111 protein-coding genes, 1 pseudogene and 1 riboswitch (2 of these 113 running past the window's edge) are annotated in these 110593 nt (G+C 66.6%); of the genes and pseudogenes, 48 read left to right on the forward strand and 64 right to left on the reverse strand.

All coding sequences use genetic code 11. From position 1 onward, the window contains the following. Both ACSQ3P_RS23125 and ACSQ3P_RS23130 read left to right on the forward strand, forming a co-directional pair. Positions 1–4 carry the 3' end of an EAL domain-containing protein gene (locus tag ACSQ3P_RS23125; RefSeq protein WP_436167833.1) on the forward strand. The gene continues 1448 nt to the left of window position 1, outside the view, so only the last 4 of its 1452 coding nucleotides appear in the window; the start codon falls outside the window, past its left edge; its stop codon occupies positions 2–4. A 202-nt stretch (positions 5–206) separates the two neighbouring features. Beyond that, a complete protein-coding gene (locus ACSQ3P_RS23130) occupies positions 207–1076 on the forward strand; it encodes a TIGR01459 family HAD-type hydrolase (RefSeq protein WP_436167834.1) in 870 nt (289 codons plus the stop codon). A gap of 147 nt (positions 1077–1223) precedes the next feature. Here the strand turns inward: ACSQ3P_RS23130 and ACSQ3P_RS23135 are convergent, their stop codons facing one another. Beyond that, positions 1224–1607: a response regulator gene (locus ACSQ3P_RS23135; protein ID WP_069690084.1), complete on the reverse strand. Its 384-nt coding sequence runs from the start codon at positions 1605–1607 to the stop codon at positions 1224–1226. 285 nt (positions 1608–1892) lie between these two features. Between ACSQ3P_RS23135 and ACSQ3P_RS23140 the strand changes: the two genes are divergently transcribed. The 9 genes from ACSQ3P_RS23140 to mutL all read left to right on the forward strand — a co-directional run bounded on the left by ACSQ3P_RS23140 (position 1893) and on the right by mutL (position 13957). After that, on the forward strand, positions 1893–2333 hold the full coding sequence (locus tag ACSQ3P_RS23140; protein WP_436167835.1) for a MaoC family dehydratase: 441 nt from the start codon (positions 1893–1895) through the stop codon (positions 2331–2333). 135 nt (positions 2334–2468) lie between these two features. Further along, on the forward strand, positions 2469–3482 hold the full coding sequence (locus ACSQ3P_RS23145; protein ID WP_436167836.1) for a bifunctional riboflavin kinase/FAD synthetase: 1014 nt from the start codon (positions 2469–2471) through the stop codon (positions 3480–3482). A 206-nt stretch (positions 3483–3688) separates the two neighbouring features. After that, complete coding sequence (gene ileS / locus ACSQ3P_RS23150; protein ID WP_436167837.1) at positions 3689–6646, forward strand: isoleucine--tRNA ligase; 2958 nt, start codon at positions 3689–3691, stop codon at positions 6644–6646. Next, complete coding sequence (lspA, locus tag ACSQ3P_RS23155) at positions 6646–7125, forward strand: signal peptidase II (protein ID WP_436167838.1); 480 nt, start codon at positions 6646–6648, stop codon at positions 7123–7125. Before ileS ends, lspA begins: the two co-directional genes overlap by 1 nt. 74 nt (positions 7126–7199) lie before the next feature. After that, a complete protein-coding gene (locus tag ACSQ3P_RS23160; RefSeq protein WP_436167839.1) occupies positions 7200–7865 on the forward strand; it encodes a hypothetical protein in 666 nt (221 codons plus the stop codon). Between the two features lie 79 nt (positions 7866–7944). After that, positions 7945–9237, forward strand: a complete 1293-nt coding sequence (locus tag ACSQ3P_RS23165; protein ID WP_436167840.1) for a M16 family metallopeptidase — start codon at positions 7945–7947, stop codon at positions 9235–9237. 56 nt (positions 9238–9293) lie between these two features. Continuing rightward, positions 9294–10589, forward strand: coding sequence for a M16 family metallopeptidase (locus ACSQ3P_RS23170; protein WP_436167841.1), 1296 nt, complete (start codon positions 9294–9296; stop codon positions 10587–10589). A gap of 45 nt (positions 10590–10634) precedes the next feature. Next, positions 10635–11957 carry a glucose-6-phosphate isomerase gene (locus ACSQ3P_RS23175; RefSeq protein WP_436167842.1) on the forward strand — a complete coding sequence of 441 codons (1323 nt, stop codon included), beginning with the start codon at positions 10635–10637 and terminating at the stop codon, positions 11955–11957. A gap of 185 nt (positions 11958–12142) precedes the next feature. Beyond that, positions 12143–13957 (forward strand): DNA mismatch repair endonuclease MutL, encoded by a 1815-nt coding sequence (gene mutL / locus ACSQ3P_RS23180; protein ID WP_436167843.1) that lies wholly within the window; start codon positions 12143–12145, stop codon positions 13955–13957. Positions 13958–14018: 61 nt separating this feature from the next. Here mutL and ACSQ3P_RS23185 read toward each other — a convergent pair whose 3' ends face one another. The 3 genes from ACSQ3P_RS23185 to ACSQ3P_RS23195 form a co-directional block, all read right to left on the reverse strand. Then, a complete protein-coding gene (locus tag ACSQ3P_RS23185) occupies positions 14019–14660 on the reverse strand; it encodes a glutathione S-transferase family protein (RefSeq protein WP_436167844.1) in 642 nt (213 codons plus the stop codon). 129 nt (positions 14661–14789) lie between these two features. Next, complete coding sequence (rsmD, locus tag ACSQ3P_RS23190) at positions 14790–15350, reverse strand: 16S rRNA (guanine(966)-N(2))-methyltransferase RsmD (RefSeq protein ID WP_436167845.1); 561 nt, start codon at positions 15348–15350, stop codon at positions 14790–14792. A gap of 11 nt (positions 15351–15361) precedes the next feature. Next, a complete protein-coding gene (locus tag ACSQ3P_RS23195) occupies positions 15362–17125 on the reverse strand; it encodes a pseudouridine synthase (protein WP_436168041.1) in 1764 nt (587 codons plus the stop codon). 761 nt (positions 17126–17886) lie between these two features. Between ACSQ3P_RS23195 and ACSQ3P_RS23200 the strand changes: the two genes are divergently transcribed. After that, on the forward strand, positions 17887–18348 hold the full coding sequence (locus ACSQ3P_RS23200; RefSeq protein ID WP_436167846.1) for a nucleoside deaminase: 462 nt from the start codon (positions 17887–17889) through the stop codon (positions 18346–18348). A gap of 142 nt (positions 18349–18490) precedes the next feature. Next, the gene (locus ACSQ3P_RS23205; protein ID WP_436167847.1) at positions 18491–18811 is read left to right on the forward strand and encodes a hypothetical protein; all 321 of its coding nucleotides are present in this window, start codon (positions 18491–18493) and stop codon (positions 18809–18811) included. 150 nt (positions 18812–18961) lie between these two features. Here ACSQ3P_RS23205 and ACSQ3P_RS23210 read toward each other — a convergent pair whose 3' ends face one another. After that, positions 18962–19129, reverse strand: coding sequence for a hypothetical protein (locus tag ACSQ3P_RS23210; RefSeq protein ID WP_436167848.1), 168 nt, complete (start codon positions 19127–19129; stop codon positions 18962–18964). 589 nt (positions 19130–19718) lie between these two features. Between ACSQ3P_RS23210 and ACSQ3P_RS23215 the strand changes: the two genes are divergently transcribed. The 3 genes from ACSQ3P_RS23215 to ACSQ3P_RS23225 all read left to right on the forward strand — a co-directional run bounded on the left by ACSQ3P_RS23215 (position 19719) and on the right by ACSQ3P_RS23225 (position 23851). Beyond that, a complete protein-coding gene (locus ACSQ3P_RS23215; protein WP_436167849.1) occupies positions 19719–22358 on the forward strand; it encodes a methyl-accepting chemotaxis protein in 2640 nt (879 codons plus the stop codon). Further along, a complete protein-coding gene (locus tag ACSQ3P_RS23220; protein ID WP_436167850.1) occupies positions 22333–22755 on the forward strand; it encodes a hypothetical protein in 423 nt (140 codons plus the stop codon). The genes ACSQ3P_RS23215 and ACSQ3P_RS23220 overlap by 26 nt, the downstream gene beginning before the upstream one ends. A gap of 262 nt (positions 22756–23017) precedes the next feature. After that, the gene (locus ACSQ3P_RS23225) at positions 23018–23851 is read left to right on the forward strand and encodes a GNAT family N-acetyltransferase (RefSeq protein ID WP_436167851.1); all 834 of its coding nucleotides are present in this window, start codon (positions 23018–23020) and stop codon (positions 23849–23851) included. A 173-nt stretch (positions 23852–24024) separates the two neighbouring features. Here the strand turns inward: ACSQ3P_RS23225 and ACSQ3P_RS23230 are convergent, their stop codons facing one another. Further along, positions 24025–24768, reverse strand: a complete 744-nt coding sequence (locus tag ACSQ3P_RS23230; RefSeq protein WP_436167852.1) for a sulfite exporter TauE/SafE family protein — start codon at positions 24766–24768, stop codon at positions 24025–24027. A 107-nt stretch (positions 24769–24875) separates the two neighbouring features. On the opposite strand from ACSQ3P_RS23230, the gene ACSQ3P_RS23235 reads away from it, so the two are divergent. Further along, positions 24876–25619 carry an ArsR/SmtB family transcription factor gene (locus ACSQ3P_RS23235; protein ID WP_436167853.1) on the forward strand — a complete coding sequence of 248 codons (744 nt, stop codon included), beginning with the start codon at positions 24876–24878 and terminating at the stop codon, positions 25617–25619. On the opposite strand, the gene ACSQ3P_RS23240 is transcribed toward ACSQ3P_RS23235, so the two are convergent. The 4 genes from ACSQ3P_RS23240 to purD form a co-directional block, all read right to left on the reverse strand. Then, positions 25579–26388, reverse strand: a complete 810-nt coding sequence (locus ACSQ3P_RS23240; protein ID WP_436168042.1) for a patatin-like phospholipase family protein — start codon at positions 26386–26388, stop codon at positions 25579–25581. The genes ACSQ3P_RS23235 and ACSQ3P_RS23240 overlap by 41 nt on opposite strands. Before the next feature lie 84 nt (positions 26389–26472). Next, complete coding sequence (locus ACSQ3P_RS23245; protein WP_436167854.1) at positions 26473–27198, reverse strand: haloacid dehalogenase type II; 726 nt, start codon at positions 27196–27198, stop codon at positions 26473–26475. 146 nt (positions 27199–27344) lie between these two features. Then, a complete protein-coding gene (locus ACSQ3P_RS23250) occupies positions 27345–28259 on the reverse strand; it encodes an alpha/beta fold hydrolase (RefSeq protein WP_436167855.1) in 915 nt (304 codons plus the stop codon). 127 nt (positions 28260–28386) lie between these two features. Further along, positions 28387–29667 carry a phosphoribosylamine--glycine ligase gene (gene purD, locus ACSQ3P_RS23255; protein WP_436167856.1) on the reverse strand — a complete coding sequence of 427 codons (1281 nt, stop codon included), beginning with the start codon at positions 29665–29667 and terminating at the stop codon, positions 28387–28389. A 53-nt stretch (positions 29668–29720) separates the two neighbouring features. On the opposite strand from purD, the gene xseA reads away from it, so the two are divergent. Beyond that, positions 29721–31289: an exodeoxyribonuclease VII large subunit gene (gene xseA, locus ACSQ3P_RS23260; RefSeq protein WP_436167857.1), complete on the forward strand. Its 1569-nt coding sequence runs from the start codon at positions 29721–29723 to the stop codon at positions 31287–31289. Between the two features lie 48 nt (positions 31290–31337). Here the strand turns inward: xseA and ACSQ3P_RS23265 are convergent, their stop codons facing one another. Further along, entirely contained in the window at positions 31338–32171 is an 834-nt protein-coding gene (locus ACSQ3P_RS23265; protein WP_436167858.1) for a dienelactone hydrolase family protein, read from the reverse strand. Between the two features lie 90 nt (positions 32172–32261). On the opposite strand from ACSQ3P_RS23265, the gene ACSQ3P_RS23270 reads away from it, so the two are divergent. Continuing rightward, complete coding sequence (locus ACSQ3P_RS23270) at positions 32262–32483, forward strand: DUF2093 domain-containing protein (RefSeq protein WP_436167859.1); 222 nt, start codon at positions 32262–32264, stop codon at positions 32481–32483. Here the strand turns inward: ACSQ3P_RS23270 and lpxK are convergent. From lpxK to ACSQ3P_RS23295, 5 genes are all read right to left on the reverse strand, one after another. Further along, entirely contained in the window at positions 32454–33473 is a 1020-nt protein-coding gene (gene lpxK, locus ACSQ3P_RS23275) for a tetraacyldisaccharide 4'-kinase (protein ID WP_436167860.1), read from the reverse strand. The two genes, ACSQ3P_RS23270 and lpxK, sit on opposite strands and share 30 nt — an antisense overlap. Next, the gene (locus tag ACSQ3P_RS23280) at positions 33473–34774 is read right to left on the reverse strand and encodes a 3-deoxy-D-manno-octulosonic acid transferase (RefSeq protein ID WP_436167861.1); all 1302 of its coding nucleotides are present in this window, start codon (positions 34772–34774) and stop codon (positions 33473–33475) included. The genes lpxK and ACSQ3P_RS23280 overlap by 1 nt, the downstream gene beginning before the upstream one ends. Continuing rightward, a complete protein-coding gene (locus ACSQ3P_RS23285) occupies positions 34771–35520 on the reverse strand; it encodes a lysophospholipid acyltransferase family protein (protein WP_436167862.1) in 750 nt (249 codons plus the stop codon). The genes ACSQ3P_RS23280 and ACSQ3P_RS23285 overlap by 4 nt, the downstream gene beginning before the upstream one ends. Before the next feature lie 222 nt (positions 35521–35742). Further along, complete coding sequence (locus tag ACSQ3P_RS23290) at positions 35743–35979, reverse strand: DUF4170 domain-containing protein (protein WP_436167863.1); 237 nt, start codon at positions 35977–35979, stop codon at positions 35743–35745. Between the two features lie 381 nt (positions 35980–36360). Then, positions 36361–37173, reverse strand: a complete 813-nt coding sequence (locus ACSQ3P_RS23295) for a 3'(2'),5'-bisphosphate nucleotidase CysQ (RefSeq protein WP_436167864.1) — start codon at positions 37171–37173, stop codon at positions 36361–36363. A 265-nt stretch (positions 37174–37438) separates the two neighbouring features. Between ACSQ3P_RS23295 and ACSQ3P_RS23300 the strand changes: the two genes are divergently transcribed. Further along, entirely contained in the window at positions 37439–37960 is a 522-nt protein-coding gene (locus ACSQ3P_RS23300) for a DUF6101 family protein (RefSeq protein WP_148663374.1), read from the forward strand. A gap of 24 nt (positions 37961–37984) precedes the next feature. Here ACSQ3P_RS23300 and ACSQ3P_RS23305 read toward each other — a convergent pair whose 3' ends face one another. From ACSQ3P_RS23305 to ACSQ3P_RS23315, 3 genes are all read right to left on the reverse strand, one after another. Further along, entirely contained in the window at positions 37985–38425 is a 441-nt protein-coding gene (locus ACSQ3P_RS23305) for a GNAT family N-acetyltransferase (RefSeq protein ID WP_436167865.1), read from the reverse strand. Positions 38426–38488: 63 nt separating this feature from the next. Beyond that, entirely contained in the window at positions 38489–39448 is a 960-nt protein-coding gene (gene ubiA, locus ACSQ3P_RS23310; RefSeq protein ID WP_436167866.1) for a 4-hydroxybenzoate octaprenyltransferase, read from the reverse strand. A gap of 37 nt (positions 39449–39485) precedes the next feature. Beyond that, positions 39486–39971: a hypothetical protein gene (locus tag ACSQ3P_RS23315; RefSeq protein ID WP_436167867.1), complete on the reverse strand. Its 486-nt coding sequence runs from the start codon at positions 39969–39971 to the stop codon at positions 39486–39488. Positions 39972–40164: 193 nt separating this feature from the next. Between ACSQ3P_RS23315 and ACSQ3P_RS23320 the strand changes: the two genes are divergently transcribed. The 4 genes from ACSQ3P_RS23320 to ACSQ3P_RS23335 all read left to right on the forward strand — a co-directional run bounded on the left by ACSQ3P_RS23320 (position 40165) and on the right by ACSQ3P_RS23335 (position 44175). Further along, entirely contained in the window at positions 40165–40911 is a 747-nt protein-coding gene (locus ACSQ3P_RS23320; RefSeq protein WP_436167868.1) for a 16S rRNA (uracil(1498)-N(3))-methyltransferase, read from the forward strand. Positions 40912–41150: 239 nt separating this feature from the next. Next, positions 41151–42323 (forward strand): carboxylate-amine ligase, encoded by a 1173-nt coding sequence (locus ACSQ3P_RS23325; RefSeq protein WP_436167869.1) that lies wholly within the window; start codon positions 41151–41153, stop codon positions 42321–42323. A 205-nt stretch (positions 42324–42528) separates the two neighbouring features. Beyond that, complete coding sequence (locus tag ACSQ3P_RS23330; RefSeq protein WP_436167870.1) at positions 42529–43908, forward strand: glutamate--cysteine ligase; 1380 nt, start codon at positions 42529–42531, stop codon at positions 43906–43908. Between the two features lie 90 nt (positions 43909–43998). Next, positions 43999–44175, forward strand: a complete 177-nt coding sequence (locus ACSQ3P_RS23335; RefSeq protein WP_436167871.1) for a Flp family type IVb pilin — start codon at positions 43999–44001, stop codon at positions 44173–44175. A 33-nt stretch (positions 44176–44208) separates the two neighbouring features. Here the strand turns inward: ACSQ3P_RS23335 and ACSQ3P_RS23340 are convergent, their stop codons facing one another. Next, positions 44209–45090: a LysR substrate-binding domain-containing protein gene (locus ACSQ3P_RS23340; RefSeq protein ID WP_310152341.1), complete on the reverse strand. Its 882-nt coding sequence runs from the start codon at positions 45088–45090 to the stop codon at positions 44209–44211. A 168-nt stretch (positions 45091–45258) separates the two neighbouring features. Between ACSQ3P_RS23340 and ACSQ3P_RS23345 the strand changes: the two genes are divergently transcribed. Both ACSQ3P_RS23345 and ACSQ3P_RS23350 read left to right on the forward strand, forming a co-directional pair. Continuing rightward, positions 45259–45642 carry a DUF1127 domain-containing protein gene (locus ACSQ3P_RS23345; protein ID WP_436167872.1) on the forward strand — a complete coding sequence of 128 codons (384 nt, stop codon included), beginning with the start codon at positions 45259–45261 and terminating at the stop codon, positions 45640–45642. A gap of 339 nt (positions 45643–45981) precedes the next feature. Continuing rightward, a complete protein-coding gene (locus ACSQ3P_RS23350; RefSeq protein WP_436167873.1) occupies positions 45982–47877 on the forward strand; it encodes a methyl-accepting chemotaxis protein in 1896 nt (631 codons plus the stop codon). Positions 47878–47991: 114 nt separating this feature from the next. Here the strand turns inward: ACSQ3P_RS23350 and ACSQ3P_RS23355 are convergent, their stop codons facing one another. The 7 genes from ACSQ3P_RS23355 to ACSQ3P_RS23385 all read right to left on the reverse strand — a co-directional run bounded on the left by ACSQ3P_RS23355 (position 47992) and on the right by ACSQ3P_RS23385 (position 55338). Next, positions 47992–48507, reverse strand: coding sequence for a hypothetical protein (locus tag ACSQ3P_RS23355; protein WP_436167874.1), 516 nt, complete (start codon positions 48505–48507; stop codon positions 47992–47994). A gap of 398 nt (positions 48508–48905) precedes the next feature. Next, positions 48906–49835, reverse strand: a complete 930-nt coding sequence (locus ACSQ3P_RS23360; RefSeq protein ID WP_436167875.1) for a DUF937 domain-containing protein — start codon at positions 49833–49835, stop codon at positions 48906–48908. A 52-nt stretch (positions 49836–49887) separates the two neighbouring features. After that, positions 49888–51309, reverse strand: coding sequence for an MATE family efflux transporter (locus ACSQ3P_RS23365; RefSeq protein ID WP_436167876.1), 1422 nt, complete (start codon positions 51307–51309; stop codon positions 49888–49890). After that, entirely contained in the window at positions 51306–53168 is a 1863-nt protein-coding gene (locus ACSQ3P_RS23370) for a monovalent cation:proton antiporter-2 (CPA2) family protein (RefSeq protein ID WP_436167877.1), read from the reverse strand. Before ACSQ3P_RS23370 ends, ACSQ3P_RS23365 begins: the two co-directional genes overlap by 4 nt. 103 nt (positions 53169–53271) lie before the next feature. After that, positions 53272–53952, reverse strand: a complete 681-nt coding sequence (locus ACSQ3P_RS23375) for an HAD family hydrolase (protein ID WP_436167878.1) — start codon at positions 53950–53952, stop codon at positions 53272–53274. Between the two features lie 236 nt (positions 53953–54188). Further along, on the reverse strand, positions 54189–54857 hold the full coding sequence (locus ACSQ3P_RS23380) for a glutathione S-transferase family protein (RefSeq protein ID WP_436167879.1): 669 nt from the start codon (positions 54855–54857) through the stop codon (positions 54189–54191). Between the two features lie 46 nt (positions 54858–54903). Continuing rightward, a complete protein-coding gene (locus ACSQ3P_RS23385; RefSeq protein ID WP_436167880.1) occupies positions 54904–55338 on the reverse strand; it encodes a MarR family winged helix-turn-helix transcriptional regulator in 435 nt (144 codons plus the stop codon). Positions 55339–55526: 188 nt separating this feature from the next. Between ACSQ3P_RS23385 and ispH the strand changes: the two genes are divergently transcribed. From ispH to rnhA, 3 genes are all read left to right on the forward strand, one after another. Further along, positions 55527–56495 carry a 4-hydroxy-3-methylbut-2-enyl diphosphate reductase gene (gene ispH, locus ACSQ3P_RS23390; RefSeq protein ID WP_436167881.1) on the forward strand — a complete coding sequence of 323 codons (969 nt, stop codon included), beginning with the start codon at positions 55527–55529 and terminating at the stop codon, positions 56493–56495. A gap of 24 nt (positions 56496–56519) precedes the next feature. Then, positions 56520–57485 carry a homoserine kinase gene (locus tag ACSQ3P_RS23395; RefSeq protein WP_436167882.1) on the forward strand — a complete coding sequence of 322 codons (966 nt, stop codon included), beginning with the start codon at positions 56520–56522 and terminating at the stop codon, positions 57483–57485. A gap of 216 nt (positions 57486–57701) precedes the next feature. Then, entirely contained in the window at positions 57702–58148 is a 447-nt protein-coding gene (gene rnhA / locus ACSQ3P_RS23400) for a ribonuclease HI (protein WP_436167883.1), read from the forward strand. A gap of 24 nt (positions 58149–58172) precedes the next feature. Here rnhA and ACSQ3P_RS23405 read toward each other — a convergent pair whose 3' ends face one another. Beyond that, positions 58173–59381, reverse strand: a complete 1209-nt coding sequence (locus ACSQ3P_RS23405) for an ABC transporter substrate-binding protein (RefSeq protein ID WP_436167884.1) — start codon at positions 59379–59381, stop codon at positions 58173–58175. A gap of 59 nt (positions 59382–59440) precedes the next feature. Further along, positions 59441–60385, reverse strand: a complete 945-nt coding sequence (locus tag ACSQ3P_RS23410; protein ID WP_436167885.1) for an alpha/beta fold hydrolase — start codon at positions 60383–60385, stop codon at positions 59441–59443. A gap of 94 nt (positions 60386–60479) precedes the next feature. Between ACSQ3P_RS23410 and ACSQ3P_RS23415 the strand changes: the two genes are divergently transcribed. From ACSQ3P_RS23415 to ACSQ3P_RS23425, 3 genes are all read left to right on the forward strand, one after another. Continuing rightward, positions 60480–60989, forward strand: a complete 510-nt coding sequence (locus ACSQ3P_RS23415) for a MarR family winged helix-turn-helix transcriptional regulator (RefSeq protein WP_436167886.1) — start codon at positions 60480–60482, stop codon at positions 60987–60989. Between the two features lie 9 nt (positions 60990–60998). Next, positions 60999–61118, forward strand: coding sequence for an RNase H family protein (locus ACSQ3P_RS23420; protein ID WP_436167887.1), 120 nt, complete (start codon positions 60999–61001; stop codon positions 61116–61118). 91 nt (positions 61119–61209) lie between these two features. Then, positions 61210–61500: a DUF1330 domain-containing protein gene (locus ACSQ3P_RS23425; protein ID WP_436167888.1), complete on the forward strand. Its 291-nt coding sequence runs from the start codon at positions 61210–61212 to the stop codon at positions 61498–61500. Between the two features lie 138 nt (positions 61501–61638). Here ACSQ3P_RS23425 and ACSQ3P_RS23430 read toward each other — a convergent pair whose 3' ends face one another. Continuing rightward, complete coding sequence (locus tag ACSQ3P_RS23430; protein ID WP_436167889.1) at positions 61639–62661, reverse strand: LLM class flavin-dependent oxidoreductase; 1023 nt, start codon at positions 62659–62661, stop codon at positions 61639–61641. A gap of 203 nt (positions 62662–62864) precedes the next feature. Beyond that, complete coding sequence (locus tag ACSQ3P_RS23435) at positions 62865–63314, reverse strand: N-acetyltransferase family protein (RefSeq protein WP_436167890.1); 450 nt, start codon at positions 63312–63314, stop codon at positions 62865–62867. A 528-nt stretch (positions 63315–63842) separates the two neighbouring features. On the opposite strand from ACSQ3P_RS23435, the gene ACSQ3P_RS23440 reads away from it, so the two are divergent. After that, on the forward strand, positions 63843–64619 hold the full coding sequence (locus tag ACSQ3P_RS23440; protein WP_436167891.1) for a GAF domain-containing protein: 777 nt from the start codon (positions 63843–63845) through the stop codon (positions 64617–64619). A 198-nt stretch (positions 64620–64817) separates the two neighbouring features. On the opposite strand, the gene ACSQ3P_RS23445 is transcribed toward ACSQ3P_RS23440, so the two are convergent. Together ACSQ3P_RS23445 and ACSQ3P_RS23450 are read right to left on the reverse strand one after the other, a co-directional pair. Further along, entirely contained in the window at positions 64818–65303 is a 486-nt protein-coding gene (locus tag ACSQ3P_RS23445) for a peroxiredoxin (protein WP_436167892.1), read from the reverse strand. Between the two features lie 49 nt (positions 65304–65352). After that, entirely contained in the window at positions 65353–66204 is an 852-nt protein-coding gene (locus ACSQ3P_RS23450) for a protein-disulfide reductase DsbD domain-containing protein (protein ID WP_436167893.1), read from the reverse strand. A gap of 179 nt (positions 66205–66383) precedes the next feature. Here ACSQ3P_RS23450 and ACSQ3P_RS23455 point away from each other — a divergent pair, with 179 nt between their 5' ends. Next, positions 66384–66995: a YqgE/AlgH family protein gene (locus ACSQ3P_RS23455; protein WP_311910874.1), complete on the forward strand. Its 612-nt coding sequence runs from the start codon at positions 66384–66386 to the stop codon at positions 66993–66995. 129 nt (positions 66996–67124) lie between these two features. Here the strand turns inward: ACSQ3P_RS23455 and ACSQ3P_RS23460 are convergent, their stop codons facing one another. The 12 genes from ACSQ3P_RS23460 to coxB all read right to left on the reverse strand — a co-directional run bounded on the left by ACSQ3P_RS23460 (position 67125) and on the right by coxB (position 80300). Beyond that, positions 67125–70067, reverse strand: a complete 2943-nt coding sequence (locus tag ACSQ3P_RS23460) for an EAL domain-containing protein (RefSeq protein ID WP_436167894.1) — start codon at positions 70065–70067, stop codon at positions 67125–67127. 70 nt (positions 70068–70137) lie between these two features. Continuing rightward, a complete protein-coding gene (locus tag ACSQ3P_RS23465; protein ID WP_436167895.1) occupies positions 70138–70734 on the reverse strand; it encodes a GNAT family N-acetyltransferase in 597 nt (198 codons plus the stop codon). A 6-nt stretch (positions 70735–70740) separates the two neighbouring features. Next, the gene (locus tag ACSQ3P_RS23470; protein WP_436167896.1) at positions 70741–72084 is read right to left on the reverse strand and encodes a M16 family metallopeptidase; all 1344 of its coding nucleotides are present in this window, start codon (positions 72082–72084) and stop codon (positions 70741–70743) included. Then, positions 72081–73496 carry a threonine synthase gene (gene thrC, locus ACSQ3P_RS23475; RefSeq protein ID WP_436167897.1) on the reverse strand — a complete coding sequence of 472 codons (1416 nt, stop codon included), beginning with the start codon at positions 73494–73496 and terminating at the stop codon, positions 72081–72083. Before thrC ends, ACSQ3P_RS23470 begins: the two co-directional genes overlap by 4 nt. 94 nt (positions 73497–73590) lie before the next feature. Then, positions 73591–74373 carry an SURF1 family protein gene (locus ACSQ3P_RS23480; protein WP_436167898.1) on the reverse strand — a complete coding sequence of 261 codons (783 nt, stop codon included), beginning with the start codon at positions 74371–74373 and terminating at the stop codon, positions 73591–73593. Between the two features lie 5 nt (positions 74374–74378). Further along, on the reverse strand, positions 74379–74753 hold the full coding sequence (locus ACSQ3P_RS23485) for a DUF983 domain-containing protein (RefSeq protein ID WP_436167899.1): 375 nt from the start codon (positions 74751–74753) through the stop codon (positions 74379–74381). A 128-nt stretch (positions 74754–74881) separates the two neighbouring features. Then, a complete protein-coding gene (locus ACSQ3P_RS23490) occupies positions 74882–75748 on the reverse strand; it encodes a cytochrome c oxidase subunit 3 (RefSeq protein WP_436167900.1) in 867 nt (288 codons plus the stop codon). An 88-nt stretch (positions 75749–75836) separates the two neighbouring features. Next, entirely contained in the window at positions 75837–76436 is a 600-nt protein-coding gene (locus tag ACSQ3P_RS23495) for a cytochrome c oxidase assembly protein (protein ID WP_436167901.1), read from the reverse strand. Beyond that, complete coding sequence (locus ACSQ3P_RS23500; RefSeq protein ID WP_311910859.1) at positions 76436–76606, reverse strand: hypothetical protein; 171 nt, start codon at positions 76604–76606, stop codon at positions 76436–76438. Before ACSQ3P_RS23500 ends, ACSQ3P_RS23495 begins: the two co-directional genes overlap by 1 nt. Continuing rightward, positions 76603–77559 (reverse strand): heme o synthase, encoded by a 957-nt coding sequence (locus ACSQ3P_RS23505; RefSeq protein ID WP_436167902.1) that lies wholly within the window; start codon positions 77557–77559, stop codon positions 76603–76605. The genes ACSQ3P_RS23500 and ACSQ3P_RS23505 overlap by 4 nt, the downstream gene beginning before the upstream one ends. 164 nt (positions 77560–77723) lie before the next feature. Beyond that, complete coding sequence (gene ctaD / locus ACSQ3P_RS23510) at positions 77724–79358, reverse strand: cytochrome c oxidase subunit I (protein WP_069690144.1); 1635 nt, start codon at positions 79356–79358, stop codon at positions 77724–77726. A 96-nt stretch (positions 79359–79454) separates the two neighbouring features. Further along, the gene (gene coxB / locus ACSQ3P_RS23515; protein ID WP_436168043.1) at positions 79455–80300 is read right to left on the reverse strand and encodes a cytochrome c oxidase subunit II; all 846 of its coding nucleotides are present in this window, start codon (positions 80298–80300) and stop codon (positions 79455–79457) included. Between the two features lie 416 nt (positions 80301–80716). On the opposite strand from coxB, the gene ACSQ3P_RS23520 reads away from it, so the two are divergent. The 8 genes from ACSQ3P_RS23520 (at position 80717) to ACSQ3P_RS23555 (ending at position 89141) form a co-directional block, all read left to right on the forward strand. Further along, entirely contained in the window at positions 80717–81208 is a 492-nt protein-coding gene (locus ACSQ3P_RS23520) for an invasion associated locus B family protein (protein WP_436167903.1), read from the forward strand. Next, the gene (locus ACSQ3P_RS23525; protein ID WP_436167904.1) at positions 81205–81840 is read left to right on the forward strand and encodes a hypothetical protein; all 636 of its coding nucleotides are present in this window, start codon (positions 81205–81207) and stop codon (positions 81838–81840) included. The genes ACSQ3P_RS23520 and ACSQ3P_RS23525 overlap by 4 nt, the downstream gene beginning before the upstream one ends. A gap of 190 nt (positions 81841–82030) precedes the next feature. Beyond that, positions 82031–82130: riboswitch (glycine riboswitch) on the forward strand. 161 nt (positions 82131–82291) lie between these two features. Further along, entirely contained in the window at positions 82292–83455 is a 1164-nt protein-coding gene (gene gcvT, locus ACSQ3P_RS23530; RefSeq protein WP_436167905.1) for a glycine cleavage system aminomethyltransferase GcvT, read from the forward strand. Positions 83456–83484: 29 nt separating this feature from the next. Continuing rightward, positions 83485–83859, forward strand: coding sequence for a glycine cleavage system protein GcvH (gene gcvH, locus ACSQ3P_RS23535; RefSeq protein WP_069690149.1), 375 nt, complete (start codon positions 83485–83487; stop codon positions 83857–83859). A gap of 165 nt (positions 83860–84024) precedes the next feature. Further along, on the forward strand, positions 84025–85365 hold the full coding sequence (gcvPA, locus tag ACSQ3P_RS23540) for an aminomethyl-transferring glycine dehydrogenase subunit GcvPA (protein ID WP_436167906.1): 1341 nt from the start codon (positions 84025–84027) through the stop codon (positions 85363–85365). Between the two features lie 43 nt (positions 85366–85408). Then, a complete protein-coding gene (locus tag ACSQ3P_RS23545) occupies positions 85409–86065 on the forward strand; it encodes a hypothetical protein (RefSeq protein ID WP_436167907.1) in 657 nt (218 codons plus the stop codon). 15 nt (positions 86066–86080) lie between these two features. Further along, entirely contained in the window at positions 86081–87655 is a 1575-nt protein-coding gene (gene gcvPB / locus ACSQ3P_RS23550; RefSeq protein WP_436167908.1) for an aminomethyl-transferring glycine dehydrogenase subunit GcvPB, read from the forward strand. 199 nt (positions 87656–87854) lie between these two features. Next, positions 87855–89141 (forward strand): L,D-transpeptidase family protein, encoded by a 1287-nt coding sequence (locus ACSQ3P_RS23555; RefSeq protein WP_436167909.1) that lies wholly within the window; start codon positions 87855–87857, stop codon positions 89139–89141. Positions 89142–89247: 106 nt separating this feature from the next. Here ACSQ3P_RS23555 and ACSQ3P_RS23560 read toward each other — a convergent pair whose 3' ends face one another. The 10 genes from ACSQ3P_RS23560 to ACSQ3P_RS23605 all read right to left on the reverse strand — a co-directional run bounded on the left by ACSQ3P_RS23560 (position 89248) and on the right by ACSQ3P_RS23605 (position 98503). Then, the gene (locus ACSQ3P_RS23560; protein ID WP_436167910.1) at positions 89248–90075 is read right to left on the reverse strand and encodes a dienelactone hydrolase family protein; all 828 of its coding nucleotides are present in this window, start codon (positions 90073–90075) and stop codon (positions 89248–89250) included. 100 nt (positions 90076–90175) lie between these two features. Further along, entirely contained in the window at positions 90176–90652 is a 477-nt protein-coding gene (locus ACSQ3P_RS23565; protein ID WP_436167911.1) for a F0F1 ATP synthase subunit B family protein, read from the reverse strand. Positions 90653–90663: 11 nt separating this feature from the next. Next, complete coding sequence (locus tag ACSQ3P_RS23570) at positions 90664–91221, reverse strand: F0F1 ATP synthase subunit B family protein (protein WP_436167912.1); 558 nt, start codon at positions 91219–91221, stop codon at positions 90664–90666. A gap of 131 nt (positions 91222–91352) precedes the next feature. Beyond that, positions 91353–91580: a F0F1 ATP synthase subunit C gene (locus ACSQ3P_RS23575; RefSeq protein ID WP_056707584.1), complete on the reverse strand. Its 228-nt coding sequence runs from the start codon at positions 91578–91580 to the stop codon at positions 91353–91355. 63 nt (positions 91581–91643) lie between these two features. Next, positions 91644–92408 carry a F0F1 ATP synthase subunit A gene (locus tag ACSQ3P_RS23580; protein ID WP_069690157.1) on the reverse strand — a complete coding sequence of 255 codons (765 nt, stop codon included), beginning with the start codon at positions 92406–92408 and terminating at the stop codon, positions 91644–91646. Between the two features lie 44 nt (positions 92409–92452). After that, positions 92453–92803, reverse strand: a complete 351-nt coding sequence (locus ACSQ3P_RS23585) for an AtpZ/AtpI family protein (RefSeq protein ID WP_092169535.1) — start codon at positions 92801–92803, stop codon at positions 92453–92455. A gap of 222 nt (positions 92804–93025) precedes the next feature. Further along, the gene (locus ACSQ3P_RS23590) at positions 93026–96481 is read right to left on the reverse strand and encodes an AAA family ATPase (RefSeq protein WP_436167913.1); all 3456 of its coding nucleotides are present in this window, start codon (positions 96479–96481) and stop codon (positions 93026–93028) included. A 212-nt stretch (positions 96482–96693) separates the two neighbouring features. Then, entirely contained in the window at positions 96694–97314 is a 621-nt protein-coding gene (locus tag ACSQ3P_RS23595; protein WP_436167914.1) for a DsbA family protein, read from the reverse strand. A 91-nt stretch (positions 97315–97405) separates the two neighbouring features. Then, a complete protein-coding gene (locus ACSQ3P_RS23600) occupies positions 97406–97903 on the reverse strand; it encodes a DUF721 domain-containing protein (protein ID WP_436167915.1) in 498 nt (165 codons plus the stop codon). 42 nt (positions 97904–97945) lie between these two features. Then, the gene (locus ACSQ3P_RS23605) at positions 97946–98503 is read right to left on the reverse strand and encodes a GNAT family N-acetyltransferase (protein ID WP_436167916.1); all 558 of its coding nucleotides are present in this window, start codon (positions 98501–98503) and stop codon (positions 97946–97948) included. 107 nt (positions 98504–98610) lie between these two features. Here ACSQ3P_RS23605 and mutY point away from each other — a divergent pair, with 107 nt between their 5' ends. Then, the gene (gene mutY / locus ACSQ3P_RS23610; RefSeq protein WP_436168044.1) at positions 98611–99699 is read left to right on the forward strand and encodes an A/G-specific adenine glycosylase; all 1089 of its coding nucleotides are present in this window, start codon (positions 98611–98613) and stop codon (positions 99697–99699) included. Here mutY and ACSQ3P_RS23615 read toward each other — a convergent pair. From ACSQ3P_RS23615 to ACSQ3P_RS23625, 3 genes are all read right to left on the reverse strand, one after another. Then, on the reverse strand, positions 99674–100873 hold the full coding sequence (locus ACSQ3P_RS23615) for a site-specific DNA-methyltransferase (RefSeq protein ID WP_436167917.1): 1200 nt from the start codon (positions 100871–100873) through the stop codon (positions 99674–99676). The two genes, mutY and ACSQ3P_RS23615, sit on opposite strands and share 26 nt — an antisense overlap. Before the next feature lie 194 nt (positions 100874–101067). Beyond that, positions 101068–101679 (reverse strand): ribonuclease HII, encoded by a 612-nt coding sequence (rnhB, locus tag ACSQ3P_RS23620; RefSeq protein ID WP_436167918.1) that lies wholly within the window; start codon positions 101677–101679, stop codon positions 101068–101070. A gap of 193 nt (positions 101680–101872) precedes the next feature. Beyond that, on the reverse strand, positions 101873–102958 hold the full coding sequence (locus tag ACSQ3P_RS23625) for a PA0069 family radical SAM protein (RefSeq protein ID WP_436168045.1): 1086 nt from the start codon (positions 102956–102958) through the stop codon (positions 101873–101875). Positions 102959–103201: 243 nt separating this feature from the next. Here ACSQ3P_RS23625 and ACSQ3P_RS23630 point away from each other — a divergent pair, with 243 nt between their 5' ends. Next, a complete protein-coding gene (locus ACSQ3P_RS23630) occupies positions 103202–103690 on the forward strand; it encodes a glycosyltransferase family A protein (RefSeq protein WP_148663377.1) in 489 nt (162 codons plus the stop codon). A gap of 24 nt (positions 103691–103714) precedes the next feature. On the opposite strand, the pseudogene ACSQ3P_RS23635 reads toward ACSQ3P_RS23630, so the two are convergent. Continuing rightward, positions 103715–103845, reverse strand: a pseudogene (locus tag ACSQ3P_RS23635) (LysR family transcriptional regulator); the annotation flags it as partial. On the opposite strand from ACSQ3P_RS23635, the gene ACSQ3P_RS23640 reads away from it, so the two are divergent. Further along, positions 103837–103959 (forward strand): hypothetical protein, encoded by a 123-nt coding sequence (locus ACSQ3P_RS23640; RefSeq protein WP_436168049.1) that lies wholly within the window; start codon positions 103837–103839, stop codon positions 103957–103959. The pseudogene ACSQ3P_RS23635 and the gene ACSQ3P_RS23640 overlap by 9 nt on opposite strands. Before the next feature lie 109 nt (positions 103960–104068). On the opposite strand, the gene ACSQ3P_RS23645 is transcribed toward ACSQ3P_RS23640, so the two are convergent. Further along, complete coding sequence (locus ACSQ3P_RS23645; protein ID WP_436167919.1) at positions 104069–104671, reverse strand: TetR/AcrR family transcriptional regulator; 603 nt, start codon at positions 104669–104671, stop codon at positions 104069–104071. Between the two features lie 226 nt (positions 104672–104897). Between ACSQ3P_RS23645 and ACSQ3P_RS23650 the strand changes: the two genes are divergently transcribed. Further along, positions 104898–105740 (forward strand): DUF3313 domain-containing protein, encoded by an 843-nt coding sequence (locus ACSQ3P_RS23650; protein ID WP_436167920.1) that lies wholly within the window; start codon positions 104898–104900, stop codon positions 105738–105740. Between the two features lie 14 nt (positions 105741–105754). Here the strand turns inward: ACSQ3P_RS23650 and ypfJ are convergent, their stop codons facing one another. Next, positions 105755–106639 (reverse strand): KPN_02809 family neutral zinc metallopeptidase, encoded by an 885-nt coding sequence (ypfJ, locus tag ACSQ3P_RS23655; protein ID WP_436167921.1) that lies wholly within the window; start codon positions 106637–106639, stop codon positions 105755–105757. Positions 106640–106779: 140 nt separating this feature from the next. Between ypfJ and ACSQ3P_RS23660 the strand changes: the two genes are divergently transcribed. Together ACSQ3P_RS23660 and ACSQ3P_RS23665 are read left to right on the forward strand one after the other, a co-directional pair. Further along, positions 106780–107085, forward strand: coding sequence for a type II toxin-antitoxin system RelB/DinJ family antitoxin (locus ACSQ3P_RS23660; RefSeq protein WP_436167922.1), 306 nt, complete (start codon positions 106780–106782; stop codon positions 107083–107085). Between the two features lie 23 nt (positions 107086–107108). Further along, complete coding sequence (locus tag ACSQ3P_RS23665; protein ID WP_436168046.1) at positions 107109–107369, forward strand: type II toxin-antitoxin system RelE/ParE family toxin; 261 nt, start codon at positions 107109–107111, stop codon at positions 107367–107369. A 37-nt stretch (positions 107370–107406) separates the two neighbouring features. On the opposite strand, the gene cydB is transcribed toward ACSQ3P_RS23665, so the two are convergent. From cydB to ACSQ3P_RS23680, 3 genes are all read right to left on the reverse strand, one after another. Continuing rightward, on the reverse strand, positions 107407–108411 hold the full coding sequence (gene cydB, locus ACSQ3P_RS23670) for a cytochrome d ubiquinol oxidase subunit II (protein WP_436167923.1): 1005 nt from the start codon (positions 108409–108411) through the stop codon (positions 107407–107409). Between the two features lie 13 nt (positions 108412–108424). Then, positions 108425–109855 carry a cytochrome ubiquinol oxidase subunit I gene (locus ACSQ3P_RS23675; protein ID WP_436167924.1) on the reverse strand — a complete coding sequence of 477 codons (1431 nt, stop codon included), beginning with the start codon at positions 109853–109855 and terminating at the stop codon, positions 108425–108427. 152 nt (positions 109856–110007) lie between these two features. After that, positions 110008–110593: the 3' portion of a uracil-DNA glycosylase gene (locus tag ACSQ3P_RS23680; protein WP_436167925.1), read on the reverse strand. 224 nt of this gene lie beyond the right edge of the window; 586 of the gene's 810 nt are visible here — the last part of the coding sequence; the start codon falls outside the window, past its right edge — the gene reads right to left on this strand; the stop codon is at positions 110008–110010.

Below are 110593 nucleotides of genomic sequence, written 5' to 3' on the forward strand. Positions count from 1 at the left end.
CTGAGCGTCGGCATGGGCCCTGGTCCTGCGAGCTTCATCGGTGCGAGTTTCATCGGTGCAAGTCTCATCGGTGCAAGTCTCATCGGTGCATAAGAGCCCGACGCCGAGAAGCGGTTGTCATTTTCCGGCATCATGCTTTTCCTTCAGGCGGTAAAATCTTCTTTCAGGCGATAGAACCTGCCGCCGCCATCCGGAGTGACCACGACTTGTTGCCATCGAAGAGCGAAGCCACCACGGCCCTGACCGGCTTTTCCGAGATCGCCGACCGGTTCGATCTCTGCCTCTGCGATGTCTGGGGCGTGGTCCATAACGGCGTCGTGGCGCATCGCGGCGCCGTCGAGGCGCTGGTTGCTGCAAGGCAGCGCGGCGTCTTCGTCGTCCTCGTCACCAACGCGCCGCGCCCGCGCGCCGAGATCGAGCGCCAGCTCGCCGGGTTCAACGTGCCGAAGGACGCCTGGGACGCGATCGTGACCTCCGGCGATGTCTGCCGCGCCTTGATCCAAGAGCGCGCCGGCGAGCCTGTCTTCATGCTCGGCCCCGACCGCGACCTGCCGTTGGTCGCCGGGCTGGATGCTCCGCGCGTCGGGCCGGCGGAGGCGAATTACGTGCTCTGCACCGGCCTGTTCGACGACGAGACCGAGACGGCGCAGAGCTATGCCGGCATGCTGGCCGACTTCGCCCGGCGCGAACTCACCTTGATCTGCGCCAATCCCGATCTGGTGGTCGATCGGGGAGGGCGTATCGTGCCTTGCGCGGGCTCGATCGCGCTCGCCTATGAAGAGGTCGGCGGCAAGGTCATCTATGCCGGCAAGCCGCACCAGCCGATCTACGAGATGGCGGTCGCGATCATGGAGCGGGAGCGTGGCGTGCCGGCCGAGCGATCACGCATCTGCGGCATCGGCGATGCGATCCGCACTGACATCGCCGGAGCCAATGGCTTTGGCGCGACGAGCGTCATGGTGCTGGCCGGGATTCATGCGCAGGACCTGCTCGAGGCGTCCTGGGAGCACAGGCATAATTGGTTCGCCGAGCAGAGCCACCGGCCGGACTACGCATTGCCGCATCTGGTGTGGTGAGAGGGTGCCTCTATACAGCCCTCATCTTGAGGCGCGCCGCAGGCTTAGTCTCGAAGGATGATCCAGCCTGTACAGGAGCCTCCCGGAGCATCCTTCGAGACGCCACTCCGTGGCTCCTCAGGATGAGGGCTCGGGTTCGAAGCGCGCTCAGGCCGCGCAGACCGATTCGATCTTGGTCTTCAGCGTCTGAGCGTTGAACGGCTTGACGATGTAGTTGTTCACGCCGGCCTTCTTGGCGGCGATGACGTTTTCGGTCTTGGATTCAGCGGTCACGATAATGAAGGGCGTCTGCGACAGCGCGTCTTCCTCGCGCACGCGGCGCAGCAATTCGAAGCCGGTCATCGGCTCCATGTTCCAGTCCGAGATCACCAGCCCGTATTTCTTGTCGCGCATCTTGGCGATCGCCGCGGAGCCGTCGGATGCATCGTCGACATCCTCGAAGCCGAGCTGCTTCAGGAGATTGCGGATGATTCGGACCATGGTCTGATAATCATCGACCACCAGGATCGGCATGGAGGGGTCGAGAGCCATTATGGTGCTCCAAGCATCAAATTCGCAGGGCGGGGCGATACCCAGGCTGCGTGCCGTCTCTAGCGGGCGGCCATGGATCGACTGTCTTAGGCCTGCGGCGTTTCAAAGCGGTTAATCCAATGCCGAAGTGACCCAACGGTATTTCCCGTTTTGCCGGCTGCAATGGCCGGTGATCACCAAAGTTCAATGGTCGAAACCGGGCAGCTGTGACAGGCTTTCGCAAATGCGAGATAGAAACCGGGTCGCGCCGAGGCGCCAGACCGGAGCACCGGGACGACCAGGACGATGACCAGCTCTCTTTATCAGGTTCATGCCTTCGAGGATCTGTCGATCGGGCAGAACGAGAGCCTGATGCGCACCGTGATGGAGCGCGACATCTCGCTTTTTGCCGATCTCTCGGGCGACGCGAATCCGATCCATCTTTGCGACCGCTATGCCGCCAACACCAAGTTCGGCCAGCGCATCGCCCATGGCATGCTGACCGCGAGCCTCGTCTCGGCGCTGCTCGGCACGCGCCTGCCGGGGCCGGGCGCGGTCTATCTCTCGCAGACGCTGACCTTCCTTGCGCCGGTCAAGATCGGCGATGTCGTCACCGCCCGTGTCGAGGTGGTGGAGTTGGTGGCCGAGCGCAGGCGGGCGCGGCTGTTCTGCGAATGCCTGGTCGATGGCAAGGCCGTGCTGGAGGGCGAGGCATGGGTTGCGCTGCCGCCTGCGCGGAAGCTCTGAGGCAACTGCGAGATACAAGGCTTGTGTGAGCTAAAGGCTTGGGTGAGTTAAGGGCTTGGCCTTGACGCCTCTGCGGCCTTGAGGCCAAACACTGCTCCGGCCCGGGTTCCTCGGGCGCCCGGACGCTTGCGATCGATGACCTTTCCCGCCGATGCGCCGCCTGCCGACGCGCAGCTTTCCGACGTGCAGCCTGCTGACGTACATGCCGCCTTCGTTCTCGACATCGAGAAACCGGTTCCCGACGCGCTGCGCGGCGCGGTCCTGGCGCTCGGCAATTTCGATGGGGTCCATCGCGGCCATGTCGAGCTTGCCCGCGTCGCGGTCGCGATGGCGACCGAGCGTGGGACGAAAGCCGCCGCTCTGACCTTCGAGCCGCATCCGCGCAGCGTCTTCCGCCCCGATCAGCCGGTGTTCCGTTTGACGCCGCCGGCCCTGAAGCTGGAGCTGCTCGGCCAGGCCGGCCTGCCATTGACCTTCATCCTGCCTTTCGACCGCAGCATCGCGGCGATCAGCGCCGAGGCCTTCGTCGATGATCTGCTGCTCGGCAAGCTGGGGGCGGCCGGGCTTGTCTGCGGCTATGACTTCCATTTCGGCCAGGGCCGCGCCGGCTCGCCCGAGATGCTGCAGGCCCGCGCTGGAGTGCGGGGCGTGCCCGTCGCGGTCGTGCCGCCCTATGCCTGGGCTGGCGAGCCGGTCTCCTCGACATTGATCCGTATCGCGCTCGAGGCCGGCGATGTCGCCCGTGCGGCGGATTTCCTGGGCCGGCCCTGGTTCGTGCGCGGTGTCGTTGCCCATGGCGACAAGCGCGGCCGCGATCTCGGCTATCCGACCGCCAACATGCACCTCGCCCGCGATTGCAAGCTGCGCTACGGCATCTATGCGGTCAGGATGAAGATCGACGGCGTCTGGCATGACGGCGTCGCCAGCTTCGGCAGCCGCCCGACCTTCGACGACGGTGCGCCGCGATTGGAGACCTTCGTCTTCGATTTCTCCGGCGATCTCTATGGCAAGCAGGTCGATGTCGCGCTCGTCTCCTGGCTGCGCGGCGAGGCGAAGTTCGATACGCTCGAGGCGCTGATCGTGCAGATGGATGCCGATAGCGTGGGAGCGCGCGACATCTTGGCGAAAACGCCGCCCTTCCTTCCGTAGACCGCGTTTGCTAGAAGCCGCAGATGCTTGCTGATCGCGCCACGTTCATAGACCTCCGGCGAATTACGGGCCCGGCTGCCGCCCTGCGCTGACGCGCGGGCGCTTGCGCAAGCCGGGGTGACCATCGCTTCCCAGTTTCACGATGGACCAGCGCCGCGCCAGCCTCGAATGGCCCGCTTGTCCGCATTGCCCGAGCCGGACCCGAGATGACCGACAAAGCCGCCGACAAGACCGAAGCCGTCGACTATTCCCAGACGCTGTTCCTGCCCCAGACCGAGTTCCCTATGCGCGCGGGATTGCCGCAGCGCGAGCCGGAACTGCTCGCCCGCTGGGCCAGGATCGACCTCTACAAGAAGCTGCGCGCCACCGCGAAGGGGCGCGACCGCTTCGTGCTGCATGACGGCCCGCCCTACGCCAATGGCAACATCCATATCGGCCATGTGCTCAACAAGGTGCTGAAGGATCTCGTTGCGCGCTCGCAGCAGATGCTCGGCTTCGATTCGAACTATGTGCCCGGCTGGGACTGCCACGGCCTGCCGATCGAATGGAAGATCGAGGAGCAGTACCGCGCCAAGGGCCTCAACAAGGACGACGTGCCGGTCGTCGAATTCCGCAAGGAATGCCGCGCCTTCGCCGAGAAATGGGTCGATATCCAGCGCGAGGAGTTCAAGCGCCTGGGCGTCGAGGGCGATTGGGCCGACCCTTATCTCACCATGGCCTATCCCGCCGAGGCGCAGATCGCCCGCGAGATCATGAAGTTCGCCGAGACCGGCCAGCTCTATCGCGGCTCCAAGCCGGTGATGTGGTCCGTGGTCGAGAAGACCGCGCTGGCCGAGGCCGAGGTCGAGTATGAGGAGCATGTCAGCGACACGGTGTTCGTGGCGTTTGCGGTCGTCGCGCCTGCTGGCAGCCTTGCTGATGCCTCGATCCTGATCTGGACGACCACGCCCTGGACGATCCCCGGCAACCGCGCGATCTCCTTCCACAACAAGATCGCCTATGGGCTTTACCGCATCACCGCAGCGCCCGAAGGCAATTGGGCCAAGGTCGGCGCGAGCTATGTGCTCGCCAAGAACCTCGCCGAAGGCGTCTTCAAAGCGGCGAAAGTGGAGGCTTTCGAGCTGGTTTCGGATGTATCTGCCCATGAGCTCGCCGGCCTGACCTGCGCTCATCCGCTGCGCGGCCAGGGCTATGATTTCGACGTGCCGCTGCTCGACGGCGACCATGTCACCGACGATGCCGGCACAGGCTTCGTCCACACCGCGCCTGGCCATGGTCGCGAGGACTTCGACGTCTGGATGGCTAATGGCCGGATGCTGGCCGAGCGCGGCATCGAGACCCATATCCCCTACACCGTTGATGCCGATGGTCGCTTCACCAAGGATGCGCCAGGCTTCGAGGGCAAGCAGGTCATCACCGACAAGGGCGAGAAGGGCGACGCCAACGAGGCCGTGATCAAGGCCCTTGCCGCCAGCGGCCACCTCGTCGCGCGCGGTCGGTTGAAGCACCAGTATCCGCATAGCTGGCGCTCGAAGAAGCCGGTCATCTTCCGCAACACGCCGCAATGGTTCATCGCCATGGACAAGGCGATCGAGAGCCTGGGCAATCGCACTTTGCGCGAGGTTGCGCTCGGTGCGATCAAGGACACGCAATGGGTGCCCGCCGCTGGTGAGAACCGCATCAACGGCATGATCGCCAACCGCCCCGACTGGGTGGTCTCGCGCCAGCGCGCCTGGGGCGTTCCGATCACCGTCTTCGTCGAGAAGGAGACGGGTGCAATCCTGGTCGATGCCAAGGTCAATGCCGCGATCGCCAATGCCTTCGAGCTGGAAGGTGCCGACGCCTGGTTTACCGACCTGGATGGCGCACGCTTCCTGAAGCCCTTCGGCTACGACCCGGCTGCCTATGAGCGCGTCACCGACGTCCTCGACGTCTGGTTCGATTCAGGCTCGACCCACGCCTTCACGCTGGAGAAGCGCCCGGATCTGCGCGCTCGCCGGCGCGGCGATGGCGGCAATGACCGGGTGATGTATCTCGAAGGCTCCGACCAGCATCGCGGCTGGTTCCATTCGAGCCTCTTGGAAAGCTGCGGCACGCGCGGCCGGGCGCCCTTCGATGTCGTCCTGACCCACGGCTTCTGCCTCGACGAGAAGGGCGAGAAGATGTCGAAGTCGAAGGGCAACGTCACCGCCCCGCAGGACATCATCAAGGATTCGGGCGCCGACATCCTGCGCCTCTGGGTCGCGGCGGCCGATTATTCCGACGATCTGCGCATCGGCAAAGAGATCCTCAAGACCTTCGTCGAGACCTATCGCAAGCTACGCAACACCACGCGCTGGATGCTCGGCACGCTCGCCCATTTCAGCGAGGATATCCGGGTCAACGAGCCGCAGACCATGCCGGAGCTGGAGCGGTTGATGCTGCATCGGCTCGCCGAGCTCGGACCGCAGGTCGAGGAGGCCTATCGCACCTACGACTACAAGAAGGTGGTGAATCTGCTCTCGCAGTTCATGAACACCGAGCTTTCGGCCTTCTATTTCGACATCCGCAAGGACGCGCTCTATTGCGATCCGTTGTCGAGCCATGTCCGCAAGAGCGCACTGACGGTCGTCGACCATCTCTTCCGTTGCCTGGCCACCTGGCTCGCGCCGATCCTGGTCTTCACCACGGAAGAGGCCTGGCTGGAGCGCTATCCCGAGCAGAAGGCTATGGACGCCTCGGTGCATCTCGAACTCTTCGCGCAAGCGCCTGAAGGCTGGCTCGATCCCGAGCTCGCCGAGCGCTGGAGCAAGATCCGCCGTGTCCGCCGCGTCGTTACCGGCGCGCTGGAGCTGGAGCGGGCGGGCAAGCGCATCGGCTCCTCGCTGGAGGCCGCGCCCAAGGTCTATATCGATGATCCCGATCTGAGGGCCGCGCTCTCGGGCGTTGATCTCGCTGAGATCAGCATCACCTCGGGCATCGCGATCAGCGCGAACGAGGGGCCGCAGGACGCCTTCCGCCTGGCCGATGTGCCGGGCGTCGCGGTCGTCTCCGCGCGGGCGCCGGGCGTCAAATGCGCTCGCTCCTGGAAGTATTTCGATCCCGCTCTGGCCGATCCGGCCTATCCGGAGGTGACGCCGCGCGACGCCAAGGCCTTGCGCGAGCTTGGGCAGCGCGCGCGATGATGCCGGCGCGCCGCCTCGGCATCTTCATCGTCGCCCTGGTCTTTGGGCTCGATCAGGCTCTCAAGCTCTGGCTGCTCTTCGGGGTTCGGCTGGCCGAGAACGGCCCTTTCGAGGTCGCGCCTTTCATGGAGATCGTGCTCGCCTGGAATCGCGGCATCTCCTACGGCCTGTTCCAGCAGGATGGCGACCTCGGTCGCTGGTTCCTGGTCGTGATCTCCTTCGTCGCCGCGATCTGGCTCGGGCGCTGGATGTGGCGCGAGACGCGGCGATTGACCGTCGTCAGCCTGGCGCTGATCGTCGGCGGGGCGCTGGGCAACGGTCTCGACCGCGCGGTCTATGGCGCTGTCGTCGATTTCGTGCACCTGCATCACGGCAGCTTCAGCTGGTACATCTTCAACGTCGCCGATGCGGCGATCGTTGTCGGCGTGGCCGCTCTGCTATATGAGTCCTTCCGTTCCAGCCCGGATAAGCCGGCATGATGCGCGCTTCGCCATCGTTTTGCCGCGCGCCTGAGGTTGAAGTGGGGATGAAAAAATCCCGAGGGAGGTTTGAGATGGCTCATCGCATCCGCGTGACGCATTGGCTTCTGGCCGGTGGGCTGTTGCTTGCGACCTCGCCCGCCTTCGCGCAGGAAGGCATGCTCTTCAAGAATCTGATGGAGGGCGTCATCGGCGGCAAGGCCAATAGCGACATCGAATACCGGCAGCGGCCGCCGCTCGTGGTGCCTCCCGGTTCGACCCTGCCGCGACCGCAGGAGCCGGCGAGTTCGCGCAATGCCGCCTGGCCGAACGATCCCGATATTGCCCGGCGTCGCGCCGAGGATGCGCGCGCGCTGGTGCCCGCGACCGAACGCGAGAAATACAAGGACAATCAGCGCCCGCTGCTGAGCCAGGAAGAGCTGCAAAAGGGCCGTGTCGGCGGCCGCGACAGCCGGCCGTTCCAGCCGCAGCAGTCGAAGACCTATGAGGAAAACATCGCCCCGATCCGCACCGGCCGCGACATTGCCGCGGGCAAGAACGCCGAGGATCTGGCGAGCTTGACCTATGGCAGCGAGCCGGAGCGGAAATATCTCTACGAGCCGCCGGTCGGCTATCGTCGCCCGGCCGGGACGGCGCCGGTCGGACCTGGCCGGAATGGCCCGCGCGAGGATACGCAAGCCTTGGGGCAGAAGGAATTTGTTCAGGGTACGCCCATGCCGACCCTGCCGGCGCTGAACTGAGACGGGCGTCGCGTCTGGTTCTCTGGGGGATGGCGGCCTATATGGGGTTGATGCCCTGCCGCCAACCCACGGTCCCGCGATGACGATCCATATCCCGCCGACCCGCATGAGCGCGCCTGTCGAGTCGTTTCGGCTCGGCAATGGCCTTGAGGTCGTGGTGGTGCCCGACCATCGCGCCCCGGTCGTCACCCATATGGTCTGGTACCGTAATGGCTCGGCCGATGATCCGGCGGGCAAGTCCGGCATTGCGCATTTCCTCGAGCATCTGATGTTCAAGGGCACGGCGCGCTGGCCGGCCGGCGAATTCTCCAAGATCGTCGCCGGTTTCGGCGGGCAGGAGAACGCCTTCACCTCCTACGACTACACCGCCTATTTCCAGCGTGTGCCGAAGCAGCACTTGCGCGCCATGATGGATTACGAGGCCGATCGGATGACCGGGCTCGCCTTCGATGAGAGCGTTGTCGGGCCCGAGCGCGACGTCGTGCTCGAAGAGCGCCGCATGCGCGTCGATTCTGATCCGGCGGCCCAGCTCAGCGAGGAGTTCTCCGCGGCGCTGTTCGTGCATCACCCCTATGGCACGCCGATCATCGGTTGGGAGCACGAGATCGAGGAGCTGAACCGCGACGACGCCTTCACCTATTACCAGCGCTTCTACACGCCTGAAAATGCGATCCTGGTCGTCGCCGGCGATGTCGAGGCGAAGGAGGTGCGCGAGCTTGCCGAGGCGACCTATGGCCAGATCGCCGCGCGCGGCGAGGCGCCCTCCCGCAAGCGTCCAGCCGAGCCCGATCCGCGCGCGGCGCGCCGCGTCACGCTGAGCGATCCGCGCGTGCACCAGCCTTCGCTGCGCCGGGGCTGGCTGACGCCGACCTATCTCAGCGGCGATCGGACCGAGGTCTTCGCGCTGGAGCTCGCTGCAGAAATCCTTGGCGGTGGCACCACATCGCGACTTTATCGCAGCCTCTGCGTTGAGCAGGAGCTCGCCGCCGGCGCCAGCGCCTATTTCATGGGCTCGATGGTCGATCGCTCGGCTTTCCAGGTCTCGACCAGCCCGCGCCCGGGCGTGGAGATGGCCGTGCTTGAAGCTGGCCTCGATGCCGCACTCGCGACCTTCCTGGCGGAAGGGCCCAGTGAGGTCGAACTGACACGCGCCCGCACCCGGCTTGTTGCCGAGACGATCTTCGCGCGCGACAGCCAGTCTTCGCTCGCCCGCATCTTCGGGGCCTCGCTCGCCGTCGGTGAGACCGTCGAGGATGTGCTGACCTGGCCGGAGCGCATCGAGGCGGTTCCGCGCGAGGCGGTCGTCGAGGCGGCGCGCCGTTATCTCCGGCCCGACCGCTCGGTCACTGGCCTTTTGCTGCCGGTCGCCTGACCGTTTGCCCTCCTTTCAACCGGGCGGGGCATCACGTCCCGTTTTCAGGAAGCGACATGAACGCGCCCATTCCCGTTGCCCATTCCGCGACCGCTGGCCCCTCAGTCTCCGTGCAGAAAGTCCGCTCCACTGCCGGAGTCGAGGCCTGGCTGGTCGAAGAGCATAGCCTGCCCCTGATCGCGATCGACTTCGCCTTCGACGGTGGCGCGACCCGCGACCCCGCGAACGGTGCCGGCAGCGCCTATATGATCTCCGGCCTGCTCGACGAAGGCGCGGGCGATCTCGATGCCGAGGCCTTCCAGGGCAAGATGGCCGACCACGCCATCAGCCTCGGCTTCGATGCGCGCCGCGACGATTTCCATGGCCAGCTCCAGACCCTGTCGCGCCATCGCGATACCGCTTTTGAATTGCTGGCGCTGGCGCTCAACGCGCCGCGTTTCGACGTCGACGCGGTCACGCGGGTGAAGTCGCAGATCGTCGCCGGACTGCAGCGCCAGGCGCAGAACCCCGAGACGCTCTGCCGCAATGCGCTTTATGCGGCGGCCTATCCCGGCCACCCCTATGGCCGGCCCGAGAAGGGCGATATCGACAGCGTCTCGAAACTTGAGGCGGCAGGGCTGAAGACGCTCACCCGCGATCTGCTCAGCCGCGGCGGCCTCAAGATCGTCGTGGTCGGTGACATCACCGCCGACGAACTGGCGCAGCGCCTCGACCAGGTCTTCGGCGCCTTGCCCGAGGGCAAGCCGCGCGCTCTGCCGGGCGCGCCATTGCCGATCCAGGGGCTTGGCCAGACCCATGTCATCGATCTCGATGTACCCCAGACCGTGCTGCGCTTCGTCGGGCCGGGATTGATGCGCAACGATCCCGATTTCATCGCGGGCAGCGTGCTGAACCATATTCTCGGCGGCTCGGCCTTCACCTCCCGCCTCTTCCTCGAGGTGCGCGAGAAGCGCGGCCTCGCCTATGGCGTCTCCTCCAGCCTGCTGCCCCTGCGCGAGAGCGCCATGCTCGTCGGCGGCACCGCGACGCGCAACGACCGCGCGGCGGAATCGCTTGCCGTCATCCGCGAGGAGATGGCCAAGCTCGCCAATGAGGGGCCGAGCGAGCATGAGGTCGAAGAGGCCAAGCGCTACATCATCGGCTCCTATCCACTGCGCTTCGACACCTCGCCCAAGATCGCGGCCGAACTGCTCAGCCTCGCCGTCAACGGCTTCGAGCCGGAGTTCCTGAGCGAGCGCAACCGGCTCTTCGCCGAGGTCACGCTTGCCGATATCGGCCGCGTGGCCAAGCGTCTGTTCGGCGATCCGCGCTTGCTGGTGCAGGCTGTCGGCCGGCCAGTCGGCCTCGTCTGAACCCTCTCGTCCTTTCCCTTAGGCACAGCGACGGACTTCATCACCATGCTGCAGCAAAGCTTAGATCTCGCGCTCGAATCCGGTGTCGGCAAGGGCGGCATTCCCGATGCCGCTTTCGAGCAGGCATTGGCCGATCTTGCTCCCGCCCTAGTGCGGCTGCAGGGCCAGGCGCGGGATCATTCGCTGCCGCTGCTCGGCCTGCCCGCAGACACTGCCGATCTGCCGCCGGTCCATGCCGCGGCGAAGCGCCTCAAGGCGGGCGCGACCGATATCCTCGTGCTCGGCACCGGCGGCTCCAGTCTCGGCGGCCAGACGCTGGCGCAGCTCGCCGATTACGGCATCTCCGGCCTGTCGCGTTTCGCGCCTGAGCCGCGCGTCCACTTCATCGACAATCTCGACCCTGACACCTATTCGCAGCTGCTCGCCAAGCTGCCGTTCAAGACCACGAAATTCGTCGCCATCTCGAAGTCGGGCGGCACAGGCGAGACCTTGCTGCAGAGCATAGCGGTGATCAGCGCCCTGCGCGCCGCAGGCTTCAGCGATGCCGAGATCGGCGAACGTTTCCAGGGCCTGTCCGAGCCGGCGATCCCCGGCAAGCTGCATCCGCTGCGCGCGCTGCTGGAGCCCTTCGGCGTGCCGTTCCTCGAGCACCATACCGGGGTCGGCGGGCGTTATTCGGTGCTGACCAATTGCGGCCTGTTGCCGGCCGCCGCGCTCGGTCTCGACATCGAGGCCCTGCGTGCCGGCGCCGCCAAGGCCATGGCGCCGGTCCTGGCGGGCAAGAGCGTGCGCGAGACGCCGGCCGCGGTCGGAGCGGCGCTGCATCTCGCCGCGATGCGTTCCGGCAAGAACATCGCCGTTCTGATGCCCTATGCCGACAAATTCGCGCTGCTGACGCGCTGGTGGATGCAGCTCTGGGCCGAGAGCCTGGGCAAGGACGGGCAGGGCACGCAGCCTGTCGGCGCGCTCGGCCCGGTCGATCAGCATTCGCAGCAGCAGCTCTATCTCGCCGGCCCGAAGGACAAGTTCTTCACGGTGCTGACGGTCGGCGCCAAGGGCAAGGGTCCCAGGATCGATGCCGAACTGGCCGGCAAGATCGGCCAGGACGATTTCGCCGGCAAGACGATCGGCGACCTCGTGGCCGCGCAGGGCGTCGCGATGATCGACACCTTCGCCAGGAACGGCTGCTCGGTGCGCCGCTTCCATGTCGATGAGATCGACGAGACCATCCATGGCGAGGTGCTGATGCACTTCATGCTCGAGACGGTCCTGACCGGCTATGCCATGGGTGTGGACCCGTTCGACCAGCCGGCGGTCGAGGAAGCGAAACTCCTCGCCAAGCACTATCTTGCTGAGGGGCGCAGCTGAGTCGCCGTTACCTTGTCATTCCGGGGCTTCGCCCTCGGGTCCGACCTTCGGTCGGCCCAAGGATAGACAGGGCGAAGAACCCGGAACCTACGACCGGGTGAACCTGAAAGCGCATGATCGGCTCGCCCGGTCGTAGGTTCCGGGTTCGGCTCTGCGAGCCGCCCCGGAATGACTGATGGAGCGCCATGACCGTTCGCCGCCTCGATCCCGTTCTCGTCGACCGCATCGCCGCCGGTGAGGTGATCGAGCGGCCGGCGGCTGCCGTGAAGGAGCTGGTCGAGAACGCGATCGACGCCGGCGCGCGCGCGATTTCGGTCACGATAGCGGCCGGTGGGCGCGAATTGATCCGCGTTGTTGATGACGGCTCCGGCATGTCGCCTGAGGATCTGGCGCTGGCGGTCGAGCGCCACGCCACCTCGAAACTGCCCGATGGCGACCTTTTCGCGATCAAGTCGCTAGGTTTTCGCGGCGAGGCCTTGCCCTCGATCGGCTCGGTTGCGCGGCTCTCGATCGCGACCCGCCGGCATGATTCCGCCCATGGCCACGGGCTTGTCGTCGAGGCTGGCGAGAAGGGCGTGGTGCGGCCGGTCGCTGCGGCGGCAGGAACGCGCATCGAGGTGAGCGATCTTTTCGCCTTCACTCCGGCGCGGCTCAAATTCCTGAAGAGCGATCGCGCCGAGGCGCAGGCCGTCTCGGAGATGTTGCGTCGGCTCGCCATCACGCATCCGACGATCCGCTTCGCACTCGACGGCGATCACGTCACCGGGTTCGACTGGCCGGCGGAGGCGCACGGCGAGGATGGCATGCTGCGCCGGCTGGCGCGCGGGTTCGGGCGCGATTTCCCGGAAAATGCACTGCCTTTGGATGTGGCGCGCGAGGGCTTCCACGTCACGGGCTTTGCCGGCCTGCCGACCTTCCATCGCGGCACCTCGGCCGGGGTGCATCTGGCGGTGAACGGCCGGCCGGTGCGTGACAAGCTGCTGCTCTCGGCTGTGCGCGGCGCTTATGCCGATGTCGTGCCCTCCGATCGGCATCCGGTGCTGTTTCTCGATGTCGCCTGCGAGCCGCGCCTCGTCGACGTCAACGTCCACCCGGCCAAGAGCGAGGTCCGCTTCCGCGATCCCGCTCTGGTGCGCGGCCTTGTCGTCTCCGGGCTGAAGGCGGCTCTGGCCGAGGCCGGCCATCGCGCCACCACGACCGGCGGGGCGCGGACGCTGGAGGCCTTTCGCGCGGTGTTCGCGGGCAATGGGAGTGCTTCCGTCCCGCGCCCGCATTTTCCCGAAACGCCGGCATGGCCCAGGCCCGCCGCCGGCTTCGGCGAGGCGGCCCAGGCGGGCTTCGAGAGCTTCGCTGGACCCTCCGCCGATGCGCGCGCGCATGCTGCCGAGCCCGCTCCCGATGCGCTCGACCGGCCGCTCGGCGCGGCGCGGGCGCAGCTGCATGAGACCTATATCGTCGCCCAGACACGTGAGGGCGTTGTCATCGTCGATCAGCATGCCGCCCATGAGCGGCTGGTCTATGAGCGGTTGAAGGCCGAGCGCGCCAAGTCGGGTATCGCCCGGCAGGCGCTGCTGCTGCCGGAGGTCGTCGAACTCGATCCCGTCGATGCCGATCGCCTGAATGCGGCGACCGACGAACTCGCGACGCTGGGGCTCGGCATCGAGGCTTTTGGGCCCGGCGCGGTGTTGGTTCGTGAGGCGCCGAGCCAGCTCGCCGGCGGCAATCTCCAGAAGCTCGTGCGCGATGTCGCAGATGCGCTGGCCGAGCACGGCCAGATCTCCTCGATTCCGGGCTCGCTCGAACGCCGGCTCGACCATGTGCTGGCGACGATGGCCTGCCACAACTCGGTGCGCGCCGGCCGCCGCATGCGCCCCGAGGAGATGGACGCGCTGCTACGCGAGATGGAGGTCACGCCCAATTCAGGCCAGTGCAACCACGGCCGGCCGACCTATGTCGAGTTGAAGCTCACCGATATCGAGAAGCTGTTCGGGCGGCGGTGAGGATCAGGTCGCGATCTTATAAGAACGGAACAACGCTTCCGGCGTCATACGGGCCTCGGTCTCATAGCCATGGCTGCGGTATGTGCTCTTGCGCATGGGCGCGCTGAACGGCTGGCCGCTCGATCACGCGTCGCAAATACGCCCCCAAATGCGATCGGCTGGTGGCGGGCCGGGGCATACCGCGAGACCAGCGCGCGAGGGTGAACAAGTAGGCGTCGACAGCCGAGTATGTATCACCCAGGAACCACGGGCCGCCGTGGCGCGCCAGCTCGTCTTCCAGGCGATCGAACTGGCTATTCACGCGCTGCTCTGCGGCCTGCTTGATCTCCGCCTGCGCCTCGACGGAGACGGCGACCTTGTTGGGGTGCAGGTAGAGCGACAAGTTCGCGTGCGGCGCGGTCGCAAGCCACATAAGCCATTTGTAAAATTGCGGCCTGAGCACGCTACCCTGCGCAGGTATAAGCGTTGCTCCTCCCTTCAACTCAAGCAGGTGAAGGATGATGGCCGTGCTCTCGTAAAGAACCAGGCCATCGCTTTCCAGCACAGGCACGAGCCCATCAGGATGCAAGGCGCGATAGGATGGGTTGTTGCTCGGACCTTTGTGCAGATTGACGAATGAAAGTTCGTATTCTGCCCCGATTTCTTCAAGAACAATATGGGCGGCGAGGCTGATAAAGCCGGGGTAATAATGAAGTCGCAGCATCCAGACCTCGCAATCCGAGACGGCCTCAAGCTCGCTTTTCCTGAGGGCTGATCTGGAGGAGGTCAAATTGCGCCCACAGGATGAAGCGCTCCAGCTTCTGGCACAGGATCGACCTTGCGGGCCGATATCCTATCCCAGCCGCAGCAGAACCACCTGCGTCTCGCCATAGTCACGACGCTCGACCACGGCGAAGCCTTCCGGCACGGTAATCTCCACGCCCGCCGCCTCTTCCAGCACGATGAGCGCGTCCTGCGTCAGCCAGCCGCCTAGCTGGGCCGAGACCAGCGCCTTTTCGCCCAGGCCCTTGCGATAGGGCGGGTCGCAGAACACCAGCCCGAAGGGCGGCATCGGGCTCGCCGGGCCGAGCTTGGTGGCGTCGCGGCGGAAGACGCGGCTATGGCCGGCGAGGCCGAGATTCATCTGGTTCTCGCGGATCAAGCCGCGCGCCTCGGTACCGTCATCGACCAGCAATGCGAATTCAGCGCCGCGCGAGAGCGCCTCGAACGCCATCGCGCCCGTGCCGGCGAAGAGATCGAGCACGCGCGCGCCCTCGACCACGTCGTCATAGGCGTGGGCGAGCACGTTGAAGAGCGATTCCCGCAAGCGGTCGGAGGTCGGGCGGATCGTCCCGATCCCCGGTTTGGGGCCGGCGAGCGGCCTCCCGCCGAAGCGTCCGCCGACGATCCTCATCGCTTCAGCCCTCAATCACGCTTGCCGCGTCCACCGCCACCAGGGCGCGGACCCTTGCCGCCGCCTCCCGGGCGACCGCCGCCGGGCTTGCCACCGAAGGGGCGTCCGCCGGAGGGCTTGGCCCCAAAGGGCTTGCCGCCGCTGCGCTCGCCGCCCGCGCTGCGACCAGCCGGCCGCTCGCTCGAGCGCGCGGCATAGCTCTTGGGCGCACCGCCCGGCTTGTCACCGAAGTTGCGGCCGCGCGGACGCTCATCGCCGCTGCGCTCGGTGGATCGGCGCGCGGGACGCTCGCTGCCGTCTCGGGGCGCGCGTTCGGGACGCTCGCTGCGCGATGCCGCATCCTGGCGCGGCGCTGCATCCTGCCAGGGGCGCTCGGAGGCGCGGTCGCGGCCACCGGCCTCTTCGCGTGGGCGGCGGACCGGGCGTTCGCCGCCGCTCGCGCGCTCCTGTGTGCGTGGCGGGCGCCCCCCGGCCGAGCCGCGCTCGCTGCGCGGCAGGCGGTCTGGCCGGCGTTTGGGATTGACGCCCTCGCGGGCCGGGCGCTCCGCGCGCGAAGCTCTTTCCTCGCGGGGCGCGGCGCTGACGCGCTCGACCAGCACGCGGCGGCCATTGGGATCCTCGATCGCCTTGTCGCGGCGGCGGACCACCTCGCCGGTGGCCTCGCGCGTCTGGCGCTCGATCTTGGGATCGGCGCCACGGCGTGGCGGCGCCTTGCGCTCGCGCTGCGGCTCCGCCTCGGCATCGCGCCAGACGGTGCGTTTCCACGGCTTCTCGCTGCGGTCGTCCTTGGAGGGCGTGCGCACGGCGTCGCTCTGCCAGCGCTCCCGCTCGGGCTTGCCGTCGCGGTCGCCTGCCTCACGCCGGCGCGGCCGGTCGTCGCCGCTGGGCGCGCGCGGGGGCGCCGCCGGCATCTCGTCGCGGCGGGGCGCCTCCAGATCGACGCCGGCCCTCGCGATCAGATCTTCGCCGAGCTGGTCCCTGAGCACGCGCGAGCGGATCTCGTCGACCTCGCCCTCGGGCAGGTCGCCGAGCTGGAACGGGCCGAAGGAGACCCGGATCAAGCGATTCACGTCGAGGCCCAGATGCTCGAGCACCGTCTTGACCTCGCGGTTCTTGCCTTCGCGCAGATCGACCACGAGCCAGGTGTTCGAGCCCTGCTGGCGCTCGAAGCGAGCGACGATCGGGCCGTAGGCAATGCCCTCGATGGTGACGCCGTCGCGCAGCGTGTCGAGCTTGTCCTGCGTCACGGAGCCGAAGGCGCGCACGCGGTAGCGCCTGAGCCAACCCGTCTCGGGCAACTCCAGCATGCGCGCGAGACCGCCGTCATTGGTCAATAGCAGCAGGCCTTCGGTGTTGATGTCGAGCCGGCCGATCGAGAGCACGCGCGGAAGCTCTTCCGGCAGCGAGTCGAACACGGTCGGCCGCCCCTCCGGATCATGGTTCGTCGTCACCAGCCCACGCGGCTTGTGGTAGAGCCACATCCGCGTCCGCTCGCGCGCCGGCAAGGGCTCGCCATCGACCAGCACGACGTCATTGGGGCCGATATCGAGCGCCGGGCTTTCCAGCACCTTGCCGTTCACGCTGACGCGGCCTTCCGCGATCATCGCCTCGCTGTCGCGACGCGAGGCGACGCCGGCCCGCGCCATCACCTTGGCGATGCGCTCGGGTTCCTGCGCGGCAAGCGAAGCGAGGAGCTTGGGCTCGGCGGCGGCGTCTTCACGGCGGGGCCGTTCGAAACGCTTATCGTCACGCTGGCCGAAGCTCTTGCCGCCCAGATTCTTGCCGCCAAAACTCTTGCCACGCGGTGCGGCGCCGTCGCGGGGCGGACGGCTGGAGCTGCGCTCATCCTCGGTTCTGGCGCGGAACGGCCTCTCGCCGCCCTCACGGGGTGGCCGGCTCGCGCTGCGTTCGCCCTCGGGCCTGGCGCGGAAGGGCCGCTCGGCCCCGCCGCTGGCACCGCGGCTCGGGCGATCTTCGCTGCTGCGCTCACGATAGGGCGCTCGCTCGCCCTCGGGCCTGGCCCGGAACGGACGCTCGGCACCGGCGCGCGGCGGGCGCGGAGCACCATCGCGCTGGCCGGCGGGCTTGTCGAAACGACGCTGGGGGCGTTCGCCGCCCTCGGACGTGGCCCGGGCCGGGCGCTCGCCCCCCTCGGGGCGGCTGCGGAATGGCTTGCGCTCGCCACTGGCTGAGCCGGAGCGCGCAGGCCCGCGACCCGCGCCATCACGCCCGAAACCGCCGCCGCGAGAGCCGCCATCTTTGCCGCCACCTTGGCCGCCGCCTTGGCCGCCACCGCGGCCGCCGGCGCCGCCGCCCTTGCGCGGGCCACGGCTTTTCTGGTTGTTGTCGTCGCTCATGATCGCTCCGAAGCATGGTCCGCAGAAGTGGAATGCACTTTCGCGAAAGGCCGATGCTCAAATATTTGATGTCGCGCGCGTCCCCGACCGGCACAATCGAGCCGGACGGAACGCTGACTGATAGCCGGCGCTTGTAGCAGAGCGCCTTGCCGCTCGCGAGCGGTAAAGCAGGGTTTTTGATGGTGCAGGCGAAGGCAAATGGCGTGGACGGCATGGCGCTCGCCCTGATGGAGGCGCGAGCGGCCGCCTCGCGCGGCGAGGTTCCTGTCGGGGCGGTGGTCCTGCGCGAGGGTGTCGTGCTGGCGAGCGCGGGAAACCGCACGCTGGAGCTGAAGGACCCGACCGCCCATGCCGAGATGCTGGTGCTGCGTCTGGCTTGCGAGGAGATCGGCAGCGAGCGATTGATCGGTTGCGATCTCTACGTCACGCTCGAACCCTGCCCGATGTGCGCCGCCGCGATCTCCTTTTCCCGCATCCGCCGGCTCTATTTCGGTGCAGGCGACCCCAAGGGTGGTGCGATCGAGAACGGAGTCAGGCTCTATGCCAGCCCGACCTGCCACCACGCGCCGGAGGTCTATGGCGGCTTGAGCGAAAGCGAGGCTGCGGGGTTGCTGCGGGAGTTCTTCAGGAAGCGGAGATAGGGCGGCGACCATCGGCAGGATCATCTTGATGCGATCCTTATCTTTCCGCCTCGCAATCGAATGGAAGCACGATGCGAGAGCGGGGCAATCTCGGTATTCGGGCCGGCTGGCGTGGATATTGGAGCGCCGTGATGGGGGCGCCATGACGCCTCTGGCCGTTGAGGAGCTCAATCCGATGATCGCCCGTATCGACCCGATCGCCCGCGGTCTTGTTGGCAGGTTCGTTTTCAAGGTTTCTGTTTCCGCCGTGCTGGCGCTGTTCGGCAAATCGGGATTTTTCTTGGCCTTGTCCGGGTTGCTGGCGCTCTACGGAATGATCACGGCGGTGACGGCCGTGATGCAAGGGCAGCGCTTCACGCTGCATGCGCTCAATCAATGGGATGAAGTGCTCTGGTTGAGCATCGCCGCGATGGGCTGCTCGCTGTTGCAGCAGTCCCCGTTGCTGCAACAGGCGACGCCGTGACACATCCGGCTTTCGATCGCTTCGAATTTTACTCGGCGCGATCGAAATAGACACCTGCATCAAGCGGGTGCGGGCGGAGCTGCTCTGTCAAGGATGTCTTGATGGTGCTGCTGGGACGCCTGATTTTGGCGAGAAGCGCCTGCCGCGTGTTCAATGCGGCATGTTCAGCCAAGCACGGAAGCCGACGATACTGGCCAGAAGCGCCAGCAGAACAAATGTGTGCAGCAGGTCCCGACTTGCTCCGTCGTCGCGTCGAGATTGCGGCGTCGCCCGGCAAATGGGTTCGCCGCGGCGCAGCAGCGTTTCATAGGTGACCATCGCAACCTCCTGCGGGAGCCCGGATGATCGGTCGCCGATGCGTAAGATTGCTATTGGGGAGATCTGGTCGAGCATAAGTGACGCATAAGACGTCGTGTATCAGATGGGCAGGCTGGCGACTGGATTCTGGCGACCTTGCGAGACGTCATTTCAGATGTCAGGAGAGCAACATATTGCGTCCCGCCGAAGGTTCGGGCTGCGGCTTGGCGACCAGCTTAATTGTACGCCATTCAAGCTCGAAAGCCGCGTTCGATCAGCGGATCTGCAACAAGATCCCTCCAATTCCAGTAATCCCGCAGGAAACACCGGTTAAACATCCCGGCGGCAATCCACTGCCGGTCGAAAAAAACGCGCGATACGCCATGACGTCGAGAGGCTGAAGACGTTTGATCTAGATCAAACACCGTTCCAATAGGGTAGCGGAAGAACTGATCGTTAAGAGATTGAAGCGGGTAGATGGGGTAGGGCGCCCGCCCCGCAAGTAAGAATAACTGTAATGGTAGCTGCGATGCGACTGTCGCTTTTCAAGCCGATTTCGTGGAGCGTTGGCACAAAGATCGCTGTGATCATGGCATTGCTGATGATTCCTATGGGGCATATAACCTTTCTGTTCGTTCAGCAGGTCAGGAAGGACATCGCCTTTTCATCGCTTGAGCTGGATGGTGCAGGGGTCCTGAAGGATCTCTGGCTGGCCTTGTCGGGTGCGACGCAGCCTGATGCCGGCTCGGTCGGCTGGAATGCCGCATTGGCCGGAGTTGCTGCGGTGGAGGCGGCCTCGGAGCGGTTCAAGGCGCGCGAGGCGGTTATCGAATTCAAGCAGGCTCTGGCGGACCCGAAGGCGCGGCTAAAGGCCTGGGAGGCTGGTCAGGGCGCCATCCAGAAGATCGCCGACGGTTCCAACCTGACGCTCGATCCCGATGTCGATTCCTATTACGTGATGGATGTTGCGGCCGTGCGGCTGCCGGAGCTGGTGGTTGCCCGGGCGACCTTGACGGCCGCGCTGCTGCCCTATCTCGGCGGCGCGGCAGCCAAGCCGACGGCGGCACATCAGGATGCCCTGGTCCAGGCCGCGACACGCTTCAGCATCGCGCTCGCCGCGGTTCAGTCCTCGGTCAAGTCAAGCATCGACGGCAATGTCGATGGCACGCTCGGCCGGGCGTTGAAGGCAGCCATAGCCGAATTCGATGCGGCGACAGCGCGCGAGACAAAGCTCGTCGACAGCCTGCGCGCGGCTTTGGCCGGCGATCGGCCCAGCCCGCTTCTGAAGCCTGATGTCGACCAGGCCACAGCCGCCGTGGCGAAGTCTGCCGACGCTTTGTGGCTTGGAACGCATAAGGAGCTGACGCGTCTGATCGAAGCCCGCATCGATGGCTTCAAGAGCAAGATTTTGCGCGACCTGCTGATCGCTGCGGCCGGAGCCATCGCCGCGATGGCGGTGGCTCTGGCTTTCGTCCGCACGATCCGCAATCCGATCGCCGACATCATCGCGACGCTGCGTCGCTTCCAGCAGAACGACTATGCGGCTCCCGTGCCGCATGTCGGGCTCGCCAACGAGATCGGTGAGATCGCCCGCGCGGTCGATCGCGGCAAGGCGGAAGCCGAGCGCACCGCGCTGACCGTAGCGGCGATGAATCAGTCGCCAAGCATGCTGATGATCACCGATCCCGACGAGAACATCTCCTTCATCAGCGCCTCTTTGGCGACTCTGCTGAAGCGGCTCGAGCCGACCTTCTGCAAAGCCGATCCGGATTTCTCCGTCGACGCGATGCTCGGCCGGCATCTCGACTGCTACCGCGCCAACTCTAACCTGGCCCGCAAGCTGCTTGTCGACAATGACGAGGTCCGCAAGGTTCGCTACGACATCGCCGGCGAAGTCGTTCTGGTCGACATGGCCTATGTCCGTGGAGCCGATGGCGTGAAGATCGGCCACACGCTCATCTGGCGCAACGTTACGGCGGAGCTGCTCGGCGAGGCCGAGGTCGCGGCCGTCGTTACGGCAGCCCAGCAGGGGAATTTTTCGGCAAGGCTGCCGCTCTCGGGCAAGGAAGGCTTCGTGCGCGAGATCGCCATCGGCCTGAACAATGTTTCGGCACTTGTCGAACAGGCGACTGGCGAGTTCGCCGAGGTGATGGATGCCGTCGCAAACGGCGATCTGACACATGCGGTCAAGGGCGGCTACCAGGGCGTGCTGGGCTCGCTGAAGGACAGCATCAACGCCACCGTCGACCGCCTGTCCACGACGGTGCGCACGATCCAGACGACCTCTGCGGATGTCGGCTTGGCGGCGCGCGAGATCACCATGGGCGCCGACGATCTGTCGAAGCGCACCGAGGAGCAGGCCTCGTCGCTGGAGGAGACCGCAGCGACGACCGAGGAGCTCGCAGCCTCGGTGAAGGCCTCGGCCCAGGCCTCGAAGCAGGCGGCTGCGATCGCGACCGAAGCGATGCAGGCGGCGCAGTCGGGCGGCACGATCGCGACCGAAGCGGTCGCTGCAATGGCGCGCATCGAGAGCGCCTCGCAGAAGATCTCCGACATCATCCGGGTGATCGACGACATCGCCTTCCAGACCAATCTGCTGGCGCTGAACGCAGCGGTGGAAGCGGCGCGCGCCGGCGATGCCGGCAAGGGCTTTGCCGTGGTGGCCTCGGAGGTGCGCACGCTGGCGCAGCGCTCGGGTGCTGCCGCCAAGGACATCTCCGGCCTGATCTCGTCCTCCAACATGGAGGTCGGCGCGGGCGTCAAGCTGGTGCGCCAGGCCGGCGACGCCCTGACCCAGATCCTGGCCGCCTCGCAAAAGGTCGCGGCCACCATCGCCGAGATCTCGGCGGCCTCGGGCGAGCAGGCCAACGGCATCGACGAGATGAGCCAGGCCGTCGCCCATCTCGACGAGATGACGCAGGCCAATGCGGCGCTTGCCGAACAGAGCGCAGCCTCGGCCGGTTCGCTCTCGGGCCGCATCGTCCAGCTCAATGACCTCGTCGCCGCCTTCAGGACGGGGCCGGAGGGCGCAGCTGCCTCACCGGCCAGCTACGCCCCGGCGCCAGTCAGGGCGGCCCCGGCCGGTCATGGCTCGGAGCCGGCGCGCCTGCGCAAGCTCGCCGAGGCCGCCTTCGGCCAGGCCAGGGCGGAAGCTCCAGCCAGATCCGCTCCGGCCCCGACGCGCGCTTCCGCACCGGCCAAGCGCGCCGTCAACGGACGCGCCAATGATGCTGGATGGGAAGAGTTTTGAACCTCAAGCAGGCTGGGCGCCTGCCGACTGCGCGCCCTTTCTCGCCGGACTGAAACATGGGTGCTTCATGGACGACACGGAAAGACTGAGCATCTGTCAGCGCGCATTGAGTATGATCCTGACCGAGCACGACAAAGCGCTGGAAAGGCTGCGGCGCGAAACAAATCTCTACGAAAGCGCGCGCTTCAGCCAATCCGCTGATGCGGCGGCGATTGCCACACGGGCGCTTTTTCAAACAAGCGCACTCAGCGCCCAAAACGCGCTTGCGCGTATGCGCAATGCCGTGCTGGCCGTAACCACCGCGCAGGCGATCATCAAGGCTGACGAAGTCGAAGCCTGTGCGTTGGACAGTGGTTATCAGCGCAGATCCAGGCCTCCAGCCCGATCGTCGCTCTGAGCTCGATGCAGCGTCATGCGCGTCTCTGGTCATGCGCGTCTCTGAAAGCCGAGCCGGACTTGAAACGAGGTCACCGAAGGCCGACGGGCCGGATCTATGCAGCGCTTAACGTGCAACGTTAGAGCGGTTTCCGATCCAGGTGGATCGATCGACAGCTCCTGCTCTTCGTTTTAACGCGTTTTCTTCACGCGAACCGGTGTCCACTTCGCTCGAAAACGCTCTAGAATGGGTCTATGCAGATTCCCCAACCGCGGGCGGCCGCATGAGCGAGCGCCACATCCGCACGCTCGTATTGGCCGAGGTCGAGCAGCTCATCGACTGGGCCGCCACTGAGGGCTGGAATCCAGGCCTCGACGACGCCGTGGCGTTTCAAGTGACCGATCCCGAAGGCTTCATCGGCGCCTTCGTCGATGGCGAGATGGTCGCCGCCATCGCGGCCGTCGCCTATGGGGCGAGCTATGGCTTCATCGGGCTCTATATCAGCCGCGAGGACATGCGGGGCCAGGGTCATGGCAAAGCAGTCTGGGATGCCGGCATGGCGCGGCTCGCGGGGCGCACGATCGGGCTCGATGGGGTCGATGAGCAATTCGAGAATTACCGTCGGAAAGGCTTTGCGCCGGCCTACCGCACCATCCGTTTCGGTGGCGCTTTCGCAGGCCAGCCGGTCGATCGTCGCAATCTGAGCATCGTCACCGCCGAACTCTTGCCCCAAACCATGGCCTTCGATCGAAGGAGCTTTCCGGAGCCACGGGAGGCCTTTCTGGGGCGCTGGCTCATGCCACCGCATTCGGCCCGCGTCGTGACCTCGCAGGGTGCCGTCACGGGCTATGGCGTGATGCGCAAATGCCGCGCGGGCTGGAAGATCGGCGGGCTGTCGGCCCTGGATGACGCGACTGCCGTTGCGCTCGTTTCGCATCTGGCATCCTCCGTCGAAGGCGAGGTCTTCATCGACGTGCCCGCCGCGCGGCAGCAATTCATCGATCTGTTGACGGATGCAGGGCTTCGGCCCGGATTCCAGACGACGCGCATGTATCGGGGCAAGCCGATCCCGCTCGCTCCCGAATTGTTCGGCGTGACCACGCTGGAGCTCGGCTAGAGACTTCTCCGCACGGCCTCTCACGTCCACGGCCTCTCACGTCATTGCGAGGAGCGTGAGCGACGAAGCAATCCAGAAGGTCTCGCTCGACGGCCCCTGGATTGCTTCGCTGCGCTCACAATGACGGCTCTATCGCCCCGGCCGCCCCCCGAATTCGGGAGCTCAGGCCGCGCTCAGCCAAGTGCTCTGATCACCAGGTAGCAGCCCAGCGCCAGCAGCCCCGCGAAGAAACACATCTTGAAGGTCGCGGCGGAAATCCGGGCACGGATCGCCGTGCCGGCCGCTTGCCCGGCCAGGGCCGGCACCAGCGCCAGCAGCGAGTGCCAGGCGACACTCATATTCAGCGCGCCGGCTCCGACCAGCCCGAAGGACAAGGCCAGCGTCGAGACGATGAAGGAAATGCCGAGCGCCTGGATCAGCTCATCCTTGTCGAGGCCGAGCGCCTGCAGATAGGGCACGGCCGGCAGCACGAAGACGCCGGTGGCGGCGGTCGCGACACCGGTCGCGATACCGATGATGGGGCCGAGCCAACGTTCGACCTGGGCGGGTACGCGCAGCTTGGCTGCCTTCAGGCCGACCAGCGCATAGAGCACCAGCGCGCTGCCGAGCCAGAGCGTGGCCGAGCCGTCCTTCTGCTGCTGCAGCAGGCCTGCGCCGGCCCAGGTGCCGATGCAGATGCCCGCCAGCATCGGCCAGAGCCGAAGCAGGATGGCTTTCAGCCCGGGGCCGGTCGCGATCTGCCAGCCATTGGTGACGAGGTTGGGCACGACCAGCAGGGCCGCGGCCTGGGCGGGTGCCATCACCACGCCGAGAATGCCGACCGCGATGGTCGGCAGCCCGAGCCCGATGACCCCCTTGACGAAGCCGGCAAGCAGGAAGGTCGCGGCGATGAAGAGGATGAGGTGCAGATTTTCCATGGCCGGTTTTCTGGCATTGTTGCCGCGCCCTGTCGCCGCCCGACACTACGGTCGCGGCCGTAGCATTCCGGCTTGGTCTCGCCCGTGCCGAGGAGCAAGATGCCCGCATGAGCACGCATGGTCCTTATCTCGCCGAGATCGCCCATCTGATGGGTGACCCTGCCCGCGCCAACATGCTGCACGCGCTGATGGATGGGCGGGCGCTGACCGCCAAGGAACTTGCCTATCTCGCGGGCGTCGCACCGCAGACCGCGAGCGGCCATCTCGCCAAGCTGATGCAGGGCGGCTTGCTCGGTGTCGCCGCGCAAGGGCGCCATCGCTATTACCGGCTGGCGAGCGTCGAGGTCGCGACCGCGCTGGAAGGCCTGATGGTGCTGGCCGGCACGCAGCCCACCAACCGCCGCTTGCCTTCGCGCGTCGGCGAGGAGTTGAGCCGAGGCCGCACCTGCTACGATCATTTTGCCGGCCGGTTGGGCATAGGCATCCATGACGCGCTTGTCGCGGGCGGGCATCTGAGCGTCGCCGATGGCGGCTATGGCCTCAGCGCTTCGGGCGAGGCAGTGTTCGCCGCGCTCGGCGTCGATCCCGCGCTGCCGAAGGGGCGCCGCGCCGCTTTGCGTCCCTGCCTCGACTGGAGCGAGCGCAAGCCGCATCTCGCCGGAAGCCTTGCCGCCGCTCTGGCCTGTCGCTGCTTCGAGACGGGCTGGGTGCGCCGCAAGAAGGACAGCCGCGCCGTGATCCTGACCGGTGAGGGCAGGGCAGCCCTAGGCGCCGCGCTGCCGGGCTTCCGCTGCGACGAACCGGAGGCTGTCAGTCCCGCCGTTCGAGCGCCTGAGACAGTCTTCGCTTGACCTCGTCCTTGATCGGCTCGGACGCTTCCAGGATCGCTTGCGCCTTGAAGAAGTCGAGCCCGCCGATGCCGTCGACGCCGGCGCGGATCAGGATATCGGGCGGCTGACGCTCGACCATGCGCTGTACGATCGTCCGCGTCAGGATCTGGCTGACGCCGAGCATCGCTTCCAGCGGTTCCGGGATGCGCGTCTCGCTGACGGTTGCGGGCGCGCTGGTGTCGACCGCCATGACGATGCGGCCCCGCGCCAGCAGGCGGTCATAGGGCAGCGGATTGATCGCGCCGCCGTCGATCAGCACATGGCCGTCGATGACGACCGGCCGGATCAAGCCCGGGATCGCAAGCGAGGCCGCGACCGCCGGCGTCAGCGGCCCGTCGCGCAGCAGGACCTCGGCATGGAGGTGGTAGTCGGTGGCGAGAGCCGCGAAGGGGATCTGCAATTGATCGAAGCGGTCGGGCACGGCTTCCGGCCAGAACAGGTCGAGCATGCGCTCGCCGTCGATCAGCACGGGGTTGCCGAGGCCACGCATCAGATCGGTGAACTTGCCGATGCGGGCGTCGAGCAGCCGCGCGATCACGCGGGCGCGGTCGCGGAAGGTCAGCGCGACATGCTCGCGCAGCTCCTTGCCCGAGAGGCCTGCCGCATAGGCCGCCCCCACGATCGCGCCCATCGAACAGCCGACGATCAGAGAGGGTCTGACGCCGAGCTCGTCGAGCGCCTCCAGCACGGGGATATGGCTCAAGCCCCGCGCCCCGCCCGCGCCTAGCACCAAGAAGAGCTCCGGCTCGAGCTCTGGCTCGCCGGAAGCCGGCCGGGACGGTGCGGGTGAGGGCGGTTTTGACATGCCGGCGCCTCAGGCGCCCCCCGCCTCGGCCTTCACAGCCGCCGCGAGATCGCCGAGGCTGGTGAAGCGAAAATCGTAATGCGGCATCGCGCCCGGGTTCATCGTGGCGCCAAAACCCTCATCGGCATGGCGTCGATAGATCCAGCAGGAGGCGAGGCCGATCGCATTCGCCGGCTTGTGGTCGTGGAACATGCTCTCGGCCGTGTGGAGGATGTCCGTCTTGGCGATACCGCGATCGGCGAGCGAGGTCAGCATGTAGTCGAAATTGGCAGCGGCCGGCTTGTAGCTGCCGATATCCTCGGCTGTGTAGATCGCATCGAACGCCACGCCGAGCTTGGCATTGCTGAAGGCGAAGGATTCGTTGTCGACATTGGACAGGATGACGAGCTGATAGTGCTGCTTGAGCGCACGCAACGCCTCGACCGTGTCGGGGAAAGCCGGCCAGTCGCGGACCGAGCGGCCATACGCCAGGCACTCCTCCCAGCTCACCGTCACGTTCCATTCCTCCGCCAGCCGTTTGTAGATCACGGCGAGAAGCTCCCGGTAGAGCTTGCCCGGCGTCTGCAATTGCTGGCGCGATTCGTGCCGGGCATGGGCCTCGAGCACGTCATTGCGGCTCAGCGGCCGTGCGGCCTTGCTGACGAGCGGCTGCAGCGCCGCGACCATCCCGCTCTCCCAGTCGATCAGCGTGCCGTAGCAATCGAAGGTCAGGGCTTTGAAATCGGTCAGTTTCATCGAAAGCTCCTGATCGGAATGCGGCGGAGGTTAGGGCATCGGCCCGAAAAGTGGGAACCGGTTTTCGGGACAAGCCGATGCTGCAGGGCAGCCATGCCGAGCCGGGAACCCCAAGCAAGCGAGCCTGGGTATTCCTCGCAGGCCAGTCAGGTGGCGGGCTTGGACAAAAACGGAAGCAGGGCCGCGAGCGTGGCCGAAGGGTTCTCCTCGGGCAGGAAATGGCCGCTATCGACCGCCAGCCCCTCCGCCTGCGGTGCGAAGGTCGTGCGCCAGATCTCGAGCGGGCTTGCCCCCTTGGCCGGGATGCCGGCCTCGCCCCAGAGCGCCAGAACGGGGCAGAGGATCTTTTTGCCGGCCGCGAAATCGGCCTGGTCCTGGGCGAGATCGGTCGTCGCGCCGGCGCGGTAATCCTCGCAGGCCGCATGGATGCGCGCGGGATCGTTGAAGGATTCGCCATAGGAGGCCATGGCGAGCCTGTCGAAGAGCTTGAGGTCCTTGGCGCGGGTCCAGCTTGCGATCGTGTGGTCGAGCCAACCGAGCGGGTCGGCCTTGATCAGGTTCTCCGGAACCGGCTCGGGCTGGGCCAGGAAGGTCCAGTGATAGACCTGCATGGCGCGCGCCGCAGTCATGCCTTCCCACATCGAGAGGGTCGGCAGGATATCGAGTAGGGCCAGACGCTCGACCCGTCCGGGATGGTCGAGTGCCAGCCGGTATGCGACGCGCGCACCGCGATCATGCCCGACGACGGCGACGCGGACATGCCCCAGCGCCTGCATCACCGCGACGATATCCTCGCCCATGCCGCGCTTGCTGTAGGTCTGCTTGCCGCCATCGCCATGCGGCGCCACCGACCAGCCATAGCCGCGCAGATCCGGGCAGATGACGGTATGCGTCTTGGCGAGTTCCGACGCGAGCTTGTGCCATTCGGCATGGGTCTGCGGAAAGCCGTGGATCAGCACCACGGGCGGCCCCTCGCCGCCGACGCGGGCGAAGATCCTGCCGACCGGCCCGTCGATCCAATGCGCCTTGAAGCCAGGAAAGAGGGAATCGAGATTGCTCATGTTTCGATACTCCGATGAGCGGCGCCGGTGTCGCTACGGCCGCGAGCATGGCTCCTTTTACCAGCTTCGGGAACCGATCATGGCAGCAGCTGTCGTGCGCGATCGGACGCTGCGTCGTGTCGCGATCTCAGCCTTCGCGCTCGCGCTTCACCGCCTGCCAGCCGATGTCGCGGCGGCAGAAGCCGCCTGGCCAGTCGATGAGAGCGACCGCCGCATAGGCGCGTCCTTGCGCCTCGCTGACGGTCTTGCCGAGGCCGACGACATTAAGAACGCGCCCGCCATCGGCGACGAGGTCGGTGGCCGTCTGCTTCGTCCCGGCATGGAAGACGAGCACATCGTCCAGCGCCGCGGCTTTCTCGACGCCCTTGATCACGCTGCCCTTCTCGGGCCTGGCCGGATAACCCTTCGCCGCCAGCACGACGGTCAGCGCCGCTTCCTCCGACCAGCGCAGGTCGAACGCATCGAGCACGCCGTCGCAGGAGGCGAGCAGGGCCGGCACGATGTCGCTCTTCAGGCGCGGCATCAGCACCTCGCATTCAGGATCGCCGAAGCGGACATTGTATTCGATCAGCTTCGGCCCCTGCGCCGTGATCATCAGGCCGGCATAGAGAATGCCCTTGAACGGGATGCCACGCGCGATCATGCCGGTCAGCGTCGGCCGGATGATCTCGGCCATCACCTGCTCTTCCAGCGCCGGCGTCATCACCGGGGCGGGCGAATAGGCGCCCATGCCGCCGGTATTGGGGCCGGTATCGCCGTCGCCGACGCGCTTGTGGTCCTGGGCGGAAGCCATCGCGATAGCATGCGCACCATCGCAAAGCGCGAAGAAGCTCGCCTCCTCGCCGATCATCCACTCCTCGATCACGACCTCGGCGCCGGCCGCGCCCAAGCCGCCCGAGAACATCATGTCGATGGCCTCGTTCGCCTCGGTCAGCGTTTCCGCCATGACCACGCCCTTGCCGGCGGCGAGCCCATCGGCCTTGATCACGATCGGCGCGCCCTGGCTCGCGACATAGGCCTTGGCCTCGTTCGCGTCGGTGAAGCGGCCGAAGCCGGCGGTCGGGATGCCGAATTCGGCGCAGAGCTCCTTGGTGAAGGCCTTCGAGCCTTCGAGCTGGGCTGCGGCCTTGGACGGGCCGAAGGTCTTGATGCCGGCGGCGATGAGATCATCGGCGATGCCGTCGACCAGCGGACCTTCCGGGCCGATAACGGCGAGATCGATGCCATGCAGCTTGCAGAAGCTCGCGACGGCGGAATGGTCGGTAATGTCGAGCACGACATTCTCGCCGCATTGCGCGGTGCCGGGGTTGCCCGGGGCGATATAGAGCCGGTCGCAGAGCGGCGAACCCGATATCGCCCAGGCCAGCGCATGCTCGCGTCCGCCCGAACCGATCAAAAGGATGTTCATCGTGCCGTCTCCACTGCCTGCCCGCGCAATAGCTGCCGGGAAGGCATGGGGCAATGCTTCTGCTCGGCCATCCACGCCGCTATGGTCGCGCCATGGATATCGAATCGGCTGACGCAAAACCCTCCAACACGCCGGAATGGTCGGTCTCGGACCTGTCGGGCGCGCTCAAGCGCACATTGGAGGACGCCTTCGGCTTCGTGCGCGTGCGCGGCGAGATCTCGGGCTATCGCGGCCCGGTCGGCTCCGGCCATGTCTATTTCTCGCTGAAGGACCAGAACGCCAAGATCGACGCGGTGATCTGGAAGGGCGTCTTCGGCCGGCTGAAGACGCGGCCCCAGGAGGGGCTGGAGGTCATCGCCACCGGCAAGATCACCACTTTCGCCGGCAAGTCGAGCTACCAGATCATCATCGACTCGCTGGAGCCTGCCGGCGTCGGCGCGCTGATGGCGCTGCTGGAAGAGCGCCGCAAGAAGCTCGCGGCGGAAGGCCTGTTCGATGAGGCGCGCAAGCAGCTCATTCCCTATCTGCCTGGTGTCATCGGCGTCGTCACCTCGCCGACAGGCGCCGTCATCCGCGACATCCTGCACCGGCTGGAAGACCGGTTTCCGCGCCATGTCCTGGTCTGGCCGGTGCGCGTGCAGGGCGAGACCAGCGCCAACGAGGTGGCTGCGGCCATCGCCGGTTTCAATGCATTGCCCCAGGGCGGGCGCATTCCGCGTCCCGACGTCATCATCGTCGCGCGCGGCGGCGGCTCGCTCGAAGACCTGATGGGCTTCAACGAGGAGGCGGTGGTGCGCGCGGCGGCCGCCTCGCAGATCCCGCTCGTCTCGGCCGTCGGCCACGAGACCGACTGGACCTTGATCGACCATGCTGCCGATCTGCGCGCGCCGACGCCCACAGGCGCGGCCGAGAAAGTCGTGCCGGTCCGCGCCGAACTGATGAGCCTGGTCGCCGACCTGTCGCGCCGGCAAGCCGGCGCGATGCGCCGCCTGTCCGACCGCCGCCGCAGCGATCTGCGCGCGCTCGCCCGCGCCTTGCCCGCGCCGGAGGCGGTGCTGTCGGGGCCGCGCCAGCGGCTGGATCTCGCGGCGACGCGGCTCGCGCCGGCGCTGGCGCGCAATGCCCGGGCCCACGAAACGCGCCTGGCTGGTTTGGCGCAGCGGCTTAACCGACATTCGCCGTCTGCGCGCCTGGCTGGCTATGCGGCCAGGCTCGATGGCTTGTCGAACCGCTTGCGCGCCGGCCGCGATGCTTTGCTGCGCGCGGAGAGATTGCGGGTTTCGCGGGCGGCGGAGCGCGTCGGCGATCTCGCTCAGCGCTCTCGCCGCGCCTTTGCCCAGGGCGTCACGCGCCGCCGCGACGGGCTCGGCTCGCTCTGGGCGCTGATGCGTTCGCTGGGGCCGGAATCCGTCCTGGCGCGCGGCTATGCGCTGGTGCGCGATGAGGCCGGAGCGCTGGTGCGTGGTGTCGCGCAGGCGCATGCCGGCCAGGGCTTGAGCGTTCAGGTCAGCGACGGCCGCTTCGCTGTCACGGTCTCGGGAGGAGGGGGCGCACCGTCGTCCCGGCCCGTGCGCCCGCCACGCAAGGAGGCGCCGAAGGCGGGGCAGGGCGATCTGTTTTAGCTCGCGATCTGTTTTACTCGATTGCGTGTGGAGTAGAGCTTCAGAGGGTCAGAGCCCCTTCAGGAAAGCCTTCACGCGCTTGATCGCATCCTCGCGCGCGGCAGGGTTGGTGCCGACCATGGCCTTGCCCGTCCCCGTCGCCGAATAGGCGATGTCGGAGCGCTCCTTCACCTCCAGGCGCGGATGGTCGAAATCGTGCAGGGCGCCGGCATAGACCACGAGGTCGACCTTTTCGCCGCGAGCCTGCGCGGCTTTCGCCAGGAAGTCGCAAGGGGCGGGCGGTGTCCAGTCGTCGGCTTCGCCCACAAGGATCAGCGCGGGCAGCCTCGCGGCGAAGCTGGCCGATTCCGATTGCAGGCGGCAGCTCGGATAGAAGGCGATGGCACGGGCGAAGTCCGGCTTGCCGTCGGCCGGCCGCCGGTCTTTGCGGATCGCCGCCAAGACGGCCGATCCGCCACCCGACCAGCCCATCAATGCGATCATGTCTGCCCGGACATCCTCGCGCGCCTGCAGCCAGCGGCGCGCGGCAGCCGCGTCCGCGACGCGTTCCCGGCTCGGGCGCACGGTCACGTCCTTGACGCCGCATTGCGAGCCGAGCCGGCGCGAGCCGTAGCTGTCGGGCATCAGGACCATCAGCCCGGCTTGCGCGAGCTGCTCGCCCCAGTCGGAATGCCGCAGCGACAATGTGCCGTTGTCGCGCCATAAACCGTTGCAACCATGCAGCGCCACGACGGCTGGAAACGGTCCCGGCCCCGCCGGCCGGTAGAGCACGGCGTCGATCTGCCCATCGTCATTGGGAATGCGCACATGCTCGTAGCCGCCTGCCGAAGCGGCCGAGGACAGAAGCAGTGCAACTCCGGTCAGGGCTGCTAGGAGACGCATCAAGCTGGACATCATCGACGGGCACGCTATCACAGAGTGAGGATTATTTCGATAATCCGTTTTCCGATCAACGGTTTCGATGCATTCGAGATGAATATCAGCGAACGTCCCCCGATACCTGGACCAGAGGCCGCCATCGACTATGGCCATGGCGAGTTCCGCGTCGTGCGGCCCGGCGCCTTTGTGCGCTGCGCGGTCACGGGCGCGCCGATCCGTCTCGACGATCTGCGTTACTGGTCGGTCGAGTGGCAGGAAGCCTATGTCTCGCCCGAGGCCGTGCAATTAAGGCTGCGCCGCGCCGGCCGCGGCTGAGGCCAACACGCTCCTCACCAGGCCCGTAAGGCGTGCCGGATCCTCGAAGACGAGCGCGACCGGCACGACGACGAGCCGCTCCCGCTCGGTCTCGGGCCAGAGCGGGCCGAGCTTGGTCATGTCCTTCTCGGTCGTCGCGATCAAGCAGCCCAGCGTCCGCGCCTCGGCAATCAAGCTGGAGACATCGTCCGCGCTATAGGGATGGTGATCGCCGAAGGCGCGTTGCGACAGGATCTTGGCCTTGGCCGCGAGCAGGGTCGCGGCGAATTTCTCCGGCCGGCCGATGCCCGAGACGGCGATGACCGGATGTCCTTCCAATCGCAAGGCCATCTCCCGCGAAGGCTCTAGCCGGGCTCGCAACAGTTCCAGGCCGGCCGTTTGCGCCGCGAGCGCCACGGCGTCTCCGGCCGCCCCGTCGCCGATCATGAGGATAGCGTCGGTCGCCGCGAACTGGCCGGCGAGCGGCGCCCGCAGCGGCCCGGCGGGAACGCACAGGCCATTGCCGACCCCGCTCGCGCCATCGACCACGGCGATCCTCAGATCCTTGGCGAGCGAAGGGTTCTGCAGCCCGTCATCCATGACGATGACGCTGGCGCCGAGCCTTTTGGCGAGGTCCGCGCCGGCGGCTCGCTCGCGCGCCACGATCGTGCGTGCCTGAGCGGCCAGAAGCAGTGCCTCGTCGCCGACATCGCGGGGGCCGTGGCGAGGCTCGACCTCGATCGGCCCGGCAAGCGCGCCGCCATAGCCGCGCGTCAGCATGAAGGGCGTTTCGCCCAGGCTCCGCAGCAGCGCCGCCAATGCGATCGCGGTCGGGGTCTTGCCGGCGCCTCCAGCGACGAAATTGCCGACGCAGATGACGGGGATGCCGGCCTTCGCGCCGCGCCTGCGCATGCGCAGCCAAGTGATCGCGCCATACAGCCAGCCGAAAGGTTGGAGCAGACGCGCTCGCGTTCCGGGGCGTGGCCGCCACCAGAATTCCGGCGAGCGCATCAGGAGGCCGTCTCGCGCTGGCCGATCGCGACGCGCATCAGCAAGGGCTCGATCGTCTGCATCGTGCGGTTGAGCGCTCCGCCGAGTTGGTGACTGGTCTGGGCCGCCGCGCGCGCCGCTTGCCGGGCCGCGGCCGGGTCGCTCAGCCAGCGATGCACCGCGCCGGCCAGCGCCTGCGTGTCGGCGACCTCGCGAGCGCCGCCGCCGCGGTCGAAGGCCGCGAAGACGTCGGCGGCGTTATGGACATGCGGGCCGTGCAGCAGGGCGCAGCCGAGTTTGGCCGGCTCGATCGGATTATGGCCGCCGACAGGCGTGAGCGAACCGCCGATGAAGGCCACTTGCGAGAGCCGGTAGAACAGGCCGAGCTCGTTGACCGTGTCGGCGATGTAGAGTTCGACATCGCGTTCCGGCATGCCGCCTTGTGAGCGCTGCGCCGTCGCGATGCCATTGGCCTGCGCCAGCGCATCGATCTCGGCGCCCCGCTGGGGGTGGCGCGGCGCGATGATGGTGAGCAGCTTCGGCAGATGCGCCTTGAGGCCGAGATGCGCCGCGATCACCTGCTCGTCCTCGCCCGGATGGGTGCTGGCCGCGATCCAGACGGGCCGCCCGGTGGTCAAGCCGTCGAGGATCGCCAGCGTGTCGGCATCGGCGGGCGGGGCGGGCACGTCGAATTTCAGGTTGCCGGCGATGCTGACCCGGGGTGCGCCGAGCTGCGCCAAGCGCTCGCCGTCCCCCTGGGACTGGGCGAGGCAGGATTCAAAGCAGGAGAGCAGATAGCGCGAGGTCTGCGGCAGCTTGTACCAGCGCCTGAAGGAGCGCTCAGACATGCGCGCATTGACCAGCACCAGAGGGATCGCGCGCTTGCGCGCCTCGATCATCAGATTGGGCCAGATCTCGGACTCGCAGATCAGGCCGAGCTCCGGCCGCCAATAGTCGAGGAAGCGGCGCATATAGCGCGGCACATCGAGCGGCAGATATTGATGGATCACGCCGGCGGGCAGCCGCGCGGCGAGCAGTTTCGCCGAGGTCACCGTGCCCGAGGTCACCAGCACCGCGAGCCCGCGCCGCTTCAGCTTCTCGACCAATGGCAGCAGCGTCACCGTCTCGCCGACGCTGGCGCCATGCAGCCAGACCAGGGTCTTGTCCGGGCGCCGGACGCCGGGATAGCCGCGCCGCTCGGCAAAGCGCGTCGGGTCTTCCTTGCCGCGCCGCCGCCGCCAGAGCAGCAGCCCGGCCGCCGCCGGCTCGAGCAGCGCGCTGATCACGCGGTAGCTCTGCAGGATGGAACCCTTGCCGATCATGCTGCTTCGCCCGCGGTCGCTTGTACGGCCGGCTGCGCTTGCCTCAGCCCTTCGCCAGGGTCGCGCGCGCCGATCAGCGCATAGGCGCGGGCATGGACGGCATCGAGGCCGGCTTCCAGGGCGAGGCGCGCGGCCTCGCAGGTCGCCTCATCCGCCTCCCGCTCGACGCGGATTGCCTCGCCGACGACGATCGCGCCGCGCCCGAAGGGCAGGCCGATCGAGGCGCGGTCCCAGCTCTTGAAATCGATGCGCCGACTGGTGACCACGGCGATCGGGTGGATCGGGCGGCCCGATGCGCGCGCCAGGGCGATGATGCCGGGGCCGGCGATGCGGGCGCGCTTGGGAATGTCGGCGGTCAGCACCATGGTCTCGCCGGCGGCCAGCCGCCGCATCATGGCGAGAAAGGCGCTGGCGCCGCCCTTCTCCCGGATCTTCTTGCCCAGAGCGCCCGAACCCCGGATCGCGCCGATGCCCAGCTGGCGCAACGCGACAGCATTGAAGCCGCCATCGCCATGGCGCGAGACCAGGGAGCAGGCCGGCATCCAGTCCGGCCGGGAGAACGGAATCATGATGTGCTGGCCGTGCCACATCGCAATGATCAGCGGCAGTTCGGGGCGCACCTTCTCATAGATGTCGGCCGGCTCGACGACGAACCGGTTCGTGCGGCGCACGAGCTTGAGATAGCCGGCCAGGAGCCGGCCGAGCGTCTCTTGCGCCGCGCGTGTCTTGAGAAGGGAAAAGCCCATTGCTGATGATTGAACCGATAAGGGAAGATTGGGGCTGCGATCTGACCGCGGACGCTAGAGCAGGATGCGAAAAAGTGGGAACCGGTTTTTCGCGTTGATCCTGCTCTCAGTTTTAGATGAGAGACGGATTCAGACTTCAGCTGGGATCAGTTTGTGATTCCAGCTGAAATCATCCGGCTCCAGCGCGTCCGTCGCAGCCCGACGGTTCAGGACTTGACGGGGTCAGGACTTAACGGGTTCGGGATCGAGCAGACGGTGCAGGTGGACGATGAAATAGCGGGTCTGCGCCTGGTCCACGGTCGCCTGCGCCTTCGCCTTCCAGGCGGTATGGGCGCTGGCGTAGTTCGGAAACACGCCGACGATGTCGACCTTGGCGAGATCCTTGAAGGTGATGCCTTCGAGCGAGCTCAACTCGCCGCCGAAGACGAGATGGAGAAGCTGTTTCTGTTCCGGTTCCATATCGATCCCTCCAGCCATGTTCGTCCGATTGCGGCTCCAGATAAGCCATTCATGTCTAAGGCGCGAGTGCCGAACGCCCGGCGTTCTGCAATTCCCGGTCCGCAGAGGCTGTTACGATCCATGGGGCCGATTTGACGCTGGCGATTTTGCGCGAATGCCAGGAGTTCGAGGACGCAAACCTTCCGGTTTGCTACGAAGAACGACGCCGCAGTCGCGCAAAAGCGCCGCGCCCTGCGGGTGAGGTGAAAACGACGGAGCTGCAGCGTCGCATCGCTTGCCGATACCCATGGTATCGCCTGCGCAATGCTCCTCCCATCTCCGTCGTTTTGACCTCATCAAATCGGCCCCATGGTTCATAACAGCCTCTAGACTGCTTGAAAGTCAGATGCGCTGCGGCTGTCCGTCGCGCAGGCGCTGCAGGGCGAGCAGCAGCGGCTCCGCCAGGCTGCCGCTGCTGGCGACGAGCATGCCGTGAACCGGCGTCTCGCGGTTGTAGATTGCGGGCTGGCCCTCACTGCCTGTCATGCGGCCGCCGGCCTCGCTCAGGATCAGCTCGGCTGCGGCGAGATCCCAGTCGCGCGCATCGGGCGAGATCAGTCCCGCATCGATCGTGCCGTCGGCGATCCGCGCGAGTCTGAGCGCGAGCGAAGGAATCTTGTCGGCCGGCTCGAAGGCCTCCAGCCGCGCCAGCGCGTCGAGCATCGGCTTGGGGCCGGCGATGCGCGCCTCCTTCAGGCTCGCGACTTGCGAAGCCGAGATCGCCGCGCCGTTCAGGAAGGCCCCGGCGCCGCGTATGGTGGTATAGGTTGCCTGGCAGGCCGGCGCATGCACCACGCCCAGGATCGGGACGCCCTCGTCGAGCAGGGCGACACAGACGGCCCAATCCGGCGAACCGCCCATGAAGGCGCGCGTGCCGTCGATCGGATCGACGACCCAGACGAAGCGGCGTGACAGCCGCAGGGCATCGTCGACAGTTTCCTCGGAGAGCCACGCGGCGTCGGGCAGCAGGACCGAGAGTTGGATCCGCAGGAAGGTGTCGACGCCGATATCGGCTTCGGTGACCGGCGCGCCGCCGCTCTTCGACCAGGTTCGTGCCGCCGTCTTCTCGCCGGGGCGAAATAGCGCGAGCGCGATCTCGCCCGCTTCGATGCAGCTTTCGCGAACCGCCGGCAGGAGATCTGAGGCGATGGGCATCGGGGGCCTATTCATGATGCTTTCCGTATCGAATGCGGAGCTTGCGGACACAAGCCGAAAATACGCTCGCGCACCGAAAGATTCCGTCAATCATCATGCATGAAACAGGCCATTCAGGGGCATCCAGGCCGAAAAACACGCTCCTTTAACCCAACCGCTTAAGCGCTCGGAGAGAGCTTGGACGCAATCTCGACCTGCAAGCACGAGAGCCCCGGACTGCACAGAGGGCTCCGTAGCGGCAGGGACATAGAGAGGCGTTATACCGATGGCCAGCGTCACGCCGGCTGCCGGAGAGACCGGCTTTGCGTCAGGTCTCTCCGGCCGCCCGACACACACGACCACCGTTCCGAAAAACCCGATGCCGGCGCAGCCAGACGCGCCGCGGATCGAACGTATCGCCTCGGTCAGGATCTTGCGCGGTGGCGCCGGATGGCGCGGCATCGCGATGCGCATGACGAATACCGGGCGCGAGGATGAGCGCTTCGAACTGGCGCTGACGGCCGGCGACGGCCGCTCGATCACGGTCGCGGTGCTGGATCAGGACGATGTCGTCGCAATCTGGCGCGATTGCGGCCGTGCCAGCGGCCTGCCCTTGCTGATCGAGACCAGCGACGGGGTAATCTCGGAGCCCTATCCGCAGCTCGGCCGGCTCGCGCTCGGCCCGGTGCGGATCAGGCGGCGTCATTCCTTCCTCAACGGTCGCCGGCCGCGCTTCCTGGTGCGGCGCAAGACCGGCCGTCTCAGCGAGCGCCCGGTCGTCGTCGCCGGCGAGCGCCTGACGGATTGAAGGCCGGCCGGGCCTTCAACTCACCTACAGTGAAAGCAGCAGCAGGCTCTCGCCATTCGGCAGGGTCTCGCCCGTATCCCTGAATCCGAGCGAGCGATAGAACTCCAGGGGGCCCGCGCTCCCCTGGACGATACTCGTTCTCAGCAGGTGGAATCCCTGGTCGCGCAGCGCTTGAAAGAGCAGCATCAGCGCCGCCTTGCCGTAGCCGTGCTTCTGATGTCTGTGGTCGATCATGAAGCGCCACAGATAGCAGGCGCCGGATTCGGTCCCCGGGCGCCACATCAGGAAACCGACCGGAGTTTCGGCAGCGTAGATGGCTTTGAAGCTTGACGCCGGCTCGAAATGCGCCTGCGCGATCGAGACGGCATTGGGCGCGACGAAACCCCTTTGATCCTGCCGGACCTCCAGCGCGCAGATCGCGCGGACCGTCGCCGCGGTTATGTCGCGCAGGGCAACGTCAGACATGCCGCATCATCGTTGAAGGCATGATCGACGGCAATCCAGCTATCGCGGTAACGCTCGGAGTGTTCAGAGTCCGAACCGAACCAGCGCATCGAGCGCGAAGCCGGCCGCCAGCAGCAGTCCGGCGTGCCAGTTCGAGCGGAACAGGCGCAGCGCCAGCATCGGCTTAACACCGCTGATCTGCAAAACCTGCCAGCCAAGATGGGCTGCGAAGCCCGCGACGCCGAGCCAGGCGAAGACGCCGCCGCCGACCATCCAGGTCGCGACAGCGATCAGCAGCACGGCGAAGCCGAAGCAGGCTCCGATCGCCTCTCGGCCATATTGCCCGAAATAGCGCGCGCTCGACTTGATGCCGGCGATGATGTCGTCCTCGATGTCCTGCAGCGCGTAGATCGTGTCGTAGCCGATGGTCCAGAGGATTGCTGCGGCATAGACCAGATAGGCCGGCGGATCGAGCCGGCCGAAGACCGCGCTCCAGCCGAGAAGCGCACCCCAGGAGAAGGCGAGGCCCAGCACGAATTGCGGCATCTGGGTGATGCGCTTCATGAAAGGGTAGATCGCGACGACCGCCAGCGAAGCGATGCCGGTCAGAATCGTGAACCGGTTGAACTGCAGCAGCACCAGCAGGCCGACGAGCGAGAGCCCGACCATGAACAGCGTCGCCGCCTTCACCGAGACCTGGCCGGAGGGGAGCGGCCTGCCGCGTGTCCGCGCCACCTGCGCGTCGAGCTTGCGGTCGATAATGTCGTTGAAGGTCGAGCCGGCGGCGCGCATCATCACGGCGCCGATCAGGAACAGCAGGCAGTGCCAGGGATTGGGGAAGGCCTGCTTGCCGGCGATCGCCGCGAGGCCCGCCGACCACCAGCAGGGCAGAAGCAGAAGCTGCCAGCCGATCGGACGCTCGATCCGCGCGAGCTTGAGATAGGGCCTGAGGCGGCGCGGCGCACGCGTATCGACCCAATGGCCCGTCAGGGCATCGGGAAGCGGAACATCCGTCGTCGAAGCCACATCCGTCGTCGAAGCCATGGGCCGTGCCGGGTCGGGAGCGAGGGTCGGGAGGCGGTCAGAGCGCGCCCTGGGGAATCCGCAGCGATCCGCCGGTGATCGAATCGGCGCCGCCGAACGGGCTGCCGCCGCCCTGCTGTTGGGCCTGCTGCTGGGCACGCTTCTGCATCGCCGCCTGCTGCTTGACCGCGTTGCAGGCATTGTTGCGGATGCCGGCGGCCTTGTCGTTGTCGGCCTTCAGGCCATCGACGAAGCTGGCCGGAATCTGGCACCAGTCCTGGTTCGCACTGGCGAATTTCAGCGCCGCATTGCCGTTCCCGACCAGGCGGCCGAGCGTGCTGCAGGCTTGCGCCGGGGTCAGCTTCTGCTTGGATCTGGACGACGAGTTCAGCGAGGCCACGATCGACTGGCGCTCCGCCAGCAGCTTCTGGATCTGCTCGCAGCCGGTAGCCTGCGCCGCGGCCGGCGCGGCATCGAGCAACGATACCGCCGCCAGACCGAGCGTCGCGATCACTCCCGAAGCGATCTTGCTCGAAGTCATCATGCGCCGCATATGTCTTGCTCCGAATTGTTCATGCTGGGAGCGTTTCCGCTCCGGAATGTTCATAACAGCCTCACCGTGTTAGCGCCAAGCGCCTATGCGAGTCCACTTGCCGTTACGCCTGGATTGTGGCGGTTTTCGCGCTGGTTCGGCGGCGCGGCGGCGCGGCGGCAGGTGACAGGAGATGACCGCGCCGATGTCCACCCCCGATTTCGCTCGCTACCGGCTTTATGTCGCCGACGATCTCGCCATTGGCACGCGCCTGCCGCTGGCGCGCGAACAGGCGAATTACCTGCTCAACGTGCTGCGTCTGAAGAGTGACGACACCATCATCGTGTTCAACGGCCGCGACGGCGAATGGCTCGCGGCGCTGACGGCGGAAGGGCGCAAGCAGGCAAGCCTCGGCCTGCTCAGGCAGACGCGCCCGCAGCCTGACGCCCCCGATTTGCATTATCTGTTCGCCCCGCTGAAGCATGCGCGGCTCGACTATATCGCGCAGAAGGCCGTCGAGATGGGGGCGGGCCTGCTGCAGCCGGTTCTGACCCGGCGGACGCAGGTGTCGCGGCTCAATCTCGACCGGCTGCGCGCCAATGCGATCGAGGCGGCCGAGCAATGCGGCATCCTGTCATTGCCCGAGATTCGGGGCGAATGCGGGCTGGACGCTGCGCTCGAGGCGCTCGAGCCCGAAAGGCTCCTGATCTTTTGCGACGAGGCGATGGCCCAGGAGAGCCCGCTCACAGCGCTGGCTGCCGCTGCGCCTGGCCCGCTTGCTGTGCTGATCGGCCCTGAAGGCGGCTTCGACGAGGCCGAGCGCGCGCGCATCCTGGCGCGGCCGAAAACGCTCAGAATCTCGCTGGGACCGCGCATCTTGCGCGCCGATACGGCTGCCGTTGCGGCTCTCGCGCTGGTTCAGGCGGTTTTGGGCGACTGGCCGCGCGGCTAGCTCTTTGTTCGACGCGTTTTCTACACGCGAACCGGTGTCCGCTTCGCTCGAAGGCGCTCTGGCGCTGCAGGCGATCGGGAACGCCAGGGCGTGTCGGGCGTTTCCGCGATTGTGCGAGAGGAGCCGTATTCTCGACTCATTGGCAGCCAGGCTGTGGCGTGATTCCCGCCGAGGGGCGCGATGGCGCAAGCCCACCCCTCCGCACGGCCTGTAGCCCTTTGCCCGACGAGGATGACGCCATGAACGAAGCCAACCGCTTCGGCATCGAAGAAGAATATTTCCTGTCCGATGCCGTCAGCCGCGGTATCGCCCGCAAGGTTTCTCCGAAGTTCTTCGTCGCCATCCAGGACGCCTTTCCCGACGAGGTGCAGCGCGAAATGCTGCAATCGCAGATCGAGGTCGCGACGCCGATCTGCGAATCGATGGCGCAGGCGCGGCATTCGCTCTCGACCTTGCGGAAGGGGCTGGCGGGGCTTGCGCTCGAACATGAGATGCTGCTGCTGGCCTGCGGCACGCATCCCAGCGCTGTCTGGTCGCGCCAGCGCGCGACCGAGGCCACGCGTTACGACCAGATCATGCGCGACCTGCAGATGCTCGGCAGCCGCAACCAGCTCTGCGGGCTCCATATCCATGTCGAGATCGAAGACGAGGACGAGCGCATTCGGCTGATGGTGCGCATCCTGCCGTTCTTGCCGCTGCTGCTGGCGCTGTCGACCTCGTCGCCCTTCTGGCAGGGCCAGCGCACTGGCCTGATGGGCTACCGCCTCTCGGCCTATGCCGAATTGCCGCGAACCGGCCTGCCCGAGCTCTTCACCGATGCGGCCGACTACCGGAGCTATGTCGAGACCCTGGTTGCCGCCGGCGCGGTCAAGGATGCGAGCTATATCTGGTGGGCGATCCGGCCCTCCGACAAGCATCCGACGCTCGAACTGCGTATCGCCGACAGCTGCACCAGGCTCGACGACACGCTCGCCATCGCTGCGCTCTATCGCTGCCTGATCCGGCATCTGCAGCGTCGTCGCGGGCTGAATGCAGAGCTCACGCCGGCGGCGCGCGCCATTGCCGCGGAGAATATCTGGCGCGCGCAGCGCTACGGCATCCATGGCGGGCTGATCTGCGCCCAGAGCCGGACCATGCGCTCGGTGCCGAGCCTGATCGACGAGCTGCTCGGCGATCTGGCGGATGATGCCGCCGCGCTCGGCTGCAGGGCCGAGCTCGCGCATTGCCGCACGCTGGCGGCGAATGGCACCAGCGCCGATGTCCAGCTCGCGGTCTTCGAGGAGGCTCGGGCGAGGGCCGGCGGACAGGCCGCGGGGCTTGCCGCGGTGGTCGATTGGCTGGCCTCCGAGACCCGTCTCGATGGCGTCGCCCTCTCGCCGGGCTGGCAGCCGGCCATGCGCGGCGCGGCCTAGCCGTCGCGCATCCACATCTAGCGATCGCTCGCCGACGACGAACCGCCTTGCGTTGGCGCGGGGGGCACTCTTGCATCAATGCGCGACGAGGGTCGTTGTCGAGCGCTTGAGGCTCGCCTATGTCTGACGCTCCCGAGCCTGACCCGCCCGCGCCGAAATGCGCGGGCGGTCGCATGGCTGCATGCCTTATTCTGCCGGAGCGCCCATGGCTCGCGATGTGTCCGATTCGACCCCGATCGGTTCCAAGGACGAATTGACCTCCTGGATCGCTGCCGGCGAGAAGCCGGCCTCCGCGTTCAGGATGGGGACGGAGCACGAGAAGTTCCCGTTCTATGCGCATGACCTCTCCCCTGTGCCCTATGAAGGGCGCGACGGCAGGGGGGGCATCCGCCATCTGCTGGAAGGCATGCAGGAGAGGCTCGGCTGGGAGCCGATCGTCGATGACGGCAACATCATCGGCCTTGCCGGTCCCGAAGGCGGCGGCGCGATCTCGTTGGAGCCCGGCGGCCAGTTCGAGCTCTCAGGCGCGCCGGTCGAGACGCTGCACGATACCGCTGACGAGCTCGCCAACCATCTCGCCGACGTCAAGGCGGTCGCAGCGCCCCATGGCATCGGCTTCGTCGCGCTTGGCCACTCGCCGCTCTGGACGCGCGCCCAGACGCCGGTGATGCCCAAGGGCCGCTACAAGATCATGGCGAACTATATGCCCAAGGTCGGCACGCGCGGCCTCGACATGATGTTCCGCACCTGCACCGTGCAGGTGAACCTCGATTTCGCGACCGAGGCCGATATGGTCAGGAAGCTCAGGGTCTCGCTCGCCCTGCAGCCGCTGGCCACCGCGTTGTTCGCGGCCTCGCCCTTCACCGAAGGCAAGCTCAACGGCCTCCAGTCGGTGCGTTCGGAAGTCTGGCTCGATACCGACAAGGCGCGCTCCGGCATGCTTGCCTTCGCCTTCGACGAGGGCATGTCCTATGAGGGCTATGTCGACTGGGCGCTCGACGTTCCCATGTATTTCGTCAAGCGCGGCGCGGTCTATCACGACGTCGCCGGCGCTTCCTTCCGCGATCTGCTTGCCGGCAAGCTTGCGCAACTGCCGGGCGAGCGCGCCACGATCTCCGACTGGGCGAACCATCTCTCGACGCTGTTCCCCGAGGTCAGGCTCAAGCGCTTCCTTGAGATGCGCGGCGCCGATGCCGGACCGCCCGAGATGCTGAACGCCCTGCCGGCCTTCTGGGTCGGCCTGCTCTACGACCAGGTCGCGCTGGATGCGGCCTGGGATCTGGTCAAGGGGTGGAGCGCCGATGAGCGTCAGGCGCTGCGTGATGCGGTGCCGAAAGCCGGCCTCGAAGCGCGTATCGGCGGGCGCAGCTTGCGTGATCTGGCTCGGGAGGTGCTGGCGCTGGCGCGTGGCGGCCTTGCCCGGCGGGCGCGGCTGGATGGCGCGGGGCGGGATGAGACGGGTTTCCTTGCGCCGCTCGATGCGATCGTCGCGCAGGACCGGACTCTCGCGCAGAGCCTCGCCCTGCGTTTCCAGCGCGAATGGGCCGGCGAGATTTCGCCGCTGTTTACCGAGTTGAAACTATAACGGGTCGAATCGCCCCGGTTTCGGCGGTTTTTGGCGCGCCCCGTTAAGGAATTGGCCGGTTTCACCGGCTAAATTGGTGTGATGGAACGGATGCGCGCCAGCCTCGCTAGACTTGTCCGTGACGACGCGGGCGCGACGGCGATCGAATACGGCCTGCTCGCAGCGCTGATCTGCGTCGCCGCCATCGCCGGATTCACCAATTTTACCGACGCCTTCAACAGGATGATGCAACTGGTCTCGAACGTCCTGGCGGCTGCGCCGGTCTGAGCCGCTGCATGGAGGCCCGCCACTCCCGGCCGCTCATTCCGCCGCCGTCTTGAAGCTCTGCAGATTGTCGAGGCTCTGGATGATGTGCTCGGCCAGCGCATTGGACAGAACCGAGGGGTCAAAGCGCGTGCGCAGCAGACCGATCTTGCAGGATGGCAGCGCCGCATAGCCGTCCGTCGGCCCCAGGATGCGCATGCCGGGCCTGACCGCGCTTTCCGGCAGGACCGAGACGGCGAGCCCTGCAATCACCGCCGCGCCCACCGCCGTCGAATTCCAGCTCGCATAGAGCACGCGGAAGCGCCGGCCCTTGGTCTCCAGCGCTTCGACGGCGGCTTGCCGCCAGTTGCAGGTCGGGCGGCCGAGCGCCAGGGGCAGCGGATCCTCCTCATGCACGCCATGGCGCGCCGAGGTTACCCAGAGCAGCGGTTCGATGCGGATGATCTCGCCCTGGCCGCGACTCTCGACATGGGTGATGATGGCGAGGTCGATGTCGCCGGTGGCGATCCGCTCGGCCAGCATCGGCGTCGGCTCACAGACGACCGTGACCTCGGCGCGCGGGTTGGAGCGGGCGAAGCGGGCGAGAATCTCAGGCAAATAGCGGTCGGCATAGTCGTCGGGCACGCCGAGCCGGATGCGGCCCTTGAGGTCGGCATCGGTGAAGCTCGCGACGCATTCGAGGTTCAGCCGCACGATCCTGCGGGCATAGTCGAGCAGGCGCTCGCCATCCTCGGTCAGCTTGGCATGGCGGCCGTCGCGCCCGAAGAGCGGCCGGCCGACGCGCTCCTCGAGCCGCTTCATCTGCATGGAGACGGCCGATTGCGTCTTGAATACGATCTCGGCGGCGCGGGTGAAGGAGCCTGTATCGGCGATGGCGACGAAGGTCTTGAGCTGGTCGGCGTCGAGAACATGCGCCATGGCGGCCCCCAAACTGGATCATCAATATCCGTGCTGTGAAGCATCATAAGCATTCGTTTGGCTTATGACCAGCGGAAAGCTATCGTTTGGTCAGTTTCGAGGTCTTGCCAGCGGTGCGTCCGGGTGGGGCCTGGGAATACCCGTCGTTTGGACCCTTAGGAGGTCGTTATGCTGATCATGACCATTGCCACGAAGCCGTTCGCGTCCGTTTTGGGTGTCGTCACGCGCATCGGTGCGCGAGGGTTTGCCGGCGTAACGTCGCTCACGAAAGCGATCATCCATCGCCGCGAGGTTCTGCGCCTGACAGAGCTGGACGAGCGTGGTCTCAAGGATATCGGCCTCGTCCGCTCCGATGTCGAAGGCGCGCTCGCCACCTCCTGGCTCGACGATCCCTCGACCATTCTCGCCGCCCGCTCCGGTGCGCGTTCGGGCGTCGCCTCGGCGCGGCGTGCGGAAGGCGTTCGGCAGGCTCAGGTGAAGGCTCCCGCCATGAAGGCCGGGCCGGTCGCCAGGCAATCCGTCACCAAGCAAGCGGTTGCGTGCAGCGCCTGACCCCTTGGGGCTGCGCGTTCCTGTGGGCGGAGGCTTCGTGCTTCCGCCCTTTTTCATGTCCGTGCCGCTAGAGCAGGATGGGAAAAAGTGGGGGCCGGTTTTTCGCATTGATCCGGCTCTAGCGCCGCTGCACCCGGCCTCGCCCTTGGCGCGCTATTGGTGCCGTTGCGGCAGGGTGTGTTGCCGATATTCGCCCTGTTCCACGGATTTCTTGCTGATTTGAGCGCTTTTACGCACCAGCGAGGCCAAACCTAACTCAAAATTCACCAAACTCGGCAAAACCTCCTGCCCATGCCGCGCCGGGAGAGCGCGTATCATTGCGATGCGGGGATGTCGGACATGCGATTTTCGTTGCGCCTTCAGGATCTGGCCATTCGGACGAAAATCGCCATCCCGCTGATCATCATCGGCGCGATCAGCCTGGCCACCGCCGTTTATGGCGGTCGCGAATATGGCCGAATCCAGAAGACCTATTCCGATCTGATTTCTCAGCGCGCCACCGCGATCCTCGATGCAGCCCGCGCCACCCGCGCGATGAGCGACATCTCGCGCGATCTCTACAAGTCGATCGCCTATCCCGACTACATGAAGCAGAACACCACCGCGATCGAGGACGTGCGCAAATCCTATGATCGCGCGCTCGCCCGTTTGACCGACGCGAAGATCAGCTTCCCACAGAAGGCTGCAGATTTCGACGCGCTGGCGCGAAACTTCACGGCGCTGAAGGCGCAGCTCGACGATGTCGTCGCCATGGCGGCGCGCGACGAGGATCTCGCCGCCCTGTCGGTGATGTCGCAGCTCGACAAGATGATCAGCGAAATCGTGGCGCAGGCGGACGCGCTGAACGACAGCGTCAAGGCCGATACGGAAGCGACCTCCGGCCAGCTCGACGCCGAGGCCCAGACGCTCAACCAGCTGGTACTAGCATTGTCCGGACTCGGCATGCTGCTTGGCCTGATTGGAGCCATGGTGCTGGTGCGTCAGTCGATCACGCGGCCGCTTGACCTGCTGAAGCAGCGCATGGGCGATCTCGCCGGCGGCGACTGCCAGATCGCCATCGACGGCCAAACCCGCAAGGACGAGATCGGCGCGATGGCGCGCGCCGTCCAGATCTTCAAGGACAATGGCCTGGCGGTCCAGCGTCTCGAGGCCGAAACTGCGGAGGGGCGCGAAGCCTCGGATGCGCAGCGCCTGGCGATCGAGCAGGAGCGGGCCGGGCATGCGCGCGAGCAGGAGCGGCTGGCGACAGAGCAGCGGCAGGTCATGGATCTGCTGGCGAACGGGCTCGATCTGCTTTCTCAGGGCGATCTGACCTATCGCATCGACGCCGAGGTGGCAGCCGAATACGAGAAGCTGCGTGACGACTTCAACCTCGCCGTTGGCCATCTCTCAGAGACGGTCAGGACGATCCAGGCGACGTCCGGCGATGTCGGCAACGCGGCGCGCGAGATCAATATGGGTGCCGACGATCTGTCGAAGCGGACGGAAGAACAGGCCTCATCGCTTGAGGAGACGGCGGCCACCACGGAGGAACTCGCAGCCTCGGTGAAGGCCGCGGCCACGGCCTCCAGGCAGGCCGTTGCGCTCGCCGACGAGGCGATGGACGTGGCGCGCAAGGGCGGGGCGATCGTCGGCGAGGCGGTCGATGCGATGACCCGGATCGAGGCCGCCTCCCGCAAGATCTCCGACATCACCTCCGTCATCGACGAGATCGCCTTCCAGACCAACCTGCTGGCGCTCAACGCCGCGGTCGAAGCTGCCCGCGCCGGCGACGCCGGCAAGGGCTTTGCGGTCGTTGCCTCCGAGGTCCGCACCCTGGCGCAGCGCTCGGGCGCCGCGGCCAAGGACATCACCGCCCTGATCACCGAATCCGGGGCTGAGGTCGCGCAGGGCGTCGGCCTCGTCCGCTCCGCCGGCGAGGTGCTGGAGCGCATCGTCGAGGCCTCGCGCAAGGTCTCCGCCACCGTCTCCGACATCTCGGCCGCTTCCGCCGAACAAGCCAATGGCATCGACGAGATGAGCCAGACCGTGGCGCATATGGATGAGATGACGCAGCAGAATGCGGCGCTCGCCGAGGAGAGCGCGGCCTCGGCCACGGCCTTGTCGGACCAGATTCGGCGCCTCAACGAGCTGGTCGCCAGCTTCCGCACCAATGCCGATACTCAAGGATTGCGCGAACTCGCCGTGGTGATGGCGCGCGAGGACGCGAACTGGCAGTCGCGCCGCAGCGCCTGACGCATCTCAGCTGCCTGATCGCGGCGTGAAGCCGCCGCCTTCATGGCCGCCGGGCCAATCGGTCCCTTTGCCCGACAGGGGCAGGGTCAATTGGGCCCGGCGAGCCAGCCGCTTTCAGTCCGCGACGAATTCACAAGCCAGCAAGGTCTTGCCGGGCAGGGCGTTGCTCTCGCGGGCCACGATGGAGACCTTGCCCGGCCCGGCGAGACCTGCAGCAGGCTGCAGCTTCTTCGCAAGCGGCCGCGCATAGCCCTTGCTGGACGTGCCGAGCAGATCCGATGTCTCACGCTTCAGCTTGTATTTGGTGGCTAGTGCATCGGCCTGCAGGCCCTTGATCAGGACGCCGACCGCGCCGTTGGCGAAAAACACCTCGTCGCTTTCAAACCCGTCGCGGCCGATCTGCGGGATCTTGTAGATCGCGGCCCCCATGGACGATGTATCGGGCTTCGCAAGCTTTTCGGCGGCTTCATAGATCGCGGTCGACGACGTCAGGGAATAAGGCGGCTTGCACAGTGCCGCGTCATAGAATGTCGAATTGGCGGCAACCGCCATGGTGCTGCCGGCCTGCAGCGCAGCGATCGCTGCACAGGCCGTGAAAAGACCGCGATGGAGAGATTTAGGCGCAGGCATTGGTCAATTCCATTGGAGCGGGCCGGATGGCCCGTCGTTGATCTTCGGGACAAAACGAATTGCAGTGTCGGTCGACCTGAGAGCATCCATGCCCTGTTGGGGCATTCCGATCAGGCGCCAAGCGCCGCGACCTGAATCGCGCGCGCTATAACGGATCGTCGGGACCAGCCGTCAAAGCAAGGGCAATTCCTGGGATCCAACAGGTGGCGAGCGCGAGGGGGGCCTCGAGCAGGATGCGAAAAAGTGGAAACCGGCTTTTCGCATTGATCCGGCTCTAACCCTTAGATGAGAGACGGATTCAGATTTCAGATGGGATCACTCTGCGAGCCCATCTGAAATCATCCGGCTCTCGAGCGAGCGGGTGCGTGTTGCTTCGGCGCCCGCTTTCCTTTTCCGGGTCAGCGCCGGCTCGGACCACCGAACATGCCGTCGAAGATCGATTTCAGCGCGTCCTGATGGCTGTCCTGCACCTGGCGGCCATGCTCGAACATCTGGTTCAGCGCATCGAGCCCGATCGAGCCCGGTCCGGTCGACGAGGAGGGCGGCGGTGGGTCGTCGGGCTGCTCCTGCGGCTGGGCCTGAGCGCTGCGGCTCGTCGGGGCTGGCGCGGGCTGGGCGTCCGGCTGCTGCGCGCCGCCCAGCATGCCGGTCAGGATCTGGCCGAGCAGCCCACCGTCCAGCGGGTTGAGCGGGTTGCCGCCGGCCTGGCCGCCCGGCATCTGCCCGCCACCGAAGGGGCCGCCCTGGGTCTGACCCGTCGGAGCCTGGCTGTTGCCGAACAGCCCGCCGAGAATGGCCTCGAGCGGGTTGGCGGGGGCCTGCTGGGGCGGGGGCGACGCGGGCTGTTGGCCGGGCATCTGCCCGCGCATCATCTCGGTGAACTGGCCGAGGATGCCGCCGAGGCCCTGATTATTCGCCGATTTGAACAGCCCGCCCATCACCATGGAGGCGATCACCGGCAGCATCTGCTTGAGGATGGCCTGGCCGACGCCGCTCGTCGCCGCCGCCTGCGCCGCGACGGCGTTGCTGACATCCTTGGAGCCGAAGAGCTGGCTCAACACATCGTTGCCCATCGTCTGGGCGTGGCTGGGAATGGCACCGCCGCCGGTCTCGAACATTTGCCCGAAGGGCGTCGCGGTCATCATCTGCGCGAGGTTCCCGAAGGCCTGGGGATCCTGCGTCTGGCGCTGCAGCCCCATTGAGAAGGCGGGCAGCAAGGCCTCGATCGCCGACTGCGTCTGCTGCTGGCTGAGCCCGTATTGCCGGGCGATGTTCTGCATGGCCTGCCCGTTCTGGGCCTGCTGCATCATCTCGAACAGGTTCATCATGGCGCGCCTCCGGTTCAGGCATCGCGCCGGAAAGCGGGAGCGATGCGATGATCTATCTGCGGTCTGCCGCCGCCTGGAACGGAACGATAGCAGCGCCAGTTCGCGAGGCAAGGGAAGCGGCGCGTGACGCGCTCTCGCGCTCCAGCCGGGCGATGCCGCGATAGGCGAAGACGAGCGCGACGATGCCGAAGACGACGGCGCCGAAGACGCAGCCGACCAGGGCGCCCTTCGGCCCGGCAAAATGGGCTCCCGCGAAGGCGAGCGGTATCGTGCCGAGCGTGGCCCGGCCCCAGCTGAACAGCGTCGAGAGCAGCGGCATGCCGAGATTGTTGAAGGCGGCGTTGGCGACGAAAAGCAGGCCAACGAAAATCCACATCGGCCCCGCGATCAGGCAGAAGAACGCCACCAGCTCCGCCGTCAGCCCCGTCGCGCCGAAGACGGTGACGATTTGCCCGCGCAGCAGCACGAGCAGGAGCCAGGCGGCAACGACGCAGGCGACCGCGAAGAGGGCCGAGTCGGTCAGGCCGCGCCGCATCCGGTCGAAGCGGCCGGCGCCCCAGTTCTGGCCGAGGATCGGCCCGACCGCGCCCGACAGCGCAAACAGCGCGCCGAAGGCAACGGGCACGAGCCGGTCGATGATCGCCAGCGCCGCGATCGCGGCATCCCCGAAACGCGCCATCAGGCCGGCGAAGACGGCGTTGGCAATCGGCGTCGATAGATTGGTCAGGATCGCCGGCCCCGCGATCGCCATGGTCTTTCCCGTATCCTCCGCAAGCGCGGCGTAGCTGGGTCTGGCGACGATGTCGTGGACCTTGACCACGCCATGGAAGCCGACAGCCGCGATGATGATGCGCGCCAGAACGATGGCGCAGGCCGCACCATTGGGGCCGAGGCCGAGACCGAAGATGAAGAGCGGGTCGAGCACTGCTGTCGCCAGCCCGCCACCGAGCGTGACGAACATGGCGCGCCTCGCATCGCCGACGGCCCGCAGCACGCCGGAAAAGCCCATGCCGAGCGCCATCAGCATATTCGACGGCAGCACGATCCAGAGAAAGGAATAGGCCACCGCATAGGATTCGCCATGGGCGCCGAGCGCGCGCAGCAGCCAGGGCAGCCCGGGCAGGACAATGATGCTCAGCGCCAATGCCGCCAGCGTCATCAGCGCAAGCGTCGAACCGGCGAGGCGTCTTGCGCTGCCGCGGTCGCCCGCGCCGAGCGCCCGCGCCGTCAGGGCTGTGACCGCGATCATCATCCCGATATTGATCGAGATCATCAGGAACAGGACGATGGTGGCGTAGCCGACGCCTGCCGTCGCCTCCGGCCGGCCGAGCCAGGAGACGTAGAGCAGCGAGAGGAGGTCGACGACGAAGACCGCCATCAGCCCGGCCGAGCTGGTCGCGGTCATCACCGCGACATGGCGCATGATCGAGCCGCTGACGAAGACCGCCTGCGGCCCGACTGGGCGCGCGCTCACCGCTCGGGCTCGCCGACGCCGCCGACAGCGACCTCGGCCCCGCCATCCTCGATGACCTCCTGGGTCTCGGGGGTGAGCGCCTTGGATTTGCCCTTGGGCTGGACCAGCGGCTCGGGCGTGACGCGCGGCACCTTGTTGAGCGCGGCGGCGATGCCCTCGGTGAACTGGATCTCCATGCGCTGGGCGTCGCGGTCGCGGACATGGTCGATCACCAGGCTCGCCTCGTCATAGTTCAGCCCGAGCCCTTCCAGCGTGACGCGGCCGAAGCCGAGCGCGGATTCGAAGGTCTCGCGCATCTGGTAGTCGACATTGGCCTTCATCAGGTCGATGGCGTGGATGCGGTCATAGGCGCGCGCATGCAGGCGCACATTCGGGAACTCGGCCTTGGCCATCTCGACAATGCGCAGGGCCGCATCCTTGTTGTCGATGCAGACGCACAGGATGCGGGCCTTGCCCGTCCCCGCCGCGCGCAGCACGTCGAGCCGCGTGCCGTCGCCATAATAGATCTTGAAGCCGAATTTGGCGGCGGAACGGATGCGCTCGACATCGGAATCGATGATCGTGACGTCGACATGCTGCAGCAGCAGCGCCTGCGTCACGATCTGGCCGAAGCGCCCGAAACCGATGACGACGACGGAGGGCGCGTCCACCCCCTCGAAATCCTCGTCCATCGTCTCGGGCGTGACGCGCGAGAGCAGGATGCCGTCGATGAGCTTGGCGACGACCGGGCCGATCAGCATCGAGATCGCCGCCAGCGCCGTCGCGATCGCGCCCTGACGCTCGTCGAGCAGGCCGAGCGAGACGCCGAGCGGCAGCAGCACGAAGGCGAACTCGCCGGCGGGCGAGAGCAGGGCGCCCGCCCGCACGGCCTCCGTCATCGAGGAGCAGGAGGCGCGCAGGATCGAGGCTGCGACCGCGATCTTGAACAGCACCAGGAGCGGCGCGGCCAAAGCCAGCAGCAGCCAGTTGTCGAGCACGAGCTTCAAGTCGAGCGACATGCCGACCGCCATGAAGAACAGGCCGAGCAGCACGCCGCGGAACGGCTCGATATCGGCCTCGAGCTCGTGGCGAAAATGCGAATCGGCCAGCAGCACGCCGGCCAGGAACGCGCCCATCGCCATGGAGAGCCCGACATGCTCCATCAGCAGCGCAGCACCGAGCACGATGAAGAGGGCGGCTGCCGTCATCACCTCCTTGGCGCCGGTCTTGGCCAGGATGCGGAAGAACGGGTTCAGGACATAGCGCCCTGCCAGCACGATCACGGCGATGGCGAGGAAGGCGATGCCCAGACCCGCCAGGGCCTGGCCTGCGCCGCCGGGCTTGGCCTCGGTCGTCGTCGCCAGCAGCGGCAGGATCGCCAAAGCGGGCGCAATCGAGATGTCCTGGAACAGCAGGATCGAGAAGGTGCGCCGGCCATAGGGCTCGTTGCCGTCGCCGCGCTCCTCCAGCAATTGCAGCGCGATCGAGGTCGCCGACAGCGCCAGCGCCAGCCCGACCGCGACCGCCCCGCCGACGGACAGGCCGAACCACCAGGCCGCCGCGCCGATGACGCCGGCGCTCAGCGCCATCTGAGACAGGCCCGCGCCGAGAATGTCCTTGCGCATCGAATAGAGCCGCGACGGCTGCAGTTCGAGCCCGACCAGGAAGAGCAGCAGCACGACGCCGATCTCGGCTGTGCCGCGGATCGCGTCGGGATCCTTGATCACGGCCAGCACCGAGGGGCCGATGATGATGCCGGCCGCAAGATAGCCCAGCACTGCCGAAAGCCCGACCCGCCGGAACAGCGGCACGGCAATCACCGCGCCGGCGCAGAAGGTCAGGATCGGCGGCAGATAGCTGGTATGGGAAACATCGGCCATGAGGTGCTCTTCGCGGGCGGGAGGGGGCCTGCGCCCGCATGCGGAACCGGCCTGCCGACAATCTAAGGTCGCCCGCCTGTTTCTGCGAGGGGTTAGTGTCGGATCACGGCCTGGTTGCGTGCCGCCGCAGGAATGCGGTGGCGATCATATCGACCTCTCGCCACGAGGCCGCGATATGCGTCGCGCCGGCCGCGCGCAGCGCTTCGTCATGGCCCGTCCGGATATGCGAGGCCGCGCAAAGGCCGATGCTGTCCATTCCGGCAGCAGCGGCGGCCTTGATGCCTCCGGTGCTGTCCTCGATCACGAGGCAGGATTTGGGGTCTGCGCCGAGCTTGCCGGCGGCGAGCAGGAAAATGTCGGGATGCGGCTTGCCGCGCGCGACCATCTCGGCGCTGAAGACGTTCTGACCGAATTGGGATTCAAGTCCGAGCACGTCGAGGCAGAGCGTCAGGCGCTCGATCGAGCTCGACGAGGCGATACAGCGTGGAATCGCGTCGAATCGTGCGATGAAGGCGCTCGCGCCTTCGACCTCCCTGAGGTCCGAGCGAAATCTGGCGAGCGTCGCAGCCTTCAGCGCGTCGGAAAAATCGGGTGGCAGCTCGGCGCCAAGATCACCCTCGATCGCGATCAGGACATCGCTCCATCTACGGCCGCAATAGCGGGTGAGGGCGTCGTCCAGCGTGGTCGGGCGACCGAGCGCGCTGACCGCCTCGGCGAGAACCAGATTCGCGAGGGACTCGCTGTCCGCCACCACGCCGTCGAAATCGAAAATCAGGGCCGCCATGTTGCTCTCGGTTGGAAAGATCTGTCTGAACGCCGCGTGTCGTCGTCACGCGGCCGCATGGCTTAGATCAGGCTCTGTGACCTCCGTATGTCGGCCCCGCCGATGTTGCTCGGTCTTCTTTCCTGACATGCCACGGTCACGCCGGCGGCCCCAATCAACTGGCCGATGGCGATCCGGCGAGGGCCGTGCGTTCTCGATCATGTTTATCGCAATGCCGAGTCAGCGCCTGATGCCGGTCAGGCGGCGGCCGGCGCGTTCTGGCGGAATGGCGCCAGCTGAGCCTCCAGCGCGCGGGTGAAGGCCGGGCGATTGAGGCAGCGCGCGCGATAGGCTTCGAGCGTGGGGAAGCGCGCGAGGATGTCGTCGGGCACATCGCGCAGCACTGTCGCCATGATGAGGTCGCCGGCCGTGAAGCGCCCGTCGAGATAGTCCTTGCCTGCGAGCCAGTTGCTCAGGGCCTGCAGGCGCATGACCACCATCTCGACGATCTGCGGGCGGCGCTCGATCGTCCAGGCCTCGCCCTTGTGGAAGATGTCGGTGCTGGCGAGCCCGGCGACATGCGGCTCGATCGAGTTCAGGGCCGCCAGGACCCAGGTCGTCACACGGGCGCGGCCAGCCTCGTCCTCGGGCGCCAGCGCCGCCGATTTCCGCGACAAGTAGAGCACGATCGCGCCCGATTCGAACATCTCGACGCCGCCGTCGCGATAGGCCGGCACCTGGCCGAAGGGCTGCCAGGCGCGATAATCCTCGGAGGTCTGGTCGTCGCGGCCGATCAGCGTCGCCTCATAGGGGATGCCGGCTTCTTCCAGCGCCCAGCGCACGCGCAGGTCGCGGACATGGCCCTGCGCGAAGGGCGGAACCCAGCGGAAGGCGGAGACATGGGGCGTGGAGACATGGGTCGTCATGGCGTTCTCTCCTGGTTGTGCGAACTGGCGGTCATGCCCGGCCAAGTCATGCCGGCGAAGTCATGCCCGGCCAACTGGCCAGGAGGGTGAGACCGTGTCGCGTTTGTGCAGGGTCCGGAGCGTCGAGCGTCGCCTCCAGAGCCTCGTGCATGGCAAGCCAGACCGGCAGCGCGGCTGCGAGCCGCTCATGGCCGGCCGGCGTCAGGGCCGCGCGGCGAGCCCGGCGGTCCCTGGTATCGGCGCGGATCGTCGCAAGCCCGTCGCGCATCAGCGGCTTCAGGGCGGCGGTCAGGGTCGTGCGGTCGGCGCCGAGCACGCTGGCAATCTGGCTGATCGAGGCCGCGATCGGGCGGTTGAGCGCCATCAGCAGCGAGAATTGCTCATTGGTCAGGCCGTATGGGCGCAACGCCTCGTCGAAGTGCCGCGCCAGAACGCGTGCCGCGCGCTGCGCGTGCAGGCACAGGCAACGGTCGCGGACCATCAGGGTCGTCTCGAACGGGATTATGGCGGTAGGCATGCAATGAAAGTAAGTTGATATCAACATATATGTCAATAAGCCGCACCTGCTGCGATGGCTGCCCAGCTATGCGGCCGCCGATGCGCGGTTTCCTTGACATCGCCCCTTTCACCCCGAAAGAAGACGCTCATTCTCTGGAACGATATCCGCGCGTGAAACCGCCGCTCGACATCCTGCTCTGTGCTCCCCGCGGCTTCTGCGCCGGGGTTGTGCGCGCCATCGACGCGGTCGAGAAGGCGCTGATCCTGCATGGCGCGCCGGTCTATGTCCGCCATGAGATCGTGCACAACAAATACGTCGTCGAATCGCTGAAGCGGAAGGGCGCGGTCTTCGTCTCCGAATTGTCGCAGGTGCCCGATGCGACGCGGCCGGTGATCTTCTCCGCCCATGGTGTGGCGAAATCGGTTCCCGCCGAAGCCGGCGAGCGCAATCTCTTCGCCATCGACGCGACCTGTCCGCTGGTCACCAAGGTGCATCGCGAGGCGGAGGTGCATCACAAGCGCGGCCGCCACATCCTGCTCGTCGGCCATGCCGGTCATCCCGAGGTGATCGGCACCATGGGGCAATTGCCGCCAGGCGCGATCACCTTGATCGAGACGCTCGACGATGTCGCCGCGCTCGAGCCGCCGGTCGGCCAGCCACTCGCCTATGTCACGCAGACGACGCTCTCGGTGGATGACACCCGCGAGATCGTCGCCGCCCTGCAGACGCGCTTTCCCGATCTGATCGCGCCGCATAAGGAAGACATCTGCTACGCCACGACCAACCGCCAGGAGGCGGTCAAGCGCGTTGCGCCGCAGGTCGATGCGCTGATCGTCGTCGGCTCGCCCAATTCCTCGAATTCGCAGCGCCTGCGCGAGGTCGCCGAGCGTGCCGGCTGCCCGGCGGCGCGGCTCGTCCTGCGCACCGACGAGATCGACTGGTCGGTCTTCGGCGATATCCGCAGCCTCGGCATCACGGCCGGCGCGAGTGCGCCGGAGGTGCTGGTCGAGGAGATCATCGACGCTTTCGCGCAGCGTTACGAAGTGCGCGTCGAGACGGTCTCGACGGCCGATGAGAACGTGTTCTTCCCGCTGCCGCGCGAATTGCGCGGCGAAGCGGCGCCGACTGCGGCCGAGTGAGCGCGACTAGGAGAGAGCGAGCTTTTGGCCGTCTATACCGAAGTACCTGATGATGAACTGGCCGCCTTCGTGGCGCGCTACGGCATTGGCGATCTGCTGGCCGTCAAGGGCATCGCCGAGGGCGTCTCCAACTCGAATTTCCTGCTGCACACGACGCAGGCCTTCTTCATCCTGACGCTCTATGAGGAGCGGGTGGATGCAGGCGATCTGCCTTTCTTCATCGGCCTGATGGAGCATCTGGCCAGGCGCGGCCTGATCTGCCCGCTCCCTGTCAAGGACCGGGATGGGCAGGCAGTCGGCCAGCTTGCGGGCCGCCCAGCCGCGATCGTCACCTTCCTCGACGGCATTTCGGTGCGCCGCCCCAATGCGACGCATTGTGCCGAGGTCGGGCGCGGGCTCGCCTTGCTGCACCAGGCCGGCGCGGATTTCGGCATGGAGCGGGTGAATTCGCTGGCGGTGCCGGGCTGGCGGCCTCTCGCCGAGCAGGCTGGCGCCGCGGCCGACACGGTCTCACCGGGGCTCGGGCGGCGCGTGATGGCCGAGATCGAGGCGCATGAGCGCTCCTGGCCGCAGGATCTGCCGCGCGGCGTCATCCATGCCGATCTCTTCCCCAACAATGTCTTCTTCATCAAGGACAGGCTCTCGGGGCTGATCGATTTCTATTTCGCCTGCACCGACGCCTTCGCCTACGATCTCGCCATCTGCCTGAACTCCTGGTGCTTCGAGGCGGACGCCTCCTTCAACCTGACCAAGGGCCAGGCGCTGCTGGCCGGCTATGAGAGCGTCCGGCCGCTGACGCCGGCCGAGGTCGCGGCGCTGCCGCAGCTCTGCCGCGGCTCGGCGCTGCGCTTCCTGGTGACGCGGCTGGTCGACTGGCTGAACGTGCCGCCCGGCGCCCTGGTGAAGCCGCTCGATCCGCTCGAATATGATCGCAAGCTCGCCTTCCACCAGCGCGTGACGGATGCACGGGATTATGGATTGAGGCGATGAGCGACGTGGTCGAAGTTTGGACGGACGGGGCCTGCTCGGGCAATCCCGGTCCCGGCGCGCTTGGGGCTTGCCCCATTCGCGCAAAAGAAAATCGCCGGGGCCTGCCATGAGCGAAATCGTCGAAGTCTGGACGGACGGGGCCTGCTCGGGCGATCTCGGGCCCGGCGCGCTTGGGGCTTGCCCCATTCGCGCAAAAGAAAATCGCCGGGGCCTGCCATGAGCGAAATCGTCGAAGTCTGGACGGACGGGGCCTGCTCGGGCAATCCCGGTCCCGGCGGTTGGGGCGCGATCCTCTCCTTCAAGGGCACGCAAAAGGAGCTGTCGGGCGGCGAGGCCATGACCACCAACAACCGCATGGAGCTGATGGGCGCGATCTCTGCCCTGGAGACGCTGACGCGGCCCTGCACCGTGGCGCTGCACACCGACAGCCAGTATCTGCGCCAGGGCATCACCGCCTGGATCCATGGCTGGAAGAAGAACGGCTGGAAGACCGCCGACAGGAAGCCGGTCAAGAACGAGGAGCTCTGGAAGCGACTCGACGCTGCGCTCGGCCGCCACAAGATCGAGTGGAAATGGGTCAAGGGCCATGCCGGCAACGAGATGAACGAGCGCGCCGATGCGCTCGCGCGCACCGGCATGGCGCCGTTCAAGCCGGGGCGTTGAGGTGAGCCGGCGCGCCCTTGCCGCCTATGGCTTCGTCACGGCCGGGCATTTGCTCTCGGATAGCGGCCAGACCGTCTCCTCCGGAGCGATCGTCCGGACGATCTCGAAATAATCCCAGGGTCCCTTCGAATCCGCCGGCTTCTTGACGCGGGCAAGGTACATCTCGCGCAGGACACGGCCATCAGTGCGGATCGTCGCGCCCTTGGTGAAGGCGTCGTTGATCGGCATGGCTTTCATCGCGGCGGCGACCTTGTCCGGATCGTCGGTGCCCGCCTCCTTGATCGCCTTGAGGTAGTGCAGCACGGAGCCGTAGACCCCGGCATGGAGCATCGAGGGCATCATGCCCGTGCGCTCCATGAACTGCTTCGACCAGGCGCGCGAGGCCTCGTCCCGATCCCAATAGGAGGCGGTGGTCAGATAGGTGCCCTGGGTCGCCTTCAGTCCGAGGCTGTGGACGTCCTGCAGGAAGAAGATCAAGGCCGCCAGGCTCTGCCCCTGTTCCGTCAGCCCGAATTCGCCGGCCTGCTTGATCGCGTTGATGGTGTCGTTGCCGGCATTGGCGATGCCGATCACCTTCGCGCCCGAGCTCTGCGCCCGCAGCAGGAAGGATGAGAAGTCGGCGTTGTTCAGGGGATGACGCACGGAGCCTACGACCTTGCCGCCATTGGCCTCCACCACATCGGTCGCGTCCTTCTGGAGCTGGTGGCCGAAGGCGTAGTCGGAGGCCAGCATGAACCAGGAGTTGCCGCCGGCCTTCACCACTGCCGCGGCCGTGCCATGCGACACCGCATAGGTGTCGTAGGTCCAGTGGAAGCCGTAAGGCGAGCATTGCTCGTTGGTCAGCGCCGTCGTGCCGGCGCCGGAATACATCACGATCTTCTTCTTTTCGCGGGCGAGCGACTGGATGGCCAGCGCCACGGCCGAATTGGGCACGTCGGCGATCGCATCGACCTTGTCGATGTCGAACCACTGGCGCGCGATCGTCGTGCCGAGATCGGCCTTGTGCTGATGGTCGGCGGCGACGATCTGGATCGGCTTGCCGAGCACCGTGCCGCCGAACTCCTTCACGGCGAGTTCGGCCGCCACGACCGAACCCTTGCCGGTGATGTCGGCGGTGACGCCGGCCATGTCGGTGAGCACGCCGATCTTGACGACGTCGTCGCTGACCTGTGCCTGTGCGGTGCCCAGGCCGGTCAGCGCCAGCAGCGCCCCGACCAGAAAAGTCGTCCTCATGATGTTTCTCTCCCGGTCTTTACGGCCGCTTGCCGCGGCGTCTCGATTGAATGCGGTTTTCAGAGGCCGCGGCTGCGCAGCCAGCCGATCAGCCGGTCGGCGACGACGTCGCTGTTGTCCTCGATCATCGGCATATGGCCGTTGCCGGTGATGCCTTCATCCGGCAGCCAGACGAATTCGGCGCCGAGATAGCGGGCCGTCGCCTCGTCCATGGCGCGCGGATGGCGCGGGTCGTGCTCGCCGGTCACGATCAGGATCGGGGTGCGTGCAAGCGCGGCCGGGTCGGCGATCCGCAGGCCGCGCCCGCCGATATTGAAGCGCTCGTTGAAGAGTCGGGCGCTCTCGGGAACGATCGAGAGCCGATATTGCGCGAAGGCTTCGTGCGGGAAGCGCGGCGCATTGGCCCAGAAGCTGCGCATGAACGCATCATCGACCCTGACGGGGCGATCCTCCGGCAGCATCACCGGGCAGCCAAGGCTGACATCGTGGCTCAGCCGGGCGATGGCTACGGGATCATCGGGCAGAACCGGCAGGATATTGGCCGGCGCGCCTGGCGCGACGCCGATGATGGCGGCAACCGCATGCGGCGCGCGCTCCGCTATCCACCAGCCCATCGGCCCGCTGGCGGAGTGGACGAGCAGGATGGCCGGGCCGACCCTGTCGAGGAGCGCCAACAGTGCCTCGGCGATGTCGCGGGTCGGCAGCCGCGCGAGGTCCTCGCAGGCCGGCGAGCGCCCATGGCCGGGCCAATCGACGGCGAAGGCGTCATGGCCGGCCGCCGCGAAACGAGCGGCCCAACCCTCACGGCCGTCGGGCGTTGCGAGATAGCATTGCCCGGTATGGCATCCGCCATGGACCATGACGACCGGCAGGCGAGGGGCAGACGTCGTGGCCGGGACATGGTCGACATAGATCGGATGCGCCGGCGTGCCGCTGAAGAAGGCGCGGCTGTATGAGGCCGTCGATGCTACGGCGCGGAAGCCGGCGGGAGCCGTGACGTTCATGCGATCCTCCCCGGGAGATCGCTACGAGGCGATGTCCTCTCATTGCCGGGGATGGTAGGACTGCCGCGCCATGACAGCAACAAAAAAGTCTCATATGAGACCGATATCGGAATCTGATGACGCGGGCGACGGCGAGGATGGGCTGCGGGCCATCCTCAACGGCACGGATATCCCGACCGCCTACAAGATCGGCTACATCCTGAACTTCTACCGCGAGCCGTCATTCCGCCGGATCGAGGCGGAGTTCGGGCTGACGCGACCGGAGATCGTCATCCTGCTCGCCCTGCATTTCCGCGACGGGATCACGGCGGCCGAGTTCTGCGAGTTCTCCGGCCATCTCAAGGCGGGCGTCAGCCGGGCCGTCATCGCCTTGGAGAAGAAGGAGCTGATCCGCCGGCAGGCCGATAGCGCCGACAGCCGCCGCCAGCGCCTGTTCATCACCGATGCCGGCCGCGCGCTCTACCAGCGTTATGCGCCCGCTTTGCGCAGCCGCGAGGCGGCCATGCTCGCCTGTCTGTCCCCGTCGGAGCGCGAGCAGTTCGACCGTTTGCTCGACAAGCTCGCGGCGCATGTGCCGCATTGGGGCTCGCTTTCGGAGCTGTAGGGAGCAAGCGTGCTCGGCCGCCACAAGAGCGAGTGGAAATGGGTCAAGGGTTATGCCGGCAACGAGATGAACGAGCGCGCCGACGCGCTCGCCCGTGCCGGCATGGCGCCGTTCAAGCCGGGTCGGTAGGGCGCACGGGCATGGCGCCGCCCCTTCCCAGCTCGGACCAGGTTGTGAGAGGATCGTCGGCCTGAACGGTTCATGTCCACGGAGTCTCGCGATGCCCAAAGCCTATTGGCTCAGTTCCTATCGCTCGGTCAGCAATCCCGACGCGCTCGCGGCCTATGCCAAGCTGGCTGGCCCGGCCATCACCGCCGGCGGTGGCCGATTCCTGGCGCGCGGCTTGCCGGCACAGGTCTACGAGGCTGGGCTCCAGCAGCGCACTGTGCTCATCGAGTTCGACAGCGTTGCGCAGGCGCAGGCGACGCATGACAGCCCGGCCTATCAGGAAGCCCTGGCCGCGCTCGCCGGCGGAGCGGAGCGCGATCTCCGCATCGTCGAGGGCGTGTAGAGCACGCTGATTTTCCACGGAAACAGACCGTCATTCCCGACAAGCGGCGAAGCCGCGCCGCTCCGGAATCCATCGTAGAGCGCCGGAGCCCTCCGATGGATCCCGGGGTAAGCCCGGGATGACGGCGATGGCTGAGCCTCAGCGCCAGCCAAGAGCCGGCGCGACATGCTTCAGGATCATCTCGATGACATGGGCGTTATAGGCGACGCCGAGCTGGTTGGGCACCGTCAGCAGCAGGGTGTCCGCCTCGGTGATCGCCTCGTCCTGCGCCAGCTCCTGGATCAGCTTGTCCGGTTCGGCCGCATAACTGCGACCGAAGATCGCGCGGGTGTTGTCGTCGATGAAGCCGACCTGGTCATCGCCCTGGTTGCCGCCGCCGAAATAGGTGCGGTCGCGGTCGTCCACCAGCGCGAAGATGCTGCGGCTGACCGAGACGCGCGGCTCGCGCGCATGTCCGGCCTCCTTCCAGGCCTCGCGATAGGCGCGGATCTGCTTCGCCTGCTGGATGTGGAAGGGCTCGCCGCTCTCGTCGTTCTTGAGCGTCGAACTCTGCAGGTTCATGCCGAGCTTGGCGGCCCAGATTGCCGTGGCGTTGGAGCCGGCGCCCCACCAGATGCGCTCGCGCAGGCCCTCCGAATAGGGTTCGAGCCGCAGCAGCCCAGGCGGGTTGGGAAACATCGGCCGGGGGTTGGGCTTGGCGAAACCCTGACCGCGCAACAGATCGAGGAAGACCTCGGCATGGCGGCGGCCCATATCGGCGTCGCTCTGGCCCTCTGCCGGCTCATAGCCGAAATAGCGCCAGCCATCGATCACCTGCTCCGGCGAGCCGCGGCTGATGCCGAGTTGCAGGCGCCCGCCGGCGATAAGATCGGCCGAACCGGCATCCTCCGCCATATAGAGCGGGTTCTCGTAGCGCATATCGATGACGCCGGTGCCGATTTCGATGCGGCTGGTTCTGGCGCCGACGGCGGCAAGCAGCGGGAAGGGCGAGGCGAGCTGGCGCGCGAAATGGTGCACGCGAAAATAGGCGCCGTCCGCGCCCAGCTCTTCGGCCGCGACCGCGAGATCGATCGATTGCAGCAGCGTATCGCCCGCCGAGCGTGTCTGGGATTGCGGCGAGGGCGTCCAATGCCCGAACGAGAGGAAACCGATCTTCTTCATGGCTCGACGCCTGTCGCTGCCCGCGAACGCCGCTGCGTTCCGCGGAAAGAGGGATGTCCGAGCGGCTGGCGCGGGCGCCGTGCCGTCTGACGGATGTGCCCCTCATATAGTGGGCCGTAGCAGTGCTATGGTTGCATGCACGCACACGCCCCCATGCGCCGGCGCAGTCTTGGCCGGAACGGCGACAGGCCGTGCGGAGTTCGTCAGCTCAGTGCCTGCCGATAGACGATGAAGCCGGATTTGTCCGCGACCTTGTCGTAGAGCTCTTGCGCCTGCAGGTTCGTCTCATGGGTCTGCCAATAGACCCGGAAGGCGCCCTTCACCTGGGCCATCTCGCGCACGGCCTCGATCAGCTTGCGCCCGACGCCGCTGCCGCGCGCCTCGGCCACGGTGAAGAGGTCCTGCAGGTAGCAGATGTCCTTCGCGCTCCAGGTCGTGCGGTGCATCACCCAGTGGACGATGCCGAGCGCCCGGCCGTCGCGCTCGGCGATGAAGCCGCCCATCGGCTCAGCGCCGCCGGTGAGGCGGGCGAAGGTCAGCTCGTAGAGCTCCGGCGACAGGGCGCTCTTGTAGAAGGTCAGATAGCCTTGCCAGAGCGGCTCCCAGGCGGCGCGGTCGCTCGCGACGAGCGGACGGATGATGACGTCTGACATGGCTGTGCCCCCAAGATAGGCACCAAGGCTAGCGCGCTCCCCGGGAGCTGTCTCATGACAAGGCGAGATCGCATCGATCACCGCGGCATGGGCATTGAAGCCGCTCGTGCCACGATGGTGGAGAAGTCTCGCTTGCCTCCTCCCCTGGCGGGAGAAGGTGGCGCGCAGCGCCGGATGAGGGGGCGCCGTGCCCTGTCAGGTTGGCGTTGTGTTCGGCTAGGCGGAGAACTCACAGCGCCCCCTCATCCGTCTCGGCTTCGCCGGTCCACCTTCCCCCAGCCGTCTCGGGCTTGCCCGAGATGGGCAACCCAAAGTGTCAAAGTCGGCAACAGCCGACTTTGATTGGGGGGGAAGGGGAGCGCGTTCACCGAAAAGGCGCGGGGACCACAATCCCTCCGTCAGGCCATAGTCAGGAACGCCGCCAGGGTTGTCGTCAACCACCAGGTCGCCAATGACCTCGCCGAGGCGGTTACGCAATTGGCAATCCGTTTTTGCAAAATAGTAAGCATTGGGGGCCGAAATCGAACTGTGAAGCTCATCTTGCCACCAGCCGTTGCGAGTCCCGCGGCCTTGCGAGAGCAAGCGCGTCTCGACGCGCTTGCATCATATGACGTGCTGGACACTCCGCCGGAGGAGGCTTTCGACAGGCTGACACGCCTGGCGAGGCGCGTCTTCAATGTCCCGATGTCTACCGTCACCTTCATTGACGGCCACCGGCAATGGTTCAAGTCGCAACAGGGCATGACGGCGTGCGAGACCGATCGAGAGCCGGCATTCTGCAATATTGCGATCCAACTGCCGGACGCGTTGATCGTACCCGATGCGACAATCGACGAGCGGTTTTCGGACAATCCATTCGTGCGGGGCGAGCCCTATATCCGGTTTTATGCAGGCGTTCAGCTACGCTCACTGGGCGGTCATGCGATCGGGACGCTTTGCACGATAGACACCCGCCCGCGCAGCTTCAGCGTCGATGACAGCGCGACATTGGCGGAGCTGGGCGGCATCGCTACCGATCTGCTCGAGCTGCGTCGGCAGGTTTCTCTGGCGAAGCCGGGCGGTCGCCCGCGATCGGGCGACGCTCACCATGTCATGAAGGCGGGTCGCCTGGTTTTCAACAGAGGCAAAACCTCTCTCAGATGCACCGTTCGGTCGCTATCGCCGGCCGGTGCGGCGGTTGATGTCATGTCGACGGCGGGCGTCCCGGATCGGGTTGCTCTCCTGATCGATGCCGACGCGACCTCAAGGCTTTGCGACATTGCTGCGAAAGCCGAACAGCGTCTCGAATTGTTGTTCGAGAGTTGACGACAGGGGCCTACGCCTCACTCCTGCCCCTCTCACTGATCTCGGGCCTGCCCGAGATCAGCACTCAAAGTGTCGAAGTCGTGTAACCCCGATTTCGATGCAGAAGAGGGGCCCCCGCGCCCTTCGCCGGAATCCGGCGCATGAAAAAGCCCGCGGCGTTGGGCGTCGCGGGCTCGTATCTGCGCAGCCGGTTGCCGCTCAGAGCTGCGTCAGCAGGTTCTCGGCGCCGGAGATGTCGGCCTTGCCCGGGCCTTCCTCGATGTTGAGCGCGGTTACGACGCCGTCCTCGACGATCATCGAATAGCGCTGCGAGCGGGTGCCGAGACCGAAGCCCGAGCCGTCGAGCGAGAGGCCGATTTCCTTGGCGAAGTCGCCATTGCCGTCGGAGAGGAACTCGATCACGCCCGCGCCGCCGGTCGCCTTCGACCAGGCGTCCATGACGAAGACGTCGTTGACGCCTGTGACCATGATCGCATCGACGCCCTTGGCCTTGATGTCGGCGGCGTTGTTGAGATAGCCCGGCAGATGGTTCTTGTGGCAGGTCGGCGTGAAGGCGCCGGGAACGGCGAAGAGCACGACCTTCTTGCCCTTGAACAGATCGTCGGTCGTCTTGGCGGCGGGGCCGTCCGCGGTCATCACCCGGAACGTCGCCTGGGGAAGCTTGTCACCTACCTTGATGGTCATCGCGCCTGTTCTCCGTGAAGCCTGCGGCTTGCGCCGCGAGGTTCACGAATTAGGGCTTGGCGGCGGGGATGTCGAGTTCCAGCCGCGTCTCGACCGCATTCGGCGAGCCGCGCAATGTGACGATGAACGGTGTCGGCCCCGACGCGCCCTTGGGCCTGTCCTTGAGCCTGACCTTGGCGAGGATGGTTCCGTCGGCCTGCGGGAACAGCATGGCCTTGCCGAAGGACCACATGCCGGGCCCCTCGACGAAGACATCCTCGACCTTGCCGTCGGGCGGGGTGCGCAGCACGAATTTGAGACCTGGCACGGGCGAGGTTTCATCCAGCCGCGCCTCGGCGATCGACAGCATGTCCTTGTGCTCGCCGAGCTTGGCGCGCACCGGGACACGCGCCTCGAACTGCTCCAGCCGCGGCGACGTCACGGATGTGACGCCGGGCTCCAGCCAAAGCCGGGCCTCGCCCTTGGTGGGAATGCAGATCTTCTCGCAGACGGCATAGTCGAGCTTGAGCACCAGCATGACGGGCTTGGCCGGGTCGACCGGCTGCACCGAGACCGGGATGACGACCTCGCCGACATAGCCCAGCGAATAGCCTGCGCCGTCAGGGAAGCGTTCGGGCGCCGGCCAGCGCACGTCGAGGCCGCCGACATTGTCCGAGCCGCTCCAGTCGAACACCGGCGGCACGCCGAAATCGCCGGGGCTGCGCCAATAGGTCTTGTAGCCAGAGGCCAGCGCGATCTCGATGCCGACGCGCTGTTTGCCCGAAGCTGCGGTCGCGCCCGCGATCAGGCGCAGCGACGCATTGTCGCCCTTCGACCATGACGACATCACCGCCTCCTGCGCGAGGGCAGGGGCGCTCAGCGCCGAAGCGGCGATCGCGAGCAAGGTCAAAACGAGTTTCACGATGCTGACTTATGTGTTCCGGCGCGAAATAGCGAATTCAGTCCACTCATTTTCGGAAACGATTGCGTGAAGCGCATGGGTCCAGTGGATGAAGCATGATTGGGGCGCAATCGCGATGTCCGATTTTCGTGCGCGTCCCCTGGTTCCCAGCGCGGGGGAAAGTGATCTAGCATGGAGCCATGAAGATTGGTTCAAATCAGCGCGTCAGCGGCCGCAGCTATCTCGACGGGCAATGCTTGATCGCGATGCCCGGTATGACCGACGCGCGTTTCAGTCGCAGCGTCATCTATGTCTGCGCCCATTCCGAGGATGGGGCGATGGGGATCATCGTCAACAAGCCGGCCGCCGACACCAAGTTCCCCGATCTCCTGGTCCAGCTCGACGTCATCCCCTCCGAGGAACTGATCCGCCTGCCAAGCCAGGCCGAGCGCATGCAGGTGCTGCGCGGTGGGCCGGTCGAGACCAAACGCGGCTTCGTGCTCCACACCGCTGATTTCTTCCTGGAATCGGCGACGCTGCCGATCGATGACGGCATCTGCCTGACGGCGACGCTCGACATCCTGCGCGCCATCGCCATCGGCAGCGGGCCGGAGAATGCCATCCTTGCGCTGGGCTATGCCGGTTGGGCCGCAGGCCAGCTCGAGAGCGAGATCCAGTCGAATGGCTGGCTGCATTGCGCGGCTGACCCGGAGCTGCTCTTCGACGACGGCATCGAAACGAAATATCACCGCGCCCTGGGCAAGATAGGGATCGACCCGGCCTTCCTGTCGAGCCAAGCCGGGCACGCCTGAGCCTCTCCGTCATTCTCGGGCGAAGCCCTCGGGTGCGATCTTCGATCGGCCCAAGGATAAACTCCGCGCAGACCCGAGAATCTCTGGCAAGAGATGCTCGGGTCGAGCCCGAGCATGACGCACTTGCCTCTACGCCGCCTCAGACGAGCTCGCGGCCGCCGCCCCGACCAGGCGCCTCGCCTCGGCCGCGCTCATCGGCTGGCCGAAGATATAGCCTTGCGCATATTGGCAGCCGAGCTGGTAGAGCTCGATCGCGTCGGACTCGCTCTCCGCGCCCTCCGCGACCACGTCCATGTGCAGGTCTGCGGCGAGCTGGACGATCGAGCGCAGGATCACCGGCGGCTTGCCGTTGCCCATCTGGCGCACGAAACTCTGGTCGACCTTGATCGTGTCGAAGGGGAAGCGCTGCAGATAGGACAGCGAGGAGTAGCCCGTGCCGAAATCGTCCAGCGACAGCCCCGCGCCGAGATCGCGGATGCGGCTGAGCATCTGGGCCGCATATTCCGGGTTCTCCATCACCAGGCTCTCGGTGATTTCGAGCTTGAGGGTGCCGGGCAGCACGCGCCGGCGGCCGAGCACGGTCTTGACGTCGTGCAGCAGGTCGTGGCGCAGCAATTGCCGGCTGGAGACGTTGACGCTGGCGAAGATCGGCGGGTCGACTTCGAGCGCCGCCTGCCAGGCTTCCAGCTCGCGCGCCGTGCGGTCCATGACATAGACGCCGAGATCGACGATCAGCCCGGTTTCCTCGGCGATGGCGAGGAAGTCCTGCGGCATCAACCGCCCCTCGCGCGGGTGGTCCCAGCGCACCAGTGCCTCAAAACCGGCGATGGTGCGGTCTTCCAGCCGGACGATCGGCTGGTACATCACCTGGATCTCACCGCGCTCTATGGCGCGGCGCAGATCGCTTTCGAGCGCCAGCCGGTCGTTGCGGTCGGTCCGCATCGCCGGCACGAAGACCTCGATCTTGTTGCCGCCCTGGCGCTTGGCATGGGCCATGGCGAGCTCGGCGTTCTTCAGCGCATCGTCCTTGCGCGCCGCGGGCGCCGGGTCGAACAGAGCGAGCCCGATCGAGGGCGTCAGGAAGATCTCGCGCTCCGCAAAGGTCACCGGCGTCGAGACGGCGCGGCGCACCAGTTCGGCCAGCGCCAGGATGCGCTCGGGGTCGCGCTCCGAGACCAGGATCATCGCAAAGGTGTCGCCGCCGATGCGGGCGAGCGTGTCCTGCGCCCTGAGCAGCCGCCCGAGCCGGCGCGCCAGCGTCAGCAGGATCGAATCGCCGGCGGAGAAGCCGACGGATTCGTTGACCTGCTTGAACCGGTCGATATCGATCACGATCACGGTTGGGCGGATGTTCTCGTCGGCGCGGCAGAAGCCGAAGATCGCGCCCAGCCGGTCCTGAAACAGCTTGCGGTTGGGCAGGCCGGTGAGGTTGTCGTGGACCGCGTCGTGCAGCAGCCGCTCCTGCGCGGTGCGCTGCTCGGTGACATCAGACAGCGTGCCGATGACGCGGATGACCTCGCCGTCGGAGCCGATGACCGGCCGCGCCTTGAGGTTGAACCAGTGATAGGCGCCATTGGCCGAGCGCAGGCGGGAATCGAGGTTGAGCTTGCCGCGGCGCTGCTCCAGCACCGCGTCGAGCGTGACGCGATAACGATCGCGGTCGGCGACATGCATGTGTTCGAGCCAGCGCGCGGCCGAGCCTTCGAGCGAGCCGCGCGGCAGTCCAAGCAGCGACTCGATCTGCGGGGAGACGAAGATCTTGTCGGCGGTGACGTCCCAGTCGAAGACGAGGTCGCCGGCGCCCGAGAGCGCGAGCGCCCGCCGCTCCGTATCCGAGACCAGGCCTTGCGAGACCGCGCCGCCCGCAAAAGCATGCTGGATCACGGTGAAGCCGATCAGCAGCACGATCAGCACCAGGCCGCCCAACAAGGCAGGCGCGACCAAGTCGCGTTGGAACTGCCCGGTCACGGTGAAGCCGGCGGCGGTGACCCAGACCGCGAGCAGGAACCAGGTCGGGATCAGCATCACGGCGCGTTCATAGCCATGCGTCGCCAGATGCAGGATCAGGACGAAGCCGACCGCCGCGACCGCCGCGATCGAGATCCGCGCGATGCCTGACGCCATCGGTGCGTCGAACACGGCAAGCCCGAAGAGCCCGGCGAGGCCGAGGATCCAGACGATGGTGACGTGGCTGTAGCGCACATGCCAGCGCGCCAGATTGAGATAGGCGAAGAGGAAGACGAGCAGCGTCGCTGCCAGCACCACCTCCGCGCCGGCGCGATAGATCCGTTCGATCGCGGGAGTCAGCGGAAAGATGCGCTGGAAGAAGCCGAAGTCGAGCCCGGCATAGGCGAGCACGGCCCAGGCCAGCGCGGCAGCGGCCGGAAAGATCACCGCGCCCTTGACCACGAAGATGATGGTCAGGAACAGCGCCAGCAGGCCGGCGATGCCGATGATGATGCCCTTGTAGAGCGTCAGCCCGTTGGTCTTCTGGCGATAGGCCTCCTGCTCGTAGAGATAGAGCTGCGGCAGGTTCGGCGATTTCAGCTCGGCGACGAAGGTCACCGTCGTGCCGGGGTCGAGCGTGATCAGGAAGACGTCCGCATCCGGGCTTGCCTCGCGGTCGGGGGAGAGGCCCTGGCTCGCGGTCACGGCCTCGATGCGCCGGTCGCCGAGATCGGGCCAGATCACGCCCGAGCCGATCAGCCTGTGGAAGGGCGCGACCAAAAGCCGATCGATCTGCTCGTCGGAATCATTGGTCAGCGCGAAGACGATCCAGTCCGGCCTGGCACCGGATTCGCGCGCCCTGACCGCGATGCGGCGCACGATGCCGTCGGGGCCCGGCGCGGTCGAGATCTGGATGACGTCGCCGTCCGACTTGTTGCGCTCGACCACATTGGTCAGGTCGATCACCGGGGTATCGACGGGAACGCGCACGGCTTCGACGGCAAGCGCCGGGTTCGCCGTCTCGACGGCGAACCAGAGCGCGAGGCCGGCAAGCGCGAGGCCAATCCGGAGAAGTCGATCAGGAATGGACAAGCGCGGCTCGGAGCTGGGGCGGGAAGCGATCATTCGAATTCTAGTAACCAGTCGTATCGACGGCTCATGGCGAGGGCAAGGCGAGGAATTGGCCAGCCCACCGTCACTTTTCCATCGGCAGACGGTCGCTGGACAGGGCAGCATAGAGCAGATGATCGGCCCAGGAGCCGTTGATGCGTAGATAGGCCCGCGCCATGCCCTCGCTTTGAAAGCCGACCCGTTCCAGCAGGCGCTTCGACGGGGCGTTGTTGGGCAGGCAGGCGGCCTCGACGCGATGCAGTGCGAGATCCTGGAAGGCGAAGCGCAAGGCGCCGCGCACGGCCTCGGTCATGTAGCCCTTGCCGGCATGGCGCTCGCCCATCCAGTAGCCGAGCGTGCAGGCTTGGGCGACGCCGCGCCTGACGAGGCCGAGCGTCAGCCCGCCGAGCAGGGTTTCCGAGCGCGTGTCGAAGATGAAGAGCGAATAGGCCTCGTCGGTCGCGATCTCGCGGGCGGCACGCTTGACCCGCAGGCGGAAGGAAGTGCGCGTCAGATCGTCCTCGTTCCAGACCGGCTCCCATGGCGTCAGGAATTCGCGACTTTCCATGCGCAGCACGGCCCAGGCGGCGTAGTCGGTCGCGACCGGCGCGCGCAGCGCGAGGTTTTGCGTGCGGATCAGCGGGCGCGTCGGGGGATCCGTCGAGAAGCGGAAGAGCGCCATCGCGGTTCAGTCCGGCACGCGGGCTGCGTGGAGCAGGCGCTTGGCCGGCGGCAGGCCCTGCAGCGGTCCGACCGCCGCGATCGTCGGTTGGTGGCCGAGCAGCGAGCGCCCGGCGGCGCGGACGTCTGCCAGGGTCACCGCATCGAGCCGCGCGGCAAGCTCTTCGCGCGGGATGGCGCGGCCGAAGAGCAGGACCTGGCGCGCCATCTGCTCCAGCTTGCCGCCGGGGCTTTCGAGCGAGGCCAGAAGCCCGACCTTCATCTGCGCCCGGGCGCGCGCGACCTCGACCTCGCTGACATCCTCCGCCGCCTGGCGCAGGCAGGCGAGCGCGACATCGATCAATTCGCCGACATCCTCGGGCGCGGTGCCGGCGCTGATGCCGAACACGCCGCAATCCGAGAAGGGCCAGTGGAAGGCATCGACCGCATAGGCGAGGCCGCGCTGCTCGCGGACCTGCTGGAACAGCCGCGACGACAGCCCACCGCCGAGCACCGAGGAGAAGATCTGCAGCGGGTAATGCGCGCCATTGCTGAAGGGCTGGCCGGGAAAGCCGAGGACGAGATGGACCTGCTCTTCGTCGCTCTTGATTCGGGCCTCGCCGCCGCGATAGTGGCCCGCCTCGCGGGGGGCGGCGGTGGCGGGGCCCGGGAGCAGGGCGGAGAGATGCTTTTCCGCCAGAGCGACGAGTTCGCCATGGTCGACAGCGCCCGACGCCGCCAGCACCATATTGCCGGCATGATAGTGCCGCGCCAGATAGGCGCGGATCGCATCGGGCGTGAAGCCCTTGACCGTCTTGGCCGTGCCCAGGATCGGCCGGCCGAGCGGCTGGTCGGGAAAGGCCGCCTGCAGGAAGCGATCATAGACGAGGTCGTCGGGCGTATCCTGGACGGCGCTGATCTCCTGCAGGATCACGCCCTTCTCGCGCTTGAGCTCTTCGGCGGTCAGCGCCGGCGCGGTCAGGATGTCGGAGAGGATATCGACGGCGAGCGGCAGGTCGGAGCCGAGCACGCGGGCGGTGTAGCAGGTGTATTCGACTGATGTCGCGGCGTTGAGATCACCACCGACGCTCTCGATCTCCTCGGCGATCTCGAGCGCATTGCGCCGCGCCGTGCCCTTGAAGGCCATGTGCTCGAGCAGATGGGCGAGGCCGTGCTCATGGGGCAATTCGTCGCGCGAGCCCGCGCCGATCCAGATGCCGAGCGAGACGGTCACGGCATGGTCCATATGCTGCGAGACGATGCGCAAGCCCGAGGGCAACGTCGTCAGCCCGACATCGGGGTCATGCGCGCCATGGCCGTTGCCGGTCGGCGCCGCGATGTCGGCTGTCTCGGCCGGGCCGGTCGCGCTCATGCCGCCGCTCCCCTGACCGCGCGCGCATTCTGCCGGACGAAATCCTCGATGCGGGCGAGATCGTTCGGCAGCAAGGTGAAGCGCTCCTGGCGCTCCATCAGATCGGCAAGATGGGCCGGCAAAGCAGGCGAGACGCCGCTCGCCGCCTTCACCGCCACGGGGAATTTCGCGGGATGGGCCGTGCCGAGCACGATCATCGGCGTGGCCGGATCGGCCTGGAGGCCGCGACGCGCCGCGCCGACGCCTACCGCCGTATGCGGATCGAGCAGATAGCCCGCCTCGCGCCAGGTCCGGTCGATCTCGGCAGCGGTCTGCGCCTCGTCGACTGCGGTGGCGTCGAACTCGTTGCGGATCTTGGCCAGAGGGCCGGCTGCGATCTCGAAACGGCCGGATTGCTGCAGCGATTGCATCAATCGGCGCACGGCTGCGCCGTCGCGGTCATGCGCCTCGAACAGCAGGCGCTCGAAATTCGACGAGATCTGGATATCCATCGAGGGCGAGGTCGTCGCGGCGACGCCGCGCATCTCGTAGACGCCGCTCGCCAACGTCCGCGCCAGGATGTCGTTGCTGTTGGTACCGATCAGCAATCGCTCGATCGGCAGCCCCATGCGCTTGGCGACGAAGCCGGCGAGCACATCGCCGAAATTGCCGGTCGGCACGGCGAAGGAGACCTTGCGCGCCGGTCCGCCGAGCGCCACCGCCGAGGTGAAGTAGTACACGCTCTGCGCGGCGACCCGGGCCCAATTGATCGAGTTGACGCCCGACAGGCCGATCTCGTCGCGGAAGGCGTGGTGGTTGAACATCGCCTTCAGCAGATTTTGGCAATCGTCGAAGGTGCCGTCGACTGCGATGGCATGGACATTGGGCGCATCGACCGTGGTCATCTGCCGGCGCTGCACATCCGAAACCCGCCCCTGCGGGTAGAGGATGAAGACATCGACGCGGGCAAGGCCCTTGAAGGCGTCGATCGCCGCCCCGCCAGTGTCGCCCGAGGTCGCGCCGACGATGGTGGCGCGCTCACCGCGCAAGGCCAGGACATGGTCCATCAATCGCCCGAGCAACTGCATCGCCACGTCCTTGAAGGCGAGCGTCGGGCCGTGGAAGAGTTCGAGCACGAAGAGATTGTCGGCCAGCTGCGTCAGCGGGCAGACGGCCGGATGCCGGAAGCCGGCATAGGCCGCCGCGATCATCTCGCCCAGCGCCTTGGTCTCGATGTCGCCATCGGTCAGCGCACCGAGCACGCGTTCGGCGACCTGCGTATAGGATTTTCCGGCAAAGCCCGCGATCTCGCTCTGTGGCAGGACAGGCCAGGATTTCGGTACGTAAAGCCCGCCATCGCGGGCAAGCCCGGCGAGCAGGGCGTCGGAGAAGGAGAGCGCGGGCGCTTCCCCGCGAGTGGACTCGTGCAGCACGGTGTTGGGTCTCGGTGATCCTGGCTGATGCTATAGGCTGCTCTGCCGGTTTCGGCAAAACCGGATGCGCATCACGGCCAAACCTGGCTGTGCATCAGGGCACTGCGTCGCCGGCCTTGTGCGCCTGCAGGATCTTGCGCGCCTGCAAGACGAAGGCCGCGAACACCCCCAGCAGCGTCAGCGCCAGCCCGAACCAGGTCAGCGCATATTGCAGGTGGTTGTCGGGAATCCGGGCGATCAATTCCTTGGGGTCGACCCCGGCGGGCGGGGTCAGGCCGTCGCCCTGGCGCTCGGCCTCGAGATAGAAGGATGGACCGCCGCTCAAGCCGAGCGAGGCCGCGATGGCCACGGGATCGCGCGTATAGAACTCGCGCTGGGCCGGCAGGTCGTTGGGCGTGAAGGAGTTGCGCGCCTCGGCTGCACGCAGGAAGCCGGTGATGGTAGCCGGGCCCGTGGCGGGCTTGATCTCGCCGAGCCTGTTCTCGGGCACGAAGCCGCGATTGATCAGGATCGTGCCGCCATCCGCCAGCCGGAAGCCCTGGAAGACCCAGCGGCCGAAGCCGGAGAGCTGGCGCGTGCCCGGCCCGCCCGAGGCGATCGTGGTGCGCACGCTGGCGAAGGGGCCGTCGATGAAGCTTCCATTGGCCGCGACGCGCGTCAGGTCGAGCTTTGCAGGATCGAGCGCGGCCCATGTCGTGGCAGCAGGCATGGCGGCGGGGGCGCCGGCAGCCTGCGCCTCCAGCCGCGCGATAAAGTCGTGCTTCTCGGTCATGCGTTCGAGCTGCCAGGCTCCAAGCGCGCAAAGCACCAGCGTGCCGATGACCGTCAGGATCGCCGGAGCGAGAAAGCTGGGGCGGCGCCGGGCGGGGAGGGCCACGCCGCTCATTTCTCCAGCCTGCCCTGTTCCGCCTTGTTGACATATTGCAGGGCGACCGCGAGCCCCTTCATCGGGCGCAGCAGGGCCAGGCAGACGATCACGGCGAGCGGCAGCCAGATCACCATATGCAGCCAGATCGGCGGCTCATAGGCGATCTCGACATAGAGCGCCGCGCCCAGCACGGCGAAACCCGCGATGAGCATGATGAAGACGGCAGGCCCGTCGGCCGAATCGGCGAAGGCGAAGTCGAGCCCGCAGGCGGCGCAGCGCGGGCGCACCTTGAGGAAGCCGTCGAACAATTTGCCTTCGCCGCAGCGCGGGCAGCGGCCGGCGAGGCCCGTCGAATAGGGCGAGGGCAGAGTATGGTGTTCGTCGGCCATGGCGGCCTCCATCAAAGCATGATGCCGAAAGGCGGGAGCCGGGTTTTCGGAAAAGGGGATCACGCGGCTTCAAAGCACAAAGGCGGCCTTGCGGCCGCCTTTGCCATATCAGTGCTTGCGGCTGTTCGTCAGTGCGCTGCCGCGGCGACGCCCGAACCCGCGCCCCAGACATAGATCGAGGCGAACAGGAACAGCCAGACCACGTCGACGAAATGCCAGTACCAGGCGGCGAATTCGAAGCCGAGATGCTGGTCGGGTTTGAAATGGCCGAGATAGGCCCGGTAGAGGCAGACGGCGAGGAAGATCGTGCCGATGATCACATGCGCGCCGTGGAAGCCGGTCGCCATGAAGAAGGTCGCGCCATAGACGTTGCCGCTGAAGGCGAAGGCCGCGTGCGAATACTCATAGGCCTGGCAGAGCGTGAACAGGATGCCGAGGATCACGGTGAGCCAGAGGCCCTGCTTCAGCCCCTTGCGGTCGCCCTCGATCAAAGCGTGATGCGCCCAGGTCACGGTGGTGCCCGAGGTCAGCAGGATCAGCGTGTTGAGCAGCGGCAGATGCCAGGGGTCGAAGGTCTGGATGCCCTTGGGCGGCCAGACGCCGCCGGTGAACTCCTGGCGGGTGAAGTTGATCGCCTCGTAGCTGAACAGGCTGGCGTCGAAATAGGCCCAGAACCAGGCGACGAAGAACATCACCTCGGAAGCGATGAACATGATCATGCCGTAGCGATGGTGCATCTGCACCACCTTGGTGTGGTAGCCGTCCTTCTCCGCCTCGCGGATCACGTCCATCCACCAGGCGAGCATGGTGTAGAGCACGCCGAGCAGGCCGATGCCGAAGACCATCGGGCCGAGCTTCATGCCGCCCAGCAGCATGGCCTTCATCCACATCACGGCGCCGATCGCCATCACCGTCGCGCTGGTCGCGCCGACGAGCGGCCACGGGCTCGGGTCGACGAGATGGTAGTCGTGGTTCTTGGTATGGGCCCCGGCCATGTATCAGTCTCCGCGTCCGACTTTATCTGCGCAGCGCTTCGGCTTCGCTCGTATTAGGTTCGACTAGTTACAGGTTTGAATCGACTAGTTACAGGTTTGATTTGGCCGCGTCACCCTTGCCCTCGGCGACGGGCTGGCCCGCCTTCGACTGGAAATAGGTGTAGGACAAGGTCATCGAATTGACGCCGTCGAGGTCGCGATTTCCGGCGATCTCCGGGTCGATGTAGAAAACCACCGGCGCCTCCAGGCTCTCGCCCGGCTGCAGCGTGTGCTCGGTGAAGCAGAAGCACTGGATCTTGACGAAATAGGCGGCGCCCTTCTCGGGCGCGATGTTGAAGGTCGCGATCCCGGTCGAGGTGCGGCTGGAGCGGTTGGTGATCTTGTAGAACACCGTCTGCGTCTGGCCGACGCGCAAGCTGATCTCAGGGCTCTCGGGCGTGAAGGCCCAGCCCAGCCCGGGCGCGACATTGGCGTCGAAGCGCACGGCCATGGTGCGGTCGAGGATCACGCCCGCGCCGGCCGTGCCGACCATCGGCGTGCCGCCGAAGCCCGTCGCCTTGCAGAACATGTCGTAGAGCGGCACCGAGGCGAAGGCCAAGCCGGTCATGCCCATGGCGACGCCGGCGCAGATCAGCGCGGTGCGCCGCAGGTTCGCGGGCTGTCCGCGAGGCGCAGGGGCGGGCGCCATCACAGCGGCCTGTTCATGATCGCGGGGCCGGTCTTCACCAGCGTCACCACGAAGAAGAATACGACGAGGCCGGCGAGCACGAGCGCCAGCGCCACCGAGCGACGCTTGCGGCGCGCCAGATCCTCTGGCGTGAAAGCCGGCGCTATCGGGCGCTTGGGAGCCTCGCTCATCCGATCACCTTGGGCAGGGCCCACATCAGGCCGAGGCTGTTCTCGGCGAGCAACACGGCAAACAGCAGGAAGAGATAGAGGATCGAGAAGGCGAACAGCGCGTAACAGGCCTTGCTTGCGGCCTCGCCCTGCGTCGTGCGCAGCACGCGCACCGCAAGGCCGATCATGGCCAGGCCCGTGATCACGGAGACGACGAGATAGATCAGCCCGCCGAAGCCCATCAGCGCGGGCAGCACGGCGACGGGCGCCATCACCAGCGAATAGGCCATGATCTGGCGGCGCGTCGCGGCGGCGCCGGCGACATTGGGCAGCATCGGGATGCCGGCGCGGGCGTAGTCCTCGGACTTCACCAGAGCGAGCGCCCAGAAATGCGGCGGCGTCCACAGGAAGATGATCGCGAACAGCACCAGCGAGTGCATGCCGAAATCGCCGGTCACCACCGCCTCGCCGATCATCGGGGGGAAGGCGCCGGCCGCACCGCCGATGACGATGTTCTGCGGCGTCCAGCGCTTCAGCCACATCGAATAGATCACGGCGTAGAAGAAGATCGTGAAGGCGAGCATGCTGGCCGCCAGCAGGTTGGCGACGAGGCCGAGCACGAGCACGGAGCCGACCGACAGCGTCAGGCCGAAGGCCAGCGCCTCCGAGGGCAGGATGCGGCCGGCCGGAATCGGGCGCTTGGCGGTGCGCGTCATCAGCTTGTCGATGTCGGCGTCGTACCACATGTTGAGGCAGCCCGAGGCGCCGGCTCCGACGGCGATCGCCAGCAGGCCGGCGAGGCCGAGCACCGGATGCACGGAGCCCGGCGCCGTCGCCATGCCGGCGAGCGCGGTGACCACGACGAGCAGCATCACGCGCGGCTTCAACAGCTCGAAGAAGTCGCGCGCCTCTCCCGTGGAGGTCAGCGCGCCGCCTTCGGTGCGAGGATCGATCCTGTCGAACACAGCGGCCATCGGATTCAGGTCAATTCACTTGTTGCGGCGCCCCTGGAGAGCGCGATGGGCTTTCGGAAGCGAGCCTTGGCGAAAGAAGCTTTGGCCGCCCGTCTCCGGAACGCCTCGGCAGGCGCTCGGGAGAGGGGCGGCGGCGGGCCTGGGAAGGCCCGCCGCCTGTTGGATCAGTGGTCCGAGCCGGTGATGCGCGGCAGGGTCTCGAACTGGTGGAAGGGCGGCGGCGAGGGCAGCGTCCATTCCAGAGTGGTGGCGCCTTCGCCCCAGGGATTGTCCCCGGCGAGGACCTTCTTCGAGAAGGCGTTGTAGACGCCGTAGAAGAAGATCAGCAGGCCGGCGGCGAAGATGTAGGAGCCGATCGACGAGATGAGGTGCCAGTGCCAGAAGGCGTCGGGATAGTCGGCATAGTGACGCGGCATGCCGGCCAGGCCGAGGAAGTGCTGCGGGAAGAACAGCACGTTGGCGCCGATGAAGGCGACGTAGAAGTGCAGCCTGCCGATCCAGTCCGGGATGACATAGCCGCTCATCTTCGGGAACCAGTAGTAGAAGCCCGCGAAGATGCCGAACACGGCGCCCAGCGACAGCACGTAGTGGAAATGCGCCACGACGTAATAGGTCGCGTGCAGCGAGCGGTCGACGCCGGCATTGGCCAGCACGACGCCGGTGACGCCGCCGACGGTGAACAGGAAGATGAAGCCGTTCGCCCATAGCATCGGCGCGGTGAAGCGGATCGAGCCGCCCCACATCGTCGCGATCCAGGAGAAGATCTTCACGCCCGTCGGCACCGCGATCACCATCGTCGCGAAGACGAAATAGCGCTGCGTGTTGAGCGAGAGGCCGGCGGTGTACATGTGGTGCGCCCACACGATGAAGCCGACGACGCCGATCGCGACCATGGCGTAGGCCATGCCGAGATAGCCGAAGATCGGCTTCTTCGAGAAGGTCGAGATGATGTGGCTGACGATGCCGAAGGCCGGCAGGATCATGATGTAGACTTCGGGGTGGCCGAAGAACCAGAACAGGTGCTGGTAGAGGATCGGGTCGCCGCCGCCGGCCGGGTCATAGAAGGTCGTGCCGAAATTGCGGTCGGTCAGCAGCATGGTGATGGCGCCGGCGAGCACCGGCAGCGCCAGCAGCAGCAGGAAAGCGGTGACCAGCACCGACCAGGCGAAGAGCGGCATCTTGTGCAGCGTCATGCCCGGAGCGCGCATGTTCAGGATGGTGGTGATGAAGTTGATCGCGCCCAGGATCGAGGCCGCGCCGGCGAGGTGGAGCGCCAGGATGCCGAAATCGACGGAGGGGCCGGGATGGCCGGCCGAGGAGAAGGGCGGATAGATCGTCCAGCCGGTGCCGACGCCATGGGCGCCGGGAGCGCCTTCCACGAACATCGAGATGATCAGCAGCACGAAGCCGGCGACCGTCAGCCAGAACGAGATGTTGTTCATGCGCGGGAAGGCCATGTCCGGCGCGCCGATCATCAAGGGCACGAACCAGTTGCCGAAGCCGCCGATGACGGCGGGCATGACCATGAAGAAGATCATGATCAGGCCGTGGCCGGTGACGAAGACGTTGTAGCTCTGGCCGTTGGCGAAGATCTGGAGGCCCGGCTGCTGCAGCTCGATGCGCATCATGATCGACAGGAAGCCGCCGACGAGGCCCGCCATGATCGAGAAGCACAGATAGAGCGTGCCGATGTCCTTGTGGTTGGTGGACAACAGCCAGCGGCGCCACCCGGTCGGGTGGTGCTCGTGGCCGGCATCGTCATGTCCGTGGCCATGGGCGTCGTGAGCCGCAGTTGCCATGGGGTGGTCTCCTTATGCGAATCGGGTTCGCTACAGTCGGTCGATCAAGTTGCGCCGCAGCAATCGCCGGGCGGCAAACGGTTCGTAAAACGGTGCCTATTGGCCGGCGGCGGCGACCTTGTTGGTCGCGTCGTCGGCATTGGCGAACTTCTTCTTCGAATCGGCGAGCCAGGCGGCGTATTTCTCGGCGCTGACGACCCGGAAGGCGATCGGCATGTAGGAATGGTTCTGCCCGCAGATGAACGAGCACTGGCCGTAATAGATGCCCTCGCGGTCGGCCTTGAACCAGGTTTCGTTCAGGCGGCCGGGGATGGCGTCGATCTTGATGCCGAAGGACGGCACCGTGAACTTGTGGATCACGTCGGCGCCGGTGACCTGGATGCGCACGATCTTGCCGACCGGGACCACGGCCTCGTTGTCGACGGCGAGCAGGCGCGGGGCCTCGGCGGCGGCGATCTTGTTGCTGCTGATCGCCTCGGCGCGCTGCTTCTCGTCCAGCATCAGCGAGTCGAAGCCGAAGGCGCCGCCATCCTGCGGGTACTCATAGGACCAGTACCACTGCTTGCCGGTGACCTTCACGGTGAGGTCGGCCTGCGGAATCTCGAGCTGCAGCTTGAGCAGGCGGAAGGACGGGATCGCGATGACGACCAGGACCAGGACCGGAATCACCGTCCAGGCGACTTCGAGCAGCGCGTGATGCGTCGTCTTCGAGGGAACCGGGTTCGCCTTCTCGTTGAAGCGCCAGGCGACATAGACCAGGAGCCCCAGCACGAAGATCGAGATGATGAAGATGATGACGTTCAGCCAGTTGTGGAACCAGTGAATGTATTCCGAGACCTCGGTCGCCGGCCCCTGCAGGTTCATCTGCCAGTCGCTGGGCATCCCGGTGCCGGCCAGGGCGGCGTCGGGGAGAAGCGCCGTCGCGCCGGCCGCAAGGGCCATGGCGGCCACGGTTGCAAGGGTCCTGCTCAGAAATCGCATCGGTCCGACCTAGCTCCTCATCATGCCCGCTTCGGAACGCCCTGATCGAAAGGCGTCCGTGCGACAAGGTTACGACCCAGCGGCCCACCCTGCACTTCGGCATTGCGATAAATCAAAGATCACGCTTGCGCCAGTGGGGCAATGCGGGCCTTCCACGCATGCCGTGCGGCATAATCGCGCGAGGTCGTATGTCGCGGCGGGCCCGGCTTTGGGCTCTCGCCTTGACAGGACAGGGCCTGCATGGTCCCAACACGGGCATGATTTGGCGAGGGCGGCGCGCCCCGGGGCGCTGACCGGCTTTTCGCCTGAATTCGGCTGCTTTATTCGTCACGCCCGGCGGCGTGCGCCGGTTTGGAGGTTAGGCAGGGATGGGCAAGATGATCGGACGCGTCCTCGCGACCGCGCTGGCCGCCTGCAGCGTCAGCGGCGCTGCGCTGGCGCAGGGCGCGGTCAAGTCGACGCATGGCGACTGGCAGATGCGCTGCGAGGTGCCGCCCGGCGCCAAGGCCGAGCAATGCGCGCTCGTGCAGAATGTCGCGGCCGAGGACCGACCGAACCTGACGCTGCTCGTCATCGTGCTCAAGACGGCGGATCAGAAGAGCCGGCTGTTGCGCGTGGTCGCGCCGCTCGGCGTGCTCCTGCCCTCGGGGCTGGGCTTGAAGATCGACGACAAGGATATCGGTCGGGCCGGCTTCGTGCGCTGCCTGACCACCGGCTGCGTCGCCGAGGTGGTGATGGACGATGCGCTGCTCGGCCAGCTCAAGACCGGCAAAAGCGCCACATTCATCGTGTTCCAGACACCGGAGGAGGGCGTGGGCATCCCCGTCTCGCTTTCCGGATTCGGCCCCGGCGTGGAGACCTTGCCGTGATTGACGCGACATTCCGCCGGCCGCACTGGCTGATTCTTCCTGTTTTGTGTGTCGGCCTCGCCGGCTGCGGCTCGTCGGGCTCCTCCTCGGGAGAACCGAGTGCGTTCCAGAAATTCAGCAATGTCGTGATGTTCCAGTCTACGACCGTGCCGCCGGCGCCGCCGAAGACGCAGGGCGAGGTCCAGAAGGAGCGTCAGGACGAGGAGGAGTCGCTGGTCTGCCCGGAGGTGATCATTGCCGATGGCGGCGCCGCGATGCGCGCCCAGTCGGGCCCTGACAGCGGCAGCCTGCGCCATCAAATTTCGATTCTGAATGTTGCGCGCGAATGCACGGCGACGGGCAATGGCGGCTACAATCTCAAGGTTGGCGTCGAGGGCCGGGTGCTGCTCGGCCCGGCCGGTGCACCGGGCAGCTATTTCGCGACCCTGGTGACCACGGTCACGCGCGGCACGACCTCGGTGGCACGCCGCTCGGCCCGCGTTGGCGGCACGATCGCCAGCGGCCAGGGCGGCGTCGATTTCTCCTATGTCGAGCAGGGCATCGTGGTTCCGCCCGGCCGCGGCGATGTCGAGATCACCGTCGACCTCTCACCGGCCGGCGCCGCGACCGCCGCCCACAGGCGGCGTCGATAAAAGCGTTTTCGAGCGACCTGAGTACGGTTCGCGTGAAGAAGCGCGTCAAAACAAAAGGCTAGAGCAATTTTCGATCCAGCCGGACCGGATACCGCTCTAGCACTGCGCGGAAAATCGCGGCGCTTGCCGCGAAACAAGGCAGTCGCCCGATTGACTCAAGGGCTGCCTCCAGTATGTCTGCGTTCAGCCGCACATCCCCGCGGGAGAGACCGGGTTCGGACTTGTCCGGATTCGGCGCCGAAGGCGCAACCGCCCCGGAAACGCTCAGGCAAAAGGACCGCTGGGGAGTTGGCGCTCTGGAAAGTGGCGGAAGCGATTCCGCCCACCGACGGGTGTAACCTGTCCGGCTGACGACGCCGGAATGGGGAAATCTCTCAGGTTCCGAGACAGAGGGGGCGCGCTCCGGACAGTTCCGTCCGGGGCTTGCGCTTGACTCTGGAAGGGGCCCTCCATGGCTGCCGAAGCCGATACCGCGATTGCTCATGCATCGCCCGAGACCCCATCGCTCAAGACTGCGCTCCATTCCCGCCATGTCGCGCTCGGCGCCCGCATGGTGCCTTTCGCCGGCTACGACATGCCGGTGCAGTACCCGAGCGGCATCCTGACCGAGCATAACTGGACGCGCGAGAAGGCCGGGCTCTTCGACGTCTCGCATATGGGCCAGGCCTTCCTGGTCGGTCCCGATCACGAGACCACGGCGCGCGCGCTGGAAGCCCTGATTCCCGCCGACATCCTCAACCTCGCCCCAGGCAAGCAGCGTTATTCGCAGCTCCTGAACGACGAGGGTGGTATCCTCGACGATCTGATGGTGACGCGCTCGCTCGACCCCGATGAGGACGGCGCGCTCTATCTCGTCGTCAACGCCGCCTGCAAGACCGAGGACTACGCCCATATCGAGGCGCGGCTGCCGGCCAATGTGAAGCTGATCCGGGCCGAGCATCGCGGCCTGATCGCGATCCAGGGACCGGCCGCCGCCGAGGCGCTGGCCGTGCTCGCGCCCGAGGCCGCCGAGATGGGCTTCATGACCTCGCGCAGCATGAAGGTCGCCAGCATCAAGGCCAATCTCAGCCGCTCCGGCTATACCGGCGAGGATGGCTACGAGATCTCGGCTGCCGCGAACAAGATCGGCGAGATCTGGGACACGCTGCTGCTCGACGCCCGCGTCAAGCCGATCGGGCTCGGCGCACGTGATTCGCTGAGGCTGGAGGCGGGCCTGTGCCTCTACGGTCATGACATCGACACCACGACTTCGCCGGTCGAGGGCGCGCTGACCTGGTCGATCCAGAAGCGTCGGCGCGAGGAGGGCGGCTTTCCCGGCGCTGCCCGCATCCAGCGCGAATTCGCTGAGGGGCCCGTGCGCGTCCGCGTTGGCCTGCTGCCGGAAGGCCGCGCTCCGGCTCGCGAGGGTGCCGAGATCGCCACGCCCGAGGGCGAGATCGTCGGCAAGGTCACCTCTGGCGGCTTCGGCCCGACCCTGAACGCGCCCTGCGCCATGGGCTATGTCGCCAAGGCGCATTCCGCTCCCGGCACGCGGCTTGATCTGATCGTGCGCGGCAAGCCGCTGCCGGCGGTCGTCGCCGCGATGCCCTTCGTGCCCAACCGCTACAAGCGCTGATCCCCATTCCCTTTCCAGGAGACAAGACCATGGCCGAGACCCGCTACACCAAGGACCACGAATATATCCGCATCGAGGGTGACACCGGCACGGTCGGCATCAGCGACTACGCCCAGGCGCAGCTTGGCGACGTCGTCTTCGTTGAATTGCCTGCCATCGGCAAGGCCGTGACCAAGGGCGGCGAAGCGGCCGTGGTCGAGAGCGTCAAGGCGGCGTCCGAGGTCTATGCGCCAGTCTCCGGCGAGGTCGTCGCCGTCAACAGCGAGCTCGAGGCCTCGCCCGGCACGGTCAATGAGGATCCGGCCGGCAAGGGCTGGTTCGTCAAGCTCAAGCTCAGCGACGCTGCCGAGCTCGAGGGTTTGATGAGCGAGGCCGAGTACCAGGATTACGTCAAGACGCTTTGAACGGGGGCATCCCGCACGCGCTGCGGCACGAAAGTGCTGCTGCGCAGATGCGGGATCGCTCTCCGGATAAGGCGCCTTCTCGTCATACGATCCCGTGTCTGTGCAACAGCACTTTCGTGCCGCAGCGTGCACGGGATGACACCCAACTCACCACGGAAGCACCCCATGCGCTACCTCCCCCTCACCGACACCGACCGGCTCGACATGCTGGCCCGCATCGGCGTTCCCGATGTCGATGCGCTGTTCAGCGACGTACCGGCCGGCAAGCTCCTGACCGCGCCGCTCGATCTGCCCCGCGCCAAGGGCGAGCTCGAGGTCGAGCGCATCATGGGGCGCATCGCGGCCAAGAGCATCGCTGCCTCCTCCGTGGCCTTCTTCGTCGGGGCCGGGGCCTATAAGCATCATGTCCCGGCGACGGTGGACCATCTGATCCAGCGCTCGGAATTCCTGACCAGCTACACGCCCTATCAGCCCGAGATCGCGCAGGGCACGCTGCAATATCTCTTCGAGTTCCAGACCCAGGTCGCGGCGCTCACCGGCATGGAGGTCGCCAACGCCTCGATGTATGACGGTTCGACCGGCACCGGCGAAGCCGTGCTGATGGCCCACCGCGTCACCAAGCGCCGCAAGGCCGTGCTGTCGGGCGGCCTGCACCCGCACTACGCTGCGGTGGTGAAGACGCTCTCCGAGATGGCGAGCGACGAGGTCGTGGCGCTGAAGCCCGATGTCGCGGCCAATGAGGACATCCTCGCCCAGATCGACGACGAGACCTCCTGCGTCGTCGTGCAATCGCCCGACGTCTTCGGCAATCTGCGCGACCTCGCCCCGATCGCCGCGAAGGCGCAGGCCCATGGCGCCTTGCTGATCGCGGTCGTCACCGAAGTGGTTTCGCTCGGCGCGATTACCTCGCCTGGCGAGATGGGGGCCGACATCGTCGTCGGCGAAGGCCAGTCGATCGGCAACGCATTGAATTTCGGCGGCCCCTATGTCGGGCTCTTCGCCGCCAAGTCGAAATATGTCCGCCAGATGCCGGGCAGGCTCTGCGGCGAGACGGTGGACGCAGACGGCCAGCGCGGCTTCGTGCTGACGCTCTCGACCCGCGAGCAGCATATCCGCCGGGACAAGGCGACCTCGAACATCTGCACCAATTCCGGCCTCTGCGTGCTCGCCTTCACCATCCACATGACGCTGCTCGGCCAGGCCGGGCTGTCGCGGCTGGCTGAGGTCAACCACGCCAACGCGGTCAAGCTCGCCGACATGCTGGGCGGGGTGAAGGGCGTCACCGTGCTCAACGAGAGCTTCTTCAACGAGTTCACCGTGAAGCTCTCCAAGCCCGCCGCCGAGGTGGTCGAGGCGCTGGCCGAAAAGGGCGTGCTCGCCGGCGTGCCGGTCTCGCGGCTGTTGCCCGGCGCTGGGCTCGATGACCTGCTGATCGTGGCGAACACCGAAGTGAATACGGATGATGATCGTGACGCCTTCGTCGCGCGGCTGCGCGAGGTTCTCTGAGGTTTACGAAGTTCCCGGACGTTTAACGGAAGGAACGGCTCTCATGTCCCTGCACGCCATCATCGCCCGCCGCCAGCGTGCGCTCATCGCCTCGTGGGTGCGCAGCCCGCTCGTGCAGGTGCAGGTCGAAGCGCCCAGCGCCCTGCCGGGGCTGGTGTTCATCTCGGATGCCGGTGAGGCCGGCATGGCTGGCGGAGTCGGCCGGCGCGACGAACGCAATGTCGCTATGGTGACCAGGCCCGGCGATCCCGATACGCAGGCGAGTTGCTGGGTCGCGGCGCGTTATTCCGGCTATCGCTCTGCCTATCTGGCGTTCATTCGCGAAGCCTATGGCGTCAGGGCGACATCCGCTGAGCTGGCCGGTTTCGACATCGACCATCTGCTCAACCGCGCCAGAAGCCCGCAGGATTCGAGCTTCATCCGCATCGAGGCGATTCCGGCGGCCGCCAATCAGGATTGGGGCCGGCTGTTCGAGAAGGCCGCCTCGGATCCGCGCTTCTATGCCAACCAGGCGCGCGAGCGGCGCACCATGAGTTGGGTGATCTGCGCCAAGCTCGCCGGCCAGACGCCGCCGAACGGTCCCGGCGATCAGGCCGGGATCAATCGCCTCATACAGTATTTCGTTTCGATCGGGCTCGACGCGGCGGAAGCGCGCGACGGCCTCAACTCGATGCTCTCATTCGCCTACAAGTTTCGCTGATCGGACATAAACACCATGCTCAATCGTCAGGGACGTCCCACCCAGGCCGGCGAGGCTGCCAGCGAGCAGCACGCCACCTTCACCGGCAACAAGGCTCTGCAGCAGATCGAGCCGCTGATCTTCGAGATCGGCCATCACGAGACGACGGGCGTCGATATCGATGCGCCCGCGCCGTTCAAGTCGCGCCTGGGTAAGCATGCGCGCAAGGACGGCATCGGCCTGCCCGGTCTCTCCGAGCCCGAGGCGATGCGCCATTATGTCCGCCTCAGCCAGAAGAACTACGGCATCGACACCGGGCTCTTCCCGCTCGGCTCCTGCACGATGAAGCACAATGCCCGCCTGAACGAGAAGATGGCGCGGCTGCCGGGCTTCTCCGACGTGCACCCGCTCCAGCCGGTCTCGACCGTGCCCGGCGCGCTCGACGTCATGCTGCAGCTCTCGCATTACTTGATGACGCTGACCGGCATGCCGGCGGTGGCGCTGTCGCCGAAGGCCGGCGCGCATGGCGAGGCCTGCGGCATGATGGCGATCAAGGCCGCCATCGCCGCCAAGGGCGAGGGCGCGACCCGCAATGTCGTGCTCGTGCCGGAATCGGCGCATGGCACCAATCCGGCGACTGCGGCCCTGATCGGCTTCTCCGTGAAGTCGGTGCCGGCGCGTCCGGATGGCACTGTCGCGGTCGAGGACGTCAAGGCGCTGCTCGGGCCCGAGATCGCCGCGATCATGCTGACCAACCCCAACACCTGCGGCATCTTCGAGCCGCAGATCGTCGAGATCGCCGCCGCGATGCATGAGGCCGGCGCCTATTTCTACTGCGATGGCGCCAACTTCAACGCCATCGTCGGCAAGGCCAAGCCCGGCGATCTCGGCGTCGACGCCATGCACATCAACCTGCACAAGACCTTCTCGACGCCCCATGGCGGCGGCGGGCCGGGTGCGGGACCGGTCGTGCTGTCGGCGCGGCTCGCGCCTTTCGCGCCAGTGCCCTTCATCCATGTCGAGAACGGCGTGCCGCGCCTGATCGAGAACAAGGACGATGCGCCCGCCGGTAACCAGCCCTTCGGCCGCATGACCGCCTTCCACGGCCAGATGGGCATGTATGTCCGCGCGCTGGCTTACATGCTCAGCCACGGCTCTGACGGCATGAAGCAGGCCTCCGAGGACGCGGTGCTGAACGCCAACTACATCCGCGCCGGCCTGTCGGACCTGATGTCGCTGCCCTTCCCGGACCACCCCTCGATGCATGAGGCGCTGTTCGACGACGAATGGCTCAAGGGCACAGGCGTCTCGACGCTCGATTTCGCCAAGGCGATGATCGACGAGGGCTATCACCCGATGACGGTGTATTTCCCGCTCGTCGTGCATGGTGCGATGCTGATCGAACCGACCGAGTCGGAATCCAAGGCCTCGCTCGATCTCTTCATCGCGACGCTGCGTGACCTCGCCATGGCGGCGCAGGGCAACGACAAGGCGCGCTTCACGGCAGCGCCCCACCACGCCCCGATCCGCCGCCTCGACGAAACCCGCGCCGCGCGTCAGCCGGTGCTGAAATGGGTCAAGCCGCAGCCGATCGCCGAAGCGGCCGAGTAGCCCTCGCCATTGCGAGGAGTCTGGCGACGAAACAATCCAGGGGCCGCCGGCGAGCCCCTGGATTGTTTCGCTTTGTGCGCGATGGCGGCGTCGCCTGAAACGTTCCGATACGTAATTCTCTCCCCGGCCTTAAGGCTTCCTTGACCATATGCGAGGGAAGCTTCCGAGGTGCGCCTTCGGCGCATTGTGGGACACTTCGATGGCCGTGCGTTTCGTCAAGATTTCCGTCGCCGCTGCCTTCGCCCTTTTCCTGGGGGCGGCAGGCGCGCGCGCCGAGCAGCCGAGCTACGGCCCCAACACCTATGACCGCACGCTCGAGGCGCTGATCGCGCATGAGGACATCGCCAATCGCGGCGGCTGGCCCAAGGTGCCGGGCTCTGTTTCGAACCTGAAGCCCGACGCGCAAGGGCCCGACGTCACGGTCCTGAAGCAGCGATTGATGCTGAGCGGGGATCTGGCCCCCGAGGCTCTGCCGGGCGATGTCTATGACGTAGCCGTCGTCGCCGCCGTGAAGCGCTTCCAGCTTCGCCATGGCCTGTCGGATCTCGGCACGGTCGGCCGGCTGACGCTGAAGGCGATGAACGTGCCGGTCGAGGTGCGCCTGAACCAGCTGACCGCCACGCTGGAGCGCCTGAAGAGCAACGGCTTCACCTTCGCCGAGCGCTATGTCGTGGTCAACATTCCCGGCGCCAGCGTTGAGGCGGTCGAGAACGGCGTCGTCCAGCGCCGGCATCTCGCCGTGGTCGGGCGGCCAGACCGGCCCTCGCCGGTGCTGCAGGCCAACATCACCTCGGTGAACCTCAACCCCTACTGGACGGTGCCGACCTCGATCGTGAAGGCCGACATCATTCCCCATATGCGCAAGGAGCCCGACTTCGTCGCGAAATCGAACATGAAGCTGCTCGGCGCGGAAAACCGCGAGATCGATCCGGCCACCGTCAAATGGGCGAGCCTGACCTCGCCCTATTTCACGGTGCGGCAGGATTTCGGCCCCACCAATGCGCTTGGCCAGCTCAAGATCGACATGCCCAATAGCGAGGCGGTCTATATGCACGACACGCCGAAGAAGAGCCTGTTCCGCAACGATGTCCGCTTCAACTCGTCGGGCTGCGCCCGCATCGAGGGCGTGCGCGATCTCGCCGCCTGGCTGCTCGAGGGCACGGAGTGGACGCAGAGCGCGATCGAGGCCGAGATCGCCAAGAACGAGCGCAAGGACATCCGGCTGAAGAAGTCGGTTCCGGTCGCCTGGGTCTATCTCACCGGCTGGCAGAGCGGCGACGGTTTGACCCAGTTCCGCGAGGACATTTACGGCCTCGACACGCCACAAGGCATCGTCACCTCGACGATCCAGGCTCGTAAGCCCAAGCCCAAGGCGCCTCCCATGGTCCCTGTCCAGAAGCTTGAGGCCAAGCCCGCAGTGGCGGCACCTGTGAAGCCCGTGGCGGTGAAGCCGGCTCCCGCGAAGACGGCGACCGCCGTCAACTGAGGGGCTACAGCATCAGGCCGAACATCGTATTCGGACTGATGCTGTAGTGCTTCGACTATGCATCGGCTTGTCCCGAAAACCGGTTCCCACTTTTCGGGCCGATGCTCTATGGCGCGGCCAGGATCGCCATCACGGCGCTGATCGCCTGCTGGCGCGCCTCCGGATTCGTGCCGATCGTGACCCTACCGTCCGGGCGCTGCGAGAAGGCGGCGTTGCGTTCGCGCAGCGGCAGGTCAGGGTGGTCGAAATCATGATAGGCGCCGGCAAAGCCGGTGAAATGCGCGCCGCCGCGCTGCGCCAATTCCTGGCAGGGGGCGGCCGGCGTCCAGTCGTCGGCGAGCCCCTGCAGGATCGTGGTCGGCACCTTGGCGCTCCAGCCGCGCTTCAGGATCACGCGGCAGCCCGGATAGAAGGCGATGACCTTGCGAAACCCGCCAGCGCCGGCTGCAGCGGCATCGCCGGCGACGCGCAGCACCGTCGAGCCGCCATTCGACCAGCCGATCAGGCTGGGGCGCCCGGCCGCGGCGAAGGGCTGCTGCGCCAGCCAGTCGCTCGCGCCGAAGGCGTCCTTGGCGCGCCCAGTCGGGGTCAGAGCGCGGTCGCGATCATTGCAGAGCGAGGATAATCCGCGCGGGCGAAAACTGTCGGGCAGCAGCACGGCGTAACCGGCGGCATTGAGGCGCTGGCTCCAGTCGGTCTCGCGCGCATTCATCTTGCCGGAACGCGTCCAGAGGCCAGCGCAGCCATGCATGGCGACCACGGTTGGGAAGGGCCCTGCGCCCGCCGGCTTGGCGAGCCAGCCCGTTAGGAGAGTGCCGTCGCGCGAGGCGAAGCTGACCTGCTCCATCGCCAGGGCCGGGCTGCTGAGATCCAGGCTAGCGAGGCCAAGAAGGAGGGTGCTGGCGAGAACAGCGGTCCGAAGCAGCGGCGTCATGGAACGGGAGCCTCCTGAAGGCGCAAGGCGGGCGGACCAAAGAAAAACGCCGCGATCCCAAGGGATCGCGGCGTCGATTTGATGGTCGGCCGAGACGAACTCAGTTCAGCTTGGCCTTGACCTCTTGCAGGCCGGTCGAGAAGGCGGCTTCGCCGGCCTTCCCGGCCATCTGCCCGCGCAGGATGGCCTCGGCGGCGCGGGTGGCTGCCTCGGCGGCGGCGGCGCGAACCTCGGCCTCCGCCTGGATCTCGGCCTGAGCGATCTTGTCCTCCGCCGATTTGGTGCGGCGGGTGACGAACTCGTTCAGCTTGGTCTCGGCTTCGGAAGCGAGACGCTTGGCCTCGTCATTGGCCGCGGCGATGATGCTGGCGGCCTCCGCTTCGGCGGCCTTGCGCTTGGCTTCGTATTCGGCGAGCAGCTTTTCGGCTTCCTGCCGCAAGCGGCGGGCTTCGGCCAGTTCGCGGGCGACCATCTCGCCGCGCGAATCGAGCGCGGCCGTGATTTTCTTGTGCACGCCGAACTTGGCGAGCAAGCCCAGGAAGATGACGAAGGCGACGCCGACCCAGAAGGTATCCATCTGATCTCTCCTCAGCCCTGCGCCAGGGCCTGATCGACCGCGTCGGACGCCTCAGCCGTGCTGGGGGCCTGACCCGTCAATTTGGTCACGATCGCGACCGCGACTTCGCTGCCGAGGCCGCGGACATTGGACATCGCCTTCGATTTGGTGCTGGCGATGGCGGCTTCCGCCTTGTCGAGCTTGGCGGTGAGTTCGGCCTCGACCGAGCGGCGACGCTCGTCCGACGCCTTGGCGCCGGCGTCGCGGGAAGCCTGCGCGATCGATTGCGCGTTCTTGCGGGCTTCCGTCAGGGCCTTCTCATAGGCCTGGGAGGTTTCCTCGGCCTTCGCCTGCATCTCTGCAGCCTGGTCGAGATCGCGCGAGATCGTGTTCGCCCGCTCTTCCAGGATGGCGCCGACGCGCGGCAGGGCGACCCTCGACATCAGCCAGTAGAGGGCTCCAAACGAGATCGCCAGCCAGAAGAGCTGTCCGGCGAAGGTCTTGGCGTCGAAGGGCGGGAAGGAGGCCTTGGCGCCGTGCTCTGCCGCGGCCTGGGCCGCACCGGCCGCGAGCAGGGCAGCGGAAGCCACCAGTCCTCGTCCGAAGACAGTTGCAGAACGAAGCGGCATGGCAATGCCTTTCAGCCGGAAGAGCAGTGATGCCGGCACTCCGGCGCCGCGAGACGCGCCGGAGTTCGACAAGGCGACGTAAGATGCGTGCGTCAGAGCACGAACATCAGGACGAGCGCGACGACGAAGCAGAAGATGCCCAGACCTTCCGCAAGCGCCGCACCGATGAAGGCGCGACCGAACTGGCCGTCGGCGGCCGAAGGGTTGCGCAGCGCGCCCGAGAGGAAGTTGCCGAAAATGCTGCCGACGCCGATGGCGGCGAGGCCCATTCCGAGGCAGGCGAGGCCAGCGCCGAGATACTTGGCTGCAACAGGATCCATAGTCTTTCTCCGGTGTGAAAAGCTTGAGCGGGTGGGTGAACTCTCGCGATCTCGGCTCTGGGCTCAGTGGCCCGGATGCAGAGCATCGTTGAGATAGACGCAGGTCAGGATCGCGAAGACATAGGCCTGCAGGAAAGCGACGAGGAACTCGAGCGCGGTGAGCGCGATGGCGAGCAGCAGCGGCAGCGGCGCGATGACATAGCCGAGCACGCCGGCTCCTGTGGTCAGCGCGACGACGAAGCCGCCGAAGACCTTGAGCGCGATATGGCCGGCCAGCATGTTGCCGAACAGACGCAAGGAGAGCGAGATCGGCCGCGAGACGAAGGAGACCGCCTCGATCAGCACCATGAAGGGCAGGAGCCAGCCGGGAACGCCCGACGGCACGAACAGGCCGAAGAAATGGCTGCCATGCTTGACGATGCCGTAGACCAGCACGACGCCGATGACGAGGAAGGCGAAGGCGGCGGTGACGATGATATGGCTGGTGACGGTGAAGGAACTCGGGACCATGCCGAGCAGGTTCGCCGTCAACACGAACATGAAGAGCGAGAAGACGAAGGGGAAAAAGCGCATGCCGTCCTTGCCCATCACGCCTGTGACGGTCGAGGCGACGAATTCATAGGCGATCTCGGCGAGCGACTGCAGGCGGCCGGGCACGGTGGCGCGCTGGCTCGAGCCATAGATCATGACGAGCGAGACCACGCCCACGATCAGGACCATCAGCAGCGAGGAATTGGTGAACGACAGGTCGAGCCCGAAGGGGCGCAGGCCCACGATCGGATGGATCTCGAATTGGTGGATCGGATCGATTCCGCCGCCAGCCGCCATGTCTCAAGCCCCTCGTCGCGCAGCCAGTCTGGCTGCCTCTTCGGTTATTTCTTCGCCGCGTCGTCCTGAGACCCTGAGGTCGGACGCACGCCGAGCCGATAAGCGGAACGAAAACCGGCGATGGTGCCGAGCGCCAGGAAGGCGATCAGCAGGAACGGAGACGTTCCGAGCCACCGGTCTCCGAGGAACCCGAGAAGGGCGCCCGCGATGATGCCGCCTGCAAGATCGGTTGCTGCGCGAAACCCGGATGACATCGCGCCCGCAAGCGCCTTGTCCTTCCCAGCCGGACTTGCGCCCGGCTTTTCACTCTCCTCGGCCCGCCCGATGGCGGACTTCAAAGAGTCCAGTCTTGCGCGCAACTCCGTATCTGAGGCGCTTTTGTCAGGTTCCGACATGGCGATGATCCCTCCCTGATCGCGAAATGGCCACGATCCGGTGAAAAACCACTCTATCCCTGTCCAGACCCGCGCATCGAGCCGTCGTCAGCACGGCCTCCTTTATTGCCCGGTCCCCGCCCTGTCAAGGCAGGGCAAAGTGGCTTAAGGTATTGGAATATTTATAAATTCAGGCGAGATGCGACATTCTTGCCGCATTGCCGCGTCGATTGTGGCAATTTTTCAACCGGCCTCGCGGATGCGTTCGGCGGTCGCGAGGTCGACGGAGACCATCTGGCTGACGCCGCGCTCGGCCATGGTGACGCCGAAGAGCCGGTCCATCCGGGCCATGGTGATCGGGTTGTGGGTGATCAGGATGAAGCGCGTCTGCGTATGGCGTGCCATCTCGTCGAGCAGGTCGCAATAGCGCTCGACATTGGCGTCGTCGAGCGGCGCATCGACCTCGTCGAGCACGCAGATCGGCGAGGGGTTGGTCAGGAACACGGCGAAGATCAGCGCGGTCGCGGTCAGGGCCTGCTCGCCGCCGGAGAGCAGCGTCATCACTTGCGGCTTCTTGCCCGGCGGGCGGGCGAAGATTTCCAGCCCCGCCTCCAGCGGGTCCTCGGAATCGACCAGCTTCAGCTCGGCCGTGCCGCCGCCGAACAGCACGCTGAACAGGCGCTGGAACTGCTCGTTGACGATCTCGAAGGCGGCGAGCAGGCGCTCGCGCCCCTCGCGGTTCAAGGCGCCTATCGCCTGGCGCAGGCGCCGGATCGCCTCGCTCAGATCGTCGCGCTCGCCCGTCATGCCCTCGCGCTTGGCCTTGATCTCGGAGAGCTCGTCCTCGGCGCGCAGATTGACGGCGCCGAGCCGCTCGCGCTCGGCCTTAAGGCCGGCGAGACGGCTTTCGACCGCGCCTTGCACGGGCAGGTCCTCTCCGGGCTTCAGCCCTGTCAGCCCCTGCAGTTCGGCCAGCGTCGTCTCCAGCCCGTCCTCGATCTGGCGCGCCACGTCGGAGACGCGCTGGCGGGCGGCCTCGAGCCTGGCCTCGGCGGAAGCGCGCAATTCGCGCGCACCGGCCAGGCCTTCGAGCGCGGCCCGCGCCTGGCGATCGGCCTCGGCCAGGGCGGTTTCCGCCTTGGCGAGGCTGTCGGCCGCCTCGCGCCGGCCAGCCTCTGCGGTTTCGATCTCGGCGACGATTCGGCGACGCTCGACCAGGAAGGTGTCGGGCGCCTCCAGCAGCGCCTTCTGCTCGGCTGCGACCGTCTCGATGCGGCGCCTGGTTTCCTCGGCCGTCTGGCTGGAGGTGGCGGCGCGCTGCTGCCAGGCCGCGACGTCCTGCGCGATGGCGGCGCGCCGCTTGGTGCGCAGCTCCGCCTCGCGCGCCAGGGTCTGGACCCGCGCCCGCGCATCGGAAGCTGCGACGCGCCGTTCGCCCAGCTCGACGCGCGCTCTCAGCAAAACGGTTTCGAGATCGGTCAATGGCGAGAGCGCAGCGAACGCCTCCTCATGGCCGGCCGCCTGCGCCGTCGCTTCAGTGATGGTCTGGCCGAGACGTTCGATCGCCTCGCTCAGCGCCGAGCGCCTTGCGGCCGTCTCGCTGGCCTTGCGCTCGGCGGCGGCGAGCTGTTCGCGCGCCTGGTCGAGCCCGCGCCGCGCCATGCGCACGGCTTCGAGCGCCACGGTTTCGACCTGGGCGGCGGCTTTGGCTTCGTTCGTCGCCGCATCGAGGCCGTCCCGCGCGGTTTCCGCCGCTTCGCGCGCGGCCTGAGCTTCGCGTTCGAGATCGCCGAGCCGGTTCTTCTCGGCGAGACGGCGCGCGGCCGGGGAGGGCGCTTCGGCGGCGCTGGTGAAACCGTCCCAGCGCCAGATATCGCCTTCGCGCGAGACCAGCCGCTGGCCGGGCTTGAGCTGATCGCGCAGATGCGCGCCCTCAGTGCGCGCCACGATGCCGATCTGCGCGAGCCGGCGTTTCAGCGCGGCGGGGCCGCGCACCTGCTGGCCTAGCGCCTCGGCGCCGGCAGGCAAGGCCGGGTCGTCCCCGCCCGGGCCGGTGTCGCGCCAATGCGTCGGCGCGGAGGCCTCAGTGGCGGCATCGAGATCGTCCCCCAGCGCCGCGCCGAGTGCGGTCTCATAGCCCTTGGCGACGCTGATCGCCTCGATGATCGCCGGCCAGAGATCGCCGGTCGCTGGCGCGAGCAGCTTCTGCAAGGTCTTGATCTCGGTTTCCAGCCGCTGCGCCTTGCGGTCGGCCTCGGCCAGCGGCCCACGCAATTGCGTCTCGCGCTCGCGGGCGGCCCCAAGCGCGCCGCGCGCGGCATTGGCCCGGGCGTCGGCCTCGCCCATCGCGGCCTCGCTGGTCGTGACCGCCTCCCGCAGCGCCGCCAAAGGCGTCGAGGCGGTCGCGGCGTCGAGCGCGGCCTGGTCGCGCAGCAAACGGTCGCGCTCGCCCGACGCCCTGGTGACGCGCTCGCGCGCCTCGCGCAAGGCGCGTTCGAGTGCGCCGCGCCGCGCACCGAGATCGGAGAGGCGCGCCTGCGCGGCGGCATGCTCCGTCTCGGCCGCGGCAAGGGCGGCTTCCGTCTCGGAGAGGCTGGCCGTTGCCGCCTCGGCGCTGGCTGCGGCGCCTGCGCCCTCGCGCGCCAGCTCGTCATCCTCTTCCGCCAGCCGTGACAGGCTCCCGCTCGCATCGCGCGCGACGCTCTCCTGCCGGGCGAGATCGCCCTGAAGCTCGGTCAAGCGCCGGCCGAGCTCCTCGCCGCGCTGCCTGGCGCGGCGGTTGGCGGCCTCAATCTCGTCGAGGCCGCGCTTGAGCCGCACCAGCGTCGCGGCCGCCGCAGCCTCTCCTTCGCGGAGCGCCGGCAGGGCATGTGCGGCGACCGCCTGCATCCGCGCCGCTTCCGCCTGGATGCCGGTCTGCTCGGCGACGCCGCGCACGGCCGCCTCCAGCGCGCGCTCGCCCTGCGCTTCCTGCAAGCGCGCCTCGTGATGGGCGATCAGCGCCAGCACGGCTTCCGCCCGGCGGATATCGGCGGCCAGGCTGCGATAGCGCCCGGCCTGCCGCGCCTGGCGCTGCAGCGCCTCGATCTGCCCGTCGATCTCGCCGAGCACGTCCTCGAGACGCGTCAGATTCTCTTCCGCCCCACGCAGGCGCAGTTCGGCTTCGTGGCGGCGGCTGTGCAGGCCGGCGATGCCGGCGGCGTCCTCGAGGATGCGCCGGCGCGATTGCGGCTTGGCCGAGATGATTTCGCTGATCTGCCCCTGCCGCACGAGAGCAGGCGAGCGTGCGCCGGTCGCGGCGTCGGCGAACAGGAGTTGCACGTCCTTCGCGCGCACCTCCTTGCCGTTGACGCGATAGGTCGAGCCTTCCTCGCGCTCGATCCGGCGGGTGACTTCGAGGACATCGGTCTCGTTGAAGGCGGCGGGCGCCTTGCGGTCGGTATTGTCGAGGGTGAGTGCGACTTCGGCCATGTTGCGGCCGGGGCGCTCGTTCGAGCCGCCGAAGATGACATCGTCCATCCCCGAGCCGCGCATGTTCTTGAACGAGCTTTCGCCCATCACCCAGCGCAGGGCTTCGACGAGATTGGATTTGCCGCAGCCATTGGGGCCGACGATGCCGGTCAGCCCGGGCTCGATCAGGAACTCCGTCGGCTCGACGAAGGTCTTGAAGCCGGTGAGCTTGAGGCGCGTCAGCTGCATGGCGCTAATCCTTCTCCCCTCGGGGGAGAAGGTGGCCCGGCAAAGCCGGGTCGGATGAGGGACGGATAGGATCGCGCGAGGCTGCCCTCATCCGTCTGCTGCGCAGACACCCTCTCCCGATCAAAGGCGGCTGTTGCCGACTTTGACACTTTGCCTTTCCTATCTCGGGCAAGCCCGAGATAGGCGGGGAGAAGGAAGGTAGGCGCGCGTCCTCAGCCCGCGAGAAGCGGTTCGAGGATCTTGTCGAATTCGGCGATCGAGAGCGCACCTGAACGCTTCTGCCCGTTGATGAAGAAGGTCGGCGTCGCATCGACGCCAGCCTTGGCCCCACGATCCTTCACTTGCGTGACGGCGTCATAGATATCTTGCCTTTTCAAGCAGGCTTCGAACGATTCCTGTGTGAAACCGGCCTGTTTGACCATGCTCGACAGTGCATCGACCGGCTTGTCGGTGAAAGCCCAGGCCTTTTGCTGGCTGAACAGCATGTCGGTCATCGGGTAGTATTTGTCGTTGCCGTTGCAGCGGGCAAGCATGAAGCCCGCCGTCGCCAGCGGATCGAGCGGGAATTCGCGCAGCGTGAAGCGGATTTTGCCGGTGTCGATGTACTTCGCCTTCAGCGCCGGCCAGGTGTCCTGATGGAAGGCGGCGCAATGGCTGCAGGTCATCGAGGCGTATTCGATCACCGTCACCTTGGCGTCGGCATTGCCGAGCCAGACATCGCCGAGCGGGCCGGCCGTGGTCAGGTCGGTCTGCGCCTGGGCACTGCGCGCGCCCAGCATCGCGGCGGCTGCGAGGCCGGCGGTGCCGGTCAGAAGCTGTCGCCTGTTCGTCATAATGCAGTGTCCTTGAGAGCGAAATCGGTTGCCGGACCATAGAGGCCATCACGATTGTGGCAAGATCGGTTCGGTACGATCTGACCGGCGCTCACGAAGCTGTGTCGGGCCGGCCATGGCGGGCGCCCGCGCCGACGGAACGGCCGAGCCGCTCCAGCGCCGCCCGCAATTCCGGATCGGCGATGCCGGAGACCTGCTGCGCTACGCGTGCGACCGTTGCCGGGTCTGGCGGTGGCGGCGCCTGCCTGGTCACCGGCGCCTCGACCGGGCCCTGTTTCAGAACGAGCTTGCCGACGGCGCGCCAGCCGAGATGGGTGTTGACCCGCTCCAGCACGAGCGGCGCGAGCTGCTGCATCTCCAAAGCGAAAGCGCCCTCGACCCGCACCACCATCGTTGCGGGATCGGAGCTCTCGCCCGGCGCGGGCCGGCGGCGCGGCCAGTCGATCTTCAGCGGCCGCGACCGGGCCGCCAGCCGCTCGCCGACGATCTCGGGCCAGAGCGAGACGATGGCGCGGCCGGCAAAGCCCTGCGCGGCGAGCGCCGGCGCAAGGCAGTCATCGATCAGGTCGGCGAGGGGTTTGGCAGCCATGCGCCATTGTGGGCGTGCGGCGCGGCGGCAGCAAGGGACGTGCTACCTGCTCGCCCGTTGTGCACGCCATTCGGTCGCTGTGATCTCCCAGATTTCGGAGAGATGCGCGCCGGAGACGTAGTCGCGCATTTCGGTCCGGATGATCCGCATGCCGCTGCGCTCCGAGATCTTGCGGGAGGCGAGGTTCTCGGCGGCCTTCGGCACCTGCAGCGCCGCCTGTCCCAGCTCGTCGAACCAGAAATCGGTGACGGCGGCGCAGGCCTCGCTCATCAGCCCCTGATGACGCCATTCCGGCGCGAGCCAGAAGCCGCGATTATCGCCGGGCCGGGCCATCAGGCTGATCCCGCCGATCAAGGCCTCGGATGCGCTCTTGGGACGCAGGCTCCAATGCCATTCGTCGCCGCGCGCCATGCCGGGCAAGGCGATCTCGCGCAAAAAATTTTCGGCGCCGTCGGGCGGGTAGGGCCAAGGGATGCGCGCATTGAGGTAGCGCACGATCTCCCATTGCGGGAACAGCGCCTGGATCGCCGGCGCATCAGCGAGGGCGAGCGGCCGCAGCAGGAGGCGGCGGGTTTCGAGAATGGGGATAGTGTCGGGCATCCTCGACATCGGCCTGTTTTGCTGCGGGTTCCGGCCCGGGCGCATCTCGGGGCGCTTGCGGTCCGGGGCGGGCAGGCTAAACCGGGGTCATGACCCTCGCAACGCAGATGCCCCTCGCAACGCGGCAGCCCGCTGCCAAGGCGGCCGATCTCCTCGCCTGGTATGACCGCCATCGCCGCAGCCTGCCTTGGCGGGCGCTGCCGGGCGAAAGGCCCGACCCCTACCGCGTCTGGGCCTCCGAGATCATGCTGCAGCAGACCACGATCACGGCGGTGAAACCTTATTTCGAGCGCTTCATGGCGCGGTTTCCGACGGTCGAGGCGCTCGCCGCCGCGCCCTCGGAGGAGGTCATGCAGGCCTGGGCCGGGCTCGGTTATTACTCGCGCGCCCGCAATCTGCATGCCTGCGCCAAGGCCGTGACGGAGAGCCATGGCGGCCGCTTTCCCGATAGCGAAGCGGGCTTGCGCGCCCTGCCGGGCATCGGCGCCTATACAGCCGGCGCCGTGGCGGCGATCGCCTTCGACAGGCCCGCTGCGGCCGTAGACGGCAATGTCGAGCGCGTCATGACCCGGCTCTTTGCCATCGAGGAGGCGCTGCCCGGCGCCAAGCCCCTGATTCGCGAGCATGTTCTGGCGCTGCTGCCGATGGCGCGGCCGGGCGATTTCGCGCAAGCGCTGATGGATCTCGGAGCGACGATCTGCACGCCGCGCAATCCGGCTTGCGGCATCTGCCCCTGGCGCGAGCCTTGCCGGGCGCGAACTGATGGAAGCCAAGAGAGCTATCCGCGCAAGGCCGCGAAGAAGGCTGGCGTCACTCGCTATGGCGCTGCCTTCGTGCTGCTGCGCGAGGATGGCGCGCTTCTGGTTCGCACGCGCCCGAACAAGGGCCTGCTCGGCGGCATGGCCGAGGTGCCGACCAGCGACTGGCGCGCCGACTACGAACTGGATGGCGCCGCGCAGGACGCGCCATTCGCGACGCGCTGGCGCAAGCTGGGCACGCCCGTGCGCCATGTCTTCACGCATTTCCCGCTGGAATTGACGGTGCTGGTGGCGAAGGCGCCGCTGGCGGCGCAAGCCCCGCTGGGCATGCGCTTCACGCCGCATGGCAAGCTGCGCGAGGAGCCGTTCCCGAGCCTGATGCTGAAAGTGGTCGAGGCCGGGCTGGCGGCGCTCAAGCCGCCGCCATCTGCGCCCTGATCTCGCCGCGCAGAGTGTCGAGCAGCATCAGCCCGGCCGGCCGGTCGACATGCCAGAAGGTCCAGCCATTGCAGCTCGGCAGGCCCTGGGCCAGCGCTCCGACCTTGTGGATCGAGCCGACCGCCGGACCCAGCATCAGCGTGCCGTCGGCGCGGATCGTCGCCTTGTGGCGGCGCTTTTCGTCCGTGACGCTCTCGCCGGCCTTCACCAGCCCCGCCTCGACCAGGCTGAGGAAGGGCACGCGCGGCTCGCTGCGCTTGGAGGGCGCGGTCGAATAGGCTTCCGGCGGCAGCGGTTCGATGGCGGCGATGCGCTTGCGGGCGGCCGCGGCATAGGCGGGATCGCGCTCCAGCCCGATGAAGCGCCGGCCGAGCGCCTTGGCGACGGCGCCGGTCGTGCCCGTGCCGAAGAAGGGGTCGAGGATCACGTCGCCGGGATTGCTGGCCGAGAGCATGACGCGGGCGAGCAGGGCCTCGGGCTTCTGCGTCGGGTGGACTTTCACCCCCGCATCATCCTTCAGGCGCTCCTCGCCGGTGCATAGCGGCAGATACCAGTCCGAGCGCATCTGCAGGTCGTCATTGCCGCCCTTCAGCGCCTCGTAGTGGAAGGTGTATTTCGATGAGGCTCCGCGCGCCGCCCAGATCAGCGTCTCATGCGCATTGGTGAAGCGCCGGCCGCGGAAATTCGGCATCGGATTGGCCTTGCGCCAGACGATGTCGTTCAGCATCCAGAAGCCGAGATCCTGCAGGATCGAGCCGACGCGGAAAATGTTGTGATAGGAGCCGATCACCCAGAGCGCGCCGTCGGGCTTCAGCACGCGGCGGCAGGCCGCAAGCCAGGCGCGGGTGAAGGCGTCGTAGTCGGCGAAGGACGAGAATTTGTCCCAGTCGTCGTCGACGGCGTCGACGAGGCTGTCGTCGGGCCGGCGCAGATCGCCGCCGAGCTGGAGATTATAGGGCGGGTCGGCGAAGACGAGGTCGACACTGGCCGGGGGCAGGCGCTCGAGCGCGGCGACGCAGTCGCCGACGAGCACCTGATCGAGAGGGAGTTCCAGAGGAAGGCCGGCCGCCTCGAGCCGTGGAGCCTTGATCGGTGACTGCAGCGCGGGCCGTCCGGTACGCGGAACTTGAATCCGGACGGCGGCGCTGGTGGTCCCGGTACGCAAAATACCCATGACGCCCCAAGACCGTTACGCAACTTGAACAGTCGCGATATTGCGGAGTCAGGGTAAAAGCCGGGTTTCCGTGATGAAAAAAATGCGTCTCGTTTTGGGGCTGCAGCTTTTGCCTAGTCCTTTGATCCAGCTGCCGAATTCCTAACCGAGGGTTAATGGAGCGCGCGTTTTCGCAAGGCCTCGGCCGGTTCGCCTCAACGCTGCCAGACGCCCTTCACCGGCGCGAAGCTGTAGCGGTGCTCGGGGCAGGGGCCGTGCTCCTGGATCGCCGTGCGGTGGGCCGCCGTGCCGTAGCCGACATGCCCGGCGAAGCCATAGGCCGGGTAAAGCTGCGCCAGCCGCGCCATCATCGCGTCGCGCGTCACCTTGGCGATGATCGAGGCCGCTGCGATCGAGGCGACGAGCGCGTCGCCCTTGACGATCGCCTCGCAGTGGCAGGGCAGGGACGGCGGGTCGTTGCCGTCGACCAGCACCTTGAGCGGCGCCAGTGGCAGGGCGGTCACGGCGCGCTTCATCGCCAGCAGCGTCGCCTGCCGGATGTTGATGGCGTCGATCTCGGCCGCGGTCACGCTGGCGATGCCGATCGCCAGCGCCGTCTCGGCGATCTTGTCGAACAGCGCCTCGCGGCGCGCGGCGCTGAGCGCCTTCGAATCGGCCAGCCCGGCAGGAACCTTCCCGGGGTCGAGGATCACTGCCGCCGCGACCACCGGTCCAGCCAGCGGCCCGCGCCCGACCTCGTCGATCCCGGCCAGCGGCCAGAACCCGGTTGCGATGGCTTGCGTCTCACGGCTGAAATCGGCGCTCATGCCGCGCCTTATGCAATATGCGGTGCCGGCCGGCCATGCTCTCGGCATGGCTGTCCACGTCATCCCGGCCGGTGCACTCCCCGTCATGGTCGGGCCTGTTCCGACCATCCACGTCTTCCTTCGGCGAGGGGCGTGTTCAAGAACTGGATGCTCGCCACAAGGGTGAGCATGACGATGCGGCCTCGCCGGCTCTTCAAAACAAACTCAGCTGCGCCTTTTCCTTCTCGGGCTTCAGGAACAGGTCGTTGCGCAGCCTGAGCCTCGTCGCGTTGAAGCCGAGCCGCTCGGCCGCCATCTCGAAGCGCCGCCCGATCATCCAGGCGTAAGGCCCCGAGCCGACCTGGCGCTGGCCCCAGGCCGGGTCGTAATCCTTGCCGCCGCGTGTCGAGCGGATCAGCGAGACGACATGGCGCAGTTTGTCGGGGTGGTGCGTCAGCAGCCAGTCCTGCACCAGATCCTTCACCTCCAGCGGCAGCCGCAGCAATACATAGCCCGCCTCGCGCGCGCCGGCGGCCTTGGCGGCGTCGAGGATGCGCTCGATCTCATGCTCGTTGATTGCCGGAATGATCGGCGCGACCAGCACCGTGACCGGGATGCCGGCCTCCGACAAAGCCCTGATCGTCTCCAGGCGTTTGGCCGGTGAGGCGGCGCGCGGCTCCATCGTGCGGGCGATCTTGGGATCGAGCGTGGTCAGCGAGATCGCGACCTTGGCGAGGCCTTTCGCGGCCATCGGCGCCAAGATGTCGATGTCGCGCTGGACCAGCGCCGATTTCGTCACGATCCCGACCGGGTGGTTGAACTTCGCCAGCACCTCCAGGATCGAGCGCATGATCCGCAGCTTCTTCTCGATCGGCTGATAGGCGTCGGTATTGGTGCCGATCGCGATGGTGCGCGGCTGGTAGGAGGAGGCGCTGAGCTCCTTCTCCAGCAGGATCGCCGCATCGGGCTTGGCCGTCAGCTTGCTTTCGAAATCGAGGCCCGGCGACAGGCCGAGATAGGCGTGGCTCGGCCGCGCGAAGCAATAGACGCAGCCATGCTCGCAGCCACGATAGGGATTGATCGAGCGGTCGAACGAAATATCCGGGGAGTCATTCCTGGTAATGATCGTGCGCGGCTTCTCGATCGAGACCTCGGTCTTGAAGGCCGGCAATTCTCCGAGCGTGCCCCAGCCATCATCCTCAAGGACGCGTTGCTCGGCCTCGAAGCGCCCGCCTGGATTGATCGTGGCGCCGCGTCCGCGCCGGCGTTCCGGGTCGATCCGGTGCCCGGCATAGGCCATCGGGTCGAGCGGCGCGACGCGCGCGGAAACCGAGGCGGGCTCGCTGTCATGCCGCTTGAGCGGCTGGGCCGGAATCGGCCGCGAAGAGGGCCTGGCAGAGGGCATGGCTTGGCGCATGACGCTGAACCGTCCTGAAAACCGCCGGGAATCGGCGCGTTTCTATGTTTTCAATGTGAACATATAGAGAACAGATTGCAAGTGACAGGATTGCGACATGTTGCGCTGCGTCATATGGATTTGCGCATGCTCACTGCCGTGATCCGGGCCGACGGCCCCCCCAGCCTGCTCGCCGCGACCTTCGCGGTCCTCATTCCCGCTGTCGCCGATGGATTCCTTGGCCATGCGGTCGTGGTCGATGCCACTGGCGATCGCGAGGTCGAGCGATTGGCCGACGCCACGGGCGCGAGCTATCTGCGGACGGGCGCCGCGGAGGGCTGGCATCTCGGCGCAGCGCAGGCGCGCGGGGACTGGTTGCTCCTGCTCGATGCGGGCGATGCGCCGCAGTCGCATTGGGCCCAGGTCGTCGACCGGCATCTCATGCTCGCGCCCGACAGCCCGGCCTTGATCCCTTTGCGCGGCGTCGCCGGTTCGCTGCGCGAGCGCGCGGCGATCTCCTTCGGCGCGCGGCGTTTGCGCGCCGGCCTCGTCGTGCCCAAGGGCCTCGTCCTCGCGGGCAGGCTGGGTGGCGCCCCGCGCCGCCTGTCGGTGCGGCGGGAACGGGCGGGCGCCTGAGCGCAGGCGCCGAGGTCGGGCCGGCTACCGCGCCTTGGTGCTGCCGGCCGCGAAATCGATGAAGGCGCGCAGCGCCGGGGCCATCTGCTGCCGGCTCGGATAATAGATGGGAAGCCGGGAGGGGCCGGTGACCAATCGGCCAGGAGATGGATCAGCGCGGCCGGCTCGATGCGGCAAGCGCGATCGAACTCGGCTTCCCCCACAGCTTCCTGGCGCGGCCGATGACGCGGGCGCTCTTCAGCAGCGGCGGCGAGATCGTGGGCAGGTAGGGGCACGCGACACATCGCCTGCGGAGATCGGCAGGAGCGAGTGAGCTGATGAGTGCTTGTTGCGGGGCGGTCGACAGGTCAGCGTCGCCTCTGATCTGTTATTGATTCACTAAGTGCATTTAATTTCAAGATTCATTCGATCAAAGGCATCGGCCACGCAATCTGCGAGCTTCATGTCGTTTTCGTCTCGCAACCAGATGTGTGTGGCAAAGCGGATTGCGCCAGATGACAATATAGAGGCAAATAATAGCCGATCATGAGACTCTCCACCGGGCCACAAAGTCGACAGGCCTTTCATGATAGCCTTTTCAAGATTGATTTCATTCGCGCGATTCTTGCTCTGAAGCGCCGCATTGTTTCTCATGATTTTTGCAATCGCGAGCGTTCTCTCTGCATCGAAGCGTGTCAGGTTTGAAAGGATCGCCTTGCGTACGACCTCCATGGCGGGCTCGTCAGGGGAACCTCGGGCAATGGATTCGGCAATCATCTCATAATATTCGCGCAGGTGCGAAAACAGGATTTCGTCCTTGCTGTCGAAATAATTGAACAGATGCCTTCTGGAAATCCCCGCTGAAAGGGCAATATCGGCGAGCGTCGTGGCATCGTAACCGTTCTCGAGAAATAATCGAATACTGACATTGGTTATGTGTTCGTGCTTCTCGCGACGATTGCGCTCGCGAAGGCCTTCTGATTTGGGAGATGCTTGTCGCATATCTGCCTCAACTTGATATTTCCAACCATACAGGCGTGGCCGGCGCAGCGCAAAAATCGAGATGACTGAGGTCCCAAGCCTGAGCGCGCGAGCGGCGTCGACACAAAGGCGCCTCAATCAAACTGCACTCTGTGCACTAATAGTCCCAAGAGATCGCTCCAAGGGCTGTTCGGATCCATTGTCGCGGCCTGCGACGCAAGCCATCTCGGTTGGGAAAAGCGTGAACATGCAGAGAAATCCTCTGATTTCCTTCATTGGAATAGCCGGCGCGCTGCTTGGAGGCTGCGCAACCGGTTCGTTGGAACAGGCCGGGTCGCTTCAATCATATGACAGTTTGGAGCAGTCGGATGGTTTGTTGACGCGCTCGAAGCTGCGCGTCGACAAAACCAGCGTGACCAAGGCTCGCACAATCAAGATCGTCCCCACCGCTTTCTCGGCGTCCTCGACGCAGCCGAGTCTGACGCCCGCGCAACGGAGCCTGGTCGCGAATGCGATCGATCGTGCCATGTGCGGCGGTTTGAGCGAACGTTTCGTCGTGGTCACCCCGTCCGAGCCTGCCGATCTCACGGTTCGCGCCCTCGTCACGCAGGTCGCGCCGACGGATGTCGTTTCCGCGGGAGTTTCGCGCGGCGCATCGGTTGCGAAGTCGATTCTCCTGCCTGGAGTGCCTGTTCCGCTCCCGCGCATTCCTGTGGGAATGGGAAGCATTTCGCTCGAAGCCGAGGCTCGCGACGCCAGCGGCAAGCAGCAGGCTGCGATGGTGTGGGGGCGCGGCGCAAATGCCTTCCTGACCTCGGCCCGGATGAGCGAGGAGGGCGACGCTTACACGCTGGCGAGCGATTTCGGATCAGATTTCAGCAAGATGCTCGTCACCGGCGAGACACCGTTCGGCAAGGCGCCGACATTTCCCTCCTTCGAACAGATCGGTGCGCAGCTTGGCGGTGACGCGAAATACGCCGCTTGCCGGGCATTTGGGCCGTCGCCGGGACTTGTCGGCCTGGTTGGCGGCAGCGTCGGTGTCCCGCCAAGCTGGACGGATAAAGGCGCCGCTGTTCCCGCTGAACGATAGGGTGAGAGCAGCTGCTAAAGCTGGTTCGTCCTGAACGTATCGCAGCTCTGCATTGAGCCTGAGCGCAGGCCGGTGGTGAACCAGCGCGTGCGCTGCGCCGATGAGCCATGGGTGAAGGAATCGGGCACGACGACGCCTTGCGAGGCCTTCTGCAGCTTGTCGTCGCCGATCGCGGACGCGGTCTTCATTGCCTCGTCGACGTCGCTCTGGTCGATCCGGCCCATCGCCTGGATGTTGTTGGCCCAGACGCCGGCGAAGCAGTCCGCCTGCAATTCGATGCGCACCGAGATCGCGTTGGCGTCGCGCTCCGAGGAGCGCTCGCGCAACTGGTTCGCCTTGGGCAGGATGCCGATGAGGTTCTGGATGTGGTGGCCGACCTCATGGCCGATGACATAGGCATAGGCGAAATCGCCGCCGCCGCCGAGCTTGCGCTGCATCTCCTGGAAGAAGGAGAGGTCGAGATAGACCTTCTTGTCCGGCGGGCAATAGAACGGCCCCATTGCCGCCTGGGCGGTGCCGCAGCCGGAGCGGTCGACGCCGGAATACAGCACGAGGCGCGGCGCCTGGTAGCGCGTATTCGCCTGCTGCGGCAGCACCTTGGTCCAGACGTCCTCGTTCTGCGCCAGCACGGCTGAGACGAAGCGGCCCATCTCGTCCGAGGGCGGGCCCGAGGACTTCCGCGTTTCCTGGGTCGGGGCGCTGCGCCCGCCAATGCCGCCGATCAGTTCCGCTCCGCCGATCAGCAGGCGCGGATCAATGCCGAGCGCCCAGCCGACCAGGCCGAGCACGACCATGGTGCCGATGCCGACGCCGCCGCGCCCGCCGGGCAGGCCGGCATAGGTGCCGCCGCCACGCCGGTCCTCGACATTCTCGGACTGGCGATAATCTTCCCATTGCATGGCAGGCACTCCGCTCTCTTGGCCGCCAATCTCTGCGAGCGGGGCCAGAAACTCAAGTCGTCTTGCGGCGGAGGGTTCCGCCTCGGCTTGGAGATGTCAATCAATTGCATTACAATGCCCGCCGGCATGGAGAAGCGATCATGGCAGCAAGCGATCTCGTTCAAGCCCGCATCGATCCGCGTGTGAAGGAACGGGCGGCGGCCGTTCTGCAGGAGGCGGGGCTGACCGTCTCGGACGCTGTGCGAATCCTGCTGACCAGAACCGCCAATGAGGGCGCGCTGCCCCTGGAACTGATCGACCCGACCGGGCACGAGGCGTGGTTCCGTGCGAAGGTGCTCGAGGCGCTCGCCGATACCAGCCCTGCGACGGATCATGCCGAGGTCAAGGCCCGCTTCGCCGAGAAGCGCCGGGCAGCCCTGGCGCGCACGCCGGATGCCAAGGTGTGAGGCTCGAATAGAGCACGCTCGCGATCGCCGATCGCGAGCGCATCTTCGACTTTGTCGCAACCGACAATCCGCGTGCCGCCGTCGCGCTCGACGAGCGCATCGAGCAGCATGTGGAGGTGCTGCTGGCCTTTCCGGAAAGTGGCCGTCCCGGCCGGGTCGAACGAACGCGCGAACTCATCATCGGCGGCACGCCCTATATCGCGGCCTACCGTATTGGGAGCGGAGTGATCCGAATCCTGCGCATCCTGCATATGTCGCAGCTCTGGCCGGACGGATTGCTCTGAGCAAGCACCATGGCGGCGCGGGACCATCGCCGGCCGGTCAATGATAGCCGCCGTCGAGCTTCACCTTGCCGCGGAACGTCCAGTAGACGAAGGCCGTGTAGAACAGGATCATCGGCAACAGGAAGCTCACCCCGATCAGCACGAAGACATGCGAGGCCGGCGCCGCCGCCACGTCCCAGATCGTCAGGCTGGGTGGCACGAGATAGGGATAGTTCGAGATCGCGAGGCCGAGGAAGCAGAGCACGAAGATCGCGATGGTGAAGGCAAACGGCGTGAATTCGTGCTGTCCGTGCAGCCGCTTCCAGACCATCCAGCCGCAATAGGCGGTGAGCAGCGGGAAGGGCCAGAGCAGGACGAAGTTGGCGGGCGTGAACCAGCGCTCGGCGATGCGCGGATGGGCTGAGGGCGTCCACAGCGAGACCAGGATTGCGAAGGCCATCAGGCCAAGCAGCAGCAGCTTCGCCTGGGTCCGGGCCCGCTCGGCGACCGCTCCTTCGGTCTTGTAGACCAGCCAGGTCGCGCCCAGCAGCGCGTAGCCGACGACGACACCCGCTCCGCACATCACGGAGAACGGCGTCAGCCAGTCGAAGGGCTTGCCCGCGAACTGCCCGTTCGCGACCGTGATGCCCTGGATCAAACCGCCCAAGATCAGCCCCTGCGCGAAGGCGGCGATGGTCGAGCCGAGCCAGAAGGCGAGGTCCCAGATGCGGTGCTTCGGCTTGGCGATCCAGCGGAACTCGAAGGCGACGCCGCGGAAGATCAGCGCCAGCAGCATCAGGATCACCGGGATGTAGAAGGCCGGCATGATGATGGCGTAGGCCATGGGGAAGGCTACCCACAGCCCGCCGCCGCCCAGAACCAGCCAGGTCTCGTTGCCGTCCCAGAAGGGCGCGACCGAGTTCATCATCTGGTCGCGCTCGGCCTCGTCCTTCGTCGCGGGGAAGAGGATCGCGATGCCGAGGTCGAAACCGTCGAGCACGACATAGAGCATCACGGCGGTGCCGATCAGCCCGGCCCAGATCACGGGGAGATACCATTCCATTGTCGGTCTCTCCTCAGCTCTGGGGTTGGATTCTGTCGTCGCCGGGACGGCCGTCGCCGAACAGGTCCGAGGCCGGTCCCTGCGCCGCCTTGAGTGTGCGCTTGGACGGCTGCTCGGGTGCGTCCTTGTCGCCGATCTCGTCGGGTCCCTTGTCGATCAAGCGGTTGATCAGCAGGATTCCGGCCGTGAACACGACGCAGTAGACGCAGACGAAGAGCGCCAGCGAGATCGCGACCTCCAGCGTCGTGATCGGCGAGACCGCATCCTTGGAGCGGATCACCCCCGTTGCCAGCCAGGGCTGGCGGCCGACTTCGGTGACGAACCAGCCCGACAGGATCGCGATGAAGCCGGCCGGCCAGCTATATTGCGCGAGCCAGAGCCAGCGCCGCTCCTCGAAGACCCGGCCCCGCCACCACAGAAAGGCGCCGAGCCAGCCGAAGCCGATCATCAGCACGCCGATGCCGACCATGGCGCGGAAGGCGAAGAAGGGAATCTTGACCGGCGGCCTGTCCTCGAGGGCGAAATCGTTGAGGCTGGGAAAGAGCGCGTCCATGCTGCCATGGGTCAGGAGGCTCGCCAGGCCGGGAATGGAGATCTCGAAGCGGTTGAGGCCGGCCTGCTCGTCGGGCCAGGCGAAGAGCACGAGCGGGGCGGGTTTCGACGAATCCCAATGCGCCTCGATCGCGGCGAGCTTGGCCGGCTGGTATTTGGCGGTCTGCTTGCCGTGGAAATCGCCGATCAGCGCCTGCACCGGGGCGGTGATCGCGATCATCAGGATCGCCATGCGCACCATCGTCTTGGCCGATTCGGTGCGGTGGCCGGCGATCAGATGGCGTGCGCCCGTCGCCAGCACGACGAAGGCGGTGGTGAGATAGGCCGCCGTCATCATGTGCATGTAGCGCAGCGGGAAGGTTGGGTTGAAAACGATCTGCATCCAGTCGAGCGGATAGGCGATGCCGTCGCGGACTTCGTGCCCTACCGGATACTGCATCCAGCTATTGGCGGAGAGGATCCAGAAGCCCGACAGCGCCGTGCCGCCGGCGACGATGATGGCTGAGAGAAAATGCAGCCAGGGCGGCACACGCTTCCAGCCGAACAGCATCACGCCGAGGAATGAGGCCTCGAGGAAGAAGGCGGTCAGCACCTCATAGCCGATCAAGGGGCCGATGACGTTGCCGACGACGAGCGAGAACCGGCTCCAATTGGTGCCGAACTGATAGGACAGCACGATGCCGGAGACCACGCCCATGGCGAAGGAGACGGCGAAGATCTTGGTCCAGAACCGCGCCAGCAGATGAAATTTTTGATCGCCGGTCTTGAGCCAGAGGCCCAGCAGCGTCGCGATATAGGCCGAGAGCCCGATCGTGAAAGCGGGAAAGACGATGTGGAAGGAAATGGTGAAGGCGAACTGGATGCGCGAGAGCAGAAAAGCGTCGATCGTCATCGCAGGGCTCCGTCCGGCTTCGCCGCGAAAAGCGGGTTGTACGACTTCGCCAAAACAGCATCGCCGCCAAAGGTGACGTTAGTCAAACCGGCGGCGGCTTTCTGCGGCCCGTAGCGCCGCAGGACGTTATGTCCAAGGGGGCAGCAGGGGGGTCAGGTCTTGGCGTCGAGCGCGGCCTTCAGCGCCCGCAGGTCGCGCCAGGCCAATCGCTTCTGCAAGGGTTGGCGTAACAGATAGGCCGGGTGCAGCGTCGCCATGGCGCGGATGCGCCGCGTGCCGGTGTCGTATTCCAGCCATTTGCCGCGCGATGCGAGGATGCCGGTGAGGCCGAGCAGTCCCTGCGCCGAGGGGGCGCCGATGCAGACCAGGATATCGGGGTTCGCAAGCTGGATCTGGCGCTGGATGAAGGGCAGGCAGATCGCGACCTCCTGCGGCGTCGGCGTGCGGTTGCCCGGCGGCCGCCAGGGCAGGAGATTGGCGATATAGACATGCTCCTTCCGGTTGAGGCCGATCGCGGCCAGCATCCGGTCGAGCAATTGCCCGGAGCGCCCGACGAAGGGCAGGCCGATGCGGTCCTCGTCGGCGCCTGGCGCCTCGCCGACCAGCATCAATCGGGCGGCCGGATTGCCGTCGGAAAAGACCAGGTTCTTGGCGGTCGCCTTCAGCGCGCAGCCCTCGAATTGCGCGAGCGCCTCCTTCAAGGCGTCGAGCGTCGTGGCCTGCTGCGCCATCGTCCTG

It is taken from the genome of Allobosea sp. LjRoot9 (genome assembly GCF_964252745.1).
Taxonomy (GTDB): Bacteria; Pseudomonadota; Alphaproteobacteria; order Rhizobiales; family Beijerinckiaceae; genus Allobosea.

What these genes read in the sequence shown, in the direction of transcription:
- ACSQ3P_RS23415 (WP_436167886.1), top strand. Translation starts at nt 60,480, where the DNA reads ATGAGACCGATATCGGAATCTGATGACGCGGGCGACGGCGAGGATGGG.
- ACSQ3P_RS23385 (WP_436167880.1), bottom strand. Translation starts at nt 55,338, where the DNA reads ATGGTCCGCGACCGTTGCCTGTGCCTGCACGCGCAGCGCGCGGCACGC.
- ACSQ3P_RS23265 (WP_436167858.1), bottom strand. Translation starts at nt 32,171, where the DNA reads ATGCGTCTCCTAGCAGCCCTGACCGGAGTTGCACTGCTTCTGTCCTCG.
- gcvT (WP_436167905.1), top strand. Translation starts at nt 82,292, where the DNA reads ATGGCTGCCGAAGCCGATACCGCGATTGCTCATGCATCGCCCGAGACC.
- ACSQ3P_RS23615 (WP_436167917.1), bottom strand. Translation starts at nt 100,873, where the DNA reads ATGGGTATTTTGCGTACCGGGACCACCAGCGCCGCCGTCCGGATTCAA.
- ctaD (WP_069690144.1), bottom strand. Translation starts at nt 79,358, where the DNA reads ATGGCAACTGCGGCTCACGACGCCCATGGCCACGGACATGACGATGCC.
- ACSQ3P_RS23370 (WP_436167877.1), bottom strand. Translation starts at nt 53,168, where the DNA reads ATGGCCGATGTTTCCCATACCAGCTATCTGCCGCCGATCCTGACCTTC.
- ACSQ3P_RS23215 (WP_436167849.1), top strand. Translation starts at nt 19,719, where the DNA reads ATGGGGCATATAACCTTTCTGTTCGTTCAGCAGGTCAGGAAGGACATC.
- ACSQ3P_RS23220 (WP_436167850.1), top strand. Translation starts at nt 22,333, where the DNA reads ATGATGCTGGATGGGAAGAGTTTTGAACCTCAAGCAGGCTGGGCGCCT.
- cydB (WP_436167923.1), bottom strand. Translation starts at nt 108,411, where the DNA reads ATGGAATGGTATCTCCCCGTGATCTGGGCCGGGCTGATCGGCACCGCC.
- ACSQ3P_RS23585 (WP_092169535.1), bottom strand. Translation starts at nt 92,803, where the DNA reads ATGTCGGAACCTGACAAAAGCGCCTCAGATACGGAGTTGCGCGCAAGA.
- ACSQ3P_RS23555 (WP_436167909.1), top strand. Translation starts at nt 87,855, where the DNA reads ATGGCCGTGCGTTTCGTCAAGATTTCCGTCGCCGCTGCCTTCGCCCTT.
- ubiA (WP_436167866.1), bottom strand. Translation starts at nt 39,448, where the DNA reads ATGGCTTCGACGACGGATGTGGCTTCGACGACGGATGTTCCGCTTCCC.
- ACSQ3P_RS23675 (WP_436167924.1), bottom strand. Translation starts at nt 109,855, where the DNA reads ATGACGATCGACGCTTTTCTGCTCTCGCGCATCCAGTTCGCCTTCACC.
- ACSQ3P_RS23145 (WP_436167836.1), top strand. Translation starts at nt 2,469, where the DNA reads ATGACCTTTCCCGCCGATGCGCCGCCTGCCGACGCGCAGCTTTCCGAC.
- ACSQ3P_RS23435 (WP_436167890.1), bottom strand. Translation starts at nt 63,314, where the DNA reads ATGTCAGACGTCATCATCCGTCCGCTCGTCGCGAGCGACCGCGCCGCC.
- ACSQ3P_RS23300 (WP_148663374.1), top strand. Translation starts at nt 37,439, where the DNA reads ATGGCCAGCGTCACGCCGGCTGCCGGAGAGACCGGCTTTGCGTCAGGT.
- ACSQ3P_RS23465 (WP_436167895.1), bottom strand. Translation starts at nt 70,734, where the DNA reads ATGGCGCTCTTCCGCTTCTCGACGGATCCCCCGACGCGCCCGCTGATC.
- ACSQ3P_RS23410 (WP_436167885.1), bottom strand. Translation starts at nt 60,385, where the DNA reads ATGAACGTCACGGCTCCCGCCGGCTTCCGCGCCGTAGCATCGACGGCC.
- ACSQ3P_RS23135 (WP_069690084.1), bottom strand. Translation starts at nt 1,607, where the DNA reads ATGGCTCTCGACCCCTCCATGCCGATCCTGGTGGTCGATGATTATCAG.
- gcvPA (WP_436167906.1), top strand. Translation starts at nt 84,025, where the DNA reads ATGCGCTACCTCCCCCTCACCGACACCGACCGGCTCGACATGCTGGCC.
- ACSQ3P_RS23360 (WP_436167875.1), bottom strand. Translation starts at nt 49,835, where the DNA reads ATGATGAACCTGTTCGAGATGATGCAGCAGGCCCAGAACGGGCAGGCC.
- ileS (WP_436167837.1), top strand. Translation starts at nt 3,689, where the DNA reads ATGACCGACAAAGCCGCCGACAAGACCGAAGCCGTCGACTATTCCCAG.
- ACSQ3P_RS23320 (WP_436167868.1), top strand. Translation starts at nt 40,165, where the DNA reads ATGTCCACCCCCGATTTCGCTCGCTACCGGCTTTATGTCGCCGACGAT.
- ACSQ3P_RS23575 (WP_056707584.1), bottom strand. Translation starts at nt 91,580, where the DNA reads ATGGATCCTGTTGCAGCCAAGTATCTCGGCGCTGGCCTCGCCTGCCTC.
- ACSQ3P_RS23210 (WP_436167848.1), bottom strand. Translation starts at nt 19,129, where the DNA reads ATGGTCACCTATGAAACGCTGCTGCGCCGCGGCGAACCCATTTGCCGG.
- ACSQ3P_RS23375 (WP_436167878.1), bottom strand. Translation starts at nt 53,952, where the DNA reads ATGGCGGCCCTGATTTTCGATTTCGACGGCGTGGTGGCGGACAGCGAG.
- mutL (WP_436167843.1), top strand. Translation starts at nt 12,143, where the DNA reads ATGACCGTTCGCCGCCTCGATCCCGTTCTCGTCGACCGCATCGCCGCC.
- ACSQ3P_RS23485 (WP_436167899.1), bottom strand. Translation starts at nt 74,753, where the DNA reads ATGGCCGACGAACACCATACTCTGCCCTCGCCCTATTCGACGGGCCTC.
- ACSQ3P_RS23455 (WP_311910874.1), top strand. Translation starts at nt 66,384, where the DNA reads ATGAAGATTGGTTCAAATCAGCGCGTCAGCGGCCGCAGCTATCTCGAC.
- ACSQ3P_RS23165 (WP_436167840.1), top strand. Translation starts at nt 7,945, where the DNA reads ATGACGATCCATATCCCGCCGACCCGCATGAGCGCGCCTGTCGAGTCG.
- ACSQ3P_RS23250 (WP_436167855.1), bottom strand. Translation starts at nt 28,259, where the DNA reads ATGAGCAATCTCGATTCCCTCTTTCCTGGCTTCAAGGCGCATTGGATC.
- ACSQ3P_RS23340 (WP_310152341.1), bottom strand. Translation starts at nt 45,090, where the DNA reads ATGGCGCATGTTCTCGACGCCGACCAGCTCAAGACCTTCGTCGCCATC.
- ACSQ3P_RS23580 (WP_069690157.1), bottom strand. Translation starts at nt 92,408, where the DNA reads ATGGCGGCTGGCGGCGGAATCGATCCGATCCACCAATTCGAGATCCAT.
- ACSQ3P_RS23315 (WP_436167867.1), bottom strand. Translation starts at nt 39,971, where the DNA reads ATGATGACTTCGAGCAAGATCGCTTCGGGAGTGATCGCGACGCTCGGT.
- ACSQ3P_RS23505 (WP_436167902.1), bottom strand. Translation starts at nt 77,559, where the DNA reads ATGGCCGCTGTGTTCGACAGGATCGATCCTCGCACCGAAGGCGGCGCG.
- ACSQ3P_RS23230 (WP_436167852.1), bottom strand. Translation starts at nt 24,768, where the DNA reads ATGGAAAATCTGCACCTCATCCTCTTCATCGCCGCGACCTTCCTGCTT.
- ACSQ3P_RS23560 (WP_436167910.1), bottom strand. Translation starts at nt 90,075, where the DNA reads ATGACGCCGCTGCTTCGGACCGCTGTTCTCGCCAGCACCCTCCTTCTT.
- ACSQ3P_RS23630 (WP_148663377.1), top strand. Translation starts at nt 103,202, where the DNA reads ATGCTCACTGCCGTGATCCGGGCCGACGGCCCCCCCAGCCTGCTCGCC.
- ACSQ3P_RS23405 (WP_436167884.1), bottom strand. Translation starts at nt 59,381, where the DNA reads ATGAGGACGACTTTTCTGGTCGGGGCGCTGCTGGCGCTGACCGGCCTG.
- ACSQ3P_RS23175 (WP_436167842.1), top strand. Translation starts at nt 10,635, where the DNA reads ATGCTGCAGCAAAGCTTAGATCTCGCGCTCGAATCCGGTGTCGGCAAG.
- lpxK (WP_436167860.1), bottom strand. Translation starts at nt 33,473, where the DNA reads ATGCGCTCGCCGGAATTCTGGTGGCGGCCACGCCCCGGAACGCGAGCG.
- ACSQ3P_RS23590 (WP_436167913.1), bottom strand. Translation starts at nt 96,481, where the DNA reads ATGCAGCTGACGCGCCTCAAGCTCACCGGCTTCAAGACCTTCGTCGAG.
- ACSQ3P_RS23565 (WP_436167911.1), bottom strand. Translation starts at nt 90,652, where the DNA reads ATGGATACCTTCTGGGTCGGCGTCGCCTTCGTCATCTTCCTGGGCTTG.
- ACSQ3P_RS23520 (WP_436167903.1), top strand. Translation starts at nt 80,717, where the DNA reads ATGATCGGACGCGTCCTCGCGACCGCGCTGGCCGCCTGCAGCGTCAGC.
- ACSQ3P_RS23140 (WP_436167835.1), top strand. Translation starts at nt 1,893, where the DNA reads ATGACCAGCTCTCTTTATCAGGTTCATGCCTTCGAGGATCTGTCGATC.
- ACSQ3P_RS23645 (WP_436167919.1), bottom strand. Translation starts at nt 104,671, where the DNA reads ATGCGACAAGCATCTCCCAAATCAGAAGGCCTTCGCGAGCGCAATCGT.
- ACSQ3P_RS23305 (WP_436167865.1), bottom strand. Translation starts at nt 38,425, where the DNA reads ATGTCTGACGTTGCCCTGCGCGACATAACCGCGGCGACGGTCCGCGCG.
- ACSQ3P_RS23600 (WP_436167915.1), bottom strand. Translation starts at nt 97,903, where the DNA reads ATGGCTGCCAAACCCCTCGCCGACCTGATCGATGACTGCCTTGCGCCG.
- ACSQ3P_RS23225 (WP_436167851.1), top strand. Translation starts at nt 23,018, where the DNA reads ATGAGCGAGCGCCACATCCGCACGCTCGTATTGGCCGAGGTCGAGCAG.
- ACSQ3P_RS23430 (WP_436167889.1), bottom strand. Translation starts at nt 62,661, where the DNA reads ATGAAGAAGATCGGTTTCCTCTCGTTCGGGCATTGGACGCCCTCGCCG.
- ACSQ3P_RS23445 (WP_436167892.1), bottom strand. Translation starts at nt 65,303, where the DNA reads ATGACCATCAAGGTAGGTGACAAGCTTCCCCAGGCGACGTTCCGGGTG.
- ACSQ3P_RS23625 (WP_436168045.1), bottom strand. Translation starts at nt 102,958, where the DNA reads ATGGCCTATGCCGGGCACCGGATCGACCCGGAACGCCGGCGCGGACGC.
- ACSQ3P_RS23660 (WP_436167922.1), top strand. Translation starts at nt 106,780, where the DNA reads ATGGCAGCAAGCGATCTCGTTCAAGCCCGCATCGATCCGCGTGTGAAG.
- ACSQ3P_RS23640 (WP_436168049.1), top strand. Translation starts at nt 103,837, where the DNA reads ATGGATCAGCGCGGCCGGCTCGATGCGGCAAGCGCGATCGAACTCGGC.
- gcvH (WP_069690149.1), top strand. Translation starts at nt 83,485, where the DNA reads ATGGCCGAGACCCGCTACACCAAGGACCACGAATATATCCGCATCGAG.
- ACSQ3P_RS23325 (WP_436167869.1), top strand. Translation starts at nt 41,151, where the DNA reads ATGAACGAAGCCAACCGCTTCGGCATCGAAGAAGAATATTTCCTGTCC.
- ACSQ3P_RS23235 (WP_436167853.1), top strand. Translation starts at nt 24,876, where the DNA reads ATGAGCACGCATGGTCCTTATCTCGCCGAGATCGCCCATCTGATGGGT.
- ACSQ3P_RS23205 (WP_436167847.1), top strand. Translation starts at nt 18,491, where the DNA reads ATGACGCCTCTGGCCGTTGAGGAGCTCAATCCGATGATCGCCCGTATC.
- ACSQ3P_RS23350 (WP_436167873.1), top strand. Translation starts at nt 45,982, where the DNA reads ATGCGATTTTCGTTGCGCCTTCAGGATCTGGCCATTCGGACGAAAATC.
- rnhA (WP_436167883.1), top strand. Translation starts at nt 57,702, where the DNA reads ATGAGCGAAATCGTCGAAGTCTGGACGGACGGGGCCTGCTCGGGCAAT.
- rnhB (WP_436167918.1), bottom strand. Translation starts at nt 101,679, where the DNA reads ATGAGCGCCGATTTCAGCCGTGAGACGCAAGCCATCGCAACCGGGTTC.
- ACSQ3P_RS23245 (WP_436167854.1), bottom strand. Translation starts at nt 27,198, where the DNA reads ATGAAACTGACCGATTTCAAAGCCCTGACCTTCGATTGCTACGGCACG.
- ypfJ (WP_436167921.1), bottom strand. Translation starts at nt 106,639, where the DNA reads ATGCAATGGGAAGATTATCGCCAGTCCGAGAATGTCGAGGACCGGCGT.
- ACSQ3P_RS23495 (WP_436167901.1), bottom strand. Translation starts at nt 76,436, where the DNA reads ATGGCGCCCGCCCCTGCGCCTCGCGGACAGCCCGCGAACCTGCGGCGC.
- ACSQ3P_RS23595 (WP_436167914.1), bottom strand. Translation starts at nt 97,314, where the DNA reads ATGACGAACAGGCGACAGCTTCTGACCGGCACCGCCGGCCTCGCAGCC.
- purD (WP_436167856.1), bottom strand. Translation starts at nt 29,667, where the DNA reads ATGAACATCCTTTTGATCGGTTCGGGCGGACGCGAGCATGCGCTGGCC.
- ACSQ3P_RS23355 (WP_436167874.1), bottom strand. Translation starts at nt 48,507, where the DNA reads ATGCCTGCGCCTAAATCTCTCCATCGCGGTCTTTTCACGGCCTGTGCA.
- coxB (WP_436168043.1), bottom strand. Translation starts at nt 80,300, where the DNA reads ATGGCCCTTGCGGCCGGCGCGACGGCGCTTCTCCCCGACGCCGCCCTG.
- ACSQ3P_RS23290 (WP_436167863.1), bottom strand. Translation starts at nt 35,979, where the DNA reads ATGGAACCGGAACAGAAACAGCTTCTCCATCTCGTCTTCGGCGGCGAG.
- ACSQ3P_RS23185 (WP_436167844.1), bottom strand. Translation starts at nt 14,660, where the DNA reads ATGCTGCGACTTCATTATTACCCCGGCTTTATCAGCCTCGCCGCCCAT.
- ACSQ3P_RS23280 (WP_436167861.1), bottom strand. Translation starts at nt 34,774, where the DNA reads ATGATCGGCAAGGGTTCCATCCTGCAGAGCTACCGCGTGATCAGCGCG.
- ACSQ3P_RS23545 (WP_436167907.1), top strand. Translation starts at nt 85,409, where the DNA reads ATGTCCCTGCACGCCATCATCGCCCGCCGCCAGCGTGCGCTCATCGCC.
- ACSQ3P_RS23605 (WP_436167916.1), bottom strand. Translation starts at nt 98,503, where the DNA reads ATGCCCGACACTATCCCCATTCTCGAAACCCGCCGCCTCCTGCTGCGG.
- lspA (WP_436167838.1), top strand. Translation starts at nt 6,646, where the DNA reads ATGCCGGCGCGCCGCCTCGGCATCTTCATCGTCGCCCTGGTCTTTGGG.
- xseA (WP_436167857.1), top strand. Translation starts at nt 29,721, where the DNA reads ATGCTTCTGCTCGGCCATCCACGCCGCTATGGTCGCGCCATGGATATC.
- ACSQ3P_RS23335 (WP_436167871.1), top strand. Translation starts at nt 43,999, where the DNA reads ATGCGCGCCAGCCTCGCTAGACTTGTCCGTGACGACGCGGGCGCGACG.
- ACSQ3P_RS23285 (WP_436167862.1), bottom strand. Translation starts at nt 35,520, where the DNA reads ATGGGCTTTTCCCTTCTCAAGACACGCGCGGCGCAAGAGACGCTCGGC.
- ACSQ3P_RS23345 (WP_436167872.1), top strand. Translation starts at nt 45,259, where the DNA reads ATGCTGATCATGACCATTGCCACGAAGCCGTTCGCGTCCGTTTTGGGT.
- mutY (WP_436168044.1), top strand. Translation starts at nt 98,611, where the DNA reads ATGCCCCTCGCAACGCGGCAGCCCGCTGCCAAGGCGGCCGATCTCCTC.
- ACSQ3P_RS23470 (WP_436167896.1), bottom strand. Translation starts at nt 72,084, where the DNA reads ATGAGCGCGACCGGCCCGGCCGAGACAGCCGACATCGCGGCGCCGACC.
- ACSQ3P_RS23200 (WP_436167846.1), top strand. Translation starts at nt 17,887, where the DNA reads ATGGTGCAGGCGAAGGCAAATGGCGTGGACGGCATGGCGCTCGCCCTG.
- ACSQ3P_RS23160 (WP_436167839.1), top strand. Translation starts at nt 7,200, where the DNA reads ATGGCTCATCGCATCCGCGTGACGCATTGGCTTCTGGCCGGTGGGCTG.
- ACSQ3P_RS23330 (WP_436167870.1), top strand. Translation starts at nt 42,529, where the DNA reads ATGGCTCGCGATGTGTCCGATTCGACCCCGATCGGTTCCAAGGACGAA.
- ACSQ3P_RS23295 (WP_436167864.1), bottom strand. Translation starts at nt 37,173, where the DNA reads ATGCCCATCGCCTCAGATCTCCTGCCGGCGGTTCGCGAAAGCTGCATC.
- ACSQ3P_RS23425 (WP_436167888.1), top strand. Translation starts at nt 61,210, where the DNA reads ATGCCCAAAGCCTATTGGCTCAGTTCCTATCGCTCGGTCAGCAATCCC.
- rsmD (WP_436167845.1), bottom strand. Translation starts at nt 15,350, where the DNA reads ATGAGGATCGTCGGCGGACGCTTCGGCGGGAGGCCGCTCGCCGGCCCC.
- ACSQ3P_RS23380 (WP_436167879.1), bottom strand. Translation starts at nt 54,857, where the DNA reads ATGACGACCCATGTCTCCACGCCCCATGTCTCCGCCTTCCGCTGGGTT.
- ACSQ3P_RS23490 (WP_436167900.1), bottom strand. Translation starts at nt 75,748, where the DNA reads ATGGCCGGGGCCCATACCAAGAACCACGACTACCATCTCGTCGACCCG.
- ACSQ3P_RS23500 (WP_311910859.1), bottom strand. Translation starts at nt 76,606, where the DNA reads ATGAGCGAGGCTCCCAAGCGCCCGATAGCGCCGGCTTTCACGCCAGAG.
- ACSQ3P_RS23460 (WP_436167894.1), bottom strand. Translation starts at nt 70,067, where the DNA reads ATGATCGCTTCCCGCCCCAGCTCCGAGCCGCGCTTGTCCATTCCTGAT.
- ACSQ3P_RS23270 (WP_436167859.1), top strand. Translation starts at nt 32,262, where the DNA reads ATGAATATCAGCGAACGTCCCCCGATACCTGGACCAGAGGCCGCCATC.
- gcvPB (WP_436167908.1), top strand. Translation starts at nt 86,081, where the DNA reads ATGCTCAATCGTCAGGGACGTCCCACCCAGGCCGGCGAGGCTGCCAGC.
- ACSQ3P_RS23650 (WP_436167920.1), top strand. Translation starts at nt 104,898, where the DNA reads ATGCAGAGAAATCCTCTGATTTCCTTCATTGGAATAGCCGGCGCGCTG.
- ACSQ3P_RS23170 (WP_436167841.1), top strand. Translation starts at nt 9,294, where the DNA reads ATGAACGCGCCCATTCCCGTTGCCCATTCCGCGACCGCTGGCCCCTCA.